The following is a 111545-nucleotide window of genomic DNA, read 5'->3' as shown; positions in this document are numbered from 1 at the left end:
CGCGGCCGATCCGGCCGAGCGCGGCGGAGATCGCGGCGCATGCCGCCTTCCTGCGGAAGGTGAAGGACCCGCTCTGGCTGCAGCCGCCCTTTGCCGAGGGCGAGACGGGCTGATCCGCCCGGCTTGCGTCGCCGCGCAGCGCGGGTAGCCTTCCCGCGCAGAAAATCGCAGGAGGGAACGCATGGGCCAGGTCCAGGGCAAGGTCGCGCTCGTCACCGGCGCGGCGGCGGGCATCGGCGCCGCCATCGCCAGCACGCTCGGGCGGGAGGGGGCGCGGGTGGTCCTCACCGATCTCGACGACCGCCGCGGCGAGGACGTGGCCGCCGGCATCCGCAACAAGGGGGGCGAGGCGCTCTACCTGCACCAGGACGTGACGGAGGAGGCGCGCTGGCCGGAGATCATCGGCGAGGTGGAGCGGCGCTACGGCCGGCTCGACATCCTGGTCGCCAATGCCGGCATCGCCATCATCAGCACCGTCACCGGCATGTCGCTGGCCGATTGGCGCAAGCAGATGGCGGTGAACGTGGACGGCGTGTTCCTCACCGCCAAGTACGGCATCCCGCTGATGCGGCAATCCGGCGAGGGCGGCTCGATCGTCATGATCTCCTCGGTCGCGGGGCTGCGCGGCTCGGCCGGGCTGGCGGGGTATTCGGCGACCAAGGGGGCGGTGCGGCTCTTCGCCAAGTCGGTGGCGCTCGAATGCGCCGGGGCGCGCGACAACATCCGCTGCAACAGCGTCCATCCCGGCATCATCGCCACCGAGATCTGGGAGAAGATGCCGGTGGGCGCGCAGGATGCGCGGGCCAATGCGCCGATCGACCCGCAGGTGGTGGCGGCGGCGGGCGTGCCGACGGGCAAGCTCGGCACGCCGCAGGACATCGCCGATGGCGTGCTGTTCCTGGCCTCGGATGCCTCGCAGTACATCACCGGGTCGGAGCTGGTGATCGATGCGGGGATGATGGCCGGGCGGCTGGGGAATCTCGCGGCGCGGTAGAGGTGGTTGGAGCGCATGGGATATGCCATATGTATATCCCATGCGGGATGCTCCCACCATGACCCGGACCCGCCTGTTCCAGAACAACCGATCGCAGGCCGTGCGGCTGCCGAAGGACGTTGCCTTCCCGCCCGGCGTGCAGGAGGTGGCGGTGATCCGCGACGGCCGGGGGCGCCTCATCCTGCCGGCCGATGCGCTCTGGGATGACGTCTTCGACGCGCCGGGCATCGACCTGCCCGAGCGCGCGCAGCCGCCGCACGAGGTGCGCGAGAGCTTCTGATGCTCCGGCACATGCTGGACACCCATCTCTGCATCCGCGTGCTGCGCGACCGGCCGCTCGGGCTGCGGTCGCGCTTCAACGCCGAGGTGGAGACGCTGTGCATCTCCACCATCACGCTGACCGAGCTGTTGCACGACGCCGCGAAATCCGCCCGCCCCGCGGAGAACCGGCGCGCGGTGGCGGGCTTCGCCGCCCGCCTCGCCGTCCTGCCCTTCGACGAGGCGGCCGCGGCGCATGCCGGCGAGATCACCACCGTGCTGGAGCGGCAGGGCCGGATCATCGGCCCCTATGACCTGCTGATCGCCGGCCATGCCCGCAGCCGCGGCCTTGTCGTCGTCACCGACCATCTCGGCGAGTTCCGCCGGGTGGACGGGCTGCGGGCGGAGGATTGGCTGGCGGAGGCCTGACATTAACGGCATGAATGGACCATTCATGCCTTTGGTATAAGCTCGACTTTGGCCATTTTCGATGAGCCGCGGGCACAAGCTTCTCTGACTTTCGCGCTGGTCTTCGGAAATTTGCTTGGTAGCTGTGAGGCTTTCTGGTGATGTCGTGGGCTATAGCCGGAGAGGAAAAATCGGGCCGCAGCACTCCAAAGTCGAGGCGGCAGAACGCCTTATGTTGCCGGACAACTGGGAAATTGGCCAAATTCGAGCTGAGGGGCCGTTGATGGGTCAACATCAACGGCCGTTAGCATTAGATCAATTGGGCAAACGATCCACACGCGGAAGACAGATCATAAATAGAACCAATCCATCCTGCCCGACGAGCCGTGTCACGCAGCGGCTTGCGAGGTTTGAACATCTCTGGTCGTTGCAAGTCCGCCGACAGATAGTAGATGGCATAATCCGACTTATCGGCGGAGATCAGCACAAGAAACAGCGGAAAGTAGATCCCCGCTTCCATCCGCTCTCGCTGCGGACCCCATGCCGCTCCAAGTATGGTTCTGGGAAGGACATCGACTGTCTTTGCCGTGATGACCTTCACCTGGGCGGATAACCACAAAAATCGCAGATAACGTCCGGACATTTGAAGTTCGACGGCAACCTCGCCAGGGTCCGGTGGCGCTTGCAGCAGGGGCGCCGGCAGTCCTTCGCTACTCGCTCTTCGCCGAATATGCCGAGAGTTTGCCGCTCTGTAGTCATACTGACTGCCTGGATTGCGGTCGCGCCTCAATGCCGAGACACATATACATTGCTGCTTTGACAAGAAAAATGATCAGATATCCGCCTCGGTTTGCACTAGGGCTTAACTCGAATGTAACCGGGAATGCTTGCTATTCCACCACGCACATTGAGCCGAGCGCCTCTAATAAGGTGCGGACAATTTAGGTATTCGTCTTCTGTGGCGAAAAAGACATAGCCATTTGTATCGAATAGCGCACCAGGAAAGCGCTCCAACAGCATATAGAAATCACCAGTTTCTCGATAAAGCGCATGGGCTGCGCCGACTCGCCACTTTTCGTTTAACTTTGCTCCAGTGACTTGCCTCCTATGCACCTCTTCCTTCTTCTCACTAACGGGAATGGAGGTTGGCGATGGAATTCGTCCGGCTGCATGTTGCTCCTCTGCTCGATCGTGCCCATCCGCAACTCGCATCCCCTTTACCACCCCTACCCCCGCCGCCACCGCCTCCTGCAACAACCACGCATCCCCACCCCAGGCGATCAGCCGGAACCCATCCGCCACCGCCTGCCGTGCCTCTGGCTCCCCCGTCACCAGCCGCCCCAGCCCCTTCCCATGCGCCTTCGCTGCGGCGCAGATCCGCCGGGTCGCCTCCCGGAACCGCGGATGCTCGAATTCCCCCGGGATGCCGAGCGAGGCGGAGAGGTCGAAATGCCCGACCCAGAGCGCATCCACCCCCTCCAGCGCCGCGATCGCCCCGGCCTGCTCCACCCCCTCGGCGGTCTCGATCATCAGGATCAGCACCGTGCGCTCATTCGCCGTGGCCAGCGCCTCGGCGGCGGGCGCGGCGCGGTAATTGTCGTGCGCGATGCGCAGCGCCACGCCGCGCCGGCCGAGCGGCGGGTATTTCAGCGCCGCGACGGCGGCCCGCGCCACCTCCAGGCTGCCCACCAGCGGCAGCATCACCCCCTCGGCGCCGATATCGGCGATGCGCGCCACGTCATGCGCCTCGCGCGAGGGGATGCGCACCAGCGTCGGGATGCCGCCGGCCTCGAGGAAGCGCAGCCCGGCCTTCACCGTCTCCTCCGAGAAGCCACTGTGCTCCATGTCGAGGAAGGCGAAGTCGCAGCCCGCGCCGGCGAGGATATGGCCGATGCCGGGGGTGACGAACTCCACCAGGAAGGTGCCCGCCGCCAGCTCGCCGGATCGGACCATCTGCTTCAGTGATTTTTTCATCATCCCCTCCCCGTTCATCGTGAAAATCCGGGCCGGGCCTTGATTTGCCCGCACCCCCCGAGCGTGCCTAACTGCAACAGGAAGTCCACGGGGAATACAGCAACCGATGCCGGAAGCGCCGACGCCGTCGCGCCTTCAACCAGGCCCCGGTCCAGGGGCCGATCCACAGCCCAATCCCCGGGCCGATCCCCGGGCCGATCCCCGCGTCGACTACTCCGTTCCCGTCGGCGATACGGTCAAGACCACCACCTGCTACATGTGCGCCTGCCGCTGCGGCATCCGCGTCCACCTGAAGGACGGGCGGATCCGCTACATCGAGGGCAATCCGGACCATCCGGTGAATCGCGGCGTCATCTGCGGCAAGGGCAGCGCCGGGATCATGACGCAGTATGCCCCGGCGCGGCTGAGCAGCCCCCTGCTGCGCGTCGGCGAGCGCGGCGCGGGCGAGTTCAAGGAAATCTCCTGGCCCGAGGCGATGGAGATCGCGACGGGCTGGCTGCGGGCGGTGCGCGAGAGCGATCCGCGCCGCCTCGCCTTCTTCACCGGCCGCGACCAGAGCCAGAGCCTGACCGGCTTCTGGGCGGCGCAATTCGGCACGCCGAATTTCGCCGCGCATGGCGGCTTCTGCTCGGTCAACATGGCGGCCGGCGGGCTCTACTCCATCGGCGGCAGCTTCTGGGAATTCGGCGAGCCGGACTGGGACCGCGCCCAATACGTGCTGATGTTCGGCGTCGCCGAGGACCATGACAGCAACCCGATCAAGCTCGGCCTGTCGCGGGTGAAGGCGCGCGGGGCGAAATTCGTCTCGGTCAACCCGGTGCGCACCGGCTATTCGGCCATCGCCGATGAATGGGTCGGCATCCGCCCGGGCACGGACGGGCTCTTCGTGCTGGCCCTGGCGCATGAGCTGCTGCGCACCGACCGCGTCGATCTCGATTTCCTCGCCCGCTACACCAACGCCGCCTGGCTGGTGGTGCAGGATCCGGGCGGGCCGGAGGACGGGCTCTTCGCCCGCGACGCGGAGGGCACGCCGCTCGCCTGGGACCGGGCGCGCGGCGCCATCCCGGCCAAGGCCGCCGACCTCTCGGCGGTGCTGGTCGGCGACCACGCCCTGCCGGACGGGCGCCGCGCGCGGCCGGTCTTCCACCTGCTGGCCGAGCGCTACCTCGATCCGCGCTACGCGCCGGAGGCCGTCGCCGAACGCTGCGGGCTGGAGGCGGCGCGCATCCGCCGCATCGCCGCCGAGATCGCCGAGGTGGCCTTCGAGCACCCCATCACGCTCGACCAGCCCTGGACCGATGTCTGGGGCCGGCGGCACGAGACGGTGACGGGACGGCCGGTCGCCTTCCACGCCATGCGCGGCATCTCGGCGCACAGCAACGGCTTCCACACCTGCCGCGCGCTGCACCTGCTGCAGATGCTGCTCGGCGCCGTCGATACCCCCGGCTCCTGGCGCTACAAATCGCCCTTCCCGCGCCCGATCCCGCCCGGGCCGCCGCCGGCCGGCAAGGGGGCGAAGCCGAACACGCCGCTCGTCGGCAACCTGCTCTCCTTCCCGCACGGGCCGGACGACCTGCTGGTGGAGGAGGACGGCAGCCCGATCCGCATCGACAAGGCCTTCTCCTGGGAGGCGCCGCTGGCGCTGCACGGGATGATGCACACCGTCATCGGCAATGCCGGGGCGGGCGATCCCTATCCGATCGACACGCTGTTCATGTTCATGGCCAACATGGCCTGGAACAGCGCCATGAACCCGGGCGAGGTGATCCGCATCCTGACGGAGACGCGCGAGGACGGCGCCTATGTCATCCCGCATGTCATCTACTCGGATGCCTATTTCTCCGAGACCGTGCCCTATGCCGACCTGATCCTGCCCGACACCACCTATCTCGAGCGCTGGGACTGCATCTCGGTGCTCGATAGGCCGATCGGCAGCCCGCATGGCGCGGGCGATTCCATCCGCCAGCCGGTGATCGCGCCGGACCGCGACGTGCGCCCCTTCCAGGAGGTGCTGATCGAGCTCGGCGCCCGGCTCGGCCTGCCCGCCTTCGTCAAGGAGGACGGCTCGCCGCGCTTCAAGGACTATCCGGACTACATCGTGAACCACCAGCGGGCGCCCGGCGTCGGGCCGCTCGCCGGCTTCCGCGGGGTGGATGGCGGCAAGAAGGGCCTGGGCGAGCCCAACCCGGACCAGCTCCGGCGCTATGTCGAGAATGGCTGCTTCTGGCGCGACCACCTGCCGCCGGAGCAGGAATGGTACAAGCACGCCAACCAGGCCTATCTCGACGGCGCCAAGGCGATGGGCTTCATCCCGAAGCCCGAGCAGATCGTGCTGCAGCTCTGGTCCGAGCCGCTGCAGAAATTCCGCCTCGCCGCCGAGGGCCATGGCGAGCGGCAGCCGCCCGGGCATCTGCGCGAGCGGGTGCGCCGCTATTGCGACCCGCTGCCCATCTGGTACCCGCCGCTCGAGCAGCAGGGCGCCGACCTCGATCGCTTCGAGCTTTCCGCCGTCACCCAGCGGCCGATGGCGATGTACCATTCCTGGGGCTCGATGAATGCCTGGCTGCGGCAGATCCACGGCGCCAACAAGCTCACCATGGCGCGCAGCCGGGCGGAGGCGATGGGCCTCGCCCAGGATGACTGGGTCTGGGTGGAGAGCCGCAGCGGCCGGCTGAAATGCCAGCTCGCGGTGATGGAGGGGGTGAACCCCGACACGGTCTGGACCTGGAACGCCATCGGCAAGCGGCCCGGCGCCTGGGACCTCTCGGCCGACAGCCCGGAGGCGCTGCGCGGCTTCCTGCTCAACCACGTCATCAGCGAATGGCTGCCGGCGCAGCAGGGCTTCCGCGCCGCCAATGCCGATCCGGTCACCGGCCAGGCGGCCTGGTATGACCTACGGGTGCGGGTGACCAAGGCCGAGCCCGCCGAGCAGGCGGGCCCGACCGAGCCGCATTTCCCTGCCCCCCGGCCGCGGCCGCACACGCCCGCCAATCCCGACATCCTGCGCTATTCGGTGAAGCCCCGCGCATGACCTGCCTGCCCCAGCCCATGCCGGGCGCGAAGAAGCTCGGCCTCGTCATCGACCTCGACACCTGCGTCGGCTGCCAGGCCTGCGCCACCAACTGCAAGGAATGGAACGCCTCCGGCCAATCCGGGCCGCTGCCGGACCTGCACCCCTATTCCGCCGGGGCCGAGGGCGTCTGGTTCAACCGCGTCCACAGCTATGAGGCCGGCGAGGGCGCCGCCGGGCGGACGGTGCATTTCCCCCGCTCCTGCCTGCATTGCGAGACGCCGGCCTGCGTCACCGTCTGCCCGACCGGGGCGAGCTACAAGCGGGCGGAGGACGGCATCGTCCTCGTCGACCACGCCATCTGCATCGGCTGCGGCCTCTGCGCCTGGGCCTGCCCCTATGGCGCGCGGGAGATGGACGAGGATGCGGGGGTGATGAAGAAATGCACCCTCTGCGTGGACCGCATCTACAACGAGACCATCCCCGAGGCGCAGCGCCAGCCCGCCTGCGTGCTGGCCTGCCCGACCAAGGCGCGGCATTTCGGCGATCTCGGCGATCCGGAGAGCCCGGTCAGCCAGCTCGTGCGCGAGCGTGGCGGCCAGGCGCTGATGCCCGAGCTCGGCTACCAGCCGGTGAACAGCTACCTGCCGCCGCGCAACCGCAGCAGCCTCGCGGCGCAGCCGGAGGCGGCGGCGCCGGAAGCGATCGGCAACCCGCTGCTGCGCTGGATGGACCGGGTGCTCAGCCGATGACGCCCTGCCCGCATCCGGCGGGGAGGGCCGCGGCATGAACCCGGCCGGCTCCATCGTCCTCTTCACCACCGCCTCGGGCGCCGGCTACGGGCTGCTCTTCTGGCTTGGCCTGCTGCGTCCGCTCGGCCTCGTCCCCGGCCAGGGGCTCGTCGCGCTGGCCCTCGCCCTGCTGCTGATCACCATCGGGCTGCTCTCCTCCACGCTGCATCTCGGCAACCCGCGGCGCGCCTGGCGCGCCATCTCGCAATGGCGCTCCTCCTGGCTGTCGCGGGAGGGCGTGGCGGCGATCCTCACCTACATCCCGGCCCTGCTGCTCGGCCTCGCCCTCTGGGTCGATGCCCCGGTGCTCGCCCTCGCGGCCGGGCTGCTCGCCGCGGCCGGGGCCGTCGCCACCGTCTATTGCACGGGGATGATCTACGCCTCGCTGAAGCCCATCCGCCAATGGCACCACCCGCTGGTGGTGCCCGGCTACCTGGCGCTCTCGGCTTTCAGCGGCGCCGTGCTGCTGGCGATGCTGGCCGCCTTCGCCGGCGGCGGCGCGGTGCCGGCGCTGCTCGCCTGCCTCACCGGCGCCGGCGCGCTGCTGCTGAAGCGCGCCTACTGGCAGGCGATCGACACGGCGCCGCCCCTCGCCACCATCGAGAGCGCGACGACGCTCGGCTTCATCGGCAAGACCCGCCCGCTCGAGCCGCCGCATACCGAGCAGAACTACCTGCTGCGCGAGATGGGCTTCTGCATCGCCCGCAAGCATGCGGCGAAGCTCCGCCTCATCGCGCAGGGGGCGGGCTTCGCCCTGCCGGTGCTGCTGGCATTGCTCGCGCTCCTCCTCGGCGGCCTGCCGGCCGCGCTGGCGCTGAGCCTCGGCGCCGTGCTCGCCCTCGGCGGCCTGCTGATCGAGCGTTGGCTGATGTTCGCCGAGGCGACGCATACGGTGATGCTGTACTACCGGGGCTGAGAACGTCCCACGACGCCGCGGCCGGGCAACGGGCAGCGACGGGTCCGATCGGCGCGTCATGCCGCTTGACGTTGCATGGGGCGCGCGACAGTGTCGCGGGACATGCCCAGGACCCAGGCCCTTTGTGACCGACGCCGACGCCGCTGCACCCAAGCGGTGGCGTCCTGGGCTGCGTGCCGATCGGCATCCTCCCGCGTGGTGATGGCCTTACCCTAGGCCCCACCCGCCGGAGCGATCCCGGCCCGCCGTCCCGAACCCCCGCAGCCCTCGGCTCCGGGGGTTTTCTTTTGCCCGCATCCCAGCCCAAACCCCAGAAGGACACCACCCCATGCGCATTCGCGTCGGCATCGTCGGCATCAGCGGCTTCGGCGGCGGCGAGGCGCTGCGCCTGGTCGCCGGCCACCCCTCCTTCGAGCTGGTCTACGCCGCGGGCGAGGGCAGCGCCGGCAGCCGGTTGGCGGACCGCTTCCCCGGCCTGCCGGCCCGGCTGGCCGGGCTGGTGATCGAGAAATGGGACCCCGAAGCCCTGCCGCAGCTCGACCTGCTCTTCGCCTCGCTGCCCACCGGCGCCTCGGCCGAGGCGCTGGCGCGCGTCCCCCGGGCGGTGAAGATCGTCGATATCGGCGGCGACCATCGCGCCGCCGAGGGCTGGACCTATGGCCTGGCCGATATCTGGCCGGAGCGGATCGCGGGGCAGAGCCGCATCGCCAATCCCGGCTGCTTCCCCGCGGCGGCGCTCACCGCGCTGGCGCCGCTGCTGGCGGACGGGCTGATCGAGCCGGGCAACATCGTGATCGACGCCAAGACCGGCATCTCCGGCGCCGGCCGGGGCGGCGCCGACAGCCGGTTCGGCTATGCCGAGAGCAACGAGACCCTGGTGCCCTACGGCCTGCTCCAGCACGTCCACATGCCCGAGATGGCCCGGGCGATCGAGCGGCTGAGCGGCGGCAGCGCGGCCGGGCTGGTCTTCACGCCGCATCTGGTGCCGATGACCCGCGGCCTGCTCGCCACGATCTACGGCCGCGGCCGCGCCACCACGGCGCAGTGCCTGGAGGCGGCCCGGCGCTTCTATGCCGGGCGGGCCTTCATCCGCGTGACCGACCGGCCGCCGCAGACCAAATGGGCCACCGGCTCGAACCTCGCCTTCGTCAGCTATGCCGCCGATCCGGCGCGGGAGGTGGTGATCGCGCTGGGCGTGGTCGACAATCTCGGCAAGGGCGCGGCCGGCCAGGCGGTGCAGAATGCGAACCTGATCTGCGGCCTGCCGGACACCGCGGGGCTGGAGGGCATGCCCGTCTGGCCATGAGGGCGGGCGCCCGCGGCCGGCCGCTAGCATGAGACTTGCATCCCGCTTTCCCGGTCCGCCAGGCTGCGGACCGGGGACGGCACAGGGGAGACGAGCGGATGCGACGCGGCGCGCGCTGGGCCATCGCGGCCATGGCCATGACGGCCCCCTTCGGCACCCCGCCGGCGCGGGGCGCCGACATCACCCTCGCGGTGGGCGGCGCCTTCACCTCGATGGACCCGCATTTCTTCGACCTCTCGCCGAACCATGCGCTGACCTGGCATGTCTTCGACCGGCTGGTGCATCCGGATGCCGACCAGCGTCCCGCCCCCGGCCTCGCCGAGAGCTGGAAGCGCCTCGACGACCGCACCTGGGAGTTCCGCCTGCGCCGCGGCGTCACCTTCCACGACGGCACGCCCTTCACCGCCGACGACGTGGTCTTCACCTTCGAGCGGGCGCCGAACGTGCCGAACAGCCCGACCTCGCTCGGCCAGTACATCCGCCCGGTGCAGCGGCTGGAGGTGGTCGATCCCTACACCATCCGCCTGCACACCGCCGAGCCGATCCCGCTGATCCCGCAGATGATGATGTCCTTCTCGGTCATCGGCCGGAAGCAGGGCGAGGGGATGAGCACCGCCGACTACAACAGCGGCAAGGCGGCGATCGGCACCGGCCCCTACAAGCTGGCCTCCTTCGCCCTCGGCGACCGCGCCGTCTTCACCCGCAACCCCGCCTGGTGGGGGCCGCGGCAGGCCTGGGAGCGGGTGACCTACCGCATGATCACCAACGACAGCGCCCGCGTCGCGGCGCTGCAATCGGGCGACGTGGACGCGATCGACGCGGTGCCGACGCGCGACGTGGCGCGGCTGCAGAAGGACCCGAAGCTCGCCGTCGCCTCCCGCCCCGGCCTGCGGCTGATCTATCTCTATGTCGATGCCAGCCGGCCGCAGACGCCGCATGTCACCGACAAGGCGGGCAACCCCCTGCCCGCCAACCCGCTGCGGGATGTGCGGGTGCGGCGCGCCCTCTCCATGGCGATCAACCGGGAGGGCATCCGGCGGCAGATCATGGAGGGCTTCTCCCTGCCCACCGGCCAGGCGCAGCCCGAGGGGGCGATGGGCTACGACCCCTCCATCCCGGTCCCCGCCTACGACCCCGAGGGGGCGCGCCGGCTGCTGGCCGAGGCCGGCTACCCGGAGGGCTTCGCCATCACCCTGCACGGGCCGAACGACCGCTACGTGAACGACGACGCCATCGCCCAGGCCATCGCCCAGATGTGGACGCGGATCGGGGTGAGGACCGCGGTGCAGACCAGCCCGGCCAGCGTCTTCTTCACCGCCGGCGGGGTGCGGGACGAGCATTCCGTCGCGCTGACCGGCTGGAGCACCTCGACCGGGGAGCCGGACACGCATCTCTCGCTGATGCTGGCGACGCCCGACCCGCCGCGCGGCCGCGGCACCCGCCCGCGGCCCTCGCACTACAGCAATCCCGAGCTCGACCGCATGATCGACCGGGCTCTGACCGTGATGGACACCGAGGCGCGGGAGAAGGCCTATTGGGACGTCATCCGGATCGGCTATGTGCGCGATCTCGGCGTGATCCCGATCCATCATCAGGTGAATATCTGGGCCATGCGCAAGGGCATCGCTTATCAGGCGCCGCTCTCCGAGCTGACTCGGGCGATGGAATTCCGGCCGGCGCCCTGATGATTCCCCACGACGTCGCTGCGCGCCGTCGCGGGGGCCCCGAGATTTATCCCCACGACGTCGCTGCGCGACGCCGTGGGGGCCCCGGGTTCGCTCCTGAGCCTGGATGCGTCACAGCCTGCCGCGACAAAGCCGCGGCAGGACAACGGGTGGCGACGGGTTGGACCAGGGTTTCAGGCCGGCCATGACGGATGGGCCTCCCGCCGCGTGGCGGGAGGCCCGGACCGCCCTACCAGCGGCGGGAGCCGCGATCCACGACGCCGAGCGTCAGCAGCGCCAGCGCATAGCCGACCGCGCCGGCCACCAGCAGCGAGAGCACCGGCTGCTTCTCCACCACCTGGCCGACCTGGCGCGCCGCGTCGCGGGCCACGTCGCGCGCATCGCCATAGGCCTCCTGCGCCTTGCCGGCGACCTGGCGGGCGACGCCCTTCGCCTCGTGCTCGGCATCGTCGGTGAACTTGCCATAGGCCTCCTGGGCCTTGCCGGCGACGTTGCGGGCCGCGCCCTCGATCTCGTTCTTGTCCATAGCGGTCTCCTGTGTGCTGGGGTGGGCCGACCTCCGCCGCGCGGCACCTGCGACGCTGGCGCCCGGCGACCCGCCGGCGGCGCCCGGCGCCCCTTGGCCGGCGAAGAACCGCCGCTGGCCGATCCGGTTGCAGGATCGCGACCGACATTTTCGTGTGGCGGGGCGCCGCCGCAGGGGTTTGGTGCCGATTTCAGAACGATTTGGGAAAGGCCGCGATCAGCCCGGGACCGACCGGCCGCGCGGCCGCCACGTGTCAGGCTTTGACGACCAGAGCAGATCCCGATCAGGGGGACTCACCTGATCGGGTGAAGATGCTCTGAAAACAGCCGCCTAGGGCGCTTCCCGTGAACATCGGTTCAGGGGCAGTGCCCTTAGGCGGCTCTGACCGATCCCTCGGGGAGAGCCCGGAGTGGCTGAGACGGCTCATGGAGAGCTTCGGTCGAGGCCCGGAGGACGCCTTCGACCATCTCGACGACCTGTCCCGGCACGGCATGGTGCACCATGTGCCCCACCCGCTCGACGATCTGCAGGACACTTCCCGGGATGCGGGCCTGCAGTCGCCTGGCGCTGCGCGCGAAGACCACCTTGTCGGCCGCCCCGGCCATGATGCCCACGGGCATGCGCAGGCCGTCGTAGGACGCTTGGTTCATCAGCGCGCCCGGGATCATCAGCGCGCCATCGACCGAGCTGGCCCGGATCTGGGACGGGCGGAGCGCCATCGCGTCGGAGTAGTCCGACCGGAACCGCGCCGGAAGCGGCCGCGGCGAAAACATCGCCCGTTTCAGCAACGGCATCATGAGGCGGCCCAGCCAGGGCGAGACGGTGTGGCGCAGGATGTCGCCGAGAACCGGGACCGCACCCGGGACGACCAGCAGCACATCCGGCCGCAGCGTCCAGAAGTAGTAGCCCGACAGCAGGACGAGGCCCGCCATGTCGGCCGGATGCCGCGCCGCGAGCGAGAGCGCGACGATGGCGCCCCAGGAGTGGCCGACGACGACCGGCCGCTCGATGCTCAGTTGCTGCAGGGCCTTGTGGAGCAGCTCGGCCTGCTCCATCGCCGTCCACATGCGCCCATGCGGGCGCTGGCTATGCCCGAAGCCGGGGCGGTCGAAGATGATGACCCGGTGCTTCTCGAGCAGGCGCTCGGCCACGCCGCTGGTGTCGTAGTCGTCACCCGTCACGGCATTGCCATGCAGCAGAACGATGGGCTTGCCGCTACCCCGGTCGCTGTAGTGCAGCCGAACCCCGTCCACCTCGACGAAGCGGCCCCGGGGTGGATGCTTGCGTTCCGCCCGGCGGGCGGCGGCGTGGTTCACCAGGGCAAGCGCGCCCAGCACGGCAGCGCCGACGAGGGCGGTCCGGCCGGTCACGCGCCTCCTGGCGAAGGAAAAGGGGTTCAATGCCAATGTCCTGTCGTAGGTTGAGGCCGATCGGGCCCATCCAGCCTCGGTCACGGCCCAGCCTCGGGCGGCCTGTCGAGTTGGATCATCGGTCCCGCCGCGGCTGATGGATCGCCCCCAGCAGAGGCGGCCGTGCTGCGATGCAGCATATGGCAAACAGCGCAGGAGGGGGCAGGTTCCGGAAGGGGCACGCCTGCCGTGGAAGCAAAAGCTCGGCCTCCCGCCTGAACCCGCCCCTCACCCCGGCGCGATCCCGCTCTCCTCCCGCCGCCGCTTCTCCACCTCCTCGCCGTAGCGGCGCAGCAGATGCGCCTCGGTCAGCAGGCCGAGCACCCGCCGCCCCGGCCCGTCCACCACGACCAGCGCCTCCGCCTCCGCCGCCTCGAAGATCGCCATGGCGTCGCGGGCATTGGTGCGCGGCAGCAGCACCCGGTCGCGCAGCCGCGCCAGCGCGCCGACCGTCCCGGTCTCGGGCGGCGCCGCATGCGCCTCGGCCACCGAGACGAGGCCGGCATAGCGCCCGCCCTCGTCGAGCAGCACCACCTGCGTCGCGGCGCCGAGCGGCACCGCCTTGCGGAAGGCGTCGAGATCCATGCTCGCCGCGGCGGTGCGCGGGTCCCGCCGCATCAGCCGCCCCGCCGTCAGGTCGTTGATCCAGCCGATGTCATGCGCGCTGCGGATCGCCTCGCCGCGCAGGTGGAAGCGCCAGGTGGCGAAGGAATAGCCGAACAGCCGGCGCACGATCAGCCCGGCGACGGCGACGGCCGCCAGCACCAGCCCGGCGACCGCGAGGCTGCCCGTGGTCTCGAGCGCGAGGAAGGTCATGGCGAGCGGCGCGCCGATCACCGCCGCCCCGAAGGCGCTCATCCCCACCAGCGACATCACCAGCGCATCCGGCCCGGGCGGCGCGATCAGCGCCAGGATGCCGGCGAAGAGCTTGCCGCCGAGCGCGCCGATCAGCAGCGAGGCGAAGAACAGTCCGCCGCGGAAGCCGCTGGCCACCGAGACCATGGAGGCGAGCGACTTCACCACGATCAGCAGCAGCAGCAGCCGCGCCGGCGTCTCGGTGATGAAGGCGAGATGCAGCGCGCCATGCCCGGCCGAGAGGGCGACGGTCGAGACCATGGCCAGCCCGCCGACGCAGAGCCCGCCCAGCATCAGCCGCAGCGCGCTGGACGGGATGGCCCGGGTCAGCGCCAGCTCGGTCAGCGCCACGCCGCGCATCAGCGCGATGGCGGCGAGGCCGGAGAGCGCGCCGACCAGCAGGGCCAGCGGGTAGAGCTCGGTGTCGACGACCGTCGGCGCCACGGAGCCGACCGCATAGGTCCCGGCCTGCAGCAGCCGCGCCACCAGCGTCGCCGCGACCGCCGAGGCGACGACCGGGAAGAGCGAGCCGATGCTGTAGGTGCCGATCACCAGCTCGAAGGCATAGAAGGCGCCGGTCAGCGGCGCGTCGAAGGCGGCGCCGATCGCCCCGGCGGTGCCGGCGCCGACCAGCACCCGCAGGTCGCCGCGGCGCAGCGCGAAGAGCGCGCCGAGCCGCGAGGCGAGGCCGCCCCCGGCCTGGGCATAGCCCGCCTCCAGCCCCACCGAGGCGCCGACGCCGTTCGAGACGATGGTCTGCAGCCCCACCACCGCGGCGTCCGAGAGGGTGAGCCGGCCGCCGTGCAGCGCATTGGCCTCGATCGGATCGACCGGCGGCTTCGGTCGCCAGCGCCGCAGCAGCCGGTTCAGGCCATGCAGGGCGAGGCCGCCCAGCACCGGCACCAGCAGCAGCCGCCAGGAGGCGACGACGCTGGTGGCGGAAAGGCGCATCTGCGGCGCGATGCCGAAGAGCAGCAGGTGCATCGCCGCCGCCGCCGCCCCCATGCCCCAGGCGATCACCCCGACCAGCGCGCCGGTGAGGCTGGCGAGGAGGACGATCGCCACCTCGCTGGTGCGGACGAAGCTGCGCAGCGCCACCGCCCGGCGGACCCGGTGGCGCAGCAGGCGGACATGGCGGCGGGCGGGGACATGCATGGGCGCGGGCCGCTTCTCGCAGGCGCGGGGCGCGGCGGCGAGCGGGCCTCCGCCGCGCCGCCGCGCCGGGGCGGCTATTCGGCGCGGATGTTGTTCGCCCGCACCACCTCGCCCCAGCGGGCATGGTCGCGGTGCATGATCTCGCCGAGCTGCTCCGCCGTGCCGCCGCCCGGCTCGTCGCCGCGGCTGACGATGTTCTGCCGGATCGCCGCATCCTGGCAGGCCTGGTTCACCGCCGCATTGGCCCGCTGCACGACCTCGGGCGGCGTGCCCTTCGGCCCGAACAACCCGATCCAGGCGAGCACCACGAAATCCGGCACCCCCTGCTCGGCCGCGGTCGGGATGTCCTTGAAGGCCGGGATCCGCTCCGGCGTCGTCGCCATCAGCGCCTTGAGCTGCTTCGCCTCGATGAAGGGCGCCACCACGCTGGCCGCGTCGCACATGATCTGGAAGCGGCCGGCGATGAAGTCCTGCATGGCCGGGCCGCTGCCGCGATAGGGCACATGCGTCATCTCCGGGCTGCCGATGCGGCTGCGGAACAGCTCCATCGCCACATGCGAGAGGCTGCCCGAGCTGGCCGAGCCGTAATCGACATCGCCCTTCTTCCCCTTCGCCCAGGCGGCGAACTCCGCCACCGTCGTCGCCGGGACCGAGGGGTGCAGGCAGAAGATCAGCCCGCTCTGCAGCATCATGCCGATCGGCACCAGCTCCATCGGGTTGATCTTCATCGAGGGCATGGTGTGCGGGTTGATCACCAGCGGGTTGGCATTGCCGACCAGCAGCGTGTAGCCGTCCGGCTTCGCCCGCAGCACCGTCTCGGTGCCGAGATTGCCGCCGGCGCCGCCGCGGTTGTCGATCACCACCGGCTGGCCGAGCGCCTGCTGCAGCCCGTTCTGCAGCACCCGCGCCGCGAAATCCGTCTGCCCGCCAGGCGGGAAGCCGACGACGAGCGTCACCGGCCGGTTCGGCCAGGGCGCCTGGCCGAGGGCCGGGGTCGCCAAGGGAGAGGCCAGCCCGGCGGTGCCGAGGGCCAGGGCGGCGCGGCGCGTCACCGTGCCGCGGGGGGAAAAGGGCATGCGCGTCGCCTCCCGGATGCGCGGCCCGGGCCTGGGCCGCAAGCGGGCGGCGATAGCAGAGGCGGGGCGGCCCCGGCAGCCGGCAGCGCGATCGTTCCGCATGAATTCAGCCGGACGTCTCGGTCAGGCGCGGATCAGCAGGACGCCGAGCAGCAGGCAGAGCGCCCCGGCCAGCCGCAGCAGGCTCGCCGGGTGCTGCGGCAGGCCGAAGGCGCCCAGATGGTCGAAGGCGAGCGAGGCGAGCATCTGGCCGACCACGATCAGCGCCAGCACGGTCGCGGCGCCGAGGCGCGGGACCGCCAGGATCGCCGTGGCGATGAAGAGGGCGCCGAAGATCCCCCCGGCCCAGGAGAGCCAGGTGGTGCGCCCGATCATCGCCGCCGAGAGCGGCGGGCCGCCGCTGACCAGGACGGCGAGGAGCATGGCGAGCATGCCGACGGCGTAGCTGGCGAAGCCGGCCCACCAGGGTGAGCCGAGCTCGCCGCGCAGCTTCGCGTTCAGCACCTGCTGGAACGCAACGCTCATGCCGGCGCCGATCACGGCGAGGGAGAGAAGCGCGTTCATGGCGGGTCCCCGCCGGGCATCATCGTCATGGTCTTGAGGGGCCTCCAGTCCGGGCGCCGCCCTCTTGCGGCGCCGCGGCGGCGGGATCCTGCCGCCGGCTCACCACCCGGTCTGGAACGGCTGTGACGGCGGCTCGCCGGCGCGGTAGCGGCCGGGCGTGACGCCGAAGACGCGGCGGAAGCAGCGCCCGAGATGGCTCTGGTCGGCGAAGCCGGCCTCGGCCGCCGTCGCGGCGATGCCCTCCCCGGCGCGCAGCAGCCGGCGGGCGAGGTTCAGGCGGTCCATGCGCCAGAAGGCATGCGGCGGCATGCCGTGCCGCCGCGCGAAGCGGCGCGTGAACCCCTCCCGGCTCATCCCCGCCTGCGCTGCGGCGCGGCGGACGGGGCCGGCCGGCGGCAGGGCCTGGCCCTCGGGCGGCGCGGCAGCGGCGCGCCGCCAGGCTGCCAGCTCCAGATCCGCCCCCACCAGGCCCGCCCCCGCCAGGCCCGCCCTTGCCAGGTCCATCGGCGGCAGGACCGCGCCCCGCGGCCAGCCACCGGCCGCGAGCCAGCCTTCCAGCGCGGCCGCGGCGTCGCTGCCGGCCGGCAGATAGGCGTTGAGGCAGAGGACGCCCTCCGGCTCGGCGAGGGAGCGGTGCGGCACCCCCGCCGGGATGCGCGCGCCCTGGCCGGCGCGGAGGACGAGCAGCCGCCCGCCCAGGACGAAGCGGCGCCGCCCGGCGAGCACGAGGGTGAGCTGGTCCTCGGCGTGGAAATGCGGCGGCAGCCCGACCTCCCGCCCCTGCAGCGTACCGAGCTCGACGGGCGCCGCCGCCGGCCGCCAGTAGCGCCACCGCCCCATGGCGGGCGAGGCCTCGTCCGGGGCGGTCATCGGCGGCGGGGCAGGCTCCGTCATGGCGGCGGGACCATGCCATCCCCCGGGCGCCGCCGTCACCCGGCATCGGCCAGCGGGGGTGGCCAGGGGGCGGCGGCGGCCGGCGCGGCGCGCCGTGGCCTGCGGCGCCGTCGCGCGGCAGGATCGGCGCAGAGACCAGACCTCGGGAGGACGACCATGCCCATCGCTCGCCGCGCGGCCCTCGCCGCGCCCGCCCTGCTGCTCGCGCGCCGCGCCCTGGCCCAAGGAGGTGCCTTCCCCAGCCGGCCGGTGCGCCTCGTCGTCCCCTACACCCCGGGCGGCGTCTCCGACATCACGGCGCGGCTGATGGCCGAGCCGCTGGCCGCGCTCTGGGGCCAGCCGGTGCCGGTCGAGAACCGCCCCGGCGCCGATGGCGTGATCGGCACGGAAGCCGTCGCCCGCAGCGCGCCGGACGGCCACACCCTCGGCCTGGTCTCGGTCGGGCATCCGGTGAACGCCGCCTATTACAAGCTGCCCTACGACACGCTGCGCGACTTCGGCTTCGTCACCCAGACCACCGCGACGCCGCTCGTCCTCTGCGCCGGCCGCGGTTTCGCGCCGAGCACCGTCGCCGAGCTGATCGCCCATGCGAAGAAGAACCCCGGCGTCACCTTCGCCGGCACCGGCGGGGTGGTGCGGCTCGCCCCGGTGCTGTTCGGCCAGCAGACCGGCACCGAGCTCAGCTACGTGCCCTATCGCGGCAGCACCCAGGCGCATCCCGACCTGATGGCCGGGCGCGTCGACATCATGTTCGACACCGTGCCCGCGGCGCTGCCGCACATCAGCTCGGGCGCCTTCAAGGCGTTGGCGACGACCGGCGCGATGCGGGCGCCGCAGCTTCCCGAGGTGCCGACGGTGGGCGAGACGCTGGCCGGCTTCGAGGCCTCGACCTGGGGCATGGTGATCGCCCCGGCCGGGCTGCCGCCGCCGGTGCTGGCGAAGCTCAACGCCGATTGCGTCGCGGCGCTCAGGCGGCCGGAGGTGGTGGAGAAGCACCGCACGCTCGGCGCCGAGGTGGTGACCTCGACGCCAGAGGCGATCCGCGCCTTCACCGAGGCGGAGATGCGCAAATGGGGCGAGGCGGCGCGCAAGGCGGGGATCGAGCCACAGTAGGTAATCCCCACGAAGCCGCTCCGCGTCTTCGCGGGGGCCCCGGGATTTATTCCCCACGAAGCCGCTCCGCGTCTTCGTGGGGGCCCCGGGATTCGCCTCTGATCCGAGATGCGTCACAGCCTGCCACGGCGAAGCCGCGGCAGGACAACGGGAGGCGACGAGCGGCGAGGCGCGCGGCCGGGATGCGGGAGGCGACGAGCGGCGAGACGCGCGGCCGGGGTGCGGGAGGCATCGGCGCTTGACGGGGTCGGGCGGCGGGGCCGAGGCTCACGGCACCGACAGGGAGGACAGGCCGATGCGCCATGGGTATCGCGGCGTGCATCGCGGTCCGGCGGCCGCCGGATGGCTGCTCGGCCTGCTGCTGCTCGCGGCGCCGCCCGCCGCGGCGCAGGCGCCGCAGGCAGCCGCCACGCCGCCCGCCGCGCCGGTCTACCAGGTCGATCCCGTCTGGCCGAAGCCGCTGCCCAACCGCTGGGGCATCGGCCAGGCGGCCGGCGTCGCGGTGGATGCGAAGGACCATGTCTGGGTGATCCACCGCCCCCGCACCATGACCCGGGACGAGGCCGGCGCGGCGCAGGACCCGCCGCTCAGCGAATGCTGCATCCCCGCCCCCTCGGTGATCGAGTTCGACCCGGACGGCAATGTCGTGCAGGCCTGGGGCGGGCCCGGCCACCATCCGAGCTGGCCGGAGAACGAGCACGGCATCCATGTGGACTTCAAGGACAATGTCTGGATCGCCGGCAACGGGCCGAACGACCATGTCCTGCTGAAATTCACCCGCGACGGCCGCTTCCTGCTGCAGATCGGCCGGAAGGGCGAGACCGGCGGCAGCAACGACACCGAGCGGCTCGGCCGGCCGGCGGATGTCGAGGTCGATCCCGCGACCAACGAGATCTATGTCGCCGATGGCTACGGCAATCGCCGCGTCATCGTCTTCGATGCCGAGACCGGCGCCTACAAGCGCCACTGGGGCGCCTATGGCGAGCGGCCGCCGCCCGACGCCGCGCTGCCGCCCTACCGCCCGGGCGAGGCGGCGGCCAGCCCGGCGCGCTTCTTCCGCAACCCGGTGCATTGCGTGCGGCTGGCGAAGGACGGGCTGCTCTATGTCTGCGACCGCGCCAATGACCGCATCCAGGTCTTCCAGAAGGATGGCCGCTTCGTGCGGGAGATCGTGGTGGCGCCGGCGACGCTCGGCAGCGGCTCGGTCTGGGACATGGACTTCCTGCCCGACCCGACGCAATCCGTGCTGCTGGCCGCCGATGGCTCGAACAATGTCGTGCACCTGCTGGCGCGCGGCGACGGCGCGGCGCTCGGCCGCTTCGGGCGCAACGGCCGCAATGCCGGCGACTTCCACTGGGTGCACAACATGGCCGTCGACAGCCGCGGCAATGTCTTCACCACCGAGGTGGATACCGGCAAGCGGGCGCAGCGCTTCCGCCTGGTCTCGCAACTCCCGCGCTGAGGTGTTCCCCGCGATGCGCCCCGCGTCCAGGGCGCGTCGCGGCCTGCCGCGGCGCAGCCGCGGCGGGGCCGCTCAGCCGGCCGCCGCCTCGCGCCGGCGCCGCGCCTCGTAGGTGCCGAGATGGAGGCGGGCGAGGGCCAGCAGCGGCACCGGCACGCCGAGCTGCCCGGCGCGGGCGATCATGTCGCCGAGCACATGCTCGCCCTCGGCCGGGCTGCCGCGCTCGACATCGCGCAGCATCGAGGCGGTGAGCAGCGAGCCGGGCTTGCCGAGGAAGCTGGTCGCCGCCTCGACCATCGGCGGGCGCAGCGCATGCCCCGCCGCGGCGGCGACGGCGCTGCACTCGGCGAAGATCCCGCGCAGGAAATCCTCGCCCCCCGGCGCCGCCAGGATGTCGCCGACCGGCCCGCGCATCAGGCAGGTGGCGCCGGCCAGGCTGGCGAGGCCGGCCCATTTCTCCCACATCTCCTGCAGGATCGCCTCGCTCGCCCGCGGGCGGAAATTGGCGCCGGCGAAGGCCGCCTCGATCGCCCGCACCCGATCCGAGAGCCCGCCCGCGACCTCGCCGAAGATGAGCTGGTGGTCGGGGCTCATGCGGTGGATCACCTGCCCCTCCGGCCCGAGCGTCGCCGGGATCTGCGCGACGCCGCCGAGCACGCGCGCCGCGCCGAAGCGCGCAGCCAGCAGGTCGAGATGTCGCAGGCCGTTCAGCACCGGCAGGATGGTGGTGCCGGGGCCGATCGCCGGCGCCGCATCCGCCATCGCCGCCTCCAGCGCCGGGGCCTTCACCGCCAGCAGCACCAGGTCGTAGGGGCCCTCCAGCCCGCCGGCCTGCACGGTGCGCGGCTGCAAGTTGGCATTGCCGTGCAGGCTGTCGAGCACCAGGCCGTGGCGGGCGAGCTGCTCGGCGCGGCGCGGCCGGACGAGGAAGCTGACGTCGCGCCCCGCCTCCAGCAGCCGCCCGCCGAAATAGCCGCCGAGCGCGCCCGCGCCGATGACGAGGATCCGCATGTCGCCCCTCCCTGCCGGCCCGCTCGGCCCTTCTGCGCTCAACCCTTCTGAACGGGGCCGCCGGCCTCGACCCAGTCCTTGAAGCCGCCGAGGTTGCGGACATCCTTGTAGCCCAGCTCCTGCAGCACCTTCCCGGCCAGCGCCGCCCGGCCGCCGGAGGCGCAGTAGGTGATCACCACCGGCTTGGCGAAGGCCGCGTTGCGGTCCGGGCTCTCGGGATCGGCGCGGAATTCCAGCAGCCCGCGCGGGATCGGCAGGGCGCCGGGGACGGTGCCGGAGGCGGCGAGCTCGGGCGGCTCGCGCAGGTCGATGAAGACCGCCTCGCCCTTGGCGTGCAGCGCCTTCGCCTCCTCCGGGCTGATCCGCGGCACGGCGGCATTGGCCTCGGCGAGCATCTGCTTCACGGTGGTCGGCATGGCGGTCTCCTCCTGCGTGATGCGGGGAGCCTAGGACGCCTGCCCGCCGGGTGGAACCGCCCCGTCGCTACAGCCGCTCCGCCGCATCGGCCAGCACCAGCCCGAGCAGCGCCGCCCCGCCGAGGCCGAGCACGGCGAAGGTCAGCGCCATGCCGGCCACCCGCCAGCGCATCGCCTCCGGCTCGCGGCTGATGCCGAAGGCATGCAGCACCCGGCCGGCGAGCAGGGCCGTGCCCAGCGCGTGCACGCCCCAGAGCGGCAGGCCCATCCCCTCCAGCAGCCCGAGCAGCACCAGGCCGAGCGGCCCGTATTCCACGCAATTGCCATGCGCGCGCACCGCCCGCTCCACCAGCCGGTGCGGCGTGCCGAGCAGGATGTGGTAGCGCTGCCGCAGCCGGATGACGCGCAGCGAGAGCAGCACCACCAGGACGGCGAGCAGCGCGGCATAGAGCGAGGTGGCGGGCAGCGGCATCTCAGCCCTCCGCCACGGCGGCGACCCGGCCGCCGGAGAGGCGCCGCAATTCCTCCGGCGTGGTGCGGAAGACGTGCCGCGGCGAGCCGGCCGCGGCCCAGACCGCCGCATGCCGGAACAGCGCCTCGTCCAGCAGCACCAGCGGCGGGGTGCGGTGGGCGAGCGGCGCGACGCCGCCGATGGCGAAGCCGGTGACCTCGCGCACCCAGCGGCCCTCAGCCTGCTCCAGCGCCAGGCCGAGCGCCGCCGCGGCCCGCGCCATGTCCACCCGGTGGGCGCCGCTCGCCACCACCAGCACCGGCCGCTCGCCATTCTCCGTCCGGGCCCGGAAGAGGATCGACTTGGCGATCTGCGCCACGGCGCAGCCGACCGCGGCGGCGGCCTCGGCGGCGCTGCGGGTGCCCTCGGGGAAGGCGGTGATGGTATCGGCATGCCCGGCCGCCAGCAGCGCCGCCCGCACCCGTTCGACAGAGGACCCCGCCGCCGCCATATCCCCTCCGTGACCGAACCCCTCGCCCTCTACATCCACTGGCCCTTCTGCGCTGCCAAGTGCCCCTATTGCGACTTCAACAGCCATGTGCGGGAGCGCATCGACCAGGCCCGCTGGCGCCAGGCGCTGCGGCGGGAGCTGGCGCGGGAGGCAGAGCGGGCCACCGGCGCGGCGGGCCGGCGGCCGCTGGCCTCGATCTTCTTCGGCGGCGGCACGCCGAGCCTGATGGAGCCCGAGACGGCGGCCGCGCTGATCGCCGATGCGCGGGCGCTGTTCGAGGCGCCGGCGGATCTCGAGATCACGCTGGAGGCGAACCCGACCAGCGTCGAGGCGGCGAAGCTGGCCGCGTTCCGCGCCGCCGGGGTGAACCGCCTCTCCCTCGGCGTGCAGTCGCTGGAGCCGGAGGCGCTGCGCTTCCTCGGCCGCCGGCACGACGTAGCGCAGGCGATCGCGGCGCTGGAGGCGGCGCGGGCGCTCTTCCCCCGCCTCTCCTTCGACCTGATCTATGCCCGGCCGGGCCAGGCCGAGGCCGCCTGGCGGGCCGAGCTGCGCCGCGCCCTGGCGCTGGCCGCCGACCATCTCTCGCTCTACCAGCTCACCATCGAGCCGGGGACGCGCTTCGCCACCGAACACGGCCGCGGCGCCTTCCGCCTGCCGGAGGAGGAGGAGGCCGCCCGGCTCTATGCCGCGACGGCGGAGGAGGCGGCGGGCTTCGGCCTGCGGCCCTACGAGGTCTCCAACTACGCGAAGCCGGGGGCGGAGAGCCGGCACAACCTCGTCTACTGGCGCTATGGCGACTATCTCGGCATCGGGCCGGGGGCGCATCAGCGGCTGGGACTGGACGGGGCGCTGCTCGCCGCCCGCCGCCACCGGGCGCCGGAGGAATGGCTGGCGCGGGTCGAGCGCGACGGCCATGCGGTGACCGAGGAGCTGGCGCTCGACCCCGAGGAGCGGGCGCGCGAGGCGCTGTTGATGGGGCTGCGCCTGGCCGAGGGCATCGACCCGGCGCGGCTGCTGGCACGCAGCGGCCGGACGCTGGCCGAGGCGGTGGACCCGGCGATGCTCGCCGCCTGCCTGGAGGAGGGCTACCTCGCCTGGACGGATGGCGGGTGGCTGCTGGCGACCGAGGAGGGACGGCTGCGGCTGGATGCGATGCTGCCGGTGTTGCTGCGGTAGCGACGCCAGGCGACATCGCGCGTCGCGGGGGCCTGCGGCGCCGCACCTGGCGCGACGGGGCAATCGGCGACGTCCGGGCGAGCGGTCGGCGACCGGCCGGACCACGATCCCTTCGCCCGGCTTCGCGGACCATGGCCTGGCTCGGCGTTGGATCGCGTGAGCCATGCCTTCGGTGATCCCACCTCAGGCGATCACGCTCCGGGACCCCGCCCGGCTGCGGCCCCCATGCTCCGGTGGGTGGGCCCTGTCGCCCGGGCGCCCCGGCAGGCCCTCACCGCGCCCGAAGCCCAAGTGGCTCCAGCACCCGCTGCATCCGCTCGATCTCCGCGGGGATCAGCGACGCGAATTCCTCGGGCGTCGTGCCAACCGGAACGAGCGCGAATTCCTCCACCCTTTCCCGCATGGGCGAGGCCGCCATGGCGGCCACCGCGTCGTCGCGCACCTTCCGCAGGATGGAAGGCGGGGTCGCGGCCGGCGCGACCAGGCCGAACCAGGCGACCGCCTCGAAGCCGGGGAAGCCGCTCTCCGCCAGCGTGGGCACGGCGGGCAGGAGCGGTGCGCGGTCGCGCGACGTGACGGCGATCGTCCGCAGCTCGCCCTCGCGGATCCGGCGCATGAGTCCTGGTCCGCTGCCGATCATGACCTGCACGCGGCCCTGCGCCATGTCGGTCAGCATCTGGCCCTCATTCGCGTAGGGGATCGCGGTGATGTCGACACCGGCCGCCTGCTTCAGCATCTCCATCCCCAGATGGGTCGAGAAGCCCAGGCCCGAATGCGCATAGGCGAGCTGCCCCGGCCTCGCCCTGGCCAGCGCCACCAGCTCGGCCACCGAGTGCACCGGCCCGCCCGGCTGCACGACCAGCAGGTTCCGGGTGCGGACGAGCAGGCTGATGGGCGAGAGGTCGCGTCGCGGGTCGTAGGGGATGGGCGGGTCCATGCTGACCCGCACGACCATGGCGCCGTCGCCCGTCAGGCCGAGCGTGTACCCATCGGGCGCGGCCTTTGCGACGCGATCGACGCCGATCGTCGCCGAGGCGCCAGGCAGGTTCTGGACCAGCACGGGCTGCGCCCAGGTTGTCGAGAGCCGCTCGGCCAGCATCCGCCCCAGGATGTCCGGCGAGGCCCCCGCGGCGAAGGGCACGATCAGGGTGACGGGCCGTTCCGGCCATGCCGCGAGCACCGGATGAGCCGTCAGGACGGCAAGCACGACAAGAAGAGCGCGCATGCGGCAACCCCGGCAGGTGTTTCGTTGTAACTCTTCACGTCGCCGATCCGGACCGGCAAGCCTTGATCCGGCCGGCGGGATCACGCATTCGCGGGCGCCGATTCGCCGCGTCGCCGCAACGCATTTCGATCCGTGGCCGGTCCGCAATGCGATGTGCGGCGCGCCCGTCCTGCCGGTCGCGAGGCGGGTTCTCCCCGGGACACTGCCCATGCGGAGGCCCGGCGCCCGCGCGCCGCTTGCGCTTGCCGCCGATCCCTGCTGCCCTGGCGACAAGGCGCCACGGCGCGGGAGGAACCATCCATGGCGACGGGAGCAACCCGGCGCGCCATCGTCATCGGCGGCTCGGTCGGCGGGCTCTTCGCCGCCAACCTGCTGCTGCGCCGCGGCTGGGACGTCACGGTGCATGAGCGGGCGAGGCAGGGGCTGGAATCGCGCGGCACCGGCATCGCCCACCATGCCGAGACGGAGGCCATCATGGCCCTGGCCGGGGTGCGGGACGAGAACCCGCCCGGCGTCCACGTCCCTGGCCGCTGCGCCGTGGATGCAAGCGGCGCCGTGGTGGCGCGCGAGGCCTATCCGCAATACGTCACCGCCTGGGGGCGGATCTTCAACCCGCTCCGCGCCGCCTTCCCCGCCGAACGCTACCAGGCCGGGCAGGAGCTGGCCGGGCTGGCGCAGGATGCCGAGGGCGTCACCGCGCACTTCGCCGATGGCCGCAGCGCCCGGGCCGATCTGCTGGTCGGCGCCGACGGGCTGCGCTCCGCCGTCCGCGCCGCCGTCGCGCCCGCCGCGCAGCCGCTCTATGCCGGCTATGTCGGCTGGCGCGGGCTGCTCGAGGAGGCGGAATTCTCCCCTGCCTTCGCCCCCGTCTTCACCCAGTTCACCTTCGGCTTCCCCGGCAAGGGCGAGTTCATCGGCTACCCCGTGCCGGGCGCCGGCGACAGCGTGGCGCCCGGCCGGCGGCGCTACAATTTCCTCTGGTACTACCCGGTCGATGCCGGGGCGGCGCTGGACGACCTGCTGACCGATGCCGCCGGCCACCGGCACGCCCTCTCCATCCCGCCGGCGCTGATCCGGCCGCGGCACATCGCCGCGCTGCAGGCCGATGCCGCTGCCCGCCTGCCCGCCCCCTATGCCGAGGCGCCGCTGCGCGCCCGGCAATTCCTCGTCCAGCCGATCTTCGACCTGGACTCCCCCGCGCTCGGCTTCGGCCGGGTGGCGCTGCTCGGCGATGCCGGCTTCGTGGCGCGGCCGCATGTCGGCGTCGGCGTGCTGAAGGCGGCCGAGGATGCGCGGGCGCTGGCCGAGGCGCTCGAGGCCGAGCCCGACATCCCCGCCGCGCTGCGGCGCTACGGCGCCGCCCGCATCCCGCCCTCGCGCGCCGCCGTCGCGGTCAGCCGGCATCTCGGCGCCTTCATCGAGCGGCGGCTGCCGCGGCCGGAGGCGGACCCCTCGCTCGGCCTGACCCTGCCGGGGCTGCTGGCGCTGAGCGGCCGGCCGGTCGCCGACCCCGCCGCCTGGGTAAGGCACGCCGATGCGCATTGACCGCCGGCGGCGGCCCCCGCATCGTTGCCGCAAGCCGCGGGCCCAACGACGCGGCAGGCCGCCGTTAGGCACAGGCAGGGAGCGACCGGAATGCCGGACCTCGACCGCATGGGCGTGACCGAGGAGGCCCTGGCGCAGATCGCGCGCATGCCCGATCCGCGGCAGCGCGAGATCACGGCCGCCGCCATCCGCCACCTGCACGACTTCGCCCGCGAGGTGGAGCTGAAGCCGGAGGAATGGCTGGCCGGCATCGGCTTCCTCACCGCCGTCGGCCAGGCCTGCACCCCCTACCGGCAGGAGTTCATCCTGCTCTCCGACGTGCTCGGCCTCTCCCGCCTCGTCAACCTGATGCACGATGCCGAGGGGCGCGAGGCGGCGGGCACCGAGACCAGCCTGCTCGGCCCCTTCTTCCGCGAGCAGGCGCCGGAATTCGCCGCCGGCGAGAGCATCGCCGTGCATGCGACGGGCGGCGAGCCGCTGGCCCTGTTCGGCCAGGTGACGGATGCCGAGGGGCAGCCGGTCGCCGGCGCCGGGATCGATATCTGGCAGACCGACGCGACCGGCCTCTATGACCTGCAGGCCAACGAGCCGGAGGTGATGGACCTGCGCGGGCGCTTCCGCACCGATGCGGCGGGGCGCTTCGACATGCGCACGGTCAAGCCCATCGGCTATTCCATCCCGATGGACGGGCCGGTCGGGCGCCTGGTGCGGCAGCAGAACCGGCACGGCATGCGGCCGGCGCATATCCACATCCTGGTGCAGGCGCCGGGCTACCGCGAGCTGGTGACCGCGCTCTATCTCGGCGACGATCCCCATATCGACAGCGACACCGTCTTCGGCGTCTCCCGCTCGCTGGTGGTGACGCCGCGGCGCGGCCTGCCCGGCGCGCCGGAGCCCGATATCGCCGCCATCCGCTACGATTTCCGCCTGTCGCGCCTGGCCGAGGGCGAGACGGGCGGCCGGGTCGGCGCCGATCCGTCGCGGATCCTGCCGGCGGCGGAGTAGGCGGGCATGACGACGGACCGGTCCCCGACCGGTCCGAGGCCCCGAACGGGGCCCGCCGCACCTGCGGCGAAGCCGGGCAGACCGGAGGTCTGCGCCCGGCGTCTGAGGGCAGAGCAAAAGGAATCGCCCAACCGCCCGCAGAACAGGCGGAGGGCAGCGGGGAGGAGAGGACGATGAGCGAGTTGACCCGCCGCGGCCTGGGGCGCGCGGCCCTGGCCGGGGCGCTGACGACGGCGGTTGCCCCCTGGGCCGCCCCCTGGCCGGCCCTGGCCCAGGGCGTCAACCCGATCCGCATCGGCTGCTCCATGTCGCTCTCGGGCGGGCTGGCGGCGAACGGCCGCTCGGCGCAGCTCGCGCAGCGCATCTGGGCGGAGGACGTGAACGCCAGGGGCGGGCTGCTCGGCCGGCCGGTGCAGCTCGTCAGCTACGACGACCAGTCGAACCCGGCCAATGTCCCGGCCCTCTTCACCAAGCTGATCGACGTGGACAAGGTCGATCTCGTCACCTCGCCCTATGCCACCGCGATGATCGCGCCCTCCATGCCGGTCGTGATGCAGCGCGGCATGTGCTACGTGGCGCTGTTCGGCGCCGGGGTGAACGAGCGGCTGAAATACGACCGCTACTTCTCGATGAACGTCACCGGGGACGACATCAAGGGCCACTACGCCCGCGGCTTCCTCGAATGCACGAAGATGCTGCCGAACCCGGTGCGCAGCCTCTCCATCCTCGCCGTCGACAACGACTTCGCCCAGCGCGCCGCCGAGAGCGTGCGGGGCATGGCGCGCGAATACGGGCTGCGCATCGTCTACGACCGCTCCTACCCGCCGAGCACGGTGGACTTCACGCCGACCATCCGCGCCATCCAGGCGCAGCGGCCGGACGTGGTGTTCTTCGCCTCCTACCCGCCGGATTCCAACGGCATCCTGCGCGCGGTCAGCGAGCTGAAGCTGAGCGCGGCGCTGCTCGGCGGCGGCATGGTGGGGCCGCAGATCGCCGCCGTGCAGGCGCAGCTCGGCCCGATCCTGAACAACCTGGTGACCTGGGACGTCTACTCGCCCGAGCCCACCATGCAATTCCCCGGCGTGGTCGAGTTCCAGGAGAAGTACCGCGCCCGGGCGCCGGCCGAGCAGACCGATGTCCTGGGCAACTACCTGCAGCCCTACGCCTATGCGCAGATGCAGGTGATCGCGCAATCCCTCGCCCGGGTCGGCAGGATCGACCAGGAAGCGCTGGCGAAGGACATGCACGCCAACGGCTTCGAGACCATCGTCGGCCCGGTGCGGTTCAGCGCCCTCGGCGAATGGGCGGAGCCGCGCAACCTCTTCGTGCAGTTCCAGAACATCGCCGATGGCGACCTCGAGAAGTACAAGAAGCCGGGCACCAAGGTGATCCTCTACCCGCCGGCGCTGAAATCCGGCACGCTGAGATCCCCCTACGGCGCCCCGGCCTGAGCCCGGCATGGACCCGACCCTCTCGCTGCTGCTGAACGGCATCGTCAGCGGGTTGCTGCTCGGCGGCCTCTACGCCGCCGCCGCCTCCGGCCTCGCCGTCTCCTTCGGCATGCTCGACATCGTCAACATCGCGCATCCGGCGCTGATGGTGGCGGCCGGCATGGCGGTGGTGCTGGTCGGCACCGCGCTCGGGCTCGACCCGCTGCTGGTCGCGGTGCTGCAGGCGCCGCTCTTCTACCTGCTCGGCACCCTGCTCTACCGCGCCTACCACCACTTCTTCGAGCGGCGCGGCGACGAGGCGCTGCAGGGCCTCGCCTTCTTCTTCGGCGTCATGTTCATCGTCGAGGTCGGGCTGGTGCTGCTGCTCGGGCCGGAGCAGCGCTTCCTCGACCCGGACTACGCCTTCGTCACCTGGCGGCTGGGCGAGATCGACGTCCCGCTGCGCATGCTGGCGCCGGCGCTGCTGGCCCTGGCCGCCATCGCCGCGCTCTGGGTCTTCCTCAGGCGCAGCTTCACCGGCCTCGCCGTCGCCGCCGTCGCCCAGGACCCGGAGGCGCTGCGGCTGATGGCGGTGGACCCGGTGCGGATCAAGCGCATCGCCTTCGGCCTCTCCATCGCGCTCGCCTCCATCGCCGGCGGCGCGCTGGTGGTGGTGCAGCCGATCGAGCCCGGCTCGCACCAGGTCTTCATCGGCCGGGTCTTCGCCATCTGCATCATGGGCGGCATGGCGAGCCTGCCCGGCTGCGTGCTCGCCGCCTTCCTCTTCGGCGTGGTGGAGAACCTGACGGCGAGCTTCTACGGCCCCTCCTGGTCGCCGGCCGTCGCCTTCGGCTGGCTGCTGCTGGTGCTCGCCTTCCGGCCGCAGGGCCTGTTCGGGAGGCTGGCATGAGCGCGACCGCCCTGCCCGCGCCGGCGGCGCCGCCGGCGCGGCGGCACCTCTCCTACTGGCTCGGCGCCACGCTGCTGGCGCTCGCGCTGCTCGTCCTGCTGCGGCTGATCGGCAACGAGTATGGCTGGTATGCCGGCTATTTCGTGTTGCAGTACGTGGTGCTGGCCGCCGCCTGGAACATCCTCGGCGGCTATGCGGGCTACGTGAATTTCGGCGCCGCCGGCTTCATGGCGACCGGCACCTACACCGCCGTGGTGCTGTACGAGGCGCTCGGCCTCGGCGTCCTCCCCGGCATCCTCGGCGCGGCGGTGGTGGCCGGGCTGCTCGGCCTCGGCACCGGCTATCTCACCCTGCGGCTGCGCGGCGTCTATTTCTCCATCGCCACCCTCTGCCTCGCGGTGGTGCTACAGACGCTGGTGGTGAACTGGGACTATGTCGGCGGCTCGCGCGGCGCCTATGTGATCCGGCCGATGACGGTGCCGGGCTTCGTCAGCTATGGCGAGTACATCTTCGCCGTCATGCTGGCGCTCGCCGTCCTCGCCACCGGCATCGGGCGGACGGTGGAGCTGTCGCGGCTCGGCCGCGGCTTGCAGGCGATCCGCGACAACGAGCGGGCGGCGGAGGCGGTCGGCGTGCCGACCCTGCGGCTGAAGCTGATCGCCACCACCCTCTCCGGCGCGCTGATGGGCGTGGCCGGCGCCCCCCTGCCCTTCTATGCCGGCTACGTGAATCCCGACGGCGCCTTCAACCTCGCCTATGCGGTGAACACCATCGCCATGCCGCTGATCGGCGGCGCCGGCACCTGGCTCGGCCCGGTGATCGGGGCGGTGCTGCTGGCGACGCTGCAGCAGGCGGCGACGGTGACCATCTCCTCGGCGCTCAACCTCTGGATCACCGGCTGGATGCTGGTGCTGTTCGTGGCGCTCGCCCCGCGCGGCATCCTCGGCTGGTTCCGCAAGCGATGAGGGGGTGCCGATGAGCGGGGGCGAGGTGCTGCTCCGCGCCGAGGGGGTCGGCAAGCGCTTCGGCGGCTTCGTCGCCCTGCAGGGCATCGACCTGGAATTGCGCGCCGGCGAGCGGCTGGGGCTGATCGGCCCCAACGGCTCCGGCAAGAGCACCTTCGTCAACTGCCTCAGCGGCGATTTCGCGGCGCATGACGGGCGGGTGACGCTGGCCGGCCAGCCGCTCGCCGGCCTCAAGCCGCATCGCCGCGCCCGGCTCGGCCTCGCCCGCACCTTCCAGCTGCCGCAGCCCTTCGCCAGCCTCTCGGTGCTGGAGAATGTCCGCGTGCCGCTGCTCTTCGGCGGCGAGGCGGCGGCGGCGACGCCGCGCGCCCTCGAATGCCTGGAGGAGGTGGAGCTGGCCGGCAAGGCCGCGCGCCTGCCGCGGGAGCTGACCCAGGTGGAGCAGCGCCGGCTGGAGCTGGCCCGCGCCATCGCCCTGCGGCCGCGGCTGCTGATCGCCGACGAGGCGATGGCCGGCCTCTCGCATGCCGAGGTGGACCAGATCCTGGCGCTGCTGCTGCGGCTGAATGCCGCCGGCACCGCGGTGATCATGATCGAGCACATCATGCGGGCGGTGACCGAGTTCTCCGAGCGGCTGCTGGTCTTCGTCGCCGGCCGCAAGATCGCCGAGGGCGCGCCGCGCGCGGTGCTCGCCCTGCCGGAGGTGGAGGATGCCTATCTTGGCCGGCAGTAGCGCGCTCGAGCTGCGCGGCGTCTCGGCCGGCTACGGCGCGGTGCGGGTGCTGGAGGATGTCTCCCTCACCGTGCCGGCCGGCGAGACCGTGGTGCTGCTCGGGACCAACGGCAACGGCAAGACCACGCTGATGCGCAGCATCATGGGCCAGGTGCGGCCGAGCGCCGGGCAGGTGCGGGCGGTGCTGGACGGCGTGGCGGTGGAGCTCGGCGGCCTCTCGCCGGAGCAGGTGGTGGCGCAGGGCATCGTGCTGGTGCCGGAGGGGCGAAGGCTGTTCCCGCGCCTCTCGGTCGAGCAGAATCTCCGCCTCGGCGCCTACCGCAGCGAGGCGCGGGCGCGGCTCGGGGAGAACCTCGCCCTCTGCTTCGAGCTGTTCCCCCGCCTCGCCGAGCGCCGCACCCAGCTCGTCGGCAGCATGAGCGGCGGCGAGCAGCAGATGGTGGCGCTCGGCCGGGCGGTGATGTCGGCGCCGCGCATCCTGCTGGTGGACGAGCCCTCGGTCGGCCTGGCGCCGATCCTGGTGGCGCGCACCATGGAGATGATCGCCGAGATGAAGGCGCGGCTCGGGCTGACCGTGCTGATGGCCGAGCAGAATTTCCACCAGGCGGTGCGCATCGCCGACCGCGGCTATGTCATCGTGCATGGGCGGATGGTGTTCGAGGGAGGCTCGGCGGCGGCGTTGCAGGACAACGAGCTGGTCAGGAAGGTGTATCTGGGGCTGTAACCGCCCATCGGGGCTCCGCCCCGAACCCCGCGAAGGGGGCGAAGCCCCCCTTCGAGACCCCACGGCAGAGAATTGAGATCAACGGACCGGGCGCTTGACCGGTCCGAGGCCCCGAACGGGGCCCGCGCCCAGTGGCGCGAAGCCAAGGTTTGCGGAGCAAACCGCCCGGCGTCTGAGGGGGAGGTTGATGGGCACCATCAACCTCCGTCGGCATCAAGCACCGCCAGCGCGTGCTCGGCGATCATGCGCTCCTCGTCCGTGTGGCGGACCAGCACCCGCACCGGCGCGCCCGCCACCGAGATCTCCGGCGCATGCGCCGCGTTGCGCGCCGCATCCAGCCGGATGCCGAGGAAGCCCAGCCCCTCGCAGATGCGCGCCCGGACGCCGGCGGCGTTCTCGCCGATGCCGGCGGTGAAGACCAGCGCATCGATCCCGCCGAGCGTCGCGGCCAGCGCGCCGATCTCCCGCCGCACCCGGAAGGCGAAATGCGCCAGCGCGCCCTCCGCAGCCGCGGTGCCGGCCGCCTCGATCTGCCGCACATCCTGCGAGACGCCGGAGAGGCCCTTCAGCCCGCTGTCGCGGTAGAGCAGATCGCTCACCTCGGCCGTCGTCATGTCCAGCGCGTCGATCAGGTGCAGCACCAGGCCGGGATCGATCTGGCCGCAGCGCGTGCCCATCGGGATGCCGTCCAGCGCCGTGAAGCCCATGGTGCTGCCGCGGCTCTCGCCGCCCGCGATGGCGCAGAGCGAGGCGCCGTTGCCGAGATGCCCGACCACCAGCCGCCCGGCGCCGAGCGCCGGGTCCTCCGCCGCCAGCAGCCGGGCGATGTATTCGTAGGACAGGCCGTGGAAGCCGTAGCGGCGCAACCCCTGCTCGTAGAAACGGGGCGGCAGGGCGAAGGTCTCGGCCACCCAGCCCTGGCTGCGGTGGAAGGCGGTGTCGAAGCAGGCGATCTGCGGCACGCCGGGGAAATGCTTCGTCGCCGCCCGGATGCCGGCGAGGTTGTGCGGCTGGTGCAGCGGCGCGAGGGAGACGAGGCGCTCGAGCGCCGCCAGCACCCCGGCATCGACGCGCACCGGCGCGGCGAATTCCGTGCCGCCATGCACCACGCGATGGCCGATGGCGAGGATGGGCTGGCCATGCAGCGAGGCCTCGATCCCGCGCACCACGGTGGTGACGGCCTCGGCGACGCTCGCCGGCGCCTCCGCCCCCGCCCAGCGCCGCTCGGCCAGCACCGCGCCGGCGGCATCGCGGGCGATCAGCCGCGGCGTGGCGCCGATGCCCTCCACCTGGCCGGTGAAGCGCGGCTCCGGCCCGGTTCCGGTGGCGCGGAAGCCGGCGAATTTCAGCGAGGAGGAGCCGGCATTCAGGACCAGGACGATACCACGCATCTCCGTCTCCCCACCGCGGCGGCGCAGCATAGGGCGCCCGGCGGCGCGCCACGACCCCGGATCGGGCCGGGCGCCCGGATCAGCCCAGGCGGGAGAGGCCGCGGAGAAGGCCGTGCAGGCCGCCGCCGAAGGCGTTCAACGCGGCCAGGATGGCGATGACGATGCCGGTGGCGAGCACGGCGTATTCGGTGGCGGCCACCGCCTCACGGCTGGTCAGGCTACGGGCGGCGGCGAAGAGGCGGTGGACCATGGCGCATCCATCTGTCCCGGGATCAGCGGCGAGGGCCTGCGGCCCGGCTTGCGGTTCGAACCATAACGGCATCATGACGATTATGCAATATAAATGAGATGGTTCTCGGCAAATGCGCCGCGCCCCGCCGCGCCGCCCCCGCGGGCAGGTCTCTCGATTTCCGTCTTTGTCTCGATATCGGATCATATCGCCATCGGGCATTCCCCCCATTGCCTGGAGGGCCGGCCGGGGCGAGGCTGCCGCCCGCGAATCGCGGCCTGCGGGCCGCCGGGGGAAAGGGAGTCCGGGCATGCAGGGGACACGACGCGCCGTCTTGGCGATGGGGCCGGCGCTGAGCCTGGCCGGCGCCTGGCGCGGCCGGGCCGCGGCCCAGGGCGCGCCGGCGCTGCGCCTCGGCATCCTCGGCGACCTCTCCGGCCCCTATCGCGATCTCTCGGGCCTCGGCACCCTCGCCTGCGTGCGCCAGGCGGTGGCCGATCTCGCCGCGGCCGGCACGCCGCTGCAGGTCGAGATCCTGCACGCCGACCACCAGCACAAGGCCGATATCGGCGCCGGCATCGCCCGCCAGTGGTACGACCGCGAGGGGGTGGACGCGATCCTCGAGGTGAACAACTCGGCCATCGCGCTGGCCGTCGCCGACCTGGCGCGGGAGAAGGACAAGGTCTTCCTCGCCACCGGCCCGGCCACGGCCGATCTGCACGGCGCGCGCTGCAGCCCGAACCATGTGCACTGGACCTACGACACCTGGATGCTGGCGCATGGCGCCGGCACCGCCACGGTGAAGGCGGGCGGCGACAGCTGGTTCTTCCTCACCGCCGACTACGCCTTCGGCCATGCCCTGCAGCGCGACACCGCGCAGGCGGTGGAGGCGGCGGGCGGCAAGGTGCTGGGCCAGACGCGCTACCCCTTCCCGCAGACCACCGACTATTCCTCCTTCCTGCTGCAGGCCCAGGCCTCGCGCGCCAAGGTGCTCGGCCTCGCCAATGCCGGCACGGACACGGTGAACAGCGTCAAGCAGGCGCATGAATTCGGCCTGACCCGCAAGATGAAGCTGGTCGGGCTGCTCTGCCTGCTCGGCGATGTCCGCGCCATGGGGGCCGAGGCGGCGCAGGGGCTGCTGACGACCGAGCCCTTCTACTGGGACCTCAACGACCGCACCCGCGCCTTCACCCGCCGCGTGCTGCCGCAGATGCCGACCGGCCTCTATCCCAGCACCAACCATGCCGGCGCCTATTCGGCGGTGCTGCACTACCTGAAGACCGCGCATGCCATGGGGCCGGCCGCGGCGAAGGACTCGGGCCGCGCCACCATCGCGCGGATGAAGGCGCTGCCGACCGATGACGACTGCTTCGGCCCGGGGCGGGTGCGCGAGGATGGACGGAAGATCCATCCGGTCTATCTCTTCGAGGTGAAGCCGCCGGCCGAGGTGAAGACGGAATGGGATCTCTACCGGCTGGCCGGGACGATCGAGGCCGAGCAGGCGATGCGGCCGCTGAGCGAGGGCGGCTGCCCGCTGGTCCGGGGGTGAGCCGGGCCGCCGCCGGATCCTCCGCCGGCACGGGCATGGGCACGGGCACGGGGCCGATCCTCGGCCTCGATCAGGTCGTGCTCGCGGTCGCCGATCTCGCCCCGGCGGCGGCGGCCTATGCGACCCTGTTCGGGCGCCCCTGCGAGGGGCGCGGCACGGCCGAGGGGCTGGACCGGGCCAGCTTCCGCCTCGCCAACACGCGCCTCGTCCTCGCCGCGCCGCAAGGGATTGCGGCGGGCGAGGCGGCCGCCTTCGCCCGGCACCTCGCCCCGCCCGCGCCCGGCCAGGGGGCGGGACCGCACGGCGCGCTCGGCGGCCTCGGCTTCGCGGTGGCCGAGACCGGGGCGGCGCTCCGGCTGCTGGAGCGGCGCGGCCTGCCCGCCGCGGGCCCGGCCCGGCCCTGGCTGGGGCGCCCGGCCGTGCCGCTCGACCCGGCGGCGGCCCGTGGCCTGCACCTGCTGCTGACCGAGCCGGACCCCGATCCGCCGGCAGGCCCGGTGCGGCTGGACCATCTGGTGATCCGCAGCGGCGATCCGGAGCGCACGCTCGCCCTGCTCGCCGGCCGGCTCGGCCTCGAGCTGCGGCTCGACCGCAGCAACCCCGCCTGGGGCACGCGGCTGCTCTTCTTCCGCTGCGGCGACACGGTGCTCGAGGTCTCGCACGCCCTGGCGGAGGGCGTCACCGCCGCGCCCGACACCGCCTGGGGCCTCACCTGGCGGGTGCCGGAGGTGGCGGCCGAGCATGCCCGGCTCGCCGCCGCCGGGCTCGCCGTCTCGCCGCTGCGGCCGGGGCGCAAGCCCGGCACGCGGATCTTCACCCTGCGCGAGCCCGCCCTCGGGGTGCCGACCGCCGTCATCGGCGCCTGAGCCGCGCGCCCTGGGGCGGATGGCCTTCGCGCCCCACCGCGACCTGCTCCGGCCCGTGGCGGGGCCGGCGCGGCAGGCCATCGCCGGCATCCGTGCTATGCTGCCTCCCGGCGCCAAGACCAAGACGTGCATCCGGGCCAGGCCGGGCTGCCGCGGCGCCATCTTGTCCGGGAGGAACCAGGTGTCCGCATCACCCATCACCCGCCGCACGGCGCTCGGGACCGCGCTCGGCGCCATGGCGCTCGCCGCCCCGGCGCTCGGCCAGGGGCGCTTCCCCAACCGCCCCGTCCGCTTCCTCATCCCCTGGGCCCCGGGCGGCAATCTCGACGGCTTCATCCGCCTGCAGGCGGAGCTGTTCCAGCAGGACACCGGCCAGACGCTGGTGATCGAGAACCGGCCCGGCGCCCGCGGCACGCTGGCGGCGCAATACCTGCTGACCCAGGCGAAGCCGGATGGCTACACGCTGGCGCACCACCATCTCTCGGTGATCCGCCACCCCTTCCTCACCCAGCGGCCGACCTGGGACCCGGTGGACGACTTCACCTACGTGATGCAGCAGACCGGCTTCGTCTTCGGCCATGTGGTGCACCCGGCCTCGGGCTGGACCAGCCTCGCCGACCTCTTCGCCGAGGCGCGCCGGCGGCCGGGCGAGCTCACCTACGGCACCTCCGGCATCGCCACCTCCAACCACCTCGCCATGGAGGAGCTGTGCGAGAAGGAGGGGGTGCAGATGGTGCACGTGCCCTATCGCGGCACCTCGGAGAACATCACCGCGACGCTGGCGCGGCAGCTCGACTGCATCGCCAATTCCAACTCCTGGGCGCCGGTGGTGGAGGCGAAGCAGCTCCGCCTGCTCGCGGTCTGGACCAAGGACCGGCTGCGCAGCTTCCCCGAGGTGCCGACGCTGACCGAGCTCGGCTACGGCATGGTGGTGACCTCGCCCTATGGCATCGCCGGGCCGAAGGGCATGGACCCGGAGCTCACCGAGGCGCTGCACCAGATCTTCCGCAAGACCCAGAGCCATCCGCGGGTGCAGGAGTTCATGGCAGCGAACGACATGCCGGACGAGTATCTCGGCCCCGCCGACTACACCGCCTTCGCCCGCGAGCGGGCCGTCTACGAGAAGCGGATGGTGACGCGGCTGAAGCTGTCGATCGATTAGAGCGAATCCTGTCCGGATGACCTCATCCGGACAGGTGACGATGCCCGTAAGAACAAATCCCTGGAGCATTGCAGGTGAACGGACGTTCGCAGGAGATGCTCCAGGGCGTTTGCCGCCGCGGTCGCGGCCCATGCTCCAGCCTGTTGTTTTCAGCCCCTCTTCACCCGATCAGGTGAGTCCACCTGAGCGGCCCCTGCTCCGGGCCATGGCTTGATCGCGTGAGTCACGCTCCCGGGCCGCCGCCCCTTGATCTGTCCAGGGCGCGAGAGGGCTGCAACCCGTCCGCATCGCGGTTGTTGGGGGCAGGGCCTCCCCCTCCTCCCGTTTGGTGATGCTTTTCATGGTTTGCGCGAAACCGGACCCAGGCAGGACGGGCCTGCTGCAGCTGGGCGCCGTTGCGCTGGGCCTGTGGCTGTCCATCGCCGATCCGGCACGCGCGCAGAGGCCGACGGATTGCCCGGTCCAGGGCAGGGAGACCCAGCCCTACCGCAACACCCGGTGGGGCGTCAGCCTGATGCGCCACCCCGGCTTCGTGCTCGATCCCGGCAGCGTCACCCCGAACGGGGACAGCGTCAGGTTCTGGACGGCGGATCGCCGCGCGACCGCCGTCGTGACGAGCCTGCGCCAACGCGCCGATCAATCGATCCTGGATCTGCTGGCCGAAGCCCGGCAGGACATCCTGGTCAACAGCCGCGGCGAAATCACCTACCAGCGGCGGCGGGACAACTGGTTCGTCCTGTCGGGCTATGTCGCGGGCCGCATCTTTTACCAGCGCACCTTCCTGGCGCGCGATCGTCAGGCGACCTCGACCCTGCTCGTGGAATTCCCGCGCGACATGCTCCCCTGCTTCGACCGGGCCGTGACGACGATGTCGCTCTCCTTCAGGGAATGGCCCTGATTCAAGGAATGCCCCTGGGGCGGCGGGGGCCTGCGCGGCGCGTCACCCGGACGGCAGGTTGACGACCAGACGCCGCTTTTGCAGTCTCCTGTCAAAATCCGCCTTCGGGAGCACGCCAGCGCATCATTCCAGGGCCTCGGGCCGCGGGAGCATGGATGCGCCGGACGCAGGAGAGTTCGTGGCCGGGCGCGGCCACGCTGCGGCCATTGCTGCGGACCGGTTTGTCGCGGCTGTCCGACACGGTGGGGCCGCGGCGATGGCGGGTCGTGCGCCCGGCGCAGCCCGGCCTCCCATGCGGCCGCCGCCCACCGGCCCTGGCCTCGATCGATGGTCGCGCGGCCCTTCCGGGCCATGGAGCGGCGCTGCCCCGTCTCCATTCCCGCCCGACCTGAACGGAGATCACCATGAACGACACGGACGCCGCCGATTTCCAGGCGCTGCTGCGCATCGCCGGCATCGCCATCCCCCCCGACCGCATCCCCGTGATGCTGGATGCCTATCGGCACTGGCTGGCCCTGGTCGCGGTGCTGGACGAGCCGATGCCGATGGCCGAGGAGCCCGCCGCGGCGCCGCGGTTCGGGGGTGCGGCGTGATCCCCGCGCCGGTTCCGAGCCTCGCCGAGGCCGCCGCCGCCATCGCAGAGGGCAGCCTCTCGCCCGTCGCGCTGACCGAGCAGGCCCTGGCGCGGATCGCGGCGCTGGAGCCCTCCCTGAACGCCTTCATCACCCTTGCGGCGGATCGGGCGCGGGCCAGCGCCGCCGCGGCCGAGACGGAGATCCGCGCCGGCCGCCGGCGCGGGCCGCTGCACGGCATCCCCTATGCGCTGAAGGACATCTACGACGCGGCCGGCCTGCCGACCACGGCGCATTCGCGCGTCCTCGGCGCGGACAACCTGGCGCAGACGGATGCCGCGACCACGGCGCTGCTGGAGGCCGCGGGCATGGTGCTGCTCGGCAAGCTCGCCACGCACGAATTCGCCCGCGGCGGCCCGACCGACCCGCTCGCCTGGCCGGCGGCCAAGAATGTCTGGAACCCGGCGCATTTCGCCGGCGGCTCCTCCTCCGGCTCGGGAACCGCCGTTGCCTCCGGCATGGTGGCGATGGCCATGGGCTCCGACACCGGCGGCTCCATCCGCCTGCCGGCCGCCTTCCAGGGCATCGTCGGGCTGAAGCCGAGCTATGGCCGCGTCAGCCGCCGCGGCGTCGTCCCGCTCTCCTTCGGCATGGACCATACCGGCCCGCTCACCCGGACGGTGGAGGACTGCGCCATGGCGATGCAGGTCCTGGCGGTGCACGACCCGCTCGACCCCGGCAGCGCCGACAGGCCGGCCGGGGATTACCTCGCCGGGTTGCGGGCCGGCGTGCAGGGCCTGACCATCGGCTGGGCCCGCGCCTTCGACGAGGCAGCCGGGCTGAGCCCGGACCAGCAGGCGGCGATGGCGGAGGCCGTGCGGGTGCTGCGCGGCCTCGGCGCCCGGGTGGTGGAGATCGCGCTGCCGTCCATGCGCCGCTTCGAGGCGGCGACCTGGACCATCATCCATGCCGAGAGCTTCGCCATCCACCAGGACCACCTGCGCCGCACCCCGGAGCTCTATGGCCGGGTGACGCGGGAGCGCATCCAGCTCGGCGCCTTCGTCACCGGGCCGCACTACGTCCAGGCGCAGCGGTTGCGGCGGATGCTGACGCAGGAGGTGGATGCGGTGCTGGCGCGCTGCGACGCGATCCTCTGCGCCCCCGCCGCCGGCGAGGCGCCGGCCCTGGCCCAGGTGGATGAGGGACCCTGGCGCCGGCAGCAGCCGCTGACCGCGCCCTTCAACTGCACCGGCCATCCGGCGATCTGCCTGCCCGCCGGCTTCGGCGCCCAGGGCCTGCCGCTCTCCGTGCAGATCGCCGGGCGCGCCTTCGACGAGGCGACGGTGCTGCGCATCGCCCATGCCTTCGAGCAGGCGACCGAATGGCACACCCGCCGCCCGCCGGAGGCCTGGGGATGACCGCCTTGCGCCATCCGCCGCTCGCCGCGGCGCGCCGCCTCGCGGCGGGACCGGCCGAGGCCCTTCGGCCCTCCGCCCTCCGCGGCCGTCGAGGGCAGACCTGCCGCCGGCGGAGGCAGATGGGCCGGCTAGGCGGTGCCGCTGCCAGGGTTGCGGGCAGTTGGCCGGCCGGGCGAGGCCGGAGGCCGGGGCCGCTCCGCGACAGGCGGGAGGCCGTCGCCCGGCGCGGCGCCGCCCCGGGCTGATCGGCCGCCGCCGGGCGGGTGGCGGCGCGCGCCTTGCTTGATCCCTTCCCCATGCAGGCAAGGGGACAGAGGACCATGCGAAGCAGCATCGAACGCCGCGGCCTGTTGCGCGGCGCGGGTGGCGGCCTGCTGGCGGCGACGCTGCCCTGGGACCTGGCGCAGGCCCAGGGCGCGGGCCTGCTGCGCGTCGGCATGACCGCCTCGGCCGTGCCGATGTCGAACGGCGTGCCGGACCAGGGCGGCGAAGGCCACCGCTTCATGGGCATCACGCTCTACGACCAGCTCGTCACCTGGGACCTGTCGAAAACCGACCAGCCCGCCGGGCTGCGGCCCTGCCTCGCCACGGCCTGGCGGATCGATCCGGCCAATACCCGGCGCTGGATCTTCACGCTGCGGGAGGGCGTGCGCTTCCACGACGGCAAGGTGATGACGGCCGAGGACGTCGCCTTCTCCTTCGACCGCGCCTTCCTGACGGGGGCGCCGCATTTCGACCCGCGCGCCAGCGCCCAGGCGCGCATCCGCCTGCCGACGCTGGCCGCCTGGCGGGCCGAGGGGCCGCACACCTTCATCCTGGAGACGACGCGGCCCGACAGCCTGATCCCCTATGGCATCACCTATATCGGGATCACGCATCGCGGGGCCTGGGAGGCGGCCGGCCGGAGCTGGGACAGCTTCCTGGAGAAGGCGATCGGCAGCGGGCCCTGGAAGCTGGAGAGCTTCGCGGTGCGCGAGCGCGCCGTGCTGGCGCGCAACCCGGATTACTGGGATGCGGCGCGCATCCCGAAGCTCGACAAGGTGCTGCTGCTGCCGCTGCCCGAGGCGAACACGCGGGTCGCCGCGCTGCGCAGCGGCCAGGTGGACTTCATCGAGGCGCCGCCGCCCGATGCCTGCCCGGCGCTGCGGCAGGCGGGCTTCCAGGTCGTCACCAACCAGTATCCGCACAACTGGACCTATCATTTCTCGATGGTCGAGGGCTCCCCCTGGCGGGACGTCCGGGTGCGGCGCGCGGCGAACCTGGCGATCGACCGCGACGGCATGGCCCAGATGCTGGGCGGGTTGATGAAGCCGGGGCTCGGCCTGGTCGTCGAGGGGCATCCCTGGTACGGCGCCCCACGCTTCCGCCCCCGCTACGCGCCGGACGAGGCGCGCAAGCTGCTGGCGGAGGCAGGCTTCTCGCCGCGCAACCCGCTCCGCACCAAGGTCGCCATCTCCCCCTCCGGCTCCGGCCAGATGCAGCCGCTGCCCATGAACGAAGCCGTGCAGCAGAACCTGAAGGAGATCGGCATCGACATCGCCTTCGAGGTCATCGAGTGGAACGCCCTGCTCGGCATCTGGCGGGACGGGGCGAAGGCCCCCTCCAACCGCGGGGTCACGGCGCTCAACGTCTCCTACGGCGCGGCCGATCCCTATTCCGGCTTCGTGCGCTTCCTGAAGACCGACCTCGCCCCGCCCGTCGCCAACAATTGGGGCTATTTCAGCGACCCGGCCTACGACGCCATCATCGACCGGCTCAACGAGACCTTCGATCCCGCCGCCCAGGACGCCCTGGTGGCGGAGCTGCACGGCAAGGTGGTGGAGGATGCCCTGTTCCTCTTCATCGCCCATGACCTGAACCCGCGCGCCATGAGCAGGAAGGTCCGGGGCTTCGTCCAGGCCCAGAGCTGGTTCCAGGACCTCACGCCGATCAGCCTGGGCTGATCCGGAGCGCAGGACGGTTTCACCGTCCTGCCCTGCGGGCCGCAGGCCAGCACGTCCTGCACCGGGCATGAGGCCAGGCGCCGCGTGGCGCAGGAGACAGGTCGCGGCGAATTCTGCGACGAGGGGGATCATGGGCAAGGCGTGAACCTTGCCTTACAAACACGAAAGCCCTAGACGCCCGAAATGAGAATGACAAGCATTCTCATATTAATGTCGGGGCATATCAATGACAGGTAGCGTCGAGCGGTCGGTCCAATCCACGGGGGGATGGCGCCGCGGTCGGCCCTTGCGTCGCACGCCGTATGCAGCGGCTCTGCTCACCACCTCCGTCCTGATCGCGGCGCCGGCGAGCGGCCAGACCGGCGCGGACGGGGCGGAGCCGGGCAGCGCCATCCACTTGCCGGAAATGCGCATCAACGCCGGCCTGCCGCCGGCCACGGCGCCGGTCCGCGGCTTCCTCGCCGAGAGCGCGGCGACCGGCACCAAGACCAACACGCCGCTGATCGAGGCGCCGCAATCCATCTCGGTCATCCCGCGCGACCAGATCGAGGCCCTGGCGCCGCAGAACCTCAACTCCATCCTGCGCTACACGCCGGGCGTGGCGGTGGACACGCGCGGCACGGTGTCGCGCCTCGACCAGTTCACGATCCGCGGCTTCTCGGCCACGCAGTTCCTCGACGGCATGCGGGTCTTCGGCGGCCGCGACGCCAACCCGAGCGTCGACCCCTACCGGCTGGAGCGCGTCGAGGTGCTGCGCGGCCCGGCCTCGGTGACCTATGGGCAGGCCGGCCCGGGCGGCCTCGTGAACCTCGTCAGCAAGCGCCCGACCGAGACGCCCTACCGCGAATTCCTGCTCCAGGGCGGCAGCTTCGGGACCTTCCGCGCCGGCGCCGATCTCAGCGGCGCGCTCAACGAGAACCGCAGCGTGCTCGGGCGCGTCGTCACCTCCTATTCGCGCTCCGACACGCAGATCGACCAGGCGCGCGAGGAGCGCTACTTCATCGCGCCCTCGCTCACCCTCCGGCCGACCGCCGACACGACCATCACCCTGCTCGGCCTCTACCAGCGCGATCCCTGGGGCGGCACCTATGGCGGCGTGCCGGCCTATGGCTCGGTCCTCTACAACCCCTATGGCAAGACCCGCTCGAGCTTCTGGGACGGCGACCCGAGTTTCGACCGCCTGAACCGCACGCAATACCAGCTCGGCTATGCCGCCGAGCACCGCTTCAACGAGAACCTGGTGGCGCGCCAGAATTTCCGCTGGTCCCACACCGACTTCTACTACCGCCAGGCCAACTACACGACGCTCTCGGCGAACTACCGCACCGCGCCGCGCGGGATGACCGGGACGCAGGGCGACTTCGACACGATCACCCTCGACAACCAGCTCGAAGGGCGCTTCGGCACGGGACCGGTGAACCACACGCTGCTGGGCGGGCTCGACTATTTCCGCGTCGACAGCGACACCTCCGCCGGCTCGGTCCAGGCGGGCGTCCCGTCCATCGACATCTTCGCGCCGGTCTACGGCGTGCGCATGCCGAACCTGACCTATTCCACGCGCACCCTGCAGAACCAGAGCGGCGTCGGCCTCTATCTCCAGGACCAGATGCGCTGGGGGCCGATCACGGTGCACCTCAGCGGCCGCCACGACTGGTACGACTCGCTCACCCGCGCGACGGCGCTGGCCACCGGCGCAGTCACCCGCACGCCCTTCGACACCAGCGCCTTCACCGGCCGCGCCGCCATCCTCTACCAGACCAATATCGGCCTCGTGCCCTACTACTCCTACACGGAGAGCTTCGAGCCGCAGACCGGCACCTTCGCGCCGGCCCGCGGCGGCGGCCCCTTCGAGCCGACCACCGGGCAGCAGCATGAGGTCGGCATCCGCTACCAGCCGCCCGGCGTGAACGCGCTGTTCACGGCGGCGCTGTTCGACCTGCGGCGGCAGAACGTGCTGACGACCGACCCGGAGAACATCACCTACTCCGTGCAGAGCGGCGAGATCCGCACCCGCGGCGCCGAGTTGGAGGCGCGCGCGACCCTGGCCAGGGGCATCAACCTCGTGGCGAGCTACACCTATCTCGACAGCGAGTACACGAGCAGCAATTCCACGGTGACCCTGGACCGTCTGCTCGGCACGCGGACCACCACCCGGCCGCAGCGCGGGACGGTGCCGACCTCGGTGCCGAACCACATGGCCTCCGCCTTCCTGCAATACAGCTTCCAGCCCGACACGCGGATGCAGGGCCTGACGGTCGGCGGCGGCGTGCGCTATGTGGGCCAGAGCTGGGGCGACCCGGCGAACACGCTGCGCGTGCCGGACGTGACGCTGCTGGACCTGATGGCGCGGTATGAGCTGGGCCATCTGAGCCCCTCGCTCAACGGCGCCAGCCTGCAGCTGAACGTCAGCAACCTCACCGACGAGAAATACGTCTCGTCCTGCTTCTCCTATGGCTTCTGCTTCTGGGGCTATCGCCGCTCGGCGCTGGCGACTCTGCGGTACCGGTTCTGACCAGGGCCGCCGGCCGGGGCGCCCCGGCCGGCGGCCTCCGGGGCGGAGCGCCGCGCATCGTGCCGTTTCCCGAAACGATGGCGCGGCGGGAGGAAGCGGCGAACACCAGTCTCCGAGGCGCCGATGCGGGCAGGAGACGCCGCATCGTGCCAGCCCGTGGCCGCCACGGACGAGCGCACCCCCGCTCGACGCAGCGCAGCATGTCTTGCCGATGCATTCGCCGCGCCGGTGCCATGCGATCCTGGCCGCGCGATGCTCGATCTGGCCGCCGTGAACTGTAGGCGGCCGCGCAGCGGATGCTGCCTGTCCTTTCAGGCCGGATAGCCGCCGTCACTGTCGCGCCGTCACTGTCGCGCCATGAGTGTCGCGATTGAGTGACCCCGGTCGGCGCCCGGCCCCCGTCAGGATGCGCCCGCCCCTCGGCACAGCACAGCCGCGATGCCGAGGGGCCAAGACATCCATCTGGGAGGACTTCGTGCTGCATCGACGCTCCGCCATCGCCGCGGCTGCCCTCGCCCTGGCTGCGCCTCGCCTCGCCCGCGCCGCCGACACCACCGGCATCACGGCCGACGAGATCCGCATCGGCAACACTGCCCCCTACAGCGGACCGGCCTCCGCCTATGGCACCATCGCCCGGTGCGAGGCCGCCTTCTTCAGGATGGTGAACGAGCGAGGGGGCGTCGCCGGCCGGAAGGTCACCTTCCTCAGCTATGACGACGGCTACAGCCCGCCCAAGACCGTCGAGCAGGTCCGCCGGCTCGTGGAGCAGGACCGTGTCGCCTGCCTCTTCCAGAATGTCGGGACGGCCTGCAACAGCGCCATCGTGCGCTACGCCAACCAGCGGAAGGTGCCGCACCTCTTCGTCGGATCCGGTGCGGACAAGTGGGGCAATTACCAGGATACGCCCTGGTCCATCGGCTGGCAGCCGAGCTACCGGATCGAGGCGCAGATCTACACGCACCACATGCTGCGCGAGCGCCCGGATGCGAAGCTCGCGCTGCTCTACCAGAATGACGACTTCGGCAAGGATTACGTCGTCGGCGTGCGCGACGTGCTGAAGGATCGGTTCAACGCCGTGGTGCGGACCGCCTCCTTCGAGGTGACGGATCCGACCGTCGACAGCCAGATCCTCTCGCTGCAATCGAGCGGCGCCGAGGTGCTCCTCACGGCCGCGACGCCGAAATTCGCGGCCCAGGCGATCCGCAAGGTCCACGATGTCGGCTGGCGCCCCGCGCTGCACTTCCTGACGAATGTCTCCATCTCGGCGGGCGCGGTGATGAACCCGGCCGGGCCGGAGAAGGGCACGGGCATCATCACCTCGGCCTATCTGAAGGATTCCACCGACCCAAGCTGGCGCGACGACCCCGGGATGCAGGAGTGGCGCGCCTTCATGCAGCAATACTACCCCGATGGCGACCTGACCGACGCCGGCAACGTCTTCGGCTATGGGATCGCGGCGACGATGCTCCAGGTCCTCCGCCAATGCGGCCGGGACCTGTCACGCGAACGGCTCATCCAGGAGGCGGCCAACCTGCGGACCGTGGAGGTTCCGGTGCTGTTGCCCGGCATCCGCGTCGATACCGGCCCGGCCAATTACCACCCGATCCGTCAGATGCAGCTGGCCCGATGGACGGGAACCACCTGGCAGCGGTTTGGGGGCGTCTTCGAGGGCGCGACGGCCAGTTGAGCGGGCTGGTCGGTTCTCCCGTCGCGCAGGATCGGCGCCGGCCGTGGCCGATGTCGGGTCGCGGCATGCCGGGGGGCGCGCCCCAGCCTCGCCCCGGATCGCCCGGGGCGGCGACCTGCGAACCTGCCCCGTCGCGACCAGCGGCTCGCGGGAAGGCCCAGGTTACGGGAGCCGGCCTCGTTGCGGCGCCACACGCCAACGGCTCTCCCGCGGCAGCGGACCGGACGCGGAGGACTCGTTTCGAAAGGCGTGGTGTAGCGGCGGAAACTGAAAGCGAAAACTCTCTGGCCGAGCATTTCGTGGTGCGGATTGGCGGTGACCTGTGAGGCTCTTGCGGCGCCCGCGCTGCCTACCTCCAGGGCGGCGCAAACTGCATCACCCCGCATCGAACCGAACCGACACCATTTTAATTCAGGCTCTCTGTCTTTAATTCAGGCTCTCTGTCGCGGGCTTGATATTGCCGCAAGACCGCGCCGCGTACGAGGACGACGCTGGGAGGCTCAATGCCATCGCCCGGATACATCTGCGCCGTACATGATGACCTTTGGAAACCTCGTGGTGACGGATAGCTTGAAGTGGCGGTAACTCTCTTCGGCCTGTTCCCGGCTGAACCGTGCCAAAGTGAAATTTGTTGAAAAGATATTACTGTAATAGAAGAATGGTGCTTTTGCAGGCGAGGCAGAGATCAGAGCCTTAACGTCGGCTGGATGGAACAGGTCGCAAGGGGCGAATTGGACGCTCGCGGATCTGAACCGCCGCCAGAGTTGCTTGAATCGGTCTTCTCCGCCGAACTCGCGAAGAAGTCGCTGCTGATACAAGCTGCTCATGAACCGCACCTATCTCGGCGAGGCGGTGCACAAGGGGACGTCCTATCCCGGCGAGCATGCGGCGATCGTGCCGCAGGCGCTGTGGGATCGGGCACACGCCATCCTCGCCGAGCCCGCGCACCCGTGCCGCGAAGTCGCGGCAGAAGTCGCCGGCGCTGTTGCGCGGGCTGCTGTTCGGATCGGATGGGCGGGCGATGTCTCCCACCCACACCCGGAAGGGTGGCCGGCTCTATCGGTACTATGTCAGCCAGGTGCTGCTGCAGGGCGGAGCCAACGACGCGCCGCACCGGCGCCTTCCGGCGGGTGAGATCGAAGGGCTGGTGATGGCCCAGGTCCGCGCGCTGCTGCACCAGCCGGAGGTGGTCGTCGGTACCTGGCGCGCAGCGCGGGTTGAGGCGCCGGACGTGACAGAGGGTGAGGTGCGGGACGCGCTGGGGCGGCTCGATCCGCTGTGGGACGAACTCTTCCCGGGCGAGCACGAGCGCATCGTCCGTCTGCTGGTCGAGCGGGTGACGGTCGGCGACGCCGGGGCGGAGATCAAGCTGAACCTGGACGGGCTCGCCGGGCTGGCGAGAGATCTGGCGGCGAAGGAGCGCGTGGCGGCATGACGAGTATGACGGTGGTAGTGCCGATGACCATCCGGCGGCGCGGGGGACGGAAAGCGATCGTCGGGCCGGATGGCGCGCCGGTCGCCGCTGCCTCGGACGCCCTCGGGGTGCTCCAGACGCAGGGCGATCCGGTCCTGGTGAAGGCCCTGGTGCGGGCGTTCCGCTGGTGGCGCATGTTGGAGGAAGGTCGGTATGGGTCGATTCGCGATCTTGCCACCGGTGAGGGGATTGACCGCGCCTATGTCGGCCGAGTGCTCAATCTGACGTTGCTGGCCCCTGCGCTGGTTGAGGCTATCCTCGATGGGCGGGACATAGAGGCCCCATCTTGGGAATACCATCCGTCAACCCGATCCATGCTGGGATCCACTCGAATCGTTGACCAAGCTATCCGCAGGGCCCTATGAAACGGTCGCGGGGCAAAGCATCTGCCGAGCTCAGAAAGCGTCCGTGGCCAACGAGGCAAGTGCTCGTGGCACGGGTGATTTCGCATGTTGGGGGGCATGATGCTTTTAACATTTGGGCCGTTCGGATGCGCCGCGGCATGAGTCATGAGGTGTTCGCGCGTAGGTTCTGCTTCAGTGTGTCCGGAGTGGGTGAGTGGAAGGAGGAGCGCGGGCGGTCCGAATCCAGCGTTCTCCTCAGCGGAATTCTGCGCGACAACCAGGTTGGACTGGTTGCACTTTCGACCGTGCTTGGCGCTAACCCCCGATGAAGCCTGTCTACAAGACCAAGCATGGGCAACTGCTCAACGCCAAGATCGAAGACGCGCTGCAAGCACCCCCGCTGATGGCGGCGGCGGGGAAGGTCAACCTTATCATGACGTCGCCGCCGTTTCCTCTCGTCCGGAAGAAGAAGTACGGCAACGAGACTGGGCAGCAGTACGTGGACTGGCTCAAGAGCTTGGCTCCGCGGCTGTCGGATATCCTTGCGGAGGACGGCTCGATCGTCATCGAAATCGGCAACGCTTGGGAGGCGGGCAAGCCTGTCATGTCGACGCTGCCGCTTGAGGCGCTCCTCGCCTTCAAGGCGGCTGCAAACCTCGAGCTATGCCAGCACGTCATCTGCCACAACCCTGCCCGTCTGCCGAGTCCTGCAGCGTGGGTAAACGTCGAGCGCATCCGACTTAAGGACTCCTTCACACATGTGTGGTGGCTGGCGAAAACGTCCCGGCCGCGAGCGGACAATCGACGGGTGCTGACGCCGTACCGCAAGGACATGCAGCGCCTGCTCAGCTCTCAGAAGTACAATGCTGGCCGTCGTCCATCTGGCCACAAGATCTCGGAGAAGGGCTTTCTCACGGACCACGGGGGTGCGATCGCGCCGAACGTCGTCGACCCGAACAGCCTCCCTGAAGCGCTCATGCGCTTTTCCAACACGGGCTGGGACGCCGGCTACCGCAGATACTGTGCAGAGCAAGGCCTTGATCCTCACCCAGCTCGAATGCAGTCTGAGCTGGCCGCGTTCTTCATCGAGTTCCTTACCAAGCCTGGCGACCTGGTGGTCGATCCTTTCGCGGGATCCAACACGACCGGCGCGATTGCTGAGGCGCTCGGGCGCCGATGGCTTAGCGTCGAGGCGGACGCGGCGTATGCGGCGGGCTCTCGGGGAAGGTTTGAGGCCACGACGAAAACGCAAGCAGCGGGCCGCGACAGCGGGGCGGAGATCAGATGAGCCAGACCGAACAAGTCGAAGCCGAGCTTTCAATCGGTCCGCAGGCGCTCAACGCCTACAGCCGTCTCAGCTACACCATGTGGTACGCTTTGGCCGAGTTCATCGACAACTCGACGCAGTCGCGACTGAACTACGAAAGCGTCATTGACGATGTTCTCAAGGAGGAGGGTACACCTCTCGTCGTCGAACTAACGTACAACCGGCTCGCGCGGGAAATTACGATCAAGGACAACTCGATTGGGATGACGTGCGACGATCTCATCGCTGCACTGCGGATTGCACACCCTACCAACGACAGCAAGGGCCGTTCTAAGTACGGGATGGGCATGAAGACCGCCGCATGCTGGATCGGCAAGCAGTGGCGCATCACGACCTGCGAGTGGGGAAGTGGCGAGGAGTGGACCGCCGTAGTGGACGTGCCGAGCATCGCCAACAACAACAGCAAAATTCCACTCACGAGGCGTGCGGTTGGAACGGATGAGCACTACACGCGTATCACGATCACCGATCTCCACCGCAGTATCCAGCAGCGGACTGAGGAGAACATCCGCGGCTATCTGGGCTCAATGTACCGCTTTGACATAGTCGATGGCTTCCTGAAGATCCTCTACAATGGCGAAGAGATACCTGCCCCGGACGAGTACGACCTCGACACCGACGCGCAGGGCCAGCCGATGAGGCTGAAATTCGACGATGTGCCCATCGGTGGCAAGAAGGTCAGCGGCTGGGTGGGAGTGCTGCGCAGGGGTAGCGGCGGTCGAAAGTTTGGCGGCTTCTCTCTCTTCCAGAACCGGAGACAGATCCAAGGCTTCCCAAATGCGTGGAAGCCAAGGACCATCTTCGGTGGCGTCGACGACGAAGGCGCCAACAACTTGATTGCCCAGCGTCTCACTGGCGTCATCAACCTTGATGGATTTCAGGTTTCTCACACCAAAGACGCGATCCTCTTCGAAGGAAACGAAGAAGAGGATCTGGAGAGCTTCCTCGCAAAGCTCACGAAGGACTACCGCAACTACGCCGCGAAGAGGCGCAGCGAGAAGACACAAGCCTGGTCACGCGAAAAGGTCCGCGACCTTGTGCAGACGATGGCGAAGGAGTTTTCCAATCCAGAGATGTCCGATGCCGTTGCGAATACGCTACTGCCGCCGTTAGAGACGATTCTGGCCAGCAACCGCAAGCAGGCTAGCAGTCTGGATCCGAAGGACATCATCGCCGATTTCAGCATCGGCCAAGCCCTGAATGTCGTGGTCGCGCTCCAAGAGCGCAGCGAGTACGAGCCTTACCTCGTTATTGAGGCCAGCGCGGTGCCGGGCACGATCTATGTGCTGGTTAACAGCCTGCACCCGTATTACGCGTCGCTCGAGACTTCGGACGCCGTTGATGAATGCATCAGGCAATATATCTACGACGCCGTTGCTGAGTACCGCGTGTCGCAACTTGCCGGCCGGGTGTCGCCCGACAGCGTGCGTCGACTCAAGAACGAGCTGCTCCGCGTCCAGGAGGTCCGGGTCGGCAACGCGGCGGCCGAGGCCCAGGAGGCTCCAGGCTTGGCGGAGGCCGATGCGCCGCCCGCCGGCGCGTGAGCCAGGAAGGCTGTGGCCAGGGAGCTCCGCCGCTGGCAGGCCGAGGCGCTAGCCGCTTGGGAGGCCGGCGGCTGCCGCGGCATCGTGGGGGCGGTAACTGGGGGCGGCAAAACAGTCTTCGCTCTCGCCTGCATCGAACGCCGTAAGCCCGAGACGGCTCTCATTGTCGTCCCAACGGTCGCGCTGCTGGACCAATGGTGGGAGGAGACCGCGGCCCACTTCGGCTGGGCGCTTGACGAGGTGAACATTCTTTCCTCCCGAGGGCGGTTACGCGGGGGGACGGTGAACATCGGTGTCCTGAACACGGTGGCTAAGCTCGACGTCACCAGGAGCCGGGTCGGTGATCTCATGCTTGTCGTCGACGAGTGCCACAAGGCCGCGAGCCCGACTTTCAGGGCGGTTCTCGATGTCCCGGCCGCGGCCACCCTCGGCCTCTCCGCAACTCCAGAGAGGCCCTACGACGACGGCCTCGCAGAGGTGTTAGTGCCGGCGCTTGGCCCAGTGATCTACCAGTACACTTACGCCGAGGCCCTTCGCGACGGCGTCATCGTCCCGTTCGAGCTGCGCAATCTTGTGTTCGAGCTCGAGCCAGAACGGGCAGAAGAGTACGAACGACTCACTCGCAAGATCGCGCGCGTCGTATCGAAGCTCGGCTCCGACGCGCCTGAGGCCGTGGCGCTATACCTGCGACGTGCGCGGGGCCTGAACCTCAGCCAAAACAGGGTCGTGCTGACGCTGAAGCTGATCGCCGCGCACCGCGGCCATAGGACGATCGTGTTCCACGAGGATGTGGAGGCGTGCGAGGTGATCGCAGAGGTACTGCGCGCCAACGGGATCTCTTCCGCGGCCTATCACTCGAAGCTCCCCATGCGGCATCGTGCCGACATGCTCGGCCTCTTCCGTGCAGGTGATCTCTCGGTCCTGGTCACGTGTCGTGCGCTAGACGAGGGCTTCAACGTGCCGGAAGCGCAGCTCGGCATCATTGCGGCGAGCACAGCGACCCGGCGGCAGCGAATCCAGCGTCTCGGGCGCGTGCTGCGTCCGTCAAAGACCAAGGACCAAGCGGTCGTCTACACGCTGGTAGCGACGGGGCCGGAGATAGCCCGGTTGAAGGAGGAAGAGGCCGAGCTTGAGGGCGTCGCCGACGTGTCCTGGAGCCGCGCATGAGGACGCTCGTGCTGCCCCAGGGGGCGACCTGGGACCTCTTTGATCTGTGCGATCCTGACGCCCCCGCTGAGACGGAATTCGAGGCAACTGCCGCTCGAGCCTTGGGCCGAGCCTACGCCGGTTACCGCTGTGTGGTGTTCGGCGGCTCATTTGACTACGAGGGCTCGATTCGGCGGCCCGACCTCGCGTTGGTCGCCAGGGACTACTCGCACTGGTTCGTCGTGGAAGTCGAGCTGCTGTCACACTCGCTGGAGGGCCATGTCCTTCCTCAGATGCGCGCGCTGCGCTTTGGCGAGCCTCAGGATGACTGCGCCCTGGTGCTCGCGCGTGAACTCTCGTTGCACCTCAGCCAAGCGCAGACGCTCTTGCGCGCCGTTCCAAGGTCCACGATCGTGATTGCAAACGGCCACAGCCGCGACTGGCAGGTCGCCCTACGCGCCCTCGACGTGGGCTACCTGTCTGTTTCCGCATTCAAGGCAGCTGATGGGCGCGAGGCCTTCGAAATTTGGGGGGCACTTGCGCCAGTGACAGAGAGCATCGGATTCGGTGTGTTCGTGTCGGCAGACGGCGCTTTGCGTATGGCGCGCACGGTCCGGCTGCCGGAGGGCTCCGTTCAAATCGAGGCGGAACACGGAAGCGTTGGGCTCTGGACCGTCCGGCGCGACGAGCGCTTTGCCTGGATTTCGAAGGATCAGGGACGGCCAACTCTTCCCGACGACGCGAGGGTGCAACTACTCAGAAACGCCAACGGCCGAATTCTGCTCAGGAGAACGGATAGCCGTACCCCATAGCCCCGGAGCGGGCCAAAGTGCTTCGCATCAGTCCAACGCGCGTCCTCGCCCCCCCCATAAGGAAGCTCTAACCCAGCGACTCTTCGCCCACGGGCATCCAAGGCTTTTGGAGGCTTTCAGCGTGGCTGGTTAATCGGCCAAGTCGCCAGGTCCGGAGACAAACGGACGGAGCGAGAGTGTTCTGGGCCGTCGCTCCGCGGGCACAGTAGCCAGCCGAAGCACAAAAACTGCGGAAAACCTGCGCCTGACGGCGAGGTCCCCGCAGGGGAGAACAATTGAGCTAGGTGGAAATGGTGTCCCCGGCGGGATTCGAACCCACGGCCCCCAGATTAGGAATCTGGTGCTCTATCCGGCTGAGCTACGGAGACGTGATGCCCGCTTAGCACACCGGCCGCGGCGCTAGAAGCGCCCTGTCCATCCGCCGACGCAAGCAACCGGCCCGGCCCCGCGCCCGTTGGCCCGGATGGCGTCGTTAGGAAAAATTTCGATCATGGCCAGCTCCATCCAAGACATCTACCTCACCGGCCTGCGCAACGCGCATGCCCTCGAGGCGCAGGCGGACCAGCTGCTCTCCCGCCAGGTGGAGCGGATCGAGAACTACCCGGCCATGCGCCAGCGCCTGCAGCAGCATATCGAGGAGACCCGCCGCCAATCGCAGCGGCTGGAGCAGATCCTGCAGGCGCACGGCACCAGCGCGAGCACGCTGAAGGATCTTGCCACCGGCTTCATGGGCAATATGGCGGCCCTCGCCCATGTCCCGATGCAGGACGAGATCCTGAAGAACAGCTTCGCCAATTACGCCTTCGAGCATTTCGAGATCGCCTCCTACAAGGCGCTGATCGAGATGGCGCGCATGGCGGGCGACACGCAGGCCGAGCCGCTGCTGCAAGACTCGCTGAAGGAGGAGGAGGCGATGGCCGAATGGGCGGGCCAGGCCCTGCCCGAGGTCGTGCGCACCTATGTGCAGCGGGAGACCGAGGGCAAGACGGCGGGGATCTGACCCGGGCGACGCCCAACCGGCGGGCGCGGCGGCCCGCCGCCTCTCACCCCCGCCGCCGGAACCGCTCGACGGCGCTCACCAGCGCCGTCCGCACCCCGGGCTCGAGCGCCGAATGCCCGGCATCCGGCACCACCGTCAGCCGCGCCCGCGGCCAGGCCGCCACCAGGTCGAAGGCGGTCTCGGCCGGGCAGACCATGTCGTAGCGCCCCTGCACCACCTCGGCCGGGATATGCGCGATGCGGCCCATATGCGCGAGCAGCCCACCCTCCGGCAGGAAGAGGTCGTGCGCGAAGTAATGCGCCTCGATCCGCGCCAGGCCGAGGGCAGTGCGGTCCTGCGCGAAGCTCGCCACCGTGTCCGGGCTCGGCAGCAGGGTGCTGCAGCTTCCCTCGTACTGGCTCCAGGCGCGGGCCGCCGGCAGGTGCACCATCGGGTCGGGGTCGCAGAGCCGGCGCAGATAGGCGCCGAGGATGTCGCCCCGCTCCTCGGCCGGCAGATGCTCGACGAAGGCCGCCCAGGCATCGGGGAAGACCCGGCGCAGCCCGGTCAGGAACCACTCCACCTCGGCCTGGCGGCCGAGGAAGACGCCGCGCAGCACGCAGCCGGTGACCCGCTCGGGATGCGCCTGGGCATAGGCGAGGGCGAGCGTCGAGCCCCAGGAGCCGCCGAAGAGCAGCCAGCGCTCGATGCCGAGCGAGCGGCGCAGCGCCTCGATATCGGCGACGAGATGCGGCGTCGTGTTCTCCCGCAGTTCGCCGAGGGGGCGGGAGCGGCCGGCGCCGCGCTGGTCGAAGATCACCACGCGCCAATGGCCGGGATCGAAGAAGCGGCGATGCACCGCCCCCGCCCCGGCCCCCGGCCCGCCATGCAGGAACAGCGCGGGCTGGCCGCGGGGATTGCCCACCTGCTCCCAGTACATGACATGGCCGCCGGACAGCGGCAGCAATCCGGTCTCATAGGGAGCGATATCGGGGAACAGGTCGCCGCGCGGCATGGGGGCAATATCCCCGGCGCGCGGCCCGCCGGCAACAGCGGCGTCGCCGGAAACGCGCCCCGATCCGCCCGGGGCGTGCCGCCCGGGGGCGCCCGGGGGCCAGCCTGGCAACACGGTCCCGCGGAATCGTCGGCCGCGGCCATGTCGCCCCTTCGGTTTTCCCATGAGCATGCCTACGTTTGCGCCGATGCCGGCCCCGTCCTCCGCCCCGTCCCGGCCCCCCGCGGCCGAAGCCCTGCCGCGCTGTGCCGTCTGCGGCACCGGCAGCCGGCAGCCGCCCTTCCGCCCGAACCCGCCGGAGCAGGCGCCGGACCTCGATCTGCGGCCGGGCGAGCCGGTGCGCTCCACCATGGCGCGCTGGCTGCAGCAATGCCCCTCCTGCGGCTATGCCGCGCCGAACATCGCCAAGGCGCATCCGGCGGCGGCGCAGGCGGTGGCCGCCGCCCCCTTCCGCGCCCTGCTGGCCGAGGCGAGCCACCCGCCGCTGGCCCGCCGCTTCCTCGCCTGGGCGCATGTGCTGGAGGAGACGGGCGCGCTGCACGCGGCGGCCGAGGCGACGCTGCAGGCCGCCTGGGTGGCGGACGACCTCCACCAGGAGGAGCTCGCCCGGCACTGGCGGCTGGAGGCGGTGGCGCTCTGGCGCGGCGGCCCGCCGCTCGACCCCGAGCAGACCGTGCGCGTCATCGACGCGCTGCGCCGCGCCGGCGCCTGGGCGGATGCGGCGGCGACCGCCGAGACGCTCGGCCTCACCGACCCGCCGGAGGCCGTGGCGCAGGTGGTCGGGCTCGAGCTTCGCCTGATCGCCGCGCATGATGCCGGGCGGCACACCGTGGCGAGCGCCCTGCCGCCGCCGGCCCGGCGGCCGCATGTGGCGCATCAGCGGGTGGCGCGGCGCGGCGAGGGGCTGCTGGCGAGGCTGCGCCGCTGGCTCGGCCGCGGCTGATCCCATGGCGGCCCTGGCCTCGGGCCGCATGATGTAATATTATAACATCATGCCTGTCTCGCCGCCCCGCCGCGCCCTGCTGCCGCTCGCCGCCGCCTGCCTCCTCCCCCGCCATGCCCGGGCCGAGGCGCGGCCCCGCATCGTCGCCTCCTTCTCCATCCTCGGCGACATGGCCCGCCAGCTCGGCGGCGGCGACCTGCCGCTGCAGGTGCTGGCCGGGCCGGGGACCGACCCGCACCTCTTCCAGCCCCGCCCCTCGGAGGCGGAGGCGATCCGCGGCGCCGGCCTCGTCATCCGCAACGGCCTCGGCTTCGAGCCCTGGCTCGACCGGCTGCTGGCCGCGACCCGCCATGCCGGGCCGCTGGTCACCGCCGCCGAGGGCATCGCGCCGCTGCGCGCCGCGCCCACGGGCCATGCCGCCGGGCATGGGGCGGAGGCGCCGGACCCGCATGCCTGGCAGGATGCGCGCCTCGCCGGAGCCTATGCGCGCACCATCGCCGCCGGGCTGCGGCAGGCCGATCCGGCGCGGGCGGCGGCGATCGGCGCGGCGGAGGCGGATTACCTCGCCCGCCTCGCCGGCCTCGATGCCTGGGTGCGCGAGACCCTCGGCGCCATCCCGGCGGCGCGGCGGGTGATCCTCACCAGCCATGCCGCCTTCGGCTACTTCGCCGCGGCCTATGGCGTGCGGGTGCTGGCGCCGCAGGGCCTCTCGCCCGAGGCGCAGCCCTCGGCGGCGCAGGTGGCGGCGCTGATCCGCCAGGTGCGGGCGGAGGGCATCGCCGCCGTCTTCCTGGAAGGCCAGGGCAGCCAGGCGGTGATGGAGCGCCTCGCCGCCGATGCCGGGGTGCGGCCGCGCGGCCGGCTCTATGCCGACAGCCTCTCCCCGCCTGACGGCCCGGCCCCGACCTATGAGGCGATGATGCGGCACAATGTCGGGCTGATGGCCGTGGCGATGCGGGGGTGAGGGCCTCCGGCGGACCCGCCGCGCGGCCAGGCCGGGCCGGCTGACGCCCCGCTGCCCCCGGGGGCGGATCGCCGGGAATTGCGCGCGGCCGGGCCGCCGCCCGGGCCATGCTGCCGCGGGCCGCCGGGACCCACCCTGCCCTCCGTGGGAGGCCCGCCGATGCTCGGCCTGATGCAGCACCACCCGCTGTTGCTCTCCTCCATCCTCACCCATGCCGCACGCCATCACGGCCGGACCGAGGTCGTCTCGGCGCTGGCCGATGGCGGCACGCACCGCATCGGCTACGCGGCGCTCGAAGCCCGGGCGCGCCGCCTGGCGCAGGCGCTGCACCGCCTCGGGGTGCGGCCGGGCGACCGGGTCGCCACCCTGGCCTGGAACAGCCACCGGCATCTCGAGCTCTACTACGCCGTCTCCGGCATGGGCGCGGTCTGCCACACGGTGAATCCGCGGCTGTCGGAGGAGGACATTGCCTTCATCCTGAACGACGCGGCGGATGCGGCGCTCTTCGCCGATCCGGGCTTCGCGCCGCTGGTCGCCGCCCTGGCGCCGCGCGTGCCGGCCTTGCGCACCGTGGTGCTACTCGGCGAGGGGGCTCCACCCCTGCCGCCCGGCATCGCGCTGCACGACTACGAGACGCTGCTCGCCGCCGAATCCGGGGAACAGGCCTGGCCGGTCTTCGACGAGAACACCGCCAGCGCCCTCTGCTACACCTCGGGCACGACGGGCCGGCCGAAGGGCGTGCTCTACAGCCACCGCTCCGCCATGCTGCACGCCTATGCGGCCAACACCGCCGATGCCTTCGCCTTCCGCGCCACCGACCGGGTGCTGGTCGGGGCGGGCATGTTCCACGCCACCGGCTGGGCCATGCCCTATTGCGCGCCCATGGCCGGGGCGGCGCTGGTGCTGCCCGGCCGGCATCTCGACGGCGCCTCGCTGCTGCGGCTGCTGAACGAGGAGCGCGTCACCTTCGCTTCCGCCGTGCCGACCATCTGGCTCGACGTGCTGCAGGTGCTGGAGCGCAGCGGCGCGCGGCTGGAGACGCTCCGGCGCGTCGCCAGCGGCGGCTCGGCGGTACCGCGGGCGATGATCGAGGGGCTCGCCCGCCACGGCGTCGCGGTGCAGCAGGCCTGGGGCATGACCGAGACCAGCCCGATGGTGACGATCAACGCGCCGCTGGCCGCCCATGCCGGGCTGGAGGCCGAGGCGGCGATGCGGGTGCGGCTGAAGCAGGGCCGCGCCCTCTGTGGCGCCGATATCCGCATCACCGATGCCGAGGGCGCCGAGCTGCCCTGGGACGGCACCGCCTTCGGCGATCTCGAGGCGCGCGGCCATTGGGTCTGCCAGGCCTATCTCAATCGCGGCGCGGAGGGTGCCGCCGATGCCGATGGCTGGTTCCGCACCGGCGACGTCGCCAGCATCGACCCCGAGGGTTATGCCGAGATGGTCGACCGCTCCAAGGACGTCATCAAGTCGGGCGGCGAGTGGATCAGCTCCATCCAGCTCGAGAACATCGCCGTCTCGCATCCGGACGTGCTGGAGGCGGCGGTGATCGCCGCGCATCACCCGCGCTGGCAGGAGCGGCCGCTGCTGCTGGTGGTGCCGAAGCCCGGGCGGGCGCTGGCGCCGGAGTCGGTCGCCGCGCTCTACGAGGATGGCCGCGTCGCCCGCTGGTGGCGGCCGGATGCGGTGCTGCTGGTGGAGGCGTTGCCGCATACGGCCACGGGCAAGCTGAACAAACGGGCGCTGCGGCAGGACTACCAGGACTACCTGCTGCGGCAGCCGCCCGGCTGAACGGAACCCGCCCCGCTCCGCCGGGTTCGCCCCGGAACCGGTGGACAGGGAGGATGCGGGCGGAGATGGACCAGGCCGGCACGGACCTCCCCGCCATCCCGCCGGATTGGCTGGCCCCGCCCGACCTCGCCGCCGCGAAGGCGGCGCAGATCGAGCTTGCGGCGCGGGTGGTGCCACGGGACGCGCATCCGCCGGTGCGGCTGCTGGGCGGGGTCGATATCAGCACCACCCGCTTCGACCCCGAGGGCTGGGTGCATGCCGCGGTGGTGGTGCTGGACTGGCCCGGGCTGCAGGTGGTGGCGCGGGCCGGCGCATCGCTGCGCGCCAGCATCCCCTACATCCCCGGCTATCTCGGCTTCCGCGAGGTGCCGGCGCTGCTCGCCGCCTGGGCGCGGCTGGAGCCGAAGCCGGACCTGGTGATGGTGGACGGGCACGGCGTGGCGCATCCGCGCGGCCTCGGCATCGCCGCGCATCTCGGCGTGGTGCTCGACATCCCGAGCATCGGCGTCGCCAAGTCGCCGCTGGTCGGTCGCCCGGAGGCGCCGCTCGGCGAGGAGCCGGGCGCGGTGCAGCCGCTGCTCTGGAAGGGCCGGCGGCTCGGCACGGTGCTGCGCAGCCGGCGGCGGGCCAACCCGCTCTGGATCTCGGTCGGCCACCGGATCTCGCCGGAGGGCGCGGTCGAGTGGGTGCGGCGCTGCCTCACCGGCTACCGCCTGCCGGAGCCGACGCGGCAGGCGCATCTGGCGGCGAATGCGGTGCGGCGCGCGGCGCTGGCCGGGGCGGCCGAGCCCGAGGCATCGAGCTGAGGCCCTGGTTCGCGCCCTCGCCCGATCCGCTCTACACATCCCCGCTGCCCCGCCCAACCGCCCTGTCCCGGAACGCCCGAAGCCCCGCCCATGCACCGTCTCTGGCTCGCCCTCGGCGCCCTGTTCGGCCTCGCCGCCGTCGCCCTCTCCGCCTGGGCCGCGCATGCCGCGCCGGCGCGGCTCGATGCGCATCGCCTGATGGCGCTGCAGAACGGCATCACCATGCAGGGCTGGCACGCCCTGGCGCTGGTCGGCGCCGCGCTCTGGGCGGAGCGCCAGGCCGGCGCGCTGCCGAACCTGGCGGCGGCGGGCTTCGCCCTCGGCCTGCTGCTCTTCTGCGGCGGCGTCTATGCCAGCGCCCTCGGCGGCGTCTCGCTCGGCCCGATGGCGCCGCTCGGCGGCACGCTGCTGATGGTCGCCTGGGGGCTGCTGGCCGCCTCGGCCGTGATCCGTGCCTGAGGCGGTGTCGGGGTCGGCGCCGCCAGCGGATGGGATCGGCGCCGCCTATCTCGCCGCCGAGGGCTTCGAGGCGCCGCTGGCCGAGGAGCTGCGCCGGGCCGGCCGCCGCATCGCCGCCTGGCATGGCCGCCTCGCCCTCTCGCCGGAGCCGCCGGCGCCGATGGCCTGGGCGCTCGACACCTGGACCGCGCCGCGCGAGCTGCCCGCCCCCTCGGTGAAGGCGGCGGCCGATGCGCTGCGGGCGATCCAGCGCAATTGGGCGCTCTACGCCGCCGGGCAGCACCGCCGCGCGGCGCTGATCGCCGAGCGCCTGCCGCCCGTGAAGGCCCGCCCCCTCGCCTTCCCCGAGCCGGCGCCCGCCGGGCATCTCGGCGCCTGGACCCTGCTGGCGCCGGACCGGCTGCTGGCCAGCCCGACCAAGACCAGCCCCTTCGTCAATGGCGAGGTGCGGTTCCTCGAGGACCGCGCGGGCCCGCCCTCCCGCGCCTATCTCAAGCTGTGGGAGGCGCTGACCCGGGCCGGGCGCTGGCCGTTGCCAGGCGAGACCTGCCTCGATCTCGGCGCCGCGCCCGGCGGCTGGAGCTGGGCGCTGGCCCGGCTCGGCGCCCGGGTGACGGCGGTGGACAAGGCGCCGCTCGACCCGGCCATCGCCGCCCTGCCGACTGTCGAGACGCGCCAGGAGAGCGCCTTCGGCCTCGACCCGCTGAGCCTGCCGCCGGTCGATTGGCTGTTCAGCGACGTCATCTGCTACCCGGCGCGGCTGCTGGCGCTGGTGCGGCGCTGGCTGGAGGCGGGGCGGGCGCGGCACCTGGTCTGCACGGTGAAGTTCCAGGGCGAGACCGACCACGACATCGCCGCCGAATTCGCCGCCATCCCCGGCGCCCTGCTGTTCCACGGCGCGCACAACCGGCACGAGCTGATGTTCGTGCGGCTGGAGCCTGGCTGATACCCGGCGCACGGGGTTCCGACCTGCGGCCCGCAGGGCCGAGCGCCCGGATGGGCGCCGCGGCTCATGCCGCGAAGGCCCAGGCAAACCGGAGGGTTGCGCCCGGCGTCCGAGCACGCCCAGGGGCCCGGCCGGCGACCGCGGGCGCTCCCCGCAACCGCGACGCCATGGAGTCGTTCCCGTGCAGGCACGCAACGCCGCGCCGGGGCGGATCGCCCTCCCCATCCGCCGCCGGAGAGGAAGGAGCCCATCCGATGTGGAAGATCGCCGCCCTCGCCTTCATGCCGGTCGCCGCCGTGTGCTTCGGCGCGCTCGCCCTGCCGCTGGCCGTGATCCCCGGGCTGCGCGAGCAATTTGGCCTCGCCGCCAGCCTCTATTACGGGGCCGCGGCCCTCAGCATGCTGATCGCCCTGCCCATCTCCTGGCTGGTGGCGCGGCGGATGCTGACGCGGCGCGAGCGCCGGCTGCTGGACGCGACGACGAGCAGCGGGAGCGCGGCGCCGGCGGCCGCGACGACCCGGGAGCGCGAATCCGCCCTCTCATAAGGCGGCCGCGGATCGCGGCGGGGCGGGCCCCACGGCCGCCCCGCCGCCCCTCGACCCTGGCGCGGCGATCCGGCAGCATCGCCCGCAAGCCTGCCGAGGAGACGCGCCATCACCCCGCCGCTGACCATCCGCAGCGTCACCGCCCGTGCGGTCGATGCGCCGCTCGACCCGCCGCTGCGCAACAGCCTCAACACCATCCCGCGCGCGCCGCTGGTCCTGGCCGAGGTGCAGACGGCGGAAGGGCCCGCGGGCTGCGCCTATGTCTTCCCCTACACCCCGGCCGCGCTCGGCCCGACCGCGGCGCTGGTGCGCAACATCGGCGCCGGGCTTGCCGGCCGGCCGCTGGCGCCGGCGACGCTCTGGGCCGAGCTGCATGACGGCTTGCGCATCCTCGGCACCGAGGGGCTGGTGCAGATCGCCCTCTCGGCCATCGACATGGCGTTGTGGGACGCGCTCGGCCAGGCGGCCGGCCAGCCACTCTGCCGGCTGCTCGGCGCCGCGCCGCGGTCGCTGCCGGTCTACGCCTCGCTGCGCGGCTGGGGCGCGGCGATGCTGGCCGAGGAGGCGGGCCGCGCCGTCGCCACGCTCGGCGCCCGGGCGGTGAAGTTCAAGCTCGGCCAGGCGCGGCTCGAGGACGACCTCGAGACGGTGCGGGCGGTGCGCGGCGCGGTCGGCGCCGAGGTGGAGATCCTGGTCGACTACAACCAGGCCCTCACCCGGCCGGAGGCGGAGCGGCGCGGCCTCGCCCTGCAGGATCTTGACGTGCGCTGGCTGGAGGAGCCGCTGCCGGTCGATGACGATGCCGGGCTGGCGGCGCTGCGCCGGGCGCTGCGCCTGCCGGTGCAAGGCGGCGAGAATTGGTGGGGGCCGCGGGGCATGGCGCGGGCGCTGGCGGCCGGGGCCGTCGATCTCTGCATGCCGGATGCGATGAAGATCGGCGGCGTCACCGGCTGGCAGCAGGCGGCGGCGCTGGCGGCGGCGCATCGCGTGCCGATGTCCTCGCACATCTTCATCGAGGCGAGCGCGCAGCTGCTGCCGGCGACGCCGACGGCGCATCTGCTGGAGCATCTCGACATCGCCGGGCCGCTGCTGCGCAGCCCGCTGGTGGTGAAGGACGGCCTGGCGCAGGTGCCGGAGCGGCCGGGGCTTGGCCTCGACTGGGACGAGGCGGCATTGGCGCGGTGGCGGGCGGACGTTTAAGAACCCCCACAAAACCGCTTCGCGGCTTTGCGGGGACCCCATGGAGTTCCCTCTTGTCCAAGGGGCGTCACAGCCTGCCGCGGCAAAGCCGCGTCAGGACAACGAGCAGCGACGGTTTTGATAGGCGCTCTAACTTCTCCCCGCGACATCGCTGCGCGACGCCGTGGGGGCCCCGTGAGTCGCCTCTGGTCGAAGATCCGTCACAGCCTGCCGCGGCGAAGCCGCGGCAGGGCAACGGCAGGCGGCTGGGTAAGCGGCAGGGCTTTCGTCCTGCCGGCCTTGGTGCTCGGCCTCGCGGGTTGCGGACCGGTGGTCGGGCTGCGGCTGCCGGGCGGGCCGATGCGGGGCAGCATGACCTATGACGAGGCGATCGGGGCCCGGGATGGCCTCACCTCCGTCGACCGGTTCCCCGACGGGGCCGGGCGGCGCTGAGCCGCAGACTGGGCCCGCAGACTGGGCCCGCAGACTGGACCCATCCGGCCGCGCCGCTACCATGCCCGCACCGAACCGGGGGACCGTTCCGCCATGCGCGCACTCTTCGTCGATGCCAACCCGTCCCTGGCGGCGGTGACCGAGCGGCTGCTGCGGCCGGGCGACCCGGAGGTGGCGATCCACCGCGACCCGGAGACGCGGCCGGAGGCGCTGCCCGCCCTGCTCAAGGGCTACGAGATCGCCATCGACGACCACACCGCCTTCCCCACCGAGATCGTCCGGCAATGCCTGGAGCTGAAGCACATCGTCTTCCTCGGCACCGGCGCGCGCAGCTACATGGACCCGGACGCGCTGGCCGCGCTCGGCGTCACCGTCCATATCATCAAGGGCTATGGCGACACCGCCGTCGCCGAGATGGCCTTCGCCCTGATGTGGGACGCGGCGCGGCAGACCGCGATGATGGATGCCGCCATCCGCGGCGGCGACTGGCCGCGCGTGGTCGGCACGCAGCTCACCGGCAAGACCATCGGCCTGGTCGGCACGGGGGGCATCGGCGCCGAGATGGCGCGGCTTTGCGCCGGCATCGGCATGAAGGTGCTGGCCTGGAACCGCTCGGCGAAATCCCTGCCCGGGGTCGAATTCGTCGCGCTCGAACGCCTGCTGGCCGAGAGCGACGTCGTCTCCATCCACCTGCTGCTGAGCGACGAGACGCGCGGCTTCCTCTCGGCCGAGCACCTGGCGCGCATGAAGCCGGGCGCGATCCTGGTGAACACGGCGCGCGGCGCCATCGTCGACGAGGCGGCGATGATCGCGGCGCTGCAGGAGGGGCGGCTCGGCCATGCCGCGCTCGACGTCTTCGTGGAGGAGCCGCTGCCGGCCGGCCATCCGCTGACCCGGCTGCGCAACGTGACCCTCACCTCCCACGCCGCCTTCCGCACCCCGGAGGCGAGCGACAACCTGATCGGCGCCGCGCTGGAGCATTGCCGGCGCATCGCGCGCGAGGGCAAGTAGGCTCCTTCGCTTCTGGCCCGCCTGGCGGAATGGTAGACGCAGCGGACTTAAAATCCGCAATCCGCAAGGATGTGGGGGTTCGAGTCCCCCGGCGGGCATCCCCGCGCCGATCCCACCACCCGGGAGAGCCCGCTGCATGGAACCCCGCTGGCTCGCCCTCGCGGTCCTTACCCTGGCGCGGACCAGCATGGGGTTCCAGTTCCAGTCGCTCGCCTCGGCCGGGGCGCCGCTGGTGGCCGGGCTTGGCCTCTCCTATGCCGATCTCGGCGCGCTGATCGGCCTCTACTTCCTGCCCGGCCTGGCCCTCGCCCTGCCGGGCGGGCTGCTCGGCCGCCGCTTCGGCGACAAGCGCATCGTCGTCCTCGGCCTGGCGCTGATGACGGTGGGCGGCGCCGTCACCGCCCTGGCCGACAGCCAGGCCAGCCTCGCCGCCGGGCGGCTGCTCTCGGGCCTCGGCGCGGTGCTGCTGAACGTGCTCATGGCGAAGATGATCACCGACTGGTTCGCCGGCCGCGAGATCACCCTGGCCATGACGGTCTTCGTCAACTCCTTCCCCATCGGCCTCGGCCTGGCGCTGCTGGTGCAGGGCGGCCTCGCGGCGAGCCAGGGCTGGCGCACCGCCCTGGGCGCGACGGCGCTCGCCGCGGCGGCGGCGCTGCTCCTCGTGCTGCTCGGCTATCGGAAGCATCCGAACGACCGCGGGGCGGCGGGGCCGGGCGGCTGGCGCATCCCGCGGCGGGAGGCGGTGCTGGTCTCCCTCGCCGGCGCCATGTGGGGCATCATCAACGGCGCCTTCACCATCACCGCCGCCTTCCTGCCGCTGCTGCTGATCGGCGCCGGCCGCACGCCGGCGGCGGCCGGCTCGCTGGTCGGGCTGATCACCTGGATCAGCGTCGCCGCCGGGCAGCTCGGCGGCATCCTGGCGCAGCGCCCGGGCTGGCGGCCGGCGCTGCTGGTCGGCAGCTATGTCGGCTGGGCGGCCTGCCTGCGACTGTTGCCGCTGCTCCCGCCCGAGGCGCCGCCGCTGCCGGTGCTCGTCCTGCTCGGCCTGGCGCAGGGGCTGCCGGTCGGGGTGATCATGGCCATGCCCGCCGAGGCGCTGCGGCCGGAGAGCCGGGCGACCGGCATGGGGCTGTTCTACACCTGGCTCTATCTCGGCCATGCCGGCCTGCCGCCCATCGCCGGCTGGTGGCAGGACCGCCTCGGCGGCCCGGCGGCGGCGCTCGCCTTCGCGGCGGCGCTGCTGCTGGCCTGCCTGCCGCTCTATGCCGCGTTCCGGATGCTGCGGCGCCGCCCGGCGGCCGCCTGAAGCCACGCTGCCCACGGCCCACGCGGCGCGGCCGTGGCCAGCAGCGCGGTCGGGTTCAGCGCCGGCTCGCGGTCGGTATGCGGTAGGCGCGGGCCACGGCGCGAAAGGCCGCCTGCGCCGCGAAGGAGGGCACGGTCGCCTCGTGGAACTCGCCCTCCGGCAGGCGGGCGAGCTTGGGGACGATGGTCTCGGCGGTGCAGCCGCGGATCGCCAAGGCCGCGGTCGGCAGGATCCGCGCCTCGGCGCCGCCTGGCGCAGGGCATGGTCCTGCGGGAGACGGTGGAAGCCGCCGACGCCGGGAACGAGGGAGAGGAGGAACACCGGAAGGGGATGCGGCGGACGGTCCGCCGCACGCCTGGGACCTGCAAGACGGGCCGAGCTCGGAATCCAGTCGGCCCCATTTCTCCGCCGCGGCCGATCCTTGCCAAAGCCCAAGGATCGGCCGGCGATGCCGCGCCCTACTTCTCCAGCACGTAGGTGCCCGGCGCGTCGGCGAGCGGCGGATGCGCCGCGCTGCCGAGGGCGGGCGGCTTCCCCTTGCGCCCGGCATGCTGGGCCAGCCAGGCGGCCCAGTCATGCCACCAGCTCCCGTCATGCTTGGTGGCGCCGCGGCGCCAGGTCTCGGCGGTCTTCGCCGGCTCGTCGGAGGTCCAGTAGCTGCCCTTGCCGCCGGGCGGGTTGATGATGCCGGCGATGTGGCCGGAGGAGCCGAGGATGTAGCGCACCTTGCCGCCGGCGAGCCGGGTGATCTGCCAGGCGGCGTCCCAGGGCACGATGTGGTCCTTCTCGGCGCCGACGGCGTAGATGTCCTGCTTGATGGCGCCGAGGTCGAGCGGCCGGCCCTTCAGCACGATGCGGCCCGGGGTGATCAGGTTGTTGTCGACATAGGTGTTGCGCAGGTACCAGGCATGCGCGGCGCGGCACATCCGCGTGCCGTCGCTGTTCCAGTAGAGCAGGTCGAAGGCCGGCGGCTTCTCGCCGAGCAGGTAGTTGTTGACGACATTCGCCCAGATCAGGTCGTTCGAGCGCAGCAGGTTGAACATGTTCGACATCTCGCGGCTGTCGAGGTAGCCGCGCTGCATCATCTGCGCCTCGATGGAATCGATCGCGCCCTCGCCGAGAAACACCGCCGTGTCGCCGACGCGCGAGAAGTCCTGCAGCGAGACCATGAAGGTCGCCGAGGCGAAGCGCTTGTCGCCGCCGGCGGCGAGCCAGGCCAGCACCATCGCCAGCAGGGTGCCGCCGATGCAGTAGCCCATGACGTTCAGCGTGTCGCTGCCGGTGATCTCGCGCACCACGTCGCTGGTCTCGAGCACGCCGAGATCCATGTAGTCCTCGATGCTGGTCTCCTCCATCGAGGCGTCGGGATTCTTCCAGGACACGACGAAGACGGTGAAGCCCTGCTTCACCAGGAAGCCGATGAGGCTGTTCTTCGGCTGCATGTCCATGATGTAGAACTTGTTGATCCAGGGCGGCAGGATCAGCAGCGGACGGGCATGCACCGTCTCGGTCTGCGGCGCGTACTGGATCAGCTCGACGAGCTTGTTCCGGTGCACCACCTTGCCCGGCGTCATCGCCAGGTTGCGCCCCGGCGCGAAGGCCTTGGCATCGACCATGGAGAGGCGGCCGGCCTGCACGTCCTCGAGCAGGTTGCGCGCGCCGCTGGCCAGGCTGGCGCCGCCCGTCTCCATCGCCCGCTTCAGCGCCACGGGGTTGCTCGCCAGCAGCAGGGTCGGGCTCATCGCATCGACGAATTGCCGCAGGTGGAACTCCAGCCGCTGCCGCTCCGCCGGGTCGAGGCCGGCGCTCGCCTTGCCGCGCTGCAACAGCCAGTCGGAGGCGTGCAGATAGGCCTCCTTCAAGGTGCGGAAGACCGGGTTGGCCTGCCATTCCGGCGCGGCGAAGCGCTTGTCGGCGCTGGCCTTGGCCTCCGGCGCGACATCCCCGAGCCAGCGCTGCCCGGCCTCGGTCCAGGCATCGAGCGCGGCGCGCCAGACATTGGCGCCGAGCGCGGTGGCCGAGGCGAAGGTCGAGGCCGGGTCGGAGAGCGACTGCATCCAGACGAGGCGCAGCGCCCGCGCCACCTCGCCCCAATCGACCGGGATCACCTCCCGCAGCGGGTTGGCGTTCCACATCGCATCGACCGAGCGCAGCAGCGGGTCGCGGTCGGTCAGCGTCTTGGCCTGGCGCAATGCCTCGGCCAGGGTCGCGTCGCTCAGCGCCCCCGCGGCCGAGGCCTGCGGCATCGCGGCGGTCCAGGAGGCGAGCGAGGCCAGCATCGCCTCCGCGCCCGGGATCGTGCCGAACCCCGCCGCTGCCGCATTCCTGCCGGTGTCCTGGTCGGCCATGGCCTTCTCCTCCCTGCCCTGTCCCGGCTGCCGCGTTGCGCCGTCCTGGCTCATGGGCAGCCGGCGATGTGCCGGGCGCTGCCGCCCGCGTCACGGCCGCATGGTGCCCGGCCCTGCGGGGGCCAGACAACCATCATCGGCATCCGCCGGGACGCGCCGGCGCTACAGCACGCCGTCGCGGGTCGGGTTCACCGGCTTGTCCTCGCGCAGCTCCCGCTTGCGGCGGCGGAGCTGCTTCGCCACCCGCTCCAGCGCCAGGTTGAAGGCGGCCGGCGCCGCCGCGTGCTCCGCCTCGCCGTCGAAATGCAGGCCCTTGCCGCTATGCACCCGGATGGCGCAGCCGAAGCCGCCATCGCCGGTGCGGGAGAAGGTGCAGGCGATGTCCTCGGCACCGCCGAAATACTTGCGGGACAGGTCGTCGAGCGCCTCGGTGGCGTGGTCGCGCAGCGCCTCGCCGACTGCGACCTGGTGCCCGGAGACGATGATGCGGGACGCGATGTCGCCGGCGTCCTGACGCGTGACCATGTGGCGTCTCTCCCCTTGCGGTCCTCGGCTTCGAACGCGAGGCCGGCGGCGCCGTTGCACGGCCGGGGATGCGGCGCCGCCGCTCACCCCGCATCGGGCGCGACGACGATCCCCTCCTGCGGCCGCAGCCGGCCGGCAGGCGGCGGCGCGCCATGGGTCGAGAGCAGCGCCGCGCCCTGCCAGGGCGGCGCGGCCGGCGCGGCGCCGCAGTTGAGCAGGACCAGCAGGCGCCGTCCGGTCGCCAGGTCCAGCCGCTCGTAGCGCAGCACCTCCCCCGTGGCCTCGACCGCCTCGATGGCCCCGAGGGCGAGGGCCGGTTCCCGCCGCCGCAGCGCCAGCAGCGCGCGGTAGAGCGAGAGCATGGAGCCCGGATCCCCGGCCTGCGCCGCGACGGAGGCGGCGCGATGCGCCGCGCCGAGCGGCAGCCAGGGCGTGCCGGTGGTGAAGCCGCCCTCCGGCCCGTCATCCCAGGGCATCGGCGTGCGCACCGGGTCGCGGCCGAGGCCGAGGCCCGGCACGCGCTTCTCCCAGGGGTCCTGCACCTGCGCGGGCTCGATCCGCACATCGGTGAGGCCGAGTTCCTCGCCCTGGTAGATGGTCGGCGTGCCGCGCAGGGTGAGCAGCAGCATGGCGGCGACGCGCGCCTGCGCCGGGCCGAGGCGGCTGGCGACGCGGCTGCGGTCGTGGTTGCCGAGCACCCAGTTCGGCCAGGCGCCCTCCGGCAGCGCCGCCTCGTAGCGGCGGATCAGCGCCGCGATGGCCTCCGCCTGCCAGGGCGTCGAGAGCAGGTGGAAGTTGAAGGGCAGGTGGAAGCCGCCGAGCGCCTCGCCGTAATAGGCCATCAGCCGGTCGATCGGCAGATAGGCCTCGCCGATCAGCAGCCGGTGGCCGGGATAGGCGTTGCTGACGCGGCGCATGGCGGCGATCGCCGACTGCACCTCCGGCTGGTCCATGGTGCGGGCGCGCAGCAACCGGCGCGCCGGCGACTGGCCGGGCCGCCAGTCCGGGTCGGGCGGATTGTCGCGCAGGCAGGCATCCTCGATCAGGTGGTGGATGGCATCCACCCGGAAGCCGTCCACGCCGCGGTCGAGCCAGAAGCGCAGCACCGCCAGCATGGCATCCTGCACCTCCGGGTTGCGCCAGTTGAGGTCGGGCTGCTGCGGCAAATAGGCGTGGTAGAAATACTGGCCGGTCGCCGGATCGAGCGTCCAGGCGCTGCCGCCGAACTCGCTCAGCCAATTGTTGGGCGGGCCGCCATCCGGCGCGCGGTCGCGCCAGACATACCAGTCGCGCTTCGGGTCGGTGCGCGCGGCGCGGCTGGCGCGGAACCAGGGATGCGTGTCGGCGGTGTGGTTCGGCACGTAGTCGAGGATCACGCGCAGCCCGCGGGCCTGCGCCGCGGCGGCCAGCGCATCGAAATCCGCGAGGCGCCCGAAGACCGGATCGACATCGCAGTGATCGGCCACGTCATAGCCGAAATCCGCCATCGGCGAGGGATAGAAGGGCGAGATCCAGACCGCGTCGACGCCAAGCGCGAAGAGGTGATCGAGGCGGGCGGCGATGCCCGGCAGGTCGCCGATGCCGTCGCCGTCGCTGTCCTGGAACGAACGCGGATAGACCTGGTAGATCACCCCGTCCTGCCACCATGGCGGCATGCGCTCAGTCCCGGCCCAGCCCATGGCCCGGCCCATGGCGGGCGCGGCGCGCGGCGGTCGAGGACAGGCCCGGCGGGCGGTGCCGCCCGGCCGCCAGCGCGACGAGGAAGGTCTTCACGGGACAACCTCCGGCAGCAGGCAAGCGCAAACCTTCCAGCTTTGCGGGGGTTCCCACAATGGTTTTCCACCGCCCTCGGCCGGCCCGCCGAACCGGCGCGCCGCGACGCCGTTCTGGCCGGCATGGCCCGCGCCCGCCGCGGGCCCCCTCTGGAAGGACAGACCATGATGGATCGTCGCATCGCCCTGCTCGGCTCCGCCGGCCTCGCCGCGCTCTCCCTCGCGCCCCGCCTCGCCGCCGCGCAGGTGGCCACCGTGCCGCGCGTCTCGCCGGGCGAGTATAAGAGCCGCACGCTGATGGGCGGCAGCCTGTCGAAGGAAACCAGCCAGCTCGCGCTGCAGCGGGCGCAGCACCGGCAGGTGAAGCAGTTCGCCGGCTTCGAGATCGCCGAGCAGACCGTGCTCGCGCAGGTGCTGACGAACTCCGAGAACCCCGCGCCGGTCAAGCTCGACGCCGACCACGCGGCGGTGCTGCAAACCCTGCAGGCGCAGCAGGGCGCCGCCTTCGACCGCGCCTATGTGCTCGGCCAGATCCAGCAGCACCAAGCGCTGCTGCTGGTGCAGCAGGGCTATCTGGAGAACACCAACCGCAGCGAGGACACGCAGCACATCGCCGCCCTCGCCCGGGTCTCGATCCAGCAGCACCTGGTGATGCTGCAGGAGCTGGCGCAGATGCTGGGCTGAGGCAGGCGGCGCGGCCTCAGCCGCGCAGCAGGCCGCTGACGAAGCCGGCGAGCCAGGGCTGACGGTTGCGATGGGTGCGCGCGGCATGCAGCACGGCGCGCACCGCGGCGACGGTCGTCGCGAAATCCTCGTTCACCAGCACGTGGTCGAACTCGTCCCAGTGCTCCATCTCGGTGCGGGCCGCCTGCATGCGCCGGGCGATCTCCTCCTCGGCGTCCTGGCCGCGGCCGCGCATGCGCCGCTCCAGCTCGGCGAGGCTCGGCGGCAGCAGGAAGATGCCGACGACATCGTCCGGCATCGAGGCCTTGAGCTGGCGGTGGCCCTGCCACTCGATGTCGAAGAGCACGTCCTGGCCGGCGGCCAGCGCCTGCTCCACCGGCGCCCGCGGCGTGCCATAGGCGTGGCCGAGGAAACTTGCATGCTCGAGGAACTCGCCCGCCGCGACGCCGGCGGCGAAGGCCTCCGGGGTGCGGAAATGGTAGTGCAGCCCGTCCTGCTCCCCCGGCCGCGGCGACCGCGTGGTGGCGCTGACGGAGAGGGAGAGCTCCGGCTCGGTCGCCAGCAGGGCGCGCGAGACGCTGGTCTTGCCGCCCCCCGGGGCCGCGGCGAGGACCAGGCAGAGCCCCCGCCGCCCGGGCTGCGTCATCCCCGGCGGGGCAGGGCCGCGCCGCTGCTCATTCGACATTCGCCGCCTGCTCCCGCAGCCGCTCGATGGCCGCCTTGAGGTCGAGGCCGATGCGCGTCAGCGGCACCGTCGCGGATTTGGCGCAGAGGGTATTGGCCTCGCGCACGAATTCCTGGGTCAGGAAATCGAGCTTGCGCCCCGCCCCCTCGCCCGCGGCGAGCAGCGCCCGCGCCGCCTCGATATGGGCGGCGAGCCGGTCCAGCTCCTCCCGGACATCGGATTTCTGCGCCAGCAGCGCCACCTCCTGCGCCAGCCGCTCCGGCGGCATGCGGGCGATGCCGCCCTCGCCGAGCAGCCCCGCCACCTGCTCCAGCAGCCGGGCCCGCTGCGCCTCGGGCTGGCCGGCCGCCTCGGCCGCCGCAGCCTCGCGCAGCGCGGCGATCTCGTCCAGCAGCCCGGCCAGGATGGCGCGGAGCTTGCCACCCTCGGCCTGCCGCGCCGCGACCAGGCCGGCCAGCGCCGCCTCGAAGGCGGCGGCGAGGGCGCCGCGCCGCGCCGCCTCCGCCGCCTCGTCGCTCTCCGCCGTCTCGGCCCGCAGCACGCCGGGCAGGGCCAGCAGCGCCTCGGGGCGCGGCGGCGGCGCCCCGGGGATGCGGGCGGCGAGGTCGAGGGCGAGGTGCAGCGCCTGGTCGAGCGCCGCCGGGTCGACGGCCAGCCGCGGCCGCTCCTCCCGCTTCAGGGTGAGGGTCGCCGAGACGTTGCCGCGCTTCAGGCGCCGGGTGGTCGCCTCCCGCAGCGCCGGCTCCAGCGCCTCCTGGCCGCCCGGCAGGCGCAGGCGGAGATCGAGGCCGCGGCCGTTCACGCTGCGGATCTCCCAGGCGAAGGCGGCGCCGTCCGGGAGGTGCCCGCTCTCGCGCGCGAAGCCGGTCATGCTCATAAGGGTGCCCATCGGGCGGTTTCTCCCGCCTCGGGGGATCGGATGCAAGCGATGCGGCAGCAGCAGGCGACGGGCGGGGCGACGCGGCCGGACCACCCCTGGCGGCACGTGCTGCTGACCGGCGCCTCCTCCGGCATCGGCCAGGCCCTGGCGCTCGCCTGCGCCCGGCCGGGGGCGGTGCTGCATCTCGGCGGGCGGGACGCGGCCCGACTCGAGGCGACCGCCGAGGCCTGCCGCGCCGCCGGTGCCACCGCCCTGCCGCAAGCCATCGATGTGCGCGACGCCGCGGCGATGCGGGGCTGGATCGCCGGGGCGGGGCGGCTCGACCTGGTCATCGCCAATGCCGGCATCTCGGCCGGCACCGGCGGCGCGACGGAGCCGCCGGAGCAGGCGCGGGCGATCTTCGAGACCAATGTGACCGGGGCGCTGAACACCGCGTTGCCGGCGATCGACGCCATGGCCGCCCAGGCGCCGGGGTCGGGGGGGCTGCGCGGCAGGGTCGCCGTCATCGCCTCCATCGCCGCCTTCATTGCGGTGCCCGGGGCGCCGGCCTATTGCGCCAGCAAGGCGGCGGTGCAGCGCTGGGCGGAGGCGCTGGACGCCACCGAGCGCCGCCGCGGCATCCGGCTGCACGCCGTCTGCCCCGGCTATATCCGCACCCCGATGACGGCGGCCAACCGCTTCCCCATGCCGCTGCTGATGGAGCCCGGGGAGGCGGCGCGGCGGGCGCTGGCCGGCATCGCCGCCGGCCGGCTGCGGATCGCCTTCCCCTGGCCAATCTACCTCGCGGCGCGGCTGGGCGGGGCGCTGCCGCCCGGGCTGCGCGCCGCGCTCTTCGCCATGGCGCCGGCCAAGGGGATGCTGCCGGGGGTGGGGTGACCGCCTAGGGCACTCCTCCTGAACACCGGTTCAGGAGGAGCGCCCCAGACTATTGTTTTCAGAGCATCTTCACCTGTCCGGATGAGGTCATCCGGACAGGATCTGCTCTAGCGCGGCGTCTCGCCCGGCGCGGCCTCCGCCACCACCGTCTTCGCCGGCGCCTTGGGGGGGCTGCCGGCGCGCCGGCCGCGCCCGGCCCGCTTGGCCAGCAGGTTCAGCCCCTCCACCGCCGCGGCGAAGGCCATGGCGACGTAGACGAAGCCCTTCGGCACGTGGAAGCCGAGCCCCTCCGCCACCAGCACCATGCCGATCATCACCAGGAAGGCCAGCGCCAGCATCACCACCGTCGGGTTGCGCTCCATGAAGCGCGAGAGCGCGTCCATCGAGAGCAGCATGGCCAGCACCGAGACGACGATGGCGGTGGCGATCACCCAGTACTCGCGGGTCAGCGCCACCGCGGCCAGGATGGAATCCACCGAGAAGACCATGTCGAGCAGCAGGATCTGGAAGACGGTGGGCCAGAACAGCGCCATGGCGGCATTCGCCACCGTCGTCGCCTCCTGGCTGGCGGGATCGACCCGGTGGTGGATCTCGATCGTCGCCTTGCCGATCAGGAACAGCCCGCCGGACAGCAGGATGAGGTCCTTGCCCGAGATCGCCATGCCGGAGACCTCGAAGAGCGGCCGGGTCAGGCTCAGCAGCCAGCCGGTGCCGGCCAGCATGGCGAAGCGCATCAGCACGGCGAGGCCAAGGCCGATCCGCCGCGCCTTCACCCGCTGGTGCTCCGGCAGGCGGTTCGAGAGGATGGCGATGAAGACCAGGTTGTCGATGCCCAGCACCACCTCCATGCCGATCAGGGCGATGAGGGCGACGACGATCTCGCTGTCCATTCTGCTTCTGTCCCGAATTACCGCCGCGTAACGCGAATCTCGCGCCTGTGTTGCCGGCCTTGGATCGGGCCGCAAGAGCCTTATCTCGCCAGGAACGTCTTCGGCCCGCCGCGTTTGCCTGCCCAAGGCCGTCCTTCCGGCGCCCGCGGCGTGGCGGATCCGGGGGGCGGCCCCCCTTACCAGGAGCGTCCCGCTTGGGCCCCGCCGGCCAGCTTCGCCTCGCCTTCCGCCTCGCCCGCCGCGAATTGCGCGGCGGCCTCCGCTCGCTCCGGATCGTCCTCGCCTGCCTCGCCCTCGGCGTCGCGGCCATCGCCGCCGTCGGCACGCTCCGCGCCGGCATCGCCGCCGGGCTGGCGGCGGATGGCGCCCGGCTGCTCGGCGGCGATGTCGAGCTGCGCAGCGGCAACCGCCCCGCCCCGCCCGAGGCGCGCGCCTGGATCGAGGCGCGCGGCGGCCGGGTCTCCGAGGCGGTGACGCTCCGCTCCATGCTGGTCGCCCCCTCGGGCGAGCGGCTGCTGGTCGAGCTGAAGGCGGTGGATGCCGCCTATCCCCTCTATGGCGCGCTGCTGCTCGACCCGCCCATCCCCCTCGGCACGGCGCAGGAGATGGGCGCGGTGCCGATCCTCCAGGGCGGGCCGGCGGCGGAGGCGGCGATGAACGCCCCGCGCGTCGCCCTCGACCCGCTGGTGGCGGAGCGGCTCGGCCTCGTGGCCGGCGACACGGTGCGCCTCGGCGAGGCGGGCTTCCGCTTCGCCGCCCGCATCCTCGCCGAGCCGGACAAGGCGACCAGCCCGGCCTTGTTCGGCCCGCGCGCCTTGATCACCACCGCGATGCTGGAGCGCACCCGGCTGCTGCAACCGGGCGCGCTGGTGCAGCACGATCTCCGCATCCGCCTGCCCGAGGGCGCCTCCCGCGCCCGCTTCGCCGCCGCGCTGCGGGCCGCCTTCCCCGGCGAGGGCTGGCGGATCCGCACCGCCGACCAGGCCGAGCCGGGGGTGAACCGCTTCCTCGACCGCGCCGCCGCCTTCCTCACCCTGGCCGGGCTCACCGCGCTGCTGGTCGGCGGCATCGGCGTCGCCACCGGGGTGCATGGCTGGCTGCAGGCGCGGGCGCGCTCCATCGCCACGCTGCGCTGCCTCGGCGCGCCCGCCCCGGTCGTCTTCCTCACCTATCTGCTGCAGGTGCTGGCGCTGGCCGGCATCGGCATCCTGATCGGGCTGCTGGCCGGCTACGGGCTGACCTGGGCGGCGGCGCAGGCGCTCGCCGGCAGCCTGCCGGTGCCGCCGCGCCTCGCCCCCTATCCGGCGCCGCTTGCCCTCGCCGCCCTCTACGGGCTGCTGACCGCGCTGGCCTTCGCCCTCTGGCCGCTCGGCCGGGCGGCGCGCATCCCGGGGGCGGCGCTGTTCCGCGACGCGGTGCAGCCCAACGGCGCCTGGCCCGGGCGCGGCGTGCTGGCGCTGAGCCTCGCCGCCGGGGCGGCGCTGGTCGGGCTGATCGTCCTCACCGCCGAGGACCGGGCCTTCGCCCTCGGCTTCTGCGCCGCCGCCCTCGCCGCGCTGGCGCTGTTCCGCGCCGGCGCCTGGGGGCTGGCGGCGTTGGCCCGGCGGCTCGGCCATCTGCGCCGGCCGGCCTGGCGGCTTGGCCTCGCCAACCTGCACCGGCCGGGGGCGCCGACGGCGCTGCTGGTCGTCTCGCTCGGCATCGGGCTGACGACGCTCGCGGCCATCGCCCAGATCGAGGGCAATCTCCGCCGCCAGCTCGCCGCCGAGATGCCGGCGCGGGCACCGAATTTCTTCTTCATCGATATCCAGCCCGACCAGGCGCCGCGCTTCGCCGCGCTGGCGCGGGGCCTGCCGGGCGTGACCGAGGTGCGGCAGGTGCCGAGCCTCCGCGCCCGCATCGTGGCGCTGAAGGGCGTGCCGGCGGAGCGGGCGCCGGTGAGCGAGGAGAGCGCCTGGGCGCTGCGCGGCGATCGCGGCCTCACCTATGCCGCGACGCCACCCGAGGGGACGCGGCTGGTCGAGGGCCAGTGGTGGGCGCCGGACTATCGCGGCCCGCCGCTGCTCTCGCTCGATGCCGGGCTCGCCCGCGGCTGGGGGGTGGGGATCGGCGACAGCATCACCGTCAACGTGCTCGGGCGGGACATCCCGCTGCAGGTGGCCAACCTCCGCGCCGTCGACTGGCGCGGGCTTGGCATGAACTTCACCCTGGTCGGCTCGCCGGGGCTGCTGGAGGCGGCGCCGCACACGAACATCGCCACGCTGCGCGGCGACCCGGCGCAGGATGCGGCGGTGCTGCGGGCGCTGACCGACGCCTTCCCCAACATCTCCGGCATCCGGGTGCGGGATGCGCTGGAGGCGGTGGCGGCGCTGGTGGGCCGGATCGGCACCGCGCTGTCGGCGACCGGCGGCGTCACCCTGCTGGCCGGGCTGCTGGTGCTGGCCGGGGCCGTCGCCGCCGGACAGCGGCAGCGGGTGCGCGACGCGGTGGTGCTGAAGACGCTGGGGGCGACGCGGGCGCAGATCCGCGCCGCCTGGCTGGTGGAGTACGCGCTGATCGGGCTGGTGGCCGGGCTGCTGGCGGCGCTGGCCGGCAGCCTCGCCGCCTGGGCGGTGGTGACGCAGGTGATGCGCGGCGACTGGGCGCTGCTGCCCGGCACCCTGGCGGCGACGGTGCTCGGCTGCACGCTGCTCACCCTGGCCTGTGGGCAGATCGGCACCGTCCTCGCCTTGCGCGCGAAGCCCGGGCCGTTGTTGCGGAATGAATAGTGGATTTCACGTTTCGCAACATGCAGGATGCCAACGACACGCCTACAGTCGCCTTGCCGGCGGACCGCGCGCCGGCTGGGGCGGTGGCGGGATTCGCGCGGAATCCCGTTGAAACGGGTTACAAACTCTCCATATAACCATGCTGCGGGATATCCCCCCTTGGGAGGCTTGAGACACCTATGGCCCTTCAACCCGACTATCGATACCAGACGGGTGCGCCTGGCTGGGGTCGCACTGCGACCGCCGACGCGGCCGCCGTCGATGCCGGGCTCCGGGCGTACATGCTCCGGGTCTACAACTGGATGGCCTCGGGGCTGCTGCTCACCGGAATCGTGGCGTTCGCGGTGGTGAGCATCCCGGCGATCCAGGAGCTGTTCTACACCATCGGTCGGACGCCCTCGGGCCGGCTCGTGGTGCAGCCGACGCTGCTGTTCTGGGTCGCCGCGCTCTCGCCGCTGGCCTTCACGCTCGTCTTGAGCTTCGGCTACAACCGACTGAGCAAGACGGCGGCGCAAGCCCTGTTCTGGGCCTTCTGCGTCTGCATGGGCGCGAGCCTGAGCAACCTGGCCTGGCGCTACACCGGCGCCTCCATCGCCAGCACCTTCTTCATCGCGGCGGCGATGTACGCGGCGGTCAGCCTCTACGGCTACACCACGCGCGCCGACCTGACGAAGATGGGCAGCCTCATGCTCATGGGCCTGATCGGCATCATCATCGCCGGGCTGGTCAACATGTTCATGCAGAGTTCGGCGCTGCAATTCGCCATCAGCGTCATCGGCGTGGTCGTCTTCCTCGGCCTCACCGCCTATGACACGCAGCGGATCAAGGCCGACTACATCGAGTATTCCTACGCCGCCGGCACGGACGAGGCGGGCAAGCGCAGCGTGATGGACGCGCTGGGCCTCTACCTGAACTTCATCAACCTCTTCACGCTGCTGCTGCAGCTCGTGGGCGTGCGGCAGAGCGACAGCTGAGCCGCCGCCGCGGCACGGCCTGAACAGGGCCCCGGGGGGAAGCCTCCGGGGCCCTTCCTTTTGCGCTATGCTCGGCCGCGGAGGAGGCCCGCCCATGACCACCACCCGACCGACCCTGCCGTCTCGCCTCCCTGGCCCGCTGCTCCCTGGCCCGCCGCACCGCGCCGCGCCGGGGCGCTGCTGAGGTCGGCCATGGGGCAGGATCGCGCGCCGCACGCCCACGACCACGGGCATGCTCATGACCACGGGCATGACCATGGGCACGGCCATGCCCATCACCAGCACGGGCCGCGGCCGGAGGAGCGGGGCTTCGCCCTCGCCGTCTCCCTCAACCTCGGCTTCGTCCTGCTCGAGGGCGCGGCCGGCTTCCTCGCCGGCTCCATGGCGCTGCTCGCCGATGCCGGGCACAACCTCTCCGACGTGCTCGGCCTGGTGCTGGCCTGGGTCGCGGCGCGGCTGACCCGGCGGCTGCCGAGCGCGCGGCGCACCTATGGCTTCCACCGCGGCACCATCCTCGCCGCCCTCGGCAACGCCATGCTGCTGCTGGTCGCGGTCGGGGCGATCGCCCTCGAATCCATCCAGCGCCTGCTGCAGCCGGAGCCGCTGGCCACCGGCTTCATGCTCTGGGTCGCCGCCGCCGGCATCCTGGTGAATGCCGGCACCGCCCTGCTCTTCGCCCGCGGCCGCGAGGCGGACCTCAACCGCCGCGGCGCCTATCTGCACATGGTGGCGGATGCCGGCGTCTCCGCCGGCGTCGTGCTCGGCGCCCTGCTGATCCAGGCCACCGGCTGGTTCTGGGTCGATCCCCTGCTCGGCCTCGCCATCGCCGGCGTCATCTTCTGGAGCAGCTGGGGGCTGCTGCGGGATTCGGTCGATCTCGCCATGGATGCGGTGCCGGCCGGCATCGACCCCGCCGCGGTCGCCGCCTTCCTGCGGGCGCAGCCCGGCGTGCGGGCGGTGCACGACCTGCATATCTGGGCGCTCTCGACCACCGAGACGGCGCTGACCGCGCATCTGGTCCGGCCCGACCGCGCGGCGGATGACGGCTTCCTCGCCGAGACCGGCCGGCAGCTCAAGGCGCGCTTCGGCATCGGCCACGCCACGCTGCAGGTGGAGGCCGGCGACCCGGCCCATCCCTGCGCGCTGGCGCCGGCGGAGACGCTGTAGCGCCCCAGCGCCGATCCTTCGCCGCTCCCGGTTAACCCGGCCGCCTCCGCCGCGTTCGGCACCGGACACGGCGATCGGCAAGGGAGACGGGCGGCGATGCGCGCACTGGTCTGGCACGGCAAGCACGACATCCGATGCGACAGCGTCCCCGATCCGCGGATCGAGCAGCCGCGGGACGCCATCATCCGCGTCACCAGCTGCGCCATCTGCGGCTCCGACCTGCATCTCTACGACAACGTCATCCCCGGCATGGAACGGGGCGACATCATGGGCCACGAGACCATGGGCGTGGTCGAGGAGGTGGGGCCGGATTGCCAGGGGCTGAAGCGCGGCGACCGGGTGGTGATCCCCTTCACCATCACCTGCGGCGAGTGCGAGCAGTGCCGGCGCGGCAATTTCAGCGTCTGCGAGCGCAGCAACCGCAACAAGGGCCTCGGCGACAAGGCCTTCGGCCACACCACCGCCGGCCTCTTCGGCTACACCCACCTGACCGGCGGCTATCCGGGCGGCCAGGCGGAGTATCTCCGCGTGCCCTTCGCCGACCGCACCCATATCAAGGTGCCGGAGAGCCTGACCGACGAGCAGGTGCTCTTCCTCTCCGACATCTTCCCGACCGGCTGGCAGGCCGCCGTGCAGTGCGACATCCAGCCGGAGGACACGGTGGCGGTCTGGGGCTGCGGCCCGGTCGGCCAGATGGCGATCCGCAGCGCCGTCCTGCTCGGCGCCCGCCAGGTCATCGCCATCGACCGCATGCCGGAGCGGCTCTCCATGGCCCAGGCCGGCGGCGCCATCCCAATCGACTTCTCGGCCGAGAGCGTGGTCGAGCGGCTGAACGAGCTGACCCATGGCAAGGGGCCGGAGAAGTGCATCGATGCCGTCGGCATGGAGGCGCATGCCACGGCGACGCTCGATTCGATCTACGACGCGGTGAAGCAGACGGTGATGCTGGAGACCGACCGGCCGCATGTGCTGCGCGAGATGATGTATGTCTGCCGCCCAGCCGGCGTGCTCTCGGTGCCCGGCGTCTATGGCGGGGTGCTGGACAAGGTGCCGTTCGGCATGGCGATGAACAAGGGCCTGACCATCCGCACCGGCCAGACCCATGTGAAGCGCTGGACCGACGACCTGCTGCGGCGGATCGAGCAGGGGCAGATCGACCCCTCCTTCGTCATCACCCACCGCATCGGCCTCGCCGAGGGGCCGGCGATGTACAAGACCTTCCGCGACAAGCAGGATAGCTGCATCAAGGTGGTGATCCGGCCATGAGCGGGCAGGCCATGAGCGGGCAGGCCATGAGCGGGCAGGCCATGGGCGGGCGGGCCCGCCAGGCGCGGGCCGGGCAGGCGCCGCGCGATGCCACCCTCGCCACGGTGCGCGGGCTCGGCTGGTTCAGCCTCGGCCTCGGCCTGGCCGAGATTCTGGCGCCGCACGCCTTCACCCGCGGCTTCGGCCTGCGCGGCCATGAGCGGCTGATCGAGAGCTACGGCGCGCGGGAGATCGCCACCGGTCTCGGCATCCTCGCCAGCCGCGATCCGACGCCCTGGCTCTGGGGCCGGGTGGCCGGGGACGCGCTCGATCTCGGCACCCTCGCCGTCGGCCTGGCCGGCCATGGCCGGCAACGGCAGCGGATCGGCCTCGCCATTGCCGCGGTCGCCGGGGTCGCGGCGCTCGACCTGCTGTGCAGCCGGGCCATGGGGGCGCGACGCCGGCAGGCGCGGCGGCTCGCGCATCGCGACTACGGCGACCGTCGCGGCATGCCGCGGCCGGCGGCGCAGATGCGCGGCGCGGCGCGGGATTTCGAGGTGCCGGCGGATTTCCGCATCCCAGAGCCGCTCCGCCCCTGGACCGGCGGCGCCTGAAGGCGCCGCGGCCTATGCCGCGCAGCCAGGCGAGCCGGAGGTTCGCGCCCGGCGCCTGAGGGCGCCGTTGCTCTCAGATGACCTGGTAGCGCGCCTTCGCCGCCCGCTCGATCGCCCCGGCGATCAGCCGGTCGAGGTCGAGGGCGATGCGCAGGTCCTGGAGGAATTGCAGCTCGCCCTGCGAGGCCTCGCCATCCGCCGCGGCCACCTCGCAGGCCAGCAGGTAGGCGGTCTCGCGCAGCCGCTGCGGCAGGGCGTCGCCGATCAGGGCCATGGCACGGTCGAGCCCGTCCTCGCGCTTCAGCAGATTGAGGCAGGTCTCGGTGACGCTGGCGATGTTCGAGGGATGGAAGTCGCTGAAGACCGGCAGTTCCTGCACCAGCCGGGACATGGCCCCCACCTCGGCATCGGTCATGTTCCGGTCCGAGGCCGCCATCAGCACCATGGCGCAGACCAGCGCCTCCTGCGGGTTGAATCGGGTAATGGGCATGCGACCTCGCTGTTCGGGGGCTGGCCGCGCCGCGGCTGCCGCGATGCCCTCCTGCTCCCCCCGCTGCCGCTCTCGCGCGGGAGGCAGGGCCCGTCAACCAAAGCTATCGTCATGCCGTCAGGACAGGGCCAGGAAGTCCCGCGTCTCGGCCACCGCCTCGGCCAAGCCGGTGCGCCGCACCGGCACCCCCTCCGGCAGCCCGGCCAGCAGGCGGGAGGGGCAGGAGCGGTCGAGCAGGACGAAGACGCCGCGGTCGTCGGCGCGGCGGATCAGCCGGCCGAAGGCCTGGCGCAGCCGGTGCCGGGCCAGCGCGTCGTCATAGGCCTTGGGGTCGCCGCCGGAGAGGTGGATCCGCCGCTCCCGGTGCAGGATGGAGGGGCGCGGCCAGGGCACCCGGTCGAAGACCAGCAGCCGCAGCGAGCGTCCCGGCACGTCGACGCCGTCGCGCATCGCATCCGTCCCCAGCAGGCAGGCATCCTCCTCGGCGCGGAAGACATCGACCAGGGTCGCGTTGTCCATGGCATCGACATGCTGGGCATAGAGCGGGATGCCGCGCGCCTCCAGGCCCGGGGCCATGCGGTGGAAGCTCTCGCGCAGCCGGCGGATGGCGGTGAAGAGGCCGAGCCCGCCGCCGCCGGCGGCGAGGAACAGCGCCTGCATCGCCGCCGCCACCTGGCCGGAGCGGGCCTTGTCGACATCGGTGACGACGAAGGCGCGGGTGCGGGCGGCATAGTCGAAGGGCGAGGGCACGGCGGCGCGGATCGCCGGCACCGGCAGGTGGCTCGCCCCGGTGCGCGCCTCGGCCGCCGCCCAGGCCGCCTCGGGCGCCTCGGCGAGGCCGGCATCGCGCAGCGTCGCCGAGGTGACGAGCAGCCCATGCGCCGGCGCCGCGACGGTCAGCGCGAAGGGCATGGTGGGGTCGAGCCAGTGGCGGTGCATGCCGGCATCCACCTCCCGCCCCTCGCGCCGGGTCAGCGCCAGCCAGTCGACGAAGGTGCGGCGCTCCCCCGGGGCCGAGGGCGGCTCGCGCAGGCTGCGCAGCATGGCCTGCCAGGCGCGCAGCGGGATCAGGGCGCGGCGCTCGATGCCCCGGGCCGCGGTCTCGATGCGGATGCGGTCGCCGGTCTCGAGCTCCTCCACCTCGTCCTCGAGCCGCGCGGCGAGGCGGTCCCGCAGCAGGACCAGCGGCTCCTCGATCCGCTTCAGCGCCCGCTCCAGCGCCTCGGCCGCGTCCGGGATGTCCTCGCCCAGCGGGTGGAGGTCGCATTCGGCGTCGTAGAGCCCCTCCTCCTCCGGCGCCCGCGCCAGCACCTGCCGGCGGACGGCGCGAAGAAACTGCTCGGTGGGATTGGCCGGCCGTTCCCGCGCCGAGGAGAGGGCGGGCAGAGCGGCCGCCTCCCCCGCCGCATCGCTCTCCACCAATGCCGGGTCGGGCGCCGGGCCGGGTGCCGGATCGGGCCTGGGGCGCGGCGCCTCCGACAGCCGGGTGACCCAGCCGAGGCCGGGCAGCGCCCGCGCCGCCTGCAACGCCGCCTCCATTGGCGGCAGCAGCTCGGGGATGTCGCCGGCCAGCTCCTCGATCCGCCGCCGCAGCCCGCGGGCCCGGCTGCGGCCGCCCTCGGCGCCGAGCAGCCAGCGCCGCAGCTCGGCCGTCTCGGCGCCGGTGATGGCGGCGCTGAAGGCGGCATCCGCGGCATCGAACAGGTGGTGGCCCTCGTCGAAGACGTAGCGCAGCGGCTTGCCGTCCTCGCCGCCGCCGAGCGCCGCCTGCACCATCACCAGCGCATGGTTGGCGACGACGAGGCTGGCGCCGCGGGCGCGGCGGATGGAATGCTCGACATAGCACTGCTTGTAGCGGGGGCAGGCGGAGCGGATGCATTCGCCGCGCCGGTCGGCCAGCGGCCAGATCGCCGCCGGCCCGTGCAGCTCCACGATCCAGCCCGGGAAGTCGCCGCCCATGAGGTCGCCGTCGCGCGTCGCCAGCGCCCAGCGGGCGACCAGGCCGAGCGGCACCGCCAGGTCGGGATGCGTGGCCTGGCCGAGCATCTCCTCCATGTTGAGCAGGCAGAGATAGTTCTCCCGCCCCTTGCGGACGACGACGCGGCGGCGGCGCTCCTCCGGCTCGGGATAGAGGCGGCCGAGCTCCTGGTCGATCTGCCGTTGCAGGTTGCGGGTGTAGGTGGAGATCCAGACCGGGGCGCCGTTGCGCTCGGCCCAGAGGCTGGCCGGGGCGATGTAGCCGAGCGTCTTGCCGGTGCCGGTGCCGGCCTCGGCGAGCACCAGATGCGGCGCGCCGCGATCCTCGCGCGGGGCAAAGGCGCCGGCGGCGGCCGAGGCGTAGTCGCCCTGGCTCGGCCGCTGCTCCGCCCCCTCGCCGAGGATGGCGCCGAGCCGGGCGCGCGCCTCGGCCGGGGAGACCTCGAAGCTCGCCGGCGGCGGGGCGGGGCCGGGATCCTCCCAGTCCGGCAGGCGGCGCCAGACCTTGTAGGGGTCGAGCGAGGGTTTCGCCTCCGGCTCCCCCAGCGCCGCCAGCACCGCCTCGGCCCAGGGCCAGCCCGCCGCCTGCCGCATCTGCGCCGCGAGGATCGCGGCATCGCGGTTCAGCGGCAGGCCGCGGCCGGCGGCGAGGCGGCGCAGCAGCAGGGTCGCCATCTCCGGCAGCAGCGCGGCGGCCGCGGCGTCGCTCGCCGGCGCCTCGAGCTCGAGGGCGAGCGCCAGGCCGCGCGCGGTCGGCGCCGCCGGGCGCGCCGGCAGGCAGAAGGCGAAGAGCTCCAGCAGGTCGAAGGCCGCGTCGAAGCGCGGCAGGTCGAGCCGGCGGGCCGTGGCCGGCCCATGCACCAGCAGCGGCGGCCCCATGTCCTCCAGCGCCCGCCGCAGCCCGGATGCCGGCAATTCGAGCAACTCCCCCTCGGGGGTCAGCAGGGTGCCGCGCCCATGCGCCGCGACCAGGGCCGGGGCGTCGGGCAGGAGCAGGCGGGGCGGGTGGGGCATGCCGCGCCTGCTCTACAGCGGATCGGGCGCGGGCACGAACACCGTTCCGCCCGTCACCCCGCCGGCGGGCCGGGCCGGCCCCGGCGGGGGCGGGCGGGGCCGGTCAGCGATAGACGAACTCCGCCCCGTCCAGGTCGATGGCCGGGAATTCGTCCTTCTCCTGCCAGTAATCCTGGGTGTGCTGCCATTCCCGCTTCTCGCCGCGCTTCGGCAGCAGGTGCATGCCGCGCATCAGGTAGCCGGGATTGAAGTTCTCCGGATCGATCCAGGGCAGGATGGCCATGTCGCGGTCCTCCGGCCGCAGCGCCACCTCGACGCGCCGGGCGCCCTTTTCCTTCATGTGCTTCAGCAGGCGGCAGACGAAATCCCCGACCAGATCCGCCCGCAAGGTCCAGCTCGCCCGGAAATAGCCGAAGACCCAGCAGAGATTCGGCACGCCGGTGAACATCATGCCGCGATAGGTAACGGTGTCGTGGAAGGCGAGCGGCTTGCCGTCAATGGCGAATTCGATGTCGCCGAGGACGTTGAGGTTGAAGCCGGTGGCGGTGACGATGAGGTCCGCCTCCAGATGCCTGCCGGATTTGAGCTGAAGGCCGGTCTCGTCGAAATGCTCGATCTCGTCGGTGACGACCGAGGCGCGGCCCTCCGCCACCGCCTGGAACAGGTCGGCATCCGGGACGAAGGCGATGCGCTGCCGCCAGGGCCGGTAGCTCGGGGTGAAATGCGTGGCGATGTCGTAGTCGGGGCCGAGGATGCTGCGCAGGTTGGCCAGCATCTCCTCCTTCACCTGCTCCGGCTCGGTGAAGCAGCGGTCGGTGAACTTCGCCTGCTCCAGCAGGATCTTGCGGCGGACGATCTCATGGATCCAGGTCTCGTCCACCTGCAGGGCGCGCAGCTCCTCGGCCAGCTCGATGGCGTTGCGGCCGGTGCGGAAATAGGTCGGCGAGCGCTGCAGCATGGTGACATGCGCCGCCTCGGGCATGTTCGGCACGATGGTCGCGGCGGTGGCGCCGGAGCCGATGACGACGACCCGCTTGCCCGCGTAGTCCAGCCCCTCCGGCCAGGCCTCGGGATGCACGATGGTGCCGCGGAAGCGGTCCATGCCGGGCCATTGCGGCGTGTAGCCCTCGGAATGCCGGTAATAGCCCTGGCACATCCAGAGGAAATTGGCGCTGATGACCACCGGCGCGCCGGTATCGGTGCGCGTCGCCTCGATGGTCCAGCGGTTCTCGGCGCTCGACCAGCTGGCGCTGCTGATGCGGTGGTTGTAGCGGATGTGGCGGCCGAGGTCGTTCTCCTCGATCACCTCGCCCATGTATTTGCGGATCTCATCGGCGGTCGCGATCGGCGTGCCGGTCCAGGGCTTGAAGCGGTAGCCGAAGGTGTGCAGGTCGCTGTCGGAGCGGATGCCGGGGTATTTGTGCGTCCACCAGGTGCCGCCATAGGTGGGCTCGGCCTCGAGCACGACGAAGCTGGTCCCCGGCATCTGCGTGGCCAGGTGGTAGGCGCCCCCCACGCCCGAGATGCCGGCCCCGACGATCAGCACGTCGAAATGCTCGGCCGCGCCGGCGCCGGATCGGCTGAAGGTAGCTGCCTCGGACATGAATTATCGTCTCCTGGACATTCTTGCGGCGGCCGTCGGCCGCTCTCCGGGCGGGAGTGTACCGCGCCGCAGCGCGGCGGAACACAGCGGACGCGCGCCCCTTCCCGGCTTGCGCCCGGCCATTTGGGCTGTATCGCTGCCCGCTGCGACGACGACGGGGAGGGTCCGGTCATGAAGCGGCGTGGCATCCTGGGGCTGGCGGCCGGCGCGGGGCTCGCCCAGTCCGCCCGGGCGCAGACGGCGGCGATCCGCGGCAGCGCCACCTATCTGGAGCGGATGGCCCTGCCTCCCGGGGCGGTGCTGGAGGTGGCGCTGCTCGACATCTCCCGCGCCGACGCCCCGGCCGAGACCATCGCCACGGTGCGCCTCCCGATCGCCGGCCAGGTGCCGGTCGGCTTCGTCCTGCCCTATGACCCGGCCCGCCTCCTGCCGCGCCACCGCTACGGGCTGCGGGCGAGCATCGAGGTCGAGGGGCAGCCGCTGTTCCGCACCGAGGGGGTCCGCGAGGTCTCCCTGCCGGGATCGGAGGCGCCGGTCGAGCTGCGCCTGCACCGGGCCGCCAGCGCGGCGCCCGGCCTGACCGGGCCCGATTGGGTGGTCGCCGAGATCGAGGGTCGGGCCGTGCCGCCGCAGCCCCCGGCCCGGCTGGCCTTCACCCCGGAGGGCCGGGTCGCCGGGACCGCCGGCTGCAACCGGATCGCCGGCGGCTACCGGCTGGCGGGGGAGTCGATCGCCCTCACCGGCCTCGCCTCCACCATGATGGCCTGCCCGCCGCCGCTCGATGCGCAGGAAGGGCGTTTCCTGCACGCCCTCGGCGCGGTGCGGCGCTGGCGGCGGGAAGGCGAGGCGCTGCTGCTGCTGGACGCCGGGAACCATGTGCTGGTCCGCCTGGCCCGGCCCTGAGGGAGCCCTGGGCTCCCGTCAGCGCGGCGTCTCGGCGGGCAGGCCGAAGGCGTCGGGATAGCCGAAGAGGCCGGCCTGGCCGCCGGTATGGAGGAAGACCACGTTCTCCTCCCTGCCGAACCGTCCCTGGCGGATCAGGTCGATCAGCCCGGCCATGCCCTTCCCGGAATAGACCGGGTCGAGCAGGATGCCCTCCTGCTCCGCCACCAGCCGCACCGCCGCGACCATGCCCTCGGTCGGGATGCCGTAGCCCTGGCCGACATAGTCGCAATTGGCGACCACATGCTCCGGCCGCAGCAGGCCCGGCAGGCCGAGATGCGCGAGCGTCCGCTCGGCGAGCGCCAGGACATTCGCCTCCTGCTTCGCCTTCGGGGCGCGGACGCCGATGCCGAGCACCGGGATGCCGCTGTTCAGCGCCACGAGGCCGGCCACCAGCCCGGCCTGGGTGCCGGCGCTGCCGGTGGCGTGCACCACATGGTCGATCCGCAGCCCCATGTCGGAGGCCTGGGTCACCAGCTCCTGCGCCGCGTTGACATAGCCGAGGGCGCCGATGGGGTTGGAGCCGCCGCCCGGGATGACATAGGGGCGGCGCCCCTCGGCCCGCATCGCCTCGGCCACCGCCTCCATCTCCGCCTGCATGTCGGCGCCGCCGGGGCGGCGGGAGAGGCTGGCGCCGTGCAGCTTGTCCATCAGCACGTTGCCGGAGGCGCTGTAGGCGGGATCGGCGTAGCCGGTGCGGTCCTCGAGCAGGATGTGGCAGGCGAGGCCGAGCTTCGCCGCGGCCGCCGCCGTCTGCCGGGCATGGTTGGACTGGGTCGCGCCCTGGGTGATGACGATGTCGGCGCCCTGGGCCAGGGCATCGGCCATCAGGAATTCCAGCTTGCGGGTCTTGTTGCCGCCGGTGGAGAGGCCGGTGCAGTCGTCGCGCTTGATCCAGAGCCTGGGCCCGCCCTTGGGCCCGCCGAGATGGCGCGTGAGGCGCTCCATGGGCTCAAGCGGCGTCGGCAGGTGGCCGAGGCGGATGCGCGGGAAGCGGGCGAGGTTCATGGCGGCGTGGTCCCCCGTGGCCGTTGGACGGCGGCGGAGGCTAGAGCAGATCCCGCCCAGGGGAAATCACCCCCCCGGGGCGAAGTTGCTCTGAAAACAACGGGCTATCAGGCAGGCACGCGGCCGGCCGGGCTCCCCGCGAAGACGCGGCGCGTCTCCGCGGAGAGGCGGGATCAGCCGAGCCGCATCCGCTCGGCGATCTGCACGGCGTTCAGCGCCGCGCCCTTCAGCAGCTGGTCGCCGCAGAGGAAGATATCGAGGCCATGGTCGCCGAAGACCGGGTTGGCGCGGATGCGCCCGGCCTCGACATCGTCCTGGCCGGTCGCGGTCAGCGGCATCGGGTAGCGCTGCTGCGCCGGGTCGTCCACGACCTTCACGCCGGCGGCCCGGGCCAGCACCGCGCGCGCCGCCTCCGGCGTCACCGGCCGCTCGGTCTCGATCGTCACCGCCTCGGCATGCACCCGGAAGGTCGGGATGCGGACCGCGGTGCAGGAGACCAGAAGATCGGGCAGGCCCATGATCTTCCGGCTCTCCCAGGCGACCTTCATCTCCTCGCGCGTGTAGCCATTGGGCTGGAAGCTGTCGATCTGCGGGATGACGTTGAAGGGCAGCGGATGGGCGAAGACGGCGTGGCCCGGCTGGCCGCCCTCGAGCAGCACGCGGCGGCTCTCCTGCTCCAGCTCGGCCATGCCCTCGGCGCCGGCGCCGCTCGCCGCCTGGTAGGTGGAGACGATCACCCGCTTCAGGCCGAAGGCCTGGCGCAGCGGCTCCAGCGCCACCACCAGGATGGCCGTGGTGCAATTCGGGTTGGCGATCAGCTTGTGGTCGCCGATCGCGTCCGCGTTCACCTCCGGCACCACCAGGGGCACGTCGGGCTCGAGCCGCAGGGCGGAGGAGTTGTCCACCACGGCCACGCCCTCGGCGGCCAATGCCCTGGCATGCGCCTTGGCGAAGTCGCCGGAGACGGCGAGCAGGGCGAGGTCCAGCCCCTTCGCGGCGGCGGGGGTGAATTCCTCGATCGCCACCTCGCCCCAGGGGGTCTGCTGCCTGGTGCCGGCGCTGCGGGCGGAGGCGAACAGTTTCAGGGTGGTGACCGGGAAGCGCCGCTTGCCCAGGACCTCCACCAGTTCCTTCCCGACCGCGCCCGTGGCACCGATCACGCCGACCCGCATGGCACCCTTTCCTTCATGGGGATGGCAGCGTGTAGCCCGGCCCGGCCGCCGCCGCCACCGCGGAGAGCGGATGGCTGCCCTGCCAGGCCCAAGAGCCTCCCCCCCCTCGGAGGCGCCCCTGGAGGCGCCCCTGGAGGCGCCCCCCTGCGGCAAGCGGGACCGGGCGCGGCGGACGCAACCGCGTTGACCCCGCCGCCTCCCCCTGCCATCTGCCCGGGCATGACCGCCGATCCATCCCTCCGCAGCGTCAAGGCCTGGCCCTTCGAGGAGGCCGCCAAGGTCGCCGACCGCCTGGCCGCCTCGCCCAAAGCCGCGGGGGCCCCGAGGGGAGCATTGTTCGAGACCGGCTACGGCCCCTCCGGCCTGCCGCATATCGGCACCTTCGGCGAGGTGGCCCGCACCACCTGGGTGCGCCGCGCCTTCGAGCGGATGACCGGCCTGCCCTCGCGGCTGCTTGCCTTCTCGGACGACATGGACGGGCTGCGGAAGGTGCCGGACAACGTCCCCAACAAGGCGATGCTGGCCGAGCACCTGGGCAAGCCGCTCACCGCCATCCCCGACCCCTTCGGGACGCATGACAGCTTCGGCGCCCACAACAACGCAAGGCTGCGGGCCTTCCTCGACGCCTTCGGGTTCGAGTATGAATTCGCCTCCTCCACCGATTATTATCGGGAGGGTCGCTTCGATGCGGCGCTGCTGCGCATGGCGGAACGGCACGAGGCGGTGCGGACGGTGATCCTGCCCACCCTCGGTCCGGAACGCCGGGCCACCTATTCGCCCTTCCTGCCCATCCATCCGGAGACGGGCGTGGTCATGCAGGTGCCGATGGAGGAGGTGCGGCCGGCGGAGGACCTGCTGGTCTGGACCGATCCGGCCACCGGGCAGCGGCACGGCACGCGCATCACCGGCGGGCATTGCAAGGCGCAGTGGAAGGCCGACTGGGCGCTGCGCTGGACCGCGCTCGGCGTCGATTACGAGATGTCGGGCAAGGACCTGATCGATTCCGTCCGGCTCTCCGGCCAGATCTGCCGCCTCCTCGGCGGCACCCCGCCGGCCGGCTTCACCTATGAGCTCTTCCTCGACGAGCACGGGCAGAAGATCAGCAAGTCCAAGGGCAACGGGCTGACCATCGAGGAATGGCTGCGCTATGCCCCGCCCGAGAGCCTGGCGCAGTTCATGTACCAGGCGCCGCAGCGGGCGAAGCGGCTGTTCTTCGACGTCATCCCCCGCGCCGCGGACGAGTACCTGGCGAATCTCGAGAAGCTGCGGGCGCAGCCCGAGCCGACCAACCCGGCCTTCCACATCCACAACGGCAGCAGCAACGATCCCGGCTCGCCGGTCTCCTTCGCCATGCTGCTCAACCTCGCCAGCGTGGTGAATGCCGAGGGGCCGGAGATCCTCTGGGGCTTCATCCGCCGCTACGCGCCCGAGGTGACGCCGGAGAGCCACCCGATGCTGGCGCGCATGGCGGAATATGCCGTCGCCTATTACCGCGACTTCGTCGCCCCGGCGAAGACCTTCCGCGCCCCGAGCGCGACCGAGCGGGCGGCGCTCGAGGACCTGCTGCAGGTGCTGCGCAGCCTGCCCGCCGACAGCGATGCCGAGGCGATCCAGGCGCTGCTCTACGAGGTCGGCAAGCGGCATCCCTTCGCCAGCCTGCGCGACTGGTTCTCCTGCCTCTACCAGCTGCTGCTCGGGCAGCAGGAGGGGCCGCGCTTCGGCGGCTTCGTCGCGCTCTACGGCATCCCCGGCACCATCGGGCTGATCGAGAGCGCGCTGGGCCGCGAGGCCTCGGCAGCGTGAGCGGCCCCAGCGCGAGCGGCCCCAGCGTGGGCGGCCCCCTGGCGCCGCCCTGCCCGCCCGGCGCGGCACGGGCATGACCAAGCGCTTCGCCTGGCTGCGGCGCAACGGCCCCGCCGTCTTCGGCGTGGCGCTGCTGGTCGGCGCCATCTACGTGGTGCAGCGCGAGTTCCGCACCCTCTCGGTCGCCGATATCCGCCAGGCCATGGCGGCCATCTCGCCGCTCGCCCTGTGGAAGGCGGCCGGGTGGACGGTGCTCGCCTACCTCGTGCTGGCCGTCTACGACAAGCTCGGCTCGCTCTATGCCGGGCGGCCGGTCTCCTGGCCGAAGAGCTTCCTCGCCTCCTTCTGCGGCTACAGCCTAGCGCACAATCTCGGCTTCGCCGCGGTCTCGGGCGCCGCGGTGCGCTACCGGCTCTATTCCGCCTGGGGGCTGACGCCGCTCGAGATCGCCAAGGTGGTCGGCTTCACCAGCCTCACCTTCGGCCTCGGCGGCATGGCGCTCGGCGGGCTGGTGCTGGTGCTGGAGCCGGAGGTGGTGCCCTGGCTCGGCAGCCACATGCCGCGCTGGGCGCTGCAGGCCATCGCCGTGCCGCTCTGGCTCATCGTCGGCACCTATGTGGTGCTGAGCCGGTTCAAGCAGCACATCCGCCTCTTCGGGCACCAGCTCGACCTGCCCGGCCCGCGCATGGCGCTGATGCAGACCGTGCTCGCCACCGTCGATGTCGCGGTGACGGCGGCGATCTTCTACACGCTGCTGCCGGAGGCCGCGGGGCTGACCTTCCTCCGCTTCGTCGGCATCTACCTGGCCGCCTATGCGGCGGGGATCGCGGCGCATGTGCCGGGCGGGCTCGGCGTCTTCGACGGCGCCATCCTGATCGGGCTGCAGCCCTATATGCCGGCGCCCGAGGTGATCGGGGCGCTGCTGGTCTTCCGGCTCTACTACTACATCATCCCGCTCTTCATCTCGGGCACGCTCTTCGTCGGCTTCGAGTTCGGCCAGCGACGGGCGGTGCTCGACCGGGTGACCGCGCTCGGCCGCGGCAGCGAGACGCTGGAGGTGCCGGCCATCGCCTCCCTCGTCGCCCTGGCCGGGGCGCTGCTGATCTTCCTCGGGGCGCTGCCGACCAAGGGCACGATCATCGAGGAATGGGCCGGGCATGCGGCGGCGCTGGCCTCGCATTTCGCCGCCTCGGTGGTCGGCTCGCTGCTGCTGGTGATGGCCTACGGGCTGCTGCGGCGGCTGACCATCGCCTGGGGCTTCACCCTCTTCCTGCTGGCCAACGGCGCGGCCATCGCCTGGGTGCGGGGCGAGGCCTGGTGGCTCTGGGGCGCCTTCCTGCTGCTCGGGGTGCTGGTCGCCAGCCTGCGCGCCGCCTTCTACCGCGACAGCCGGCTGGCGCGGGAGCCGCTCTCCTCCGAGGCGCTGGTGCCGCTCATGGCGGTCGCGGCCTGCGGCATCACCCTGGCGCTGGTCGCCTATGGCGGGCGGGTCTCCGAGGCCTCCTGGTGGGGGGTGGTGTTCAGCGAGCTGGCGCCGGACAGCCTGCGCTTCACCGTCGGCCTGACCGGCGTGCTGCTGCTGGTCGGCATGGTGCGGCTGCTGCGGCCGGCGCGGCTGCAGCCCCTGCCCTGGGACGCGGCGATTCGCTCGCGGCTGGCGGCGCTGGGTGCCCTGGCGCCGAGCGAGGCGGATGGCGCCATCCTCGGCGAGAATGAGCGCGCCGGCTTCGCCTTCCTCAAGCGCGACGGCGTCTGGCTGGCGCTCGGCGACCCGGGGGGCGAGCGGCGGGACGCCATCTCGGCCATCTGGCGCTTCCGCGACATGTGCGAGCGGGCCGGGGTGGATGCCGCCTTCTGGCGGGTGGGACGGGACTATCTCCGCGTCTATGCCGATATCGGCCTGCACGCGGTGCCGCTGCCGCCGCGCGAGGGCGAGGCCGGCAGCTATCTGGCGCTGCGGGCCGAGCGGGACCTCGAGAGCCTGCAGCCGTTGCTGCCGCCGGAGATGCGGCGGGGGGCGTCGCCCTCGCACAGCCGGGCCGCCTGATACGAACGGCCGTTGCTGATGACCCATCAACGGCCCCCTTGTAAGTCTTGCTCTACCGCATCTGGCTCGTGTTGTAGGGTGCCGGGTGCGGTGGCGGAGCGAAGGCCGCTGGCCCCGGGGTGTCCGAGCCCGTGTCTGAGCTTGGCCTGCCCTCGGGCGAGGCCTTCGCGGTCGGCCGCGACGCGGCCGGGCTCGAGGCCCTGCTCGCCCGCCTGGCGCCGCTCGCCCCCGGGCTGGTCGCCCTCGAGGCCACCAGTGGCTTCGAGACCGTGGTCGCGGCCAGCCTGCCGGTCGCGGTCGTCAACCCGGCCCAGATCCGCGCCTTCGCCCGGGCGCTGGGCCAGCGTGCCAAGACCGACCCGATCGACGCCGCGGTGATCGCCCGCTTCGCCGCCGCCACCCGGCCCGAAGCCCGCCCCCTGCCCGACGCCGCCACCCAGCGCCTCGCCGACCTCGTCGCCCGCCGCCGGCAGATCATCGCCATGATGGTCGCCGAGCGGCAGCGCCAGACGCGCTTCGCCGAGCGCCGCCTGCAGAAGAGCATCGCCCGCCTGCTCGAGGCCCTGCAGCGCGAGCTCTCCGAGGTCGAGGCCGAGATCGACCGCGACGTCCGCGGCAGCCCCGCCTGGCGCGAGGCCGAGGACCTGCTCGCCTCCGTCGCCGGCATCGGGCCAACCATCGCCCGCACCCTCATCGCCGAGATGCCCGAGCTCGGCAGCCTCGACCGCCGCCAGATCGCAGCCCTCGCCGGCCTCGCCCCCTGGACCCGTCAGTCCGGCCAGTGGCGGGGGCGCTCGCACATCGGCGGCGGCCGCGCCTCGGTCCGCGCCGCGCTGCACATGGGCGCCGTCACCGCCTCGCGGCACAACCCAACCCTCAAGGCCTTCCGTGACCGCCTCATCGCCGCAGGCAAGCCCAAGATGGTCGCCCTCGTCGCCGTCGCCCGAAAGCTCATCGTCCTCGCCAACGCACTCATCCGCGACAACAAATCCTACGCCCCAGCCTAAAAACACCACATTCACACAAAAGACAGTTGCTTGGCTGCGCCGCACTGGCGGCGCCCGTTCGGGCACTCGGCATGCATGAATCCTTCATGCCGTTGGTATGAGACGCGGCCCACCCTTGGCAGCCGCCCCCGCCATGCCATGCTCGCGGCATGGACGGAAACGCGCCGGCTCCGGCGGGCCCCCACCCGACGGCGCCGGCCGCACCGCGGCACGCCACCCTGGTCATCGGCCTCGCCGTCGCCGCGGTCGGCCTCGCCACCACCCTGCCGCTGCCGCTCTACGGGGCCTTCGCGGCCAGCGGCGGCGGCGCCGGTGGCCTCGCCCTCGCCTTCGCCTGCTACGCCGCGACGGTGATGCTGAGCGCGCCGCTGCTCGGCCCGCTGCCCGACCGGATCGGCCGCCGGCCCTGCGTCCTGCTCGGCATCGCCTTCGCCGCCCTCTCCACCCTGGTGCTGAGCCTGGCGCCCGGCCTGCCCGGCCTCGCCCTGGCGCGCACCGCGCAGGGCATCGCCATGGGCTGCGTCGCCGGCGCCGCGACGGCCTGGGCGGCCGAGCTCGGCGGCGGCGGTGCGGCGGGCGGGGCGCGGGCGGCGCGGATGACCGCCGCGGCCACCATCGGCAGCTTCGCGACCGGCGGCCTGCTAACCCTGCTGGCGCAGCTCGCCCGGCCCCTGGACGATCCGCCGCTCACCTTCGGCCTGCATCTCGGCTTCGCCCTGCTGCTGCTCGCCCTGGTCGCCCGGCTGCCGGAGACGCGACGCCCGCGGCCCGGCGCGCCGCGCAGCCCCTGGCTGCGCCGGCCGGCCTTCCCGCCCGGCACCTGGCCGACCACGCTGGCCATCCTGCCCGGCTGGGGCACCACCGGCACGGTGCTGACCAGCGTGCCGGCGGTGCTGGCGGCGGCCGGGCTGCCGCGCGCCGGGCCGGTGGCGGCCTGCGTCATGATGGCGCTCGGCGTGCTGGCGCAGCTGGCGCAACGCCGGCTGCCGCCGCGCCGTGCGGTCGCCTTCGGGCTGCTGCTGCTGGTCGGCGCCGCCGCCCTCGCCTTCTGGGGCACCGCGGCACGCTCGCCCTGGCTGCTGCTGCCGGGCGGCGCGGCGGTCGGCGTCGCGGTCTATGCCTTCATCTATGCCGGCGGCCTCGCCGCGGCCTCGGCGGCGGCCAGCGGCGAGGATCGGGCCCGCGCCGTCGCCGGCTATTTCGTGGTGGCGCATCTCGGCTTCGGCGCCGGGCCGCTCGCCGTCGGCCTGGCGGTGGATGCCTTCGGCACGGGCCCGGCGCTGGCGGCGGCCTGGCTGGCGGTCGCCCTCTCGGCCGCCGCGCTGCTGCCGCGGCTGCGGGACGGCGCCGCTACTTCTCGCACCGGATGAAGACCGTGCTGCGCGCCGCCACCTCGCCGATATCGGCCGCGCCGCGCTCGGCGCCGCGGCTCTCGGCGAGCTGCGGCGGCACCCCGGCGCGTTGCAGGAAGGCGAGCGCCGCCTCGCCCTTCACCGCGAAATTGATGTTCTGCGGGATGTCGCCCGTCGCCTTGGCGATCCGCTGGGCATTCAGCTTGGAGACGACGACGCCGACCACATGGCCCTGCATGTCGAGCATCGGCCCGCCGGAATTGCCCGGCTGCACCGGCGCGCTCACCTGGAACTGGCTGCGGTTGTCGGCGAGGCCGGCGAGGCCGTTGATCTCGCCCCGGGTCAGCACGGAATCCGAGAGGATGCCGGCCAGCGGGTAGCCATAGACCACCACCCCCTCGCCGCGCCGCACCGCCGGGGCGCTGCGGAAGGCGAGCGCCGGGCCGGGCAGGCCGGGCACCGCCAGCAGGGCGAGGTCGAGCGCCTCGTCCACCCGCGCCGGCGGCACCGCGCCGAGCCAGCGGTTGTCCGGCGCCCGCACCACGATGCGGTCGCAACCATCGATGACATGGTGGTTGGTCATCACCCGGTCGGGCGCGACGAGGAAGCCGGTGCCGGTGGCGACGCGCCGGGCATTGGGGTTCGGCCGCTGCTCCTTCACCTGCGGCGGCGGCTGCACCGGCACGGGCAGCGGCGCCGCCGGCCGGGCGGCGGCCTGCAGCTCCACCTCGCGGTCGGCGCAGATGTCCTGGTCGCGCAGCACGCTCTCGCGGCCATCGGCCAGCACCAGGCGCAGGTCGAAGCGGCAGCCCGCGCCCTCGGCCGGGCGGATGTTGAAGCCGCGATCCGGCCGCAGCGGCCGCTCCGGGTCGAGCAGGTTGCGGCCCCAGTCGTTGCCGGCGCCGCGCGGGCTGCGCACGGCGTTCAGCTCGCGCGCATCGGCGCCGGTGCGGTTCATGACATGGAAGGTCTCGCCCGGCGGCAGCCCGGTCTGCGCCAGGGCGGCAGTGGTGGCACCAGTGGCGGTGGCGAGGAGCAGCAGGGCGGCGAGCGAAGGGGAGCGCGGCATGGCGCGCCCTCTCCCCGGATCATGCCCGGCTGTCAATCACGGCACCGGCCGTCGCCCCCCTCTGGCGCGAAGCGGCTCGCCGCCAGGGTCAGCGCCGCCTGCAACGCGGCGGCGGGACCGGCGCCGCGGGCCCCCATCGGCTGCGGCACGGCCTGCCAGCGCCCGGGGAAGGCGGCATCGAGCGCCGGGCCGAGCACGGCGGCGACGCCGCGGCCGATGACGACGACATGCGCCGGCGCCAGGGCGGGCAGCCGCGCCGCATGGTAGCGGTGCCAGCTCGCGCGGAGCGCCAGGGCCTGCAGCCGCGGCGCCGCCCGCGCCCCGCCCGGCCCGGCCAGCGCCACCAGAGAGGCATCGGTCAGCCAGATGCCGCGCGCCCGCAGCCCGCGCAGCAGCGCCGCCTTGGCCGCCAGCCGGGCGGCGAGGTCCGGCAGCGCGGCGCGGCCCGGCATCGGGCAGCCCGCCAGGCCGGCCAGCAGCCGCCAGTATTGCGGCGTGCCGGCATTGGCCGGGCCGGCCGCCGCCGCGCCGGCGGGCAGCAGCGCCGGCTCGCCATAGGCGGGGCAGTAGAGATGCCGGACGAAGCCCGCCGGCCGCGGCCAGCCGGGCGACGGGAGCGGCGTCAGGGCCAGCTCGGCGGCCGAGGTCGCCATATGGCTCTCGGCCAGCAGCAGCAGCCGCACCCGCGGCGGCCGCCAGGCTTCCCGCCAGGCCTCCGCCGCCAGCGCCGCCGCCGGGGGCTCGGCCGGCGCCAGGCCGGGGGGCATGGCGCGCAAGGCCGCCAGCAGGTCGGGGGACGCGGCGTCGGGCACGCCGCCCAGATGGGGCCGCCGGGCGCGGCGGCGAGGGTGGGCCGCGGTCACGATCCCCGGTCGCCCGGCCCCGATGCGGGGGGGGCCTTGACCCTCCCATGATGGGAGACCCCACATACCGTCCAGCCATGCCCGAAGCCCCCCTCGCCCCCGCCCCGACATCGACCCGCTCCCTGCCGATCGCCGGCATGACCTGCGCCGCCTGCGCCACGCGGGTGCAGCGCGCCCTGGCCAGGGTGCCGGGCGTCGAGGCGGCCTCGGTCAACGCCGCCAGCGAGCGGGCCGAGATCACGGGCACCGCCCCGCTGCCCGAGCTCGTCGCGGCGGTGGCGCGGGCCGGCTACGCCGTGCCGGAGACCACGCTCAGCCTCGGCATCGCCGGCATGACCTGCGCCACCTGCGCGCTCCGCGTCGAGAAGGCGCTGCGCCGCGTGCCGGGCGTGCTGGAGGCGAGCGTGAACCTCGCCACCGAGACGGCGCGCCTCCGCCTGCTGGCCGGGACGGAGGAGGCGGCGCTCGCCGACGCGATCCGCCGCGCGGGCTACGAGGTCCGCTCGGCGGCGGCGGACACGGCGACGGCGGCCGCGCCGGGCGGGCGGGAGCGGCGCGACCTGATCCTCGCCGCCCTCCTCGCCGCGCCCTTCCTCATCGGCATGCTCGGCATGGGCCTCGGGCGCGACTGGATGCCGCATCCCTGGGTTCAGCTCGCCCTCGCCGCGCCGGTGCAATTCTGGCTTGGCGCCCGCTTCTACCGCGCCGGCTGGGCGGCGCTGCACGCCGGCACCGGCAACATGGACCTGCTGGTCGCGCTCGGCACCACGGCGGCCTTCGGCCTCTCGCTCTGGATGCTGGCGACGCACGGCCCGGCGGCCGGGCACCACCTCTATTTCGAGGCCAGCGCCACCGTCATCCTCTTCATCCTGCTCGGCAAATGGCTGGAGGCGCGGGCCCGGCGGGCGACCGGCGCGGCGATCCGCGCCCTGCTCGAGCTGCGGCCGCGCACCGCGCGGCGCCTCACCGCCGCCGGCATCGAGGAGGAGGTGCCGGCCATCGCCCTCGCCGCCGGCGACCGCGTGGTGGTCCGCCCGGGCGAGCGCATCCCGGCCGATGGCAGGGTGATCGAGGGCCAGGCGGGGGTCGACGAGAGCGCCCTGACCGGCGAGAGCCGGGCCGTCGAGAAGGAGAAGGGCGCCCGGGTCTCGACCGGCACCATCGCCCTCGACGGGCGGCTGGTGATCGCGGCCGAGGCGGTGGGGCAGGAGACGGTGCTGGCCCGCGTCGCCGCCCTGGTCGCCGCGGCGCAGGCCAGCCGGGCGCCGGTGCAGCGGCTGGTGGACCGGGTGAGCGCGGTCTTCGTCCCGGTCGTCATCGGCATCGCCCTGCTCACCCTGCTCGGCTGGTGGCTCGCCGGGGCGGGGGTGGAGACGGCGCTGCTGCATGCCGTCGCCGTGCTGGTCATCTCCTGCCCCTGCGCCCTCGGCCTCGCCACGCCCGCCGCCATCATGGCCGGCACCGGCGCCGCGGCGCGGGCCGGCATCCTGATCCGCGACGCCGAGGCGATCGAGCGGGCGCAGGGGATCACGCTGGTCGCCTTCGACAAGACCGGCACGCTGAGCGAGGGCAAGCCGCGCCTCGCCGCCCTGCACCCGGCGGCGGGCGTCACGCGGGAGGAGGCGTTGCCCCTGGCCGCGGCGCTGCAATCCGGCAGCGAGCACCCCTTGGCCCGCGCCGTGCTCGCCGCGTCTGCCGGGACGCCGCCTGCCGCCGCGGATTTCCGCGCCCTGCCCGGCCGCGGCGTCGCCGGGCGGGTGGCGGGGCGCGCCCTGCTGCTCGGCAGCCCGCGCGCCCTGCGGGAATCGGGCGCCGATCCCGGGCCGCTCGCCGCCGCCGCCGCGGCCGAGGAGGGGCTGGGCCGCAGCCTTGCCTGGCTGGTCGAGACCGCGCCGGCGCCGCGGGTCCTCGCCCTCCTCGCCTTCGAGGACGCGCCGAAGCCGGGGGCCGCGGCGGCCATCGCCGGCCTCAGGGCGCTCGGCCTGAAGCCGGCGATGCTGACCGGCGACAGCCGCGCCGCGGCCGCCTCCCTCGCCGCCCGGCTCGGTCTCGAGGATGTCGCCGCCGAGGTGCTGCCGGCCGACAAGGCGGCGCGCGTCGCCGCCTGGCGGCAGGCCGGGGAGCGCGTCGCCATGGTCGGCGACGGCGTCAACGACGCGCCGGCCCTGGCCGCCGCCGAGCTCGGCATCGCCATGGGCACCGGGACCGACGTGGCGATCGAGGCCGCCGGCATCACCCTGCTGCGCGGCGACCCGGCGCTGGTGCCGGCGGCGATCGCGGTGACGCGGCGGACCCTGCGCAAGATCCGGCAGAACCTCGCCTGGGCCTTCGGCTACAACCTGCTCGGCCTGCCGCTGGCGGCCGCCGGGCTGCTCTCGCCGGTGGTGGCCGGGGCGGCGATGGCGCTCTCCTCGGTCTCGGTGCTGGCCAATGCGCTGCTGCTGGCACGCTGGCGCCCGGACGGGAGGGATGCGGCATGAGCCGCCCGGCGGTGACGATCGGCGAGGCGTCGCGGGCGACCGGCGTCTCGGAGAAGATGATCCGGCACTACGAGGCGATCGGGCTGCTGCATCCGGCGCGGCAGGCGAATGGCTACCGGCGCTATGCCGAGCCCGAGCTGGCCGCGCTGCGCTTCATCCGCCATGCCCGCGACCTCGCCTTCCCGCTCGAGGACATCCGCCGGCTGCTGGCGCTCTGGCACGACCGCGGCCGGGCCAGCGCCGAGGTGCGGCGCCTGGCGCTGGCGCATGTCGCGGCGCTGGAGGAGAAGGCGCGGGTGCTGCAATCGGTGGCGAACAGCCTGAAGCACCTGGCGGCGCATTGCCACGGCGATGCCCGCCCGGACTGCCCCATTCTGGACGAGTTGGAAGGACGCCAGGGATGATCGAGCTGAAGGTCGAAGGCATGAGCTGCGGGCACTGCGTGCGGGCGGTGACCGAGGCGATCCGGGGCGCGGACCCGAAGGCCGAGGTGGCGGTCGATCTCGCGGCCGGGCTGGTCCGGGCCGAGACCAGCCTGCCCGCCGCCCGCGTCGCGGCGCTGATCGAGGAGGAGGGCTACAAGGTCGCCGCCTGACGCTTCCACAACCTAAATGTCACAGGTCCCACCCGATCCAACAACGCTTAGTTTCATTTCGCTGGACAGACTCTCTCGCTATCGCAATCATTCCTTCACATGATTGACCGGTGGATCTCCACCAGCGCGCGAGGTGCGGTGTGCAGCAGGCGGAATGGTGGCGCGGCGCGGTCCTCTACCAGGTCTATCCCCGCAGCTTCGCGGATTCGGATGGCGACGGCATCGGCGACCTGCCGGGCCTGCTCGGGCGCCTGGACCACATCGCCCGGCTCGGCGTGGACGGGATCTGGCTCTGCCCGGTCTATGCCTCGCCGCAGCGGGATTTCGGCTACGACGTCGCGGACCACTGCGCGATCGACCCGGCCTTCGGCTCGCTGGCGGATTTCGACCGGGTGCTGCAGGCGGCGCATGCGCGCGGGCTGAAGCTGCTGGTCGACCTGGTGGGCGGGCATACCTCGGACCAGCATCCCTGGTTCGCCGCCAGCCGCCGCAGCCGCAGCGGCCCCATGGCCGACTGGTATGTCTGGGCCGACCCGGCGCCGGACGGCATGCCGCCCAACAACTGGCTCAGCGTCTTCGGCGGCAGCGCCTGGAGCTGGGAGCCGCGCCGGCGGCAGTATTTCCTGCACCATTTCCTGCCCTCGCAGCCCACGCTGAACCTGCAAACCCCGCAGGCGATGGAGGCGCTGCTCGACATCGCGCGCTTCTGGCTCGACCGCGGCGTGGACGGCTTCCGCCTCGATGCCGTCGATTTCCTGACGCATGACCTGGCGCTGCGCAGCAACCCGGCGGCGCCGGCGCCGGGCGGTCAGGTGCCGGCCAAGCTCTTCGCCCTGCAGCGGCACGACCACGACATGATCCAGCCCGCCAGCCTGGGCGTGCTGCGGCGGATCCGGGCGCTGCTCGACGAGTATCCGGGCACGGTGGCGCTCGGCGAGGTCTCCTCGCAGGACGGCGCCTTCGACCGCATCGCCGCCTATACCGGCGCGCCCGACCTGCTGCACATGGCCTATACGCTGCGGCCGCTGCGGCACGGCTTCGACCGGCCGACGCTCGAGGCGCTGCTGCGCGACGCCATCGCCGCCACCGCCCGCGGCTGGCCCTGCTGGTCCTTCTCCAACCACGATGTCGAGCGCGCCGCCACGCGCTGGGCGCCGGGCGGCCGGGCCGATGGCCGCTTCACCCGGCTGCTGCTCGCCCTGCTCCTCACCCTGCCGGGCAGCGCCTGCCTCTACCAGGGCGAGGAGCTCGGCCTGCCCGAGGCGCAGTTGCAGGAGGACGAGATCCGCGACCCCTTCGGCATCGCCTACTGGCCGGAGTTCAAGGGCCGCGACGGCAGCCGCACGCCGATGCCCTGGACCGGCGGCGAGCGCTTCGCCGGCTTCACCGAGGCCTGGTCCTGCCCCTGGCTGCCGGTGCCGGCGGCGCATCGCGCGCTGGCCGTCGATGCCCAGGAGCGCGACCCCCACAGCCTGCTGCGATTCACCCGCGCCCTGCTCTGGCTGCGGCGCGACGAGCCGGCGCTGCGGCGAGGCGAGACGAGCCCGCTCGACCTGCCGGCGCCGCTCCTCGGCTTCCGGCGGGAGGCGGCGGGGCGGCGCGTGGACCTCGTCTTCAACCTCTCCGGCGAGCCCGCCGCGCTGCCGCCCGGCCTCGTCGGGGGACGCTGCGGGCTCGGCGGCTTCGGCGCGCCGGACGGGGTGCTGCCGGCGCATGGCTTCGCCCTGCTGGTCCCGGCCACGGCGCCGGTGCGCGACCTCGCCCCGGCGAAATAGGCGCCTCCTTCCTTTTGCCACCTTTCCCCCCGAAGCTGCCGCGGCGGAATCGCGGAAGGAGGGCGTGCCGGAGATGACGCGGAGATCAGCAGCCCAGGGCCCGCGCCGCCTCGCCCTGGCGGCGCTGGCGGCCTTGCTCGCCGCCCCGCTGGCCACGGCGCCGGCCGCGGCGCAGCGCAACACGCAGTGCCAGACCGAGTTCGGGATCTGCGCCACCGCGCCGGCCCCGCCCGGCTCGCTCTGCTTCTGCACCTTCCAGGGGCGGCAGGATGCCGGGAAGGTGGTGGTGCCGCTCGGCCTCGGGCCGGGTGGGCCGAATGCGGTCAGCCCGACCTGCCGCAGCTTCAGCGGCCTCTGCCAGGTGCCGGCCTCGGCGGTCGGCAGCTTTTGCAGCTGCAACGGCGAGAGCGGGCAGATCATCCCGCAATAGGCGTGCCCCCGCGGAGCCGCGGAGCGGCTTTGCGGGGCGCCCTAGGCTCCTGTTTTCAGAGCCTCTTCACCCGACCAGGTGAGTCCGCCTGATCGGGATCTTCCCTAATTCACCGCCTCGTCCGGCGCCACGCCCCAGACCTCGGAGCGGCGGATCCAGCCGCGATAGTCGCCGACCCGCGCCTCGCACCAGGCGCTCTCCGCCTCGCAGCGCCGGATCGTGCCGATGACGCCGGGCTTCAGCCGGGCGACCGGCGCCGCCTCCGGCTCCGGCCGGCTGCGCAGCACCCGCTCCTCGCCCTGCACGAGGAAGCTGCGGCGCGAGGTCAGCAGCGGCCGCTGCACCCAGCCCTCGGTCCCCTCCGGATCGCGGATGCGGCGCCAGTTCTCGTGCTCCTCCACGATCTGCACCGGCAGGTCCTTGCGCTGGTAGGTCCACTCGATCTTGTAGCGGAGATCGGGGCCGATCCGCAGGTTCACCTGGTTGGAGCCGAGCGCGGCGAAGCGCGGCAGCGGCAGGCCGGTGGCCGGGCCGAGGCTCGGCCGCGGCGGCGCGGCCGGCACCGGCGCGGGCAGGGCGACGGCGGCCGCGCCCGCGGCGACCCCCGCGGCGGTGGCCGCCGCCGCCGCCGGGGCTGGCTTGCGGCGGGCCGCGGCGGCGGGGGTGGCCGGCTTGGCGGCGGTGCTGCCGGGCTTCGGCTGGACCGTCGGCGTCGCATGCGCCGGGGGCTTCTCGGCGGGCTTCTCCGCCACGGGGGCGGCGCGGCGGTCGGCGGGCTTCTCCGGCGGCGCGGCGGGCCGTGCCGCGGCCTTTTCGGGCGCCTTCTCCGGCTTCGCCTCCGCTGCCTTCGCAGCGGCCGGCGGCCGGGGCCGCGCCGCCTCGGGCGCGGCCGGTGGCGTCGGGGCGGCCGTTGGGGCCACCGGCGCGGCGGCGCGCGGCGGCGGCAGCGACCCCGCCTGGCCGAGGCTGCTCTGCCCGAAGGCCGGCGAGGCAAGGAGGAGGAGGGCGGGAAGCGCGGCGCGGAGGGGGCGGGTCACGGCATCGACATGCCAAGCCCGGCCGCTCCGGGTCAAGCAGGACCCTTCACCATCCGGTGATCTTCAGCCACGTGACGCGCCCGGCGGGCCGTCAGAGGGTCACGATCTGCCCCTCGCCGATGGCGGCGAGCAAGGTGACGACGCCCGCCACCTCCACCCCGGGCTGCAAGGCCTCGGGCGGGATGGCCTCGGCGCGCAGCCCGGCCTCGCAGGCGATGCGGCGGATGCCGAGCTCCTCGGCGGCGGCCAGCAGCTCGGCGATGCCGGCGACGCCGCGGGCCGCCAGCAGCGCCTCGCGCGGCTCCTGCGGCAGCGGCGCCGCGGCGAGGAAGAGGCGGCAGCCGGCATTGCTGGCGAACAGCGTCACCGCGCGCCCGAGCGCCGCCGCGCCGGTGGCCAGCACCAGCGCGTAATGCGCCCGCTCATGCCCGCCCGAGAGCAGCAGGATGCCGAGCGGCGGCGCCTTCCCGGCCATGCGCGGTCAGGCCAGGCTGCAGGCGAGCGGCGCCGCCGCGCGATGCGCCGAGAGGTCGCGAATCGTGGCCGCCTCGCCGCAGAGCGCGCAGCCCGGGTCGCGCCGCAACCGCACCGTGCGGAAGCGCATGTCGAGCGCATCCCAGAGCAGCAGCCGCCCGGCCATGCCCTCGCCGATGCCGAGGATCTCCTTCAGCACCTCGGTCGCCTGCAAGCTGCCCATCACGCCGGTGACGGCGCCGAGCACCCCGGCCTCGGAGCAGCTCGGCACCAGCCCGGGCGGCGGCGGCTCCGGATGCAGGCAGCGCTGGCAGGGGAAGGGCGGGCCGAGATGCGACTTGTAAGTGGAGAGCTGCCCCTCGAAGCGCAGCACCGCCGCCGAGACCAAGGGCCGGCCGAGCAGGTGGCAGGCATCGCCGAGCAGGAAGCGGGTCTCGAAATTGTCGGTGCCGTCGCAGACGATGTCGTAGCGCGGGATCAGGTCCCGCGCCGTATCGGCGTCGAGGCGGGTCGCATGCACCTCCACCCGCACCTCGGGGTTGAGCCCCGCCAGCGTCTCGGCGGCGCTCTCGGCCTTGTTGCGGCCGAGCCGGGCGGTGCTGTGGATCACCTGCCGTTGCAGGTTGGACAGCTCCAGCGCGTCGTGGTCGACGAGGCCGAGCGTGCCGATGCCGGCCGCGGCGAGGTAGAGGGCGAGCGGCGCGCCGAGCCCGCCGGCGCCGATGATCAGCACCCGCGCGGCGCGCAGCTTCGCCTGGCCGATGGCGCCGACATCCTGCAGCAGGATGTGCCGCGAATAGCGTTGCAGCTCGGCTTCGGTGAAATCGAGGTCCATGGCAACGATATGGGGTCTCATACGGAGCGCAGGAAGGTTTCACCTTCCTGCCCCTCAATCGCCGGGCGCAAACCTCCGGTTCGCTTGGCTTCGCCGCACGTGCGGCGGCGCCCGTTCGGGCGCTCGGCCCTGCGGGCCGTGGGGAGAAACCATGTGCACGCCGGTATCAGCCGACGGGCGCTACCGGTGCCCGGTCGAGCCGAAGCCGCCGGCGCCGCGCTCGGAGGGGGCGGTGAACTCCTCCACCACCGCGAAATCCGGCCGCAGCACCGGCACGAAGAGAAGCTGCGCGAAGCGGTCGCCGGGGGCGAGGCGGATCGGCGGCGTGCCCGGCCCGTTGCGGTTCCAGGCGCTGACCATGATGGGGCCGGTATAGTCGGGGTCGATCAGCCCGACGAGGTTGCCCATCACCAGCCCCTGCCGGTGCCCCAGGCCGGAGCGCGGCAGCACCAGCGCGGCGAGGCCGGGATCGGCCATGTGCAGGGCGAAGCCGGCCGAGATCAGCGCCGGCGGCGCGCCGGGGGCGAGCTCGACCGGCGCCTCGAGGCAGGCATGCAGGTCGATCGCCGCCGCCATGGCGGATTGATAGCGCGGCAGCCCCCAGCCGCGCAGCCGCTCGTCCAGGATCTTCAGCTCGACCGCCGGCATCGCCGCCCCTTCCCTGCTCCGGCAGGCGTTGCGCCCGGAATCGCGGCGCCGGTCAAGCCCCGGCGCAGTCCGCCTCGAACAGGATGGCCTGCAGCCGCATGCGGGCCGGCTCCGGCCCGAATTCCGCGCGGAACCCAGCCAGCACGGCGTCCATCACTCGCTCCGGCTCGCCGCCGCGCGCGCGGATCAGGCCGAGGAAGGGGGTGCCGAAGACCACCGCCCGGGCGAAGCCGGCGAGATCGGGAATCGCCACCTCCCGCGGCAGGATGTCGATCCGCAGCCCGCCGAAGCCGGCCGCCTGCAACGCCTCCCGGATCGGGTCGATGCGGTGGTAGCCATGCGGCACGGCGAAGAAGGCCGGCGGGTCGGCCGGGAAGAGGGCGCCCGCCACGGCATCGGCGATGCGGCCATAGGCATTCTGCCCGAGCCCGTCCCAGACGCTGAACAGGTACCGTCCGCCCTGCGTCAGCACCCGCCGCGCCTCGCGGAAGGCGGCGGGCCTGTCGGGGAAGAACATGACCCCGAACTGGCAGGCGAGCACGTCGAAGGCGCCGTCCGGGAAGGGCAGCGCCATGGCGTCGGCCGGCTGGAACGCCACCGCCTCCGCCGCGCCGAATTTGCCCTCGGCCAGGGCGAGCATCGGCGGATGGAGGTCGGTGGCGATGAGCTGCGCCGCCGGCGGCAGCAGGTCGCGCAGGCGGCGCGTGACGATGCCGGTGCCGGCCGCCGTCTCCAGCACGCGCAGGGGCCGCAGCGCGGCGACGCGCTGCGCCAGCAGCTCGGCATAGTCGGCGAAGAGGCACGGGCCCAGGCCGCGGTCGTACTGCTCGGGGATGCTGCCGGTGAAGCCGGCCGGGTCGTCGGTCATCCGCCCTCGCCCTTCCACGCTGCCGGCGGCAGGCTCCGCCCCGGCGGGCCGGCCGGTCAATGCGGTGGCGCACGCCCCTCGGGCGCCTGTCCCCGCAGCCGGCCGAGGCGCAGGAAATCGATCGCGTGCCGGGTGCTGCCGTCGCCGGTGGCGAGGTCCGCCAGCACCTCCCCCACCACGCTGCAGAATTTGTAGCCATGGCCGGAGCAGGGCGAGGCCAGCACCACCTGGGGATGCGCCGGATGGTGGTCGAGCAGGAAATGCTCGTCCGGCGTGTTGGTGAAGATGCAGGCGCGCAGCGCCATGGTCGGGCCGGTGCCCTGCGGGAAGTAGCGTGCCGCGAAGGCGCGCAGCAGCGCCTCGTCCTCGGCATCCACCTCGCGGCGCATGGACTCGGCGGGCATGGTCTCGCCCCGGTGGTGGTAGCGGCCGAATTTGAAGCCCGGCACCTCGACCACCGGGAAGCCGTAATAGCGCCCCTCCTCCGTTTCCAGGTTGAAGACCGGGAAGCGCTCCGGGGTGAAGAGATCGGGCGCCTGCGGCTGCAGCCAGGCCAGCACCTGCCGCTCCGGCACGGCGAGGCCCTGCAGCAGCGGCGCCAGATCGGCCATCCAGGCGCCGGCGGCCAGCACCAGCCGCCCGGCCTCGTAGCGGGCGCGATCGGTGGTGACGACCACGCCCTCGCCGCCCGGTCGCGCCTCCCAGCCCAGCACCCGCTCGCGGGCATGGATCTCGGCGCCCGCCGCCTGGGCGGCGCGGACATGCGCGACGACGGCGCGCTCGCTCATCACATAGCCGCCCTCGGGCTGGAAGACGCAGCGCAGGCCGGGCGGCAGGGCGTAGCCGGGATGCCGCTCGTTCACCTCGGCGCCGGTCAGCACCGCATGCGGCAGGCCGTGCAGCCGGGCCGAGGCGAGCGCGCCCTGGAAGACCTCGCCCTCCTCCGGCCCGCCATCGAGCGAGCCATGGGTGTGCAGCACCCGCTCCCCGGTCGCCGCCTCCAGCTCCCGCCACAGCGCATAGGCGCGGCGGAGCAGCGGCACATAGGCCGGGTCCTCGTAATAGGGCAGGCGGATGATGCGGGTGACGCCATGCGAGGAGCCCATGGCGTGCGGGATGTCGAAGCGCTCGATCCCGAGCACGCGCTGGCCGCGCCGGGCGAGCTGCCAGGCCGCGGCGCTGCCCATGCCGCCGATGCCGATGATGATGACGTCATAGGCCATGGCTCTCCCCCCTCGCCCGCCCGCTCAGCCGAGCGCCGCGGCGATCCGCGCCGCGAGCCGCGTCGCCACCTCGTCCTTCGGCAGCTCCGGCCAGTCCTCGACGCCCTCGGCGGTGACGATGTGGACGGTGTTGCGCGCCCCGCCCATCACCTCGCCCGAGACGTCGTTGGCGACGATCCAGTCGCAGCCCTTGCGCCGCCGCTTCTCGATTGCGTGCTGCACCACCTGCTCGGTCTCGGCGGCGAAGCCCACCACCAGCCCCGGCCGCTGCGGGTGATGCGCGATGGTCGCCAGGATGTCCGGGTTCAGCGCCATCTCCAGCACCGGCGCGCCGGCCCCCGGCGCCTTCTTCATCTTCTGCGCCGCCGCCCGCGCCACCCGCCAGTCGGCGACGGCGGCCGCCATGACGGCGATCTCGGCCGGCAGCGCCGCCTCGCAGGCGGCCAGCATCTCGCGCGCGGATTCGACGCGGCGGGTGACCAGGCCCGGCGGGTCGGGCAGCGCGGTCGGGCCGCTCACCAGCGTCACCCGGGCCCCGAGCGCGGCGAGCGCGGCGGCGATGGCATAGCCCTGCCGGCCGCTGCTGCGGTTGGCGATGTAGCGCACGGGGTCGATCGGCTCATGCGTCGGCCCGGCGGTGACCAGCGCGTGCCGCCCGGCAAGCGGCTGCGCGCCAGGCCGAAGCAGCGCCGCGACGGCCGCGAGGATCTCCTCCGGCTCGGCGAGGCGCCCCGGCCCGCTCTCCGGCTCGGCCATGGCGCCCATCCCCGGGCCGACCACCCGCACGCCGCGCGCGGCCAGCCGCGCCATGTTGTCCCGCGTCGCCGGATGCTCCCACATCGCCGGGTTCATCGCCGGGGCGACGAGGACGGGCGCGCGCGTCGCCAGCAGCACGGTGGCCGCGAGGTCGTCCGCCCGCCCCTGCGCCATCCGCGCCAGCAGGTCGGCCGAGGCGGGCGCCACCAGGACGAGGTCGGGCAGCCGCGCCAGGCGGATATGGCCGATCTCCGCCTCGGCGGCCCAGAGATCGTCATGCACCCGCTGCCCGGTGAGGCCGGCCAGCGCCTCCTTTGTCACGAAGCGGGCGCCGCCGGCGGTGAGGATGGCGGTCACCGAGGCGCCCGCCTTGCGCAGCAGGCGCACCAGCTCGAGCGCCTTGTAGGCGGCGATGCTGCCCGAGACGACGAGCAGGATGCGGCGGTCGGTCAGCATCGGCGCGCGATCAGACCGGCCGCTCGCCCTTGACCGTCACCCGGTTGCCGTAGCGCCGGTGCGGCCAGTAGTCCCACATCGCCCGGTGCTGGGCGCAGCGGTTGTCCCAGAAGGCGACCGAGTTCGGCTGCCAGCGGAAGCGGCACTGGAACAGCGGGTTCTCCATGTGCTGGTAGAGATAGGCGAGGATGCCGTCGCTCTCGTCGCGCGGGATGCCGAGGATATGCGTCGTGAAGCCGCGGTTCACGTAGAGCGCCTTCCGCCCCGTCACCGGATGCGTCCGCACCACCGGATGCACCGCCTTCGGGTAGCTCGGCTTGTCGGCCACGCCCTCCCTGGCGAACATGCCGCGATAGACATGCTCGCCGCTATGCTCGGCGGCGAGGCCCTCCAGATAGGCCTTCATCCGGTCGGACAGCGCGTCATAGGCCGCATACATGCTGGCGAAGAGCGTGTCGCCGCCGGCGGGCGGGCATTCGCGGATGTAGAGGATGCTGCCCATCGGCGGGTATTCGTCGCAGGAGACGTCGGAATGCCAGCCCTCGCCATTGGCGCGGACCGAATTCTCGTCGGCCTTGATGACCATCAGCTCCGGATGCCCCGGCTCGTGCGGCGCCGCCGGGTGCAGGTGCAGCTCGCCGAATGTCCGGCCGAAATCGAGATGCTGCCGCTGCGTCATCCGCTGGTCGCGGAAGAAGATGACCAGGTGCTCGGCCAACGCCCGGTGGATCTCCTCCATCTGATGGTTGGTCGGCGCGGCCAGGTCGACGCCGCCGATCTCGGCGCCGATCAGCGGGGTCAGGCGGTCGATGCGGATGGTCTCGTAGGGCTGGCCGGCCTCGTGCCGGGCCCGGATGCGCGGACCGTTGAAGGCGCTGAGCGAGGACATGGCGTTGCTCCTTCCGTGTCGTTCCTTGCCGGGCCGGGCGCGGCGGCCAGCCGGAGTCAGGCCCGCAGCCTATCGCCAACCGGCATCGCTGGACACCGGGGCCCGTGCAGCGCCCGGCTTGGGGGCCCCGGCCCGGCGCCCAACTCGGCGCCGGAGGTCGCCGCCTCCCTCGCCCCCCGCGCTCGGTCACCACCCCGGTCGCCATGGGGCTGAACGCGCCGGCGACGGCACTGCTGCTACCGCTGCCCGGCACCGGCGCTGGCGGGCGGTTGATCACGCCGGCCGGAACGCCCGGCACCGGCGCGGCGTCGAAGGGGGGAACAGGAGGAGGGCAGCATGGCCATCATTCGACGCCTGATGGAGGACCGCATCCGCGAGCGGGCCTATCACCTCTGGGAGGCGGAGGGCCGGCCGGAGGGGCGGGCCGAGGCGCATTGGGCGCTGGCCAGCCGCCTCGAGGCGGAGAGCGAGGCCGAGCTCGACGAGATGGGCCGCGAGAGCTTCCCGGCCAGCGACCCGCCGGGCAACACGCCGCAGACCGGCATCGGCCGCGGCTGAGGCGGCGGTTTCCGCGGCCGGGCGAAGGGTTCTATGACGGATCCCGAGGAGGACGCCGCATGCCCGTCTACGCCCTGAACGAGGTCGCGCCGCGCCTGCCGCCGCCAGGCCGCTACTGGGTGGCGCCGGACGCCCATGTCATCGGCCGGGTGACGCTCGGCGAGGATGTCGGGGTCTGGTTCGGCGCCGTCATCCGCGGCGACAACGACGCCATGACGATCGGCGCCCGCAGCAACATCCAGGAGGGGGTGATGCTGCATTCCGATGCCGGGACGCCGCTGACCGTGGGCGCGGAGGTGACGGTCGGCCACCATGCCATCCTGCATGGCTGCACGGTCGGCGATTGCTCGCTGATCGGCATGGGGGCGACGGTGCTGAACCGGGCGCGGATCGGCCGCTTCTGCATCGTCGGCGCCAATGCGCTGGTGACCGAGGGCAAGGAATTCCCCGACTACTCGCTCATCGTCGGCAGCCCGGCCAGGCTGGCGCGGACCCTCGATCCCGGCATCGAGGCCGAGCTGCGCCGCTCCGCCGCGCATTACGTGGCGAAGTGGCAGGCCTTCGCCGCCGGGTTGCGGGTGGTGGGCTGACCCCTCGCCGGGGACCGGCATCCGCCATGGCGGATGCCGGTGCCTGGCCTCGCCCCGCGAATCCTGCCAGGCGGTCCCTGTAGGCCGTCTTCCCGCATCCGCTTTCCGGGGTCCGGTTGGCAAGGCGCGGCCGGCGGCACGCCAGGGCGCCGGCCGGCACCGCCGTCGATCGACCCGTTCCATCGCCGCCGGCATCGCCTTGTAACCAAGTGTTGCGATTGCGTCGCACTCGCATTAAAGCGAGTTATCCGATGACGGCGCGACGCAAGGACGGCTTCCGCATTGGCTGTGTCCATGAATGTTGGCCCACCAGTGCTGACGAATTCTGGCCCACCTGCCGCTTCTGACCGCCCTGGCCGGGCCGCGGCCCGGCCAGGGCGGTCA

The 111545-nt window shown here is 72.6% G+C and carries 104 protein-coding genes and 2 tRNA genes (1 of these 106 running past the window's edge); 66 read left to right on the top strand and 40 right to left on the bottom strand.

The annotated features are described in order from the left end of the window. The 4 genes from dnaQ to vapC form a co-directional block, all read left to right on the top strand. Nucleotides 1-113, top strand: partial view of a DNA polymerase III subunit epsilon gene (gene dnaQ / locus DOO78_RS18590; RefSeq protein WP_111471365.1) — the 3' end only. 586 nt of this gene lie to the left of the window's left edge; 113 of the gene's 699 nt are visible here — the last part of the coding sequence; the start codon falls outside the window, past its left edge; it ends in the stop codon at nt 111-113. Nucleotides 114-181: 68 nt separating this feature from the next. Continuing rightward, nucleotides 182-994, top strand: a complete 813-nt coding sequence (locus tag DOO78_RS18585) for a glucose 1-dehydrogenase (protein WP_111471364.1) — start codon at nt 182-184, stop codon at nt 992-994. A 58-nt stretch (nt 995-1052) separates the two neighbouring features. After that, nucleotides 1053-1274, top strand: a complete 222-nt coding sequence (vapB, locus tag DOO78_RS18580) for a type II toxin-antitoxin system VapB family antitoxin (protein WP_111471363.1) — start codon at nt 1053-1055, stop codon at nt 1272-1274. Beyond that, on the top strand, nt 1274-1681 hold the full coding sequence (vapC, locus tag DOO78_RS18575) for a tRNA(fMet)-specific endonuclease VapC (RefSeq protein WP_111471362.1): 408 nt from the start codon (nt 1274-1276) through the stop codon (nt 1679-1681). Before vapB ends, vapC begins: the two co-directional genes overlap by 1 nt. A gap of 289 nt (nt 1682-1970) precedes the next feature. On the opposite strand, the gene DOO78_RS18570 is transcribed toward vapC, so the two are convergent. Beyond that, on the bottom strand, nt 1971-2303 hold the full coding sequence (locus DOO78_RS18570) for a DpnI domain-containing protein (protein ID WP_207802965.1): 333 nt from the start codon (nt 2301-2303) through the stop codon (nt 1971-1973). A gap of 212 nt (nt 2304-2515) precedes the next feature. Next, complete coding sequence (locus DOO78_RS18565) at nt 2516-3652, bottom strand: HpcH/HpaI aldolase family protein (RefSeq protein ID WP_207802964.1); 1137 nt, start codon at nt 3650-3652, stop codon at nt 2516-2518. An 88-nt stretch (nt 3653-3740) separates the two neighbouring features. Here DOO78_RS18565 and DOO78_RS18560 point away from each other — a divergent pair, with 88 nt between their 5' ends. From DOO78_RS18560 to DOO78_RS18540, 5 genes are all read left to right on the top strand, one after another. After that, entirely contained in the window at nt 3741-6665 is a 2925-nt protein-coding gene (locus tag DOO78_RS18560; RefSeq protein WP_111471361.1) for a molybdopterin oxidoreductase family protein, read from the top strand. Beyond that, nucleotides 6662-7396: a 4Fe-4S dicluster domain-containing protein gene (locus DOO78_RS18555; protein WP_111471360.1), complete on the top strand. Its 735-nt coding sequence runs from the start codon at nt 6662-6664 to the stop codon at nt 7394-7396. The genes DOO78_RS18560 and DOO78_RS18555 overlap by 4 nt, the downstream gene beginning before the upstream one ends. A 34-nt stretch (nt 7397-7430) precedes the next feature. Next, nucleotides 7431-8351: a dimethyl sulfoxide reductase anchor subunit family protein gene (locus DOO78_RS18550; protein WP_111471359.1), complete on the top strand. Its 921-nt coding sequence runs from the start codon at nt 7431-7433 to the stop codon at nt 8349-8351. A gap of 328 nt (nt 8352-8679) precedes the next feature. After that, nucleotides 8680-9657, top strand: coding sequence for an N-acetyl-gamma-glutamyl-phosphate reductase (argC, locus tag DOO78_RS18545; protein WP_111471358.1), 978 nt, complete (start codon nt 8680-8682; stop codon nt 9655-9657). A gap of 98 nt (nt 9658-9755) precedes the next feature. Then, on the top strand, nt 9756-11342 hold the full coding sequence (locus tag DOO78_RS18540) for an ABC transporter substrate-binding protein (RefSeq protein ID WP_111471357.1): 1587 nt from the start codon (nt 9756-9758) through the stop codon (nt 11340-11342). 229 nt (nt 11343-11571) lie between these two features. Here DOO78_RS18540 and DOO78_RS18535 read toward each other — a convergent pair whose 3' ends face one another. The 6 genes from DOO78_RS18535 to DOO78_RS18510 form a co-directional block, all read right to left on the bottom strand. Then, nucleotides 11572-11868: a CsbD family protein gene (locus DOO78_RS18535; RefSeq protein WP_111471356.1), complete on the bottom strand. Its 297-nt coding sequence runs from the start codon at nt 11866-11868 to the stop codon at nt 11572-11574. Nucleotides 11869-12239: 371 nt separating this feature from the next. After that, nucleotides 12240-13238, bottom strand: a complete 999-nt coding sequence (locus DOO78_RS18530; RefSeq protein ID WP_111471355.1) for an alpha/beta fold hydrolase — start codon at nt 13236-13238, stop codon at nt 12240-12242. Between the two features lie 267 nt (nt 13239-13505). Continuing rightward, nucleotides 13506-15287: a chloride channel protein gene (locus DOO78_RS18525; RefSeq protein ID WP_111471354.1), complete on the bottom strand. Its 1782-nt coding sequence runs from the start codon at nt 15285-15287 to the stop codon at nt 13506-13508. Nucleotides 15288-15361: 74 nt separating this feature from the next. Then, nucleotides 15362-16363 carry a Bug family tripartite tricarboxylate transporter substrate binding protein gene (locus tag DOO78_RS18520; RefSeq protein WP_111471353.1) on the bottom strand — a complete coding sequence of 334 codons (1002 nt, stop codon included), beginning with the start codon at nt 16361-16363 and terminating at the stop codon, nt 15362-15364. A gap of 123 nt (nt 16364-16486) precedes the next feature. Further along, on the bottom strand, nt 16487-16927 hold the full coding sequence (locus DOO78_RS18515) for a DMT family transporter (protein WP_111471352.1): 441 nt from the start codon (nt 16925-16927) through the stop codon (nt 16487-16489). 99 nt (nt 16928-17026) lie between these two features. Further along, nucleotides 17027-17821, bottom strand: a complete 795-nt coding sequence (locus tag DOO78_RS18510; RefSeq protein ID WP_111471351.1) for an AraC family transcriptional regulator — start codon at nt 17819-17821, stop codon at nt 17027-17029. A gap of 156 nt (nt 17822-17977) precedes the next feature. Between DOO78_RS18510 and DOO78_RS18505 the strand changes: the two genes are divergently transcribed. Together DOO78_RS18505 and DOO78_RS18500 are read left to right on the top strand one after the other, a co-directional pair. Beyond that, nucleotides 17978-18934 (top strand): tripartite tricarboxylate transporter substrate binding protein, encoded by a 957-nt coding sequence (locus DOO78_RS18505; RefSeq protein ID WP_111471350.1) that lies wholly within the window; start codon nt 17978-17980, stop codon nt 18932-18934. Nucleotides 18935-19229: 295 nt separating this feature from the next. Then, entirely contained in the window at nt 19230-20396 is a 1167-nt protein-coding gene (locus tag DOO78_RS18500) for an NHL repeat-containing protein (protein WP_207802963.1), read from the top strand. A 72-nt stretch (nt 20397-20468) separates the two neighbouring features. On the opposite strand, the gene panE is transcribed toward DOO78_RS18500, so the two are convergent. The 4 genes from panE to DOO78_RS18480 form a co-directional block, all read right to left on the bottom strand. Continuing rightward, entirely contained in the window at nt 20469-21407 is a 939-nt protein-coding gene (panE, locus tag DOO78_RS18495; RefSeq protein ID WP_111471349.1) for a 2-dehydropantoate 2-reductase, read from the bottom strand. 38 nt (nt 21408-21445) lie between these two features. Continuing rightward, nucleotides 21446-21823 (bottom strand): rhodanese-like domain-containing protein, encoded by a 378-nt coding sequence (locus DOO78_RS18490; RefSeq protein WP_111471348.1) that lies wholly within the window; start codon nt 21821-21823, stop codon nt 21446-21448. A 67-nt stretch (nt 21824-21890) separates the two neighbouring features. Beyond that, complete coding sequence (locus DOO78_RS18485) at nt 21891-22295, bottom strand: MAPEG family protein (RefSeq protein WP_111471347.1); 405 nt, start codon at nt 22293-22295, stop codon at nt 21891-21893. 1 nt (nt 22296) lies between these two features. Next, nucleotides 22297-22785 carry a YbaK/EbsC family protein gene (locus DOO78_RS18480; RefSeq protein WP_111471346.1) on the bottom strand — a complete coding sequence of 163 codons (489 nt, stop codon included), beginning with the start codon at nt 22783-22785 and terminating at the stop codon, nt 22297-22299. 9 nt (nt 22786-22794) lie between these two features. Between DOO78_RS18480 and hemW the strand changes: the two genes are divergently transcribed. Further along, a complete protein-coding gene (hemW, locus tag DOO78_RS18475) occupies nt 22795-23961 on the top strand; it encodes a radical SAM family heme chaperone HemW (RefSeq protein WP_243634599.1) in 1167 nt (388 codons plus the stop codon). 271 nt (nt 23962-24232) lie between these two features. On the opposite strand, the gene DOO78_RS18470 is transcribed toward hemW, so the two are convergent. Further along, nucleotides 24233-25186, bottom strand: a complete 954-nt coding sequence (locus DOO78_RS18470) for a Bug family tripartite tricarboxylate transporter substrate binding protein (RefSeq protein WP_165838969.1) — start codon at nt 25184-25186, stop codon at nt 24233-24235. A 300-nt stretch (nt 25187-25486) separates the two neighbouring features. Between DOO78_RS18470 and DOO78_RS18465 the strand changes: the two genes are divergently transcribed. The 7 genes from DOO78_RS18465 to DOO78_RS18435 all read left to right on the top strand — a co-directional run bounded on the left by DOO78_RS18465 (nt 25487) and on the right by DOO78_RS18435 (nt 32498). Continuing rightward, nucleotides 25487-26731: an FAD binding domain-containing protein gene (locus tag DOO78_RS18465; protein WP_111471343.1), complete on the top strand. Its 1245-nt coding sequence runs from the start codon at nt 25487-25489 to the stop codon at nt 26729-26731. 90 nt (nt 26732-26821) lie between these two features. Beyond that, nucleotides 26822-27736 (top strand): dioxygenase family protein, encoded by a 915-nt coding sequence (locus DOO78_RS18460; protein WP_111471342.1) that lies wholly within the window; start codon nt 26822-26824, stop codon nt 27734-27736. Between the two features lie 173 nt (nt 27737-27909). Then, on the top strand, nt 27910-29187 hold the full coding sequence (locus DOO78_RS18455) for an amino acid ABC transporter substrate-binding protein (protein ID WP_111471341.1): 1278 nt from the start codon (nt 27910-27912) through the stop codon (nt 29185-29187). Nucleotides 29188-29194: 7 nt separating this feature from the next. Further along, the gene (locus DOO78_RS18450) at nt 29195-30076 is read left to right on the top strand and encodes a branched-chain amino acid ABC transporter permease (RefSeq protein ID WP_111471340.1); all 882 of its coding nucleotides are present in this window, start codon (nt 29195-29197) and stop codon (nt 30074-30076) included. After that, nucleotides 30073-31041, top strand: coding sequence for a branched-chain amino acid ABC transporter permease (locus DOO78_RS18445; RefSeq protein ID WP_111471339.1), 969 nt, complete (start codon nt 30073-30075; stop codon nt 31039-31041). The genes DOO78_RS18450 and DOO78_RS18445 overlap by 4 nt, the downstream gene beginning before the upstream one ends. 10 nt (nt 31042-31051) lie before the next feature. After that, the gene (locus DOO78_RS18440) at nt 31052-31774 is read left to right on the top strand and encodes an ABC transporter ATP-binding protein (RefSeq protein WP_111471338.1); all 723 of its coding nucleotides are present in this window, start codon (nt 31052-31054) and stop codon (nt 31772-31774) included. Continuing rightward, nucleotides 31761-32498: an ABC transporter ATP-binding protein gene (locus DOO78_RS18435; RefSeq protein ID WP_243634598.1), complete on the top strand. Its 738-nt coding sequence runs from the start codon at nt 31761-31763 to the stop codon at nt 32496-32498. Before DOO78_RS18440 ends, DOO78_RS18435 begins: the two co-directional genes overlap by 14 nt. Nucleotides 32499-32695: 197 nt before the next feature. On the opposite strand, the gene DOO78_RS18430 is transcribed toward DOO78_RS18435, so the two are convergent. Beyond that, nucleotides 32696-33889, bottom strand: a complete 1194-nt coding sequence (locus DOO78_RS18430) for an acetate/propionate family kinase (RefSeq protein WP_111471336.1) — start codon at nt 33887-33889, stop codon at nt 32696-32698. A gap of 79 nt (nt 33890-33968) precedes the next feature. Then, entirely contained in the window at nt 33969-34139 is a 171-nt protein-coding gene (locus DOO78_RS26990) for a Flp family type IVb pilin (protein WP_123060037.1), read from the bottom strand. A 289-nt stretch (nt 34140-34428) separates the two neighbouring features. Between DOO78_RS26990 and DOO78_RS18425 the strand changes: the two genes are divergently transcribed. From DOO78_RS18425 to DOO78_RS18390, 9 genes are all read left to right on the top strand, one after another. After that, nucleotides 34429-35667 carry an ABC transporter substrate-binding protein gene (locus DOO78_RS18425; protein WP_111471335.1) on the top strand — a complete coding sequence of 413 codons (1239 nt, stop codon included), beginning with the start codon at nt 34429-34431 and terminating at the stop codon, nt 35665-35667. A 35-nt stretch (nt 35668-35702) separates the two neighbouring features. Beyond that, nucleotides 35703-36533 (top strand): VOC family protein, encoded by an 831-nt coding sequence (locus tag DOO78_RS18420; protein WP_165838968.1) that lies wholly within the window; start codon nt 35703-35705, stop codon nt 36531-36533. Between the two features lie 181 nt (nt 36534-36714). After that, a complete protein-coding gene (locus DOO78_RS18415) occupies nt 36715-37695 on the top strand; it encodes a Bug family tripartite tricarboxylate transporter substrate binding protein (RefSeq protein WP_243634597.1) in 981 nt (326 codons plus the stop codon). A gap of 331 nt (nt 37696-38026) precedes the next feature. Then, entirely contained in the window at nt 38027-38593 is a 567-nt protein-coding gene (locus DOO78_RS18410) for a hypothetical protein (protein ID WP_128080088.1), read from the top strand. Between the two features lie 404 nt (nt 38594-38997). Next, nucleotides 38998-39186, top strand: a complete 189-nt coding sequence (locus tag DOO78_RS28205) for a hypothetical protein (protein WP_243634596.1) — start codon at nt 38998-39000, stop codon at nt 39184-39186. After that, nucleotides 39183-40583, top strand: coding sequence for an amidase (locus DOO78_RS18405; RefSeq protein ID WP_243634595.1), 1401 nt, complete (start codon nt 39183-39185; stop codon nt 40581-40583). Before DOO78_RS28205 ends, DOO78_RS18405 begins: the two co-directional genes overlap by 4 nt. A gap of 320 nt (nt 40584-40903) precedes the next feature. After that, nucleotides 40904-42526, top strand: a complete 1623-nt coding sequence (locus DOO78_RS18400) for an ABC transporter substrate-binding protein (RefSeq protein WP_207802962.1) — start codon at nt 40904-40906, stop codon at nt 42524-42526. Nucleotides 42527-42812: 286 nt separating this feature from the next. Continuing rightward, the gene (locus DOO78_RS18395; RefSeq protein WP_243634594.1) at nt 42813-45038 is read left to right on the top strand and encodes a TonB-dependent siderophore receptor; all 2226 of its coding nucleotides are present in this window, start codon (nt 42813-42815) and stop codon (nt 45036-45038) included. A 475-nt stretch (nt 45039-45513) separates the two neighbouring features. Continuing rightward, nucleotides 45514-46725 carry an ABC transporter substrate-binding protein gene (locus tag DOO78_RS18390; RefSeq protein WP_207802961.1) on the top strand — a complete coding sequence of 404 codons (1212 nt, stop codon included), beginning with the start codon at nt 45514-45516 and terminating at the stop codon, nt 46723-46725. A gap of 500 nt (nt 46726-47225) precedes the next feature. Here DOO78_RS18390 and DOO78_RS27120 read toward each other — a convergent pair whose 3' ends face one another. Next, a complete protein-coding gene (locus tag DOO78_RS27120) occupies nt 47226-47552 on the bottom strand; it encodes a hypothetical protein (protein ID WP_128080087.1) in 327 nt (108 codons plus the stop codon). Nucleotides 47553-47746: 194 nt separating this feature from the next. Between DOO78_RS27120 and DOO78_RS18385 the strand changes: the two genes are divergently transcribed. The 6 genes from DOO78_RS18385 to DOO78_RS18360 all read left to right on the top strand — a co-directional run bounded on the left by DOO78_RS18385 (nt 47747) and on the right by DOO78_RS18360 (nt 53372). Next, the gene (locus tag DOO78_RS18385; protein WP_111471330.1) at nt 47747-48160 is read left to right on the top strand and encodes a site-specific recombinase; all 414 of its coding nucleotides are present in this window, start codon (nt 47747-47749) and stop codon (nt 48158-48160) included. Beyond that, on the top strand, nt 48157-48564 hold the full coding sequence (locus DOO78_RS18380; RefSeq protein WP_111471329.1) for a hypothetical protein: 408 nt from the start codon (nt 48157-48159) through the stop codon (nt 48562-48564). Before DOO78_RS18385 ends, DOO78_RS18380 begins: the two co-directional genes overlap by 4 nt. A gap of 304 nt (nt 48565-48868) precedes the next feature. After that, nucleotides 48869-49831 (top strand): DNA-methyltransferase, encoded by a 963-nt coding sequence (locus DOO78_RS18375; RefSeq protein WP_111471328.1) that lies wholly within the window; start codon nt 48869-48871, stop codon nt 49829-49831. Next, on the top strand, nt 49828-51414 hold the full coding sequence (locus DOO78_RS18370; protein ID WP_111471327.1) for an ATP-binding protein: 1587 nt from the start codon (nt 49828-49830) through the stop codon (nt 51412-51414). The genes DOO78_RS18375 and DOO78_RS18370 overlap by 4 nt, the downstream gene beginning before the upstream one ends. A gap of 12 nt (nt 51415-51426) precedes the next feature. Further along, the gene (locus tag DOO78_RS18365; RefSeq protein WP_111471326.1) at nt 51427-52581 is read left to right on the top strand and encodes a DEAD/DEAH box helicase; all 1155 of its coding nucleotides are present in this window, start codon (nt 51427-51429) and stop codon (nt 52579-52581) included. Beyond that, nucleotides 52578-53372, top strand: coding sequence for a hypothetical protein (locus DOO78_RS18360; RefSeq protein WP_111471325.1), 795 nt, complete (start codon nt 52578-52580; stop codon nt 53370-53372). The genes DOO78_RS18365 and DOO78_RS18360 overlap by 4 nt, the downstream gene beginning before the upstream one ends. Nucleotides 53373-53663: 291 nt before the next feature. Here the strand turns inward: DOO78_RS18360 and DOO78_RS18355 are convergent. Next, nucleotides 53664-53740: transfer RNA gene (locus tag DOO78_RS18355), tRNA-Arg, on the bottom strand. A 122-nt stretch (nt 53741-53862) separates the two neighbouring features. Here DOO78_RS18355 and DOO78_RS18350 point away from each other — a divergent pair. Next, on the top strand, nt 53863-54372 hold the full coding sequence (locus tag DOO78_RS18350; protein ID WP_111471324.1) for a ferritin-like domain-containing protein: 510 nt from the start codon (nt 53863-53865) through the stop codon (nt 54370-54372). Nucleotides 54373-54415: 43 nt separating this feature from the next. Here the strand turns inward: DOO78_RS18350 and pip are convergent, their stop codons facing one another. Further along, nucleotides 54416-55366 (bottom strand): prolyl aminopeptidase, encoded by a 951-nt coding sequence (gene pip, locus DOO78_RS18345; RefSeq protein ID WP_111471323.1) that lies wholly within the window; start codon nt 55364-55366, stop codon nt 54416-54418. Nucleotides 55367-55553: 187 nt separating this feature from the next. Between pip and DOO78_RS18340 the strand changes: the two genes are divergently transcribed. From DOO78_RS18340 to DOO78_RS18290, 12 genes are all read left to right on the top strand, one after another. After that, a complete protein-coding gene (locus DOO78_RS18340; protein ID WP_111471322.1) occupies nt 55554-56309 on the top strand; it encodes a hypothetical protein in 756 nt (251 codons plus the stop codon). A gap of 49 nt (nt 56310-56358) precedes the next feature. After that, nucleotides 56359-57273, top strand: coding sequence for a metal ABC transporter solute-binding protein, Zn/Mn family (locus tag DOO78_RS18335; RefSeq protein WP_111471321.1), 915 nt, complete (start codon nt 56359-56361; stop codon nt 57271-57273). Nucleotides 57274-57432: 159 nt separating this feature from the next. Beyond that, on the top strand, nt 57433-59064 hold the full coding sequence (locus tag DOO78_RS18330; protein WP_111471320.1) for a long-chain fatty acid--CoA ligase: 1632 nt from the start codon (nt 57433-57435) through the stop codon (nt 59062-59064). Nucleotides 59065-59129: 65 nt separating this feature from the next. Beyond that, nucleotides 59130-59870 carry a deoxyribonuclease V gene (nfi, locus tag DOO78_RS18325; RefSeq protein WP_111471319.1) on the top strand — a complete coding sequence of 247 codons (741 nt, stop codon included), beginning with the start codon at nt 59130-59132 and terminating at the stop codon, nt 59868-59870. Nucleotides 59871-59960: 90 nt separating this feature from the next. Next, nucleotides 59961-60329 (top strand): DUF423 domain-containing protein, encoded by a 369-nt coding sequence (locus DOO78_RS18320; RefSeq protein WP_111471318.1) that lies wholly within the window; start codon nt 59961-59963, stop codon nt 60327-60329. Beyond that, nucleotides 60322-61275, top strand: coding sequence for an SAM-dependent methyltransferase (locus DOO78_RS18315; RefSeq protein WP_243634593.1), 954 nt, complete (start codon nt 60322-60324; stop codon nt 61273-61275). Before DOO78_RS18320 ends, DOO78_RS18315 begins: the two co-directional genes overlap by 8 nt. Nucleotides 61276-61529: 254 nt before the next feature. After that, nucleotides 61530-61820: a hypothetical protein gene (locus DOO78_RS18310; RefSeq protein WP_111471316.1), complete on the top strand. Its 291-nt coding sequence runs from the start codon at nt 61530-61532 to the stop codon at nt 61818-61820. 90 nt (nt 61821-61910) lie between these two features. Then, on the top strand, nt 61911-63020 hold the full coding sequence (locus DOO78_RS18305) for an enolase C-terminal domain-like protein (protein ID WP_341538244.1): 1110 nt from the start codon (nt 61911-61913) through the stop codon (nt 63018-63020). Nucleotides 63021-63299: 279 nt separating this feature from the next. Beyond that, on the top strand, nt 63300-63452 hold the full coding sequence (locus tag DOO78_RS27620; RefSeq protein WP_165838967.1) for a hypothetical protein: 153 nt from the start codon (nt 63300-63302) through the stop codon (nt 63450-63452). A 93-nt stretch (nt 63453-63545) separates the two neighbouring features. Then, entirely contained in the window at nt 63546-64463 is a 918-nt protein-coding gene (locus tag DOO78_RS18300) for an NAD(P)-dependent oxidoreductase (RefSeq protein ID WP_111471314.1), read from the top strand. A gap of 15 nt (nt 64464-64478) precedes the next feature. After that, nucleotides 64479-64561 (top strand) — tRNA-Leu (locus DOO78_RS18295). Between the two features lie 38 nt (nt 64562-64599). Continuing rightward, nucleotides 64600-65772, top strand: coding sequence for an MFS transporter (locus tag DOO78_RS18290; protein ID WP_111471313.1), 1173 nt, complete (start codon nt 64600-64602; stop codon nt 65770-65772). Nucleotides 65773-65827: 55 nt separating this feature from the next. Here DOO78_RS18290 and DOO78_RS27615 read toward each other — a convergent pair whose 3' ends face one another. From DOO78_RS27615 to DOO78_RS18275, 4 genes are all read right to left on the bottom strand, one after another. Continuing rightward, nucleotides 65828-65986 carry a hypothetical protein gene (locus DOO78_RS27615; RefSeq protein WP_165838966.1) on the bottom strand — a complete coding sequence of 53 codons (159 nt, stop codon included), beginning with the start codon at nt 65984-65986 and terminating at the stop codon, nt 65828-65830. A gap of 244 nt (nt 65987-66230) precedes the next feature. Then, a complete protein-coding gene (locus DOO78_RS18285; protein WP_111471312.1) occupies nt 66231-68120 on the bottom strand; it encodes a PHA/PHB synthase family protein in 1890 nt (629 codons plus the stop codon). Nucleotides 68121-68282: 162 nt separating this feature from the next. Then, nucleotides 68283-68645, bottom strand: coding sequence for an HPF/RaiA family ribosome-associated protein (locus tag DOO78_RS18280; protein WP_111471311.1), 363 nt, complete (start codon nt 68643-68645; stop codon nt 68283-68285). An 83-nt stretch (nt 68646-68728) separates the two neighbouring features. Beyond that, nucleotides 68729-70300, bottom strand: coding sequence for an alpha-amylase family glycosyl hydrolase (locus tag DOO78_RS18275; RefSeq protein WP_111471310.1), 1572 nt, complete (start codon nt 70298-70300; stop codon nt 68729-68731). Between the two features lie 285 nt (nt 70301-70585). Between DOO78_RS18275 and DOO78_RS18270 the strand changes: the two genes are divergently transcribed. Beyond that, complete coding sequence (locus DOO78_RS18270; protein ID WP_165838965.1) at nt 70586-71101, top strand: DUF4142 domain-containing protein; 516 nt, start codon at nt 70586-70588, stop codon at nt 71099-71101. A gap of 16 nt (nt 71102-71117) precedes the next feature. On the opposite strand, the gene gmk is transcribed toward DOO78_RS18270, so the two are convergent. Then, the gene (gene gmk / locus DOO78_RS18265) at nt 71118-71747 is read right to left on the bottom strand and encodes a guanylate kinase (protein ID WP_111471308.1); all 630 of its coding nucleotides are present in this window, start codon (nt 71745-71747) and stop codon (nt 71118-71120) included. A gap of 28 nt (nt 71748-71775) precedes the next feature. After that, nucleotides 71776-72675 carry a YicC/YloC family endoribonuclease gene (locus DOO78_RS18260; protein ID WP_243634592.1) on the bottom strand — a complete coding sequence of 300 codons (900 nt, stop codon included), beginning with the start codon at nt 72673-72675 and terminating at the stop codon, nt 71776-71778. Nucleotides 72676-72714: 39 nt separating this feature from the next. Here DOO78_RS18260 and DOO78_RS18255 point away from each other — a divergent pair, with 39 nt between their 5' ends. Further along, a complete protein-coding gene (locus tag DOO78_RS18255; protein WP_111471307.1) occupies nt 72715-73542 on the top strand; it encodes an SDR family NAD(P)-dependent oxidoreductase in 828 nt (275 codons plus the stop codon). Nucleotides 73543-73649: 107 nt separating this feature from the next. On the opposite strand, the gene DOO78_RS18250 is transcribed toward DOO78_RS18255, so the two are convergent. Further along, the gene (locus DOO78_RS18250; RefSeq protein WP_111471306.1) at nt 73650-74432 is read right to left on the bottom strand and encodes a TerC family protein; all 783 of its coding nucleotides are present in this window, start codon (nt 74430-74432) and stop codon (nt 73650-73652) included. Between the two features lie 194 nt (nt 74433-74626). Between DOO78_RS18250 and DOO78_RS18245 the strand changes: the two genes are divergently transcribed. From DOO78_RS18245 to DOO78_RS18225, 5 genes are all read left to right on the top strand, one after another. After that, nucleotides 74627-77200, top strand: coding sequence for an ABC transporter permease (locus DOO78_RS18245; protein ID WP_111471305.1), 2574 nt, complete (start codon nt 74627-74629; stop codon nt 77198-77200). Between the two features lie 179 nt (nt 77201-77379). Continuing rightward, entirely contained in the window at nt 77380-78174 is a 795-nt protein-coding gene (locus tag DOO78_RS18240; protein WP_111471304.1) for a Bax inhibitor-1/YccA family protein, read from the top strand. 192 nt (nt 78175-78366) lie between these two features. Next, nucleotides 78367-79341 (top strand): cation diffusion facilitator family transporter, encoded by a 975-nt coding sequence (locus DOO78_RS18235; RefSeq protein ID WP_111471303.1) that lies wholly within the window; start codon nt 78367-78369, stop codon nt 79339-79341. 96 nt (nt 79342-79437) lie between these two features. Next, entirely contained in the window at nt 79438-80607 is a 1170-nt protein-coding gene (locus DOO78_RS18230; RefSeq protein WP_111471302.1) for a zinc-dependent alcohol dehydrogenase, read from the top strand. Nucleotides 80608-80618: 11 nt separating this feature from the next. Continuing rightward, nucleotides 80619-81200, top strand: coding sequence for a cyclase dehydrase (locus DOO78_RS18225; protein ID WP_207802960.1), 582 nt, complete (start codon nt 80619-80621; stop codon nt 81198-81200). 73 nt (nt 81201-81273) lie between these two features. Here DOO78_RS18225 and DOO78_RS18220 read toward each other — a convergent pair whose 3' ends face one another. The 3 genes from DOO78_RS18220 to DOO78_RS18210 all read right to left on the bottom strand — a co-directional run bounded on the left by DOO78_RS18220 (nt 81274) and on the right by DOO78_RS18210 (nt 86284). Continuing rightward, nucleotides 81274-81690 (bottom strand): tellurite resistance TerB family protein, encoded by a 417-nt coding sequence (locus DOO78_RS18220; protein ID WP_111471301.1) that lies wholly within the window; start codon nt 81688-81690, stop codon nt 81274-81276. A 117-nt stretch (nt 81691-81807) separates the two neighbouring features. Beyond that, nucleotides 81808-84681 (bottom strand): ATP-dependent DNA helicase, encoded by a 2874-nt coding sequence (locus tag DOO78_RS18215; RefSeq protein WP_111471300.1) that lies wholly within the window; start codon nt 84679-84681, stop codon nt 81808-81810. 103 nt (nt 84682-84784) lie between these two features. After that, nucleotides 84785-86284, bottom strand: a complete 1500-nt coding sequence (locus tag DOO78_RS18210) for a flavin-containing monooxygenase (RefSeq protein ID WP_111471299.1) — start codon at nt 86282-86284, stop codon at nt 84785-84787. A 171-nt stretch (nt 86285-86455) separates the two neighbouring features. Here DOO78_RS18210 and DOO78_RS27115 point away from each other — a divergent pair, with 171 nt between their 5' ends. Beyond that, a complete protein-coding gene (locus DOO78_RS27115; RefSeq protein WP_165838964.1) occupies nt 86456-87187 on the top strand; it encodes an META domain-containing protein in 732 nt (243 codons plus the stop codon). 18 nt (nt 87188-87205) lie between these two features. On the opposite strand, the gene cuyA is transcribed toward DOO78_RS27115, so the two are convergent. Further along, nucleotides 87206-88234 carry a D-cysteate sulfo-lyase gene (gene cuyA, locus DOO78_RS18200; RefSeq protein WP_111471298.1) on the bottom strand — a complete coding sequence of 343 codons (1029 nt, stop codon included), beginning with the start codon at nt 88232-88234 and terminating at the stop codon, nt 87206-87208. Between the two features lie 173 nt (nt 88235-88407). Next, a complete protein-coding gene (locus DOO78_RS18195; protein WP_111471297.1) occupies nt 88408-89406 on the bottom strand; it encodes an aspartate-semialdehyde dehydrogenase in 999 nt (332 codons plus the stop codon). A 219-nt stretch (nt 89407-89625) separates the two neighbouring features. Between DOO78_RS18195 and DOO78_RS18190 the strand changes: the two genes are divergently transcribed. The 4 genes from DOO78_RS18190 to DOO78_RS18175 all read left to right on the top strand — a co-directional run bounded on the left by DOO78_RS18190 (nt 89626) and on the right by DOO78_RS18175 (nt 95633). Next, nucleotides 89626-91209 carry a lysine--tRNA ligase gene (locus DOO78_RS18190; RefSeq protein ID WP_111471296.1) on the top strand — a complete coding sequence of 528 codons (1584 nt, stop codon included), beginning with the start codon at nt 89626-89628 and terminating at the stop codon, nt 91207-91209. A gap of 73 nt (nt 91210-91282) precedes the next feature. After that, nucleotides 91283-93256 (top strand): lysylphosphatidylglycerol synthase domain-containing protein, encoded by a 1974-nt coding sequence (locus DOO78_RS18185; protein ID WP_111471295.1) that lies wholly within the window; start codon nt 91283-91285, stop codon nt 93254-93256. Nucleotides 93257-93387: 131 nt separating this feature from the next. Next, nucleotides 93388-94263, top strand: a complete 876-nt coding sequence (locus DOO78_RS18180; RefSeq protein ID WP_408887581.1) for an IS110 family RNA-guided transposase — start codon at nt 93388-93390, stop codon at nt 94261-94263. A gap of 149 nt (nt 94264-94412) precedes the next feature. Next, complete coding sequence (locus DOO78_RS18175) at nt 94413-95633, top strand: MFS transporter (RefSeq protein ID WP_111471293.1); 1221 nt, start codon at nt 94413-94415, stop codon at nt 95631-95633. On the opposite strand, the gene DOO78_RS18170 is transcribed toward DOO78_RS18175, so the two are convergent. Together DOO78_RS18170 and DOO78_RS18165 are read right to left on the bottom strand one after the other, a co-directional pair. Continuing rightward, nucleotides 95614-96684, bottom strand: a complete 1071-nt coding sequence (locus tag DOO78_RS18170; RefSeq protein WP_111471292.1) for a trypsin-like peptidase domain-containing protein — start codon at nt 96682-96684, stop codon at nt 95614-95616. The genes DOO78_RS18175 and DOO78_RS18170 overlap by 20 nt on opposite strands. A gap of 32 nt (nt 96685-96716) precedes the next feature. Then, nucleotides 96717-97496 (bottom strand): hypothetical protein, encoded by a 780-nt coding sequence (locus DOO78_RS18165; RefSeq protein WP_128080085.1) that lies wholly within the window; start codon nt 97494-97496, stop codon nt 96717-96719. A gap of 128 nt (nt 97497-97624) precedes the next feature. Here DOO78_RS18165 and DOO78_RS18160 point away from each other — a divergent pair, with 128 nt between their 5' ends. The 5 genes from DOO78_RS18160 (at nt 97625) to DOO78_RS18140 (ending at nt 102827) form a co-directional block, all read left to right on the top strand. After that, a complete protein-coding gene (locus DOO78_RS18160) occupies nt 97625-100027 on the top strand; it encodes a heavy metal translocating P-type ATPase (RefSeq protein ID WP_111471290.1) in 2403 nt (800 codons plus the stop codon). Then, entirely contained in the window at nt 100024-100431 is a 408-nt protein-coding gene (locus tag DOO78_RS18155) for a MerR family transcriptional regulator (protein WP_111471289.1), read from the top strand. The genes DOO78_RS18160 and DOO78_RS18155 overlap by 4 nt, the downstream gene beginning before the upstream one ends. After that, the gene (locus DOO78_RS18150) at nt 100428-100622 is read left to right on the top strand and encodes a heavy-metal-associated domain-containing protein (RefSeq protein WP_111471288.1); all 195 of its coding nucleotides are present in this window, start codon (nt 100428-100430) and stop codon (nt 100620-100622) included. The genes DOO78_RS18155 and DOO78_RS18150 overlap by 4 nt, the downstream gene beginning before the upstream one ends. Nucleotides 100623-100732: 110 nt before the next feature. Continuing rightward, nucleotides 100733-102397 (top strand): alpha-glucosidase, encoded by a 1665-nt coding sequence (locus DOO78_RS18145; RefSeq protein ID WP_243634591.1) that lies wholly within the window; start codon nt 100733-100735, stop codon nt 102395-102397. Between the two features lie 73 nt (nt 102398-102470). Further along, nucleotides 102471-102827, top strand: coding sequence for a hypothetical protein (locus DOO78_RS18140; protein WP_111471286.1), 357 nt, complete (start codon nt 102471-102473; stop codon nt 102825-102827). Nucleotides 102828-102931: 104 nt separating this feature from the next. On the opposite strand, the gene DOO78_RS18135 is transcribed toward DOO78_RS18140, so the two are convergent. The 8 genes from DOO78_RS18135 to DOO78_RS18100 all read right to left on the bottom strand — a co-directional run bounded on the left by DOO78_RS18135 (nt 102932) and on the right by DOO78_RS18100 (nt 110013). Next, a complete protein-coding gene (locus DOO78_RS18135) occupies nt 102932-103864 on the bottom strand; it encodes an SH3 domain-containing protein (RefSeq protein ID WP_128080084.1) in 933 nt (310 codons plus the stop codon). Between the two features lie 91 nt (nt 103865-103955). Further along, nucleotides 103956-104339, bottom strand: coding sequence for a DsrE family protein (locus DOO78_RS18130; protein ID WP_111471284.1), 384 nt, complete (start codon nt 104337-104339; stop codon nt 103956-103958). Nucleotides 104340-104345: 6 nt separating this feature from the next. Further along, nucleotides 104346-105173, bottom strand: a complete 828-nt coding sequence (locus tag DOO78_RS18125; RefSeq protein WP_111471283.1) for a HesA/MoeB/ThiF family protein — start codon at nt 105171-105173, stop codon at nt 104346-104348. Nucleotides 105174-105353: 180 nt separating this feature from the next. Further along, nucleotides 105354-105821, bottom strand: a complete 468-nt coding sequence (dut, locus tag DOO78_RS18120) for a dUTP diphosphatase (protein WP_111471282.1) — start codon at nt 105819-105821, stop codon at nt 105354-105356. A 52-nt stretch (nt 105822-105873) separates the two neighbouring features. Continuing rightward, nucleotides 105874-106689, bottom strand: coding sequence for a class I SAM-dependent methyltransferase (locus DOO78_RS18115; protein WP_111471281.1), 816 nt, complete (start codon nt 106687-106689; stop codon nt 105874-105876). 56 nt (nt 106690-106745) lie between these two features. After that, nucleotides 106746-107912, bottom strand: a complete 1167-nt coding sequence (gene solA, locus DOO78_RS18110; protein WP_111471280.1) for an N-methyl-L-tryptophan oxidase — start codon at nt 107910-107912, stop codon at nt 106746-106748. 24 nt (nt 107913-107936) lie between these two features. Next, nucleotides 107937-109124 carry a bifunctional phosphopantothenoylcysteine decarboxylase/phosphopantothenate--cysteine ligase CoaBC gene (coaBC, locus tag DOO78_RS18105; protein ID WP_111471279.1) on the bottom strand — a complete coding sequence of 396 codons (1188 nt, stop codon included), beginning with the start codon at nt 109122-109124 and terminating at the stop codon, nt 107937-107939. 10 nt (nt 109125-109134) lie between these two features. Further along, nucleotides 109135-110013: a TauD/TfdA dioxygenase family protein gene (locus tag DOO78_RS18100; RefSeq protein ID WP_111471278.1), complete on the bottom strand. Its 879-nt coding sequence runs from the start codon at nt 110011-110013 to the stop codon at nt 109135-109137. Between the two features lie 336 nt (nt 110014-110349). On the opposite strand from DOO78_RS18100, the gene DOO78_RS18095 reads away from it, so the two are divergent. Both DOO78_RS18095 and DOO78_RS18090 read left to right on the top strand, forming a co-directional pair. After that, nucleotides 110350-110571 carry a DUF2934 domain-containing protein gene (locus tag DOO78_RS18095; RefSeq protein WP_111471277.1) on the top strand — a complete coding sequence of 74 codons (222 nt, stop codon included), beginning with the start codon at nt 110350-110352 and terminating at the stop codon, nt 110569-110571. Nucleotides 110572-110630: 59 nt separating this feature from the next. Next, nucleotides 110631-111161, top strand: a complete 531-nt coding sequence (locus DOO78_RS18090; RefSeq protein WP_111471276.1) for a gamma carbonic anhydrase family protein — start codon at nt 110631-110633, stop codon at nt 111159-111161. Nucleotides 111162-111545: the final 384 nt, after the last annotated feature.

It is taken from the genome of Roseicella frigidaeris (genome assembly GCF_003258945.1).
Classification (GTDB): domain Bacteria; phylum Pseudomonadota; class Alphaproteobacteria; order Acetobacterales; family Acetobacteraceae; genus Paracraurococcus; species Paracraurococcus frigidaeris.
The sequence above is the reverse complement of the archived record's forward strand: the minus strand, read 5'-3'. Positions and strand labels throughout refer to the sequence as shown.

Excerpts from the sequence above, each read along its gene's own strand:
- DOO78_RS18585 (WP_111471364.1), top strand. The coding sequence starts at position 182 with ATGGGCCAGGTCCAGGGCAAGGTCGCGCTCGTCACCGGCGCGGCGGCG.
- vapB (WP_111471363.1), top strand. The coding sequence starts at position 1,053 with ATGACCCGGACCCGCCTGTTCCAGAACAACCGATCGCAGGCCGTGCGG.
- vapC (WP_111471362.1), top strand. The coding sequence starts at position 1,274 with ATGCTCCGGCACATGCTGGACACCCATCTCTGCATCCGCGTGCTGCGC.
- DOO78_RS18570 (WP_207802965.1), bottom strand. The coding sequence starts at position 2,303 with ATGTCCGGACGTTATCTGCGATTTTTGTGGTTATCCGCCCAGGTGAAG.
- DOO78_RS18565 (WP_207802964.1), bottom strand. The coding sequence starts at position 3,652 with ATGAACGGGGAGGGGATGATGAAAAAATCACTGAAGCAGATGGTCCGA.
- DOO78_RS18560 (WP_111471361.1), top strand. The coding sequence starts at position 3,741 with ATGCCGGAAGCGCCGACGCCGTCGCGCCTTCAACCAGGCCCCGGTCCA.
- DOO78_RS18555 (WP_111471360.1), top strand. The coding sequence starts at position 6,662 with ATGACCTGCCTGCCCCAGCCCATGCCGGGCGCGAAGAAGCTCGGCCTC.
- DOO78_RS18550 (WP_111471359.1), top strand. The coding sequence starts at position 7,431 with ATGAACCCGGCCGGCTCCATCGTCCTCTTCACCACCGCCTCGGGCGCC.
- argC (WP_111471358.1), top strand. The coding sequence starts at position 8,680 with ATGCGCATTCGCGTCGGCATCGTCGGCATCAGCGGCTTCGGCGGCGGC.
- DOO78_RS18540 (WP_111471357.1), top strand. The coding sequence starts at position 9,756 with ATGCGACGCGGCGCGCGCTGGGCCATCGCGGCCATGGCCATGACGGCC.
- DOO78_RS18535 (WP_111471356.1), bottom strand. The coding sequence starts at position 11,868 with ATGGACAAGAACGAGATCGAGGGCGCGGCCCGCAACGTCGCCGGCAAG.
- DOO78_RS18525 (WP_111471354.1), bottom strand. The coding sequence starts at position 15,287 with ATGCATGTCCCCGCCCGCCGCCATGTCCGCCTGCTGCGCCACCGGGTC.
- DOO78_RS18520 (WP_111471353.1), bottom strand. The coding sequence starts at position 16,363 with ATGCCCTTTTCCCCCCGCGGCACGGTGACGCGCCGCGCCGCCCTGGCC.
- DOO78_RS18515 (WP_111471352.1), bottom strand. The coding sequence starts at position 16,927 with ATGAACGCGCTTCTCTCCCTCGCCGTGATCGGCGCCGGCATGAGCGTT.
- DOO78_RS18510 (WP_111471351.1), bottom strand. The coding sequence starts at position 17,821 with ATGACGGAGCCTGCCCCGCCGCCGATGACCGCCCCGGACGAGGCCTCG.
- DOO78_RS18505 (WP_111471350.1), top strand. The coding sequence starts at position 17,978 with ATGCCCATCGCTCGCCGCGCGGCCCTCGCCGCGCCCGCCCTGCTGCTC.
- DOO78_RS18500 (WP_207802963.1), top strand. The coding sequence starts at position 19,230 with ATGCGCCATGGGTATCGCGGCGTGCATCGCGGTCCGGCGGCCGCCGGA.
- panE (WP_111471349.1), bottom strand. The coding sequence starts at position 21,407 with ATGCGGATCCTCGTCATCGGCGCGGGCGCGCTCGGCGGCTATTTCGGC.
- DOO78_RS18490 (WP_111471348.1), bottom strand. The coding sequence starts at position 21,823 with ATGCCGACCACCGTGAAGCAGATGCTCGCCGAGGCCAATGCCGCCGTG.
- DOO78_RS18485 (WP_111471347.1), bottom strand. The coding sequence starts at position 22,295 with ATGCCGCTGCCCGCCACCTCGCTCTATGCCGCGCTGCTCGCCGTCCTG.
- DOO78_RS18480 (WP_111471346.1), bottom strand. The coding sequence starts at position 22,785 with ATGGCGGCGGCGGGGTCCTCTGTCGAACGGGTGCGGGCGGCGCTGCTG.
- DOO78_RS18470 (WP_165838969.1), bottom strand. The coding sequence starts at position 25,186 with ATGCGCGCTCTTCTTGTCGTGCTTGCCGTCCTGACGGCTCATCCGGTG.
- DOO78_RS18465 (WP_111471343.1), top strand. The coding sequence starts at position 25,487 with ATGGCGACGGGAGCAACCCGGCGCGCCATCGTCATCGGCGGCTCGGTC.
- DOO78_RS18460 (WP_111471342.1), top strand. The coding sequence starts at position 26,822 with ATGCCGGACCTCGACCGCATGGGCGTGACCGAGGAGGCCCTGGCGCAG.
- DOO78_RS18455 (WP_111471341.1), top strand. The coding sequence starts at position 27,910 with ATGAGCGAGTTGACCCGCCGCGGCCTGGGGCGCGCGGCCCTGGCCGGG.
- DOO78_RS18450 (WP_111471340.1), top strand. The coding sequence starts at position 29,195 with ATGGACCCGACCCTCTCGCTGCTGCTGAACGGCATCGTCAGCGGGTTG.
- DOO78_RS18445 (WP_111471339.1), top strand. The coding sequence starts at position 30,073 with ATGAGCGCGACCGCCCTGCCCGCGCCGGCGGCGCCGCCGGCGCGGCGG.
- DOO78_RS18440 (WP_111471338.1), top strand. The coding sequence starts at position 31,052 with ATGAGCGGGGGCGAGGTGCTGCTCCGCGCCGAGGGGGTCGGCAAGCGC.
- DOO78_RS18430 (WP_111471336.1), bottom strand. The coding sequence starts at position 33,889 with ATGCGTGGTATCGTCCTGGTCCTGAATGCCGGCTCCTCCTCGCTGAAA.
- DOO78_RS26990 (WP_123060037.1), bottom strand. The coding sequence starts at position 34,139 with ATGGTCCACCGCCTCTTCGCCGCCGCCCGTAGCCTGACCAGCCGTGAG.
- DOO78_RS18425 (WP_111471335.1), top strand. The coding sequence starts at position 34,429 with ATGCAGGGGACACGACGCGCCGTCTTGGCGATGGGGCCGGCGCTGAGC.
- DOO78_RS18420 (WP_165838968.1), top strand. The coding sequence starts at position 35,703 with ATGGGCACGGGCACGGGGCCGATCCTCGGCCTCGATCAGGTCGTGCTC.
- DOO78_RS18410 (WP_128080088.1), top strand. The coding sequence starts at position 38,027 with ATGCTTTTCATGGTTTGCGCGAAACCGGACCCAGGCAGGACGGGCCTG.
- DOO78_RS28205 (WP_243634596.1), top strand. The coding sequence starts at position 38,998 with ATGAACGACACGGACGCCGCCGATTTCCAGGCGCTGCTGCGCATCGCC.
- DOO78_RS18400 (WP_207802962.1), top strand. The coding sequence starts at position 40,904 with ATGCGAAGCAGCATCGAACGCCGCGGCCTGTTGCGCGGCGCGGGTGGC.
- DOO78_RS27120 (WP_128080087.1), bottom strand. The coding sequence starts at position 47,552 with ATGAGCAGCTTGTATCAGCAGCGACTTCTTCGCGAGTTCGGCGGAGAA.
- DOO78_RS18385 (WP_111471330.1), top strand. The coding sequence starts at position 47,747 with ATGTCTCCCACCCACACCCGGAAGGGTGGCCGGCTCTATCGGTACTAT.
- DOO78_RS18380 (WP_111471329.1), top strand. The coding sequence starts at position 48,157 with ATGACGAGTATGACGGTGGTAGTGCCGATGACCATCCGGCGGCGCGGG.
- DOO78_RS18375 (WP_111471328.1), top strand. The coding sequence starts at position 48,869 with ATGAAGCCTGTCTACAAGACCAAGCATGGGCAACTGCTCAACGCCAAG.
- DOO78_RS18370 (WP_111471327.1), top strand. The coding sequence starts at position 49,828 with ATGAGCCAGACCGAACAAGTCGAAGCCGAGCTTTCAATCGGTCCGCAG.
- DOO78_RS18360 (WP_111471325.1), top strand. The coding sequence starts at position 52,578 with ATGAGGACGCTCGTGCTGCCCCAGGGGGCGACCTGGGACCTCTTTGAT.
- DOO78_RS18350 (WP_111471324.1), top strand. The coding sequence starts at position 53,863 with ATGGCCAGCTCCATCCAAGACATCTACCTCACCGGCCTGCGCAACGCG.
- pip (WP_111471323.1), bottom strand. The coding sequence starts at position 55,366 with ATGCCGCGCGGCGACCTGTTCCCCGATATCGCTCCCTATGAGACCGGA.
- DOO78_RS18340 (WP_111471322.1), top strand. The coding sequence starts at position 55,554 with ATGCCGGCCCCGTCCTCCGCCCCGTCCCGGCCCCCCGCGGCCGAAGCC.
- DOO78_RS18335 (WP_111471321.1), top strand. The coding sequence starts at position 56,359 with ATGCCTGTCTCGCCGCCCCGCCGCGCCCTGCTGCCGCTCGCCGCCGCC.
- DOO78_RS18330 (WP_111471320.1), top strand. The coding sequence starts at position 57,433 with ATGCTCGGCCTGATGCAGCACCACCCGCTGTTGCTCTCCTCCATCCTC.
- nfi (WP_111471319.1), top strand. The coding sequence starts at position 59,130 with ATGGACCAGGCCGGCACGGACCTCCCCGCCATCCCGCCGGATTGGCTG.
- DOO78_RS18320 (WP_111471318.1), top strand. The coding sequence starts at position 59,961 with ATGCACCGTCTCTGGCTCGCCCTCGGCGCCCTGTTCGGCCTCGCCGCC.
- DOO78_RS18310 (WP_111471316.1), top strand. The coding sequence starts at position 61,530 with ATGTGGAAGATCGCCGCCCTCGCCTTCATGCCGGTCGCCGCCGTGTGC.
- DOO78_RS18300 (WP_111471314.1), top strand. The coding sequence starts at position 63,546 with ATGCGCGCACTCTTCGTCGATGCCAACCCGTCCCTGGCGGCGGTGACC.
- DOO78_RS18290 (WP_111471313.1), top strand. The coding sequence starts at position 64,600 with ATGGAACCCCGCTGGCTCGCCCTCGCGGTCCTTACCCTGGCGCGGACC.
- DOO78_RS18285 (WP_111471312.1), bottom strand. The coding sequence starts at position 68,120 with ATGGCCGACCAGGACACCGGCAGGAATGCGGCAGCGGCGGGGTTCGGC.
- DOO78_RS18280 (WP_111471311.1), bottom strand. The coding sequence starts at position 68,645 with ATGGTCACGCGTCAGGACGCCGGCGACATCGCGTCCCGCATCATCGTC.
- DOO78_RS18275 (WP_111471310.1), bottom strand. The coding sequence starts at position 70,300 with ATGCCGCCATGGTGGCAGGACGGGGTGATCTACCAGGTCTATCCGCGT.
- DOO78_RS18270 (WP_165838965.1), top strand. The coding sequence starts at position 70,586 with ATGGATCGTCGCATCGCCCTGCTCGGCTCCGCCGGCCTCGCCGCGCTC.
- gmk (WP_111471308.1), bottom strand. The coding sequence starts at position 71,747 with ATGACGCAGCCCGGGCGGCGGGGGCTCTGCCTGGTCCTCGCCGCGGCC.
- DOO78_RS18260 (WP_243634592.1), bottom strand. The coding sequence starts at position 72,675 with ATGGGCACCCTTATGAGCATGACCGGCTTCGCGCGCGAGAGCGGGCAC.
- DOO78_RS18255 (WP_111471307.1), top strand. The coding sequence starts at position 72,715 with ATGCGGCAGCAGCAGGCGACGGGCGGGGCGACGCGGCCGGACCACCCC.
- DOO78_RS18250 (WP_111471306.1), bottom strand. The coding sequence starts at position 74,432 with ATGGACAGCGAGATCGTCGTCGCCCTCATCGCCCTGATCGGCATGGAG.
- DOO78_RS18240 (WP_111471304.1), top strand. The coding sequence starts at position 77,380 with ATGGCCCTTCAACCCGACTATCGATACCAGACGGGTGCGCCTGGCTGG.
- DOO78_RS18235 (WP_111471303.1), top strand. The coding sequence starts at position 78,367 with ATGGGGCAGGATCGCGCGCCGCACGCCCACGACCACGGGCATGCTCAT.
- DOO78_RS18230 (WP_111471302.1), top strand. The coding sequence starts at position 79,438 with ATGCGCGCACTGGTCTGGCACGGCAAGCACGACATCCGATGCGACAGC.
- DOO78_RS18225 (WP_207802960.1), top strand. The coding sequence starts at position 80,619 with ATGAGCGGGCAGGCCATGAGCGGGCAGGCCATGGGCGGGCGGGCCCGC.
- DOO78_RS18220 (WP_111471301.1), bottom strand. The coding sequence starts at position 81,690 with ATGCCCATTACCCGATTCAACCCGCAGGAGGCGCTGGTCTGCGCCATG.
- DOO78_RS18215 (WP_111471300.1), bottom strand. The coding sequence starts at position 84,681 with ATGCCCCACCCGCCCCGCCTGCTCCTGCCCGACGCCCCGGCCCTGGTC.
- DOO78_RS18210 (WP_111471299.1), bottom strand. The coding sequence starts at position 86,284 with ATGTCCGAGGCAGCTACCTTCAGCCGATCCGGCGCCGGCGCGGCCGAG.
- DOO78_RS27115 (WP_165838964.1), top strand. The coding sequence starts at position 86,456 with ATGAAGCGGCGTGGCATCCTGGGGCTGGCGGCCGGCGCGGGGCTCGCC.
- cuyA (WP_111471298.1), bottom strand. The coding sequence starts at position 88,234 with ATGAACCTCGCCCGCTTCCCGCGCATCCGCCTCGGCCACCTGCCGACG.
- DOO78_RS18195 (WP_111471297.1), bottom strand. The coding sequence starts at position 89,406 with ATGCGGGTCGGCGTGATCGGTGCCACGGGCGCGGTCGGGAAGGAACTG.
- DOO78_RS18190 (WP_111471296.1), top strand. The coding sequence starts at position 89,626 with ATGACCGCCGATCCATCCCTCCGCAGCGTCAAGGCCTGGCCCTTCGAG.
- DOO78_RS18185 (WP_111471295.1), top strand. The coding sequence starts at position 91,283 with ATGACCAAGCGCTTCGCCTGGCTGCGGCGCAACGGCCCCGCCGTCTTC.
- DOO78_RS18175 (WP_111471293.1), top strand. The coding sequence starts at position 94,413 with ATGGACGGAAACGCGCCGGCTCCGGCGGGCCCCCACCCGACGGCGCCG.
- DOO78_RS18170 (WP_111471292.1), bottom strand. The coding sequence starts at position 96,684 with ATGCCGCGCTCCCCTTCGCTCGCCGCCCTGCTGCTCCTCGCCACCGCC.
- DOO78_RS18160 (WP_111471290.1), top strand. The coding sequence starts at position 97,625 with ATGCCCGAAGCCCCCCTCGCCCCCGCCCCGACATCGACCCGCTCCCTG.
- DOO78_RS18155 (WP_111471289.1), top strand. The coding sequence starts at position 100,024 with ATGAGCCGCCCGGCGGTGACGATCGGCGAGGCGTCGCGGGCGACCGGC.
- DOO78_RS18150 (WP_111471288.1), top strand. The coding sequence starts at position 100,428 with ATGATCGAGCTGAAGGTCGAAGGCATGAGCTGCGGGCACTGCGTGCGG.
- DOO78_RS18140 (WP_111471286.1), top strand. The coding sequence starts at position 102,471 with ATGACGCGGAGATCAGCAGCCCAGGGCCCGCGCCGCCTCGCCCTGGCG.
- DOO78_RS18130 (WP_111471284.1), bottom strand. The coding sequence starts at position 104,339 with ATGGCCGGGAAGGCGCCGCCGCTCGGCATCCTGCTGCTCTCGGGCGGG.
- DOO78_RS18125 (WP_111471283.1), bottom strand. The coding sequence starts at position 105,173 with ATGGACCTCGATTTCACCGAAGCCGAGCTGCAACGCTATTCGCGGCAC.
- dut (WP_111471282.1), bottom strand. The coding sequence starts at position 105,821 with ATGCCGGCGGTCGAGCTGAAGATCCTGGACGAGCGGCTGCGCGGCTGG.
- DOO78_RS18115 (WP_111471281.1), bottom strand. The coding sequence starts at position 106,689 with ATGACCGACGACCCGGCCGGCTTCACCGGCAGCATCCCCGAGCAGTAC.
- solA (WP_111471280.1), bottom strand. The coding sequence starts at position 107,912 with ATGGCCTATGACGTCATCATCATCGGCATCGGCGGCATGGGCAGCGCC.
- coaBC (WP_111471279.1), bottom strand. The coding sequence starts at position 109,124 with ATGCTGACCGACCGCCGCATCCTGCTCGTCGTCTCGGGCAGCATCGCC.
- DOO78_RS18100 (WP_111471278.1), bottom strand. The coding sequence starts at position 110,013 with ATGTCCTCGCTCAGCGCCTTCAACGGTCCGCGCATCCGGGCCCGGCAC.
- DOO78_RS18095 (WP_111471277.1), top strand. The coding sequence starts at position 110,350 with ATGGCCATCATTCGACGCCTGATGGAGGACCGCATCCGCGAGCGGGCC.
- DOO78_RS18090 (WP_111471276.1), top strand. The coding sequence starts at position 110,631 with ATGCCCGTCTACGCCCTGAACGAGGTCGCGCCGCGCCTGCCGCCGCCA.